At 62.5% G+C, this 115343-nt stretch carries 94 protein-coding genes (2 of these 94 cut by a window edge); 64 read left to right on the top strand and 30 right to left on the bottom strand.

The window, feature by feature from the left end:
- The 3 genes in view from CN933_RS21750 to CN933_RS21760 are tightly spaced (at most 36 nt apart) and all read left to right on the top strand, a layout consistent with a single transcriptional unit that may run on beyond the window.
- Nucleotides 1–122 carry the final stretch of an amino acid ABC transporter ATP-binding protein gene (locus CN933_RS21750; protein WP_018097145.1) on the top strand. Its footprint begins 646 nt before the window's first position, so 122 of the gene's 768 nt are visible here — the last part of the coding sequence; the start codon falls outside the window, past its left edge; it ends in the stop codon at nt 120–122.
- Nucleotides 123–158: 36 nt separating this feature from the next.
- Entirely contained in the window at nt 159–542 is a 384-nt protein-coding gene (locus CN933_RS21755) for a RidA family protein (protein ID WP_018097144.1), read from the top strand.
- Entirely contained in the window at nt 539–1399 is an 861-nt protein-coding gene (locus CN933_RS21760) for an IclR family transcriptional regulator (RefSeq protein ID WP_102762328.1), read from the top strand. The genes CN933_RS21755 and CN933_RS21760 overlap by 4 nt, the downstream gene beginning before the upstream one ends.
- Nucleotides 1400–1436: 37 nt before the next feature.
- Here CN933_RS21760 and CN933_RS21765 read toward each other — a convergent pair whose 3' ends face one another.
- The 6 genes from CN933_RS21765 to CN933_RS21790 form a co-directional block, all read right to left on the bottom strand.
- The gene (locus CN933_RS21765) at nt 1437–2519 is read right to left on the bottom strand and encodes an ABC transporter ATP-binding protein (protein WP_102762329.1); all 1083 of its coding nucleotides are present in this window, start codon (nt 2517–2519) and stop codon (nt 1437–1439) included.
- Nucleotides 2516–3457, bottom strand: coding sequence for a PfkB family carbohydrate kinase (locus CN933_RS21770; RefSeq protein WP_180980772.1), 942 nt, complete (start codon nt 3455–3457; stop codon nt 2516–2518). Before CN933_RS21770 ends, CN933_RS21765 begins: the two co-directional genes overlap by 4 nt.
- Nucleotides 3454–4479, bottom strand: coding sequence for an SIS domain-containing protein (locus CN933_RS21775; protein ID WP_180980773.1), 1026 nt, complete (start codon nt 4477–4479; stop codon nt 3454–3456). The genes CN933_RS21770 and CN933_RS21775 overlap by 4 nt, the downstream gene beginning before the upstream one ends.
- Nucleotides 4476–5321, bottom strand: coding sequence for a carbohydrate ABC transporter permease (locus CN933_RS21780; RefSeq protein ID WP_102762332.1), 846 nt, complete (start codon nt 5319–5321; stop codon nt 4476–4478). The genes CN933_RS21775 and CN933_RS21780 overlap by 4 nt, the downstream gene beginning before the upstream one ends.
- Entirely contained in the window at nt 5321–6202 is an 882-nt protein-coding gene (locus CN933_RS21785; protein WP_102762333.1) for a carbohydrate ABC transporter permease, read from the bottom strand. The genes CN933_RS21780 and CN933_RS21785 overlap by 1 nt, the downstream gene beginning before the upstream one ends.
- Nucleotides 6203–6440: 238 nt before the next feature.
- The gene (locus CN933_RS21790) at nt 6441–7679 is read right to left on the bottom strand and encodes an extracellular solute-binding protein (RefSeq protein ID WP_018097137.1); all 1239 of its coding nucleotides are present in this window, start codon (nt 7677–7679) and stop codon (nt 6441–6443) included.
- Nucleotides 7680–7902: 223 nt separating this feature from the next.
- Here CN933_RS21790 and CN933_RS21795 point away from each other — a divergent pair, with 223 nt between their 5' ends.
- From CN933_RS21795 to CN933_RS21830, 8 genes are all read left to right on the top strand, one after another.
- A complete protein-coding gene (locus tag CN933_RS21795; RefSeq protein WP_102762449.1) occupies nt 7903–9132 on the top strand; it encodes an ROK family transcriptional regulator in 1230 nt (409 codons plus the stop codon).
- A 207-nt stretch (nt 9133–9339) separates the two neighbouring features.
- The gene (gene cysD, locus CN933_RS21800) at nt 9340–10239 is read left to right on the top strand and encodes a sulfate adenylyltransferase subunit CysD (protein WP_018097135.1); all 900 of its coding nucleotides are present in this window, start codon (nt 9340–9342) and stop codon (nt 10237–10239) included.
- The gene (gene nodQ, locus CN933_RS21805) at nt 10239–12140 is read left to right on the top strand and encodes a bifunctional sulfate adenylyltransferase/adenylyl-sulfate kinase NodQ (protein WP_018097134.1); all 1902 of its coding nucleotides are present in this window, start codon (nt 10239–10241) and stop codon (nt 12138–12140) included. Before cysD ends, nodQ begins: the two co-directional genes overlap by 1 nt.
- On the top strand, nt 12137–12943 hold the full coding sequence (gene cysQ / locus CN933_RS21810; protein WP_102762334.1) for a 3'(2'),5'-bisphosphate nucleotidase CysQ: 807 nt from the start codon (nt 12137–12139) through the stop codon (nt 12941–12943). Before nodQ ends, cysQ begins: the two co-directional genes overlap by 4 nt.
- A gap of 135 nt (nt 12944–13078) precedes the next feature.
- Nucleotides 13079–15040: an asparagine synthase (glutamine-hydrolyzing) gene (asnB, locus tag CN933_RS21815; protein ID WP_102762335.1), complete on the top strand. Its 1962-nt coding sequence runs from the start codon at nt 13079–13081 to the stop codon at nt 15038–15040.
- Nucleotides 15041–15071: 31 nt separating this feature from the next.
- Entirely contained in the window at nt 15072–15812 is a 741-nt protein-coding gene (locus CN933_RS21820) for a PHP domain-containing protein (RefSeq protein WP_018097131.1), read from the top strand.
- Complete coding sequence (locus tag CN933_RS21825) at nt 15809–16804, top strand: ATP-grasp domain-containing protein (RefSeq protein WP_018097130.1); 996 nt, start codon at nt 15809–15811, stop codon at nt 16802–16804. Before CN933_RS21820 ends, CN933_RS21825 begins: the two co-directional genes overlap by 4 nt.
- A 5-nt stretch (nt 16805–16809) precedes the next feature.
- Nucleotides 16810–17739, top strand: coding sequence for an NAD-dependent epimerase/dehydratase family protein (locus CN933_RS21830; protein ID WP_102762336.1), 930 nt, complete (start codon nt 16810–16812; stop codon nt 17737–17739).
- Between the two features lie 116 nt (nt 17740–17855).
- Here CN933_RS21830 and CN933_RS21835 read toward each other — a convergent pair whose 3' ends face one another.
- The 5 genes from CN933_RS21835 to CN933_RS21855 all read right to left on the bottom strand — a co-directional run bounded on the left by CN933_RS21835 (nt 17856) and on the right by CN933_RS21855 (nt 25139).
- A complete protein-coding gene (locus CN933_RS21835; RefSeq protein ID WP_102762337.1) occupies nt 17856–19019 on the bottom strand; it encodes a calcium-binding protein in 1164 nt (387 codons plus the stop codon).
- A 124-nt stretch (nt 19020–19143) separates the two neighbouring features.
- Nucleotides 19144–20226, bottom strand: a complete 1083-nt coding sequence (locus tag CN933_RS21840; protein WP_026168821.1) for a glycosyltransferase family 4 protein — start codon at nt 20224–20226, stop codon at nt 19144–19146.
- A 65-nt stretch (nt 20227–20291) separates the two neighbouring features.
- Nucleotides 20292–21518 carry a glycosyltransferase family 4 protein gene (locus CN933_RS21845; protein WP_102762338.1) on the bottom strand — a complete coding sequence of 409 codons (1227 nt, stop codon included), beginning with the start codon at nt 21516–21518 and terminating at the stop codon, nt 20292–20294.
- 201 nt (nt 21519–21719) lie between these two features.
- A complete protein-coding gene (locus CN933_RS21850; protein WP_180980774.1) occupies nt 21720–23819 on the bottom strand; it encodes a polysaccharide biosynthesis protein in 2100 nt (699 codons plus the stop codon).
- A 381-nt stretch (nt 23820–24200) separates the two neighbouring features.
- A complete protein-coding gene (locus tag CN933_RS21855; protein ID WP_102762340.1) occupies nt 24201–25139 on the bottom strand; it encodes a methionyl-tRNA formyltransferase in 939 nt (312 codons plus the stop codon).
- Between the two features lie 392 nt (nt 25140–25531).
- On the opposite strand from CN933_RS21855, the gene CN933_RS21860 reads away from it, so the two are divergent.
- The 10 genes from CN933_RS21860 (at nt 25532) to CN933_RS21905 (ending at nt 36182) form a co-directional block, all read left to right on the top strand.
- Nucleotides 25532–26509, top strand: coding sequence for a TRAP transporter substrate-binding protein (locus tag CN933_RS21860; RefSeq protein WP_180980775.1), 978 nt, complete (start codon nt 25532–25534; stop codon nt 26507–26509).
- Nucleotides 26510–26532: 23 nt separating this feature from the next.
- On the top strand, nt 26533–27084 hold the full coding sequence (locus tag CN933_RS21865) for a TRAP transporter small permease (RefSeq protein ID WP_102762342.1): 552 nt from the start codon (nt 26533–26535) through the stop codon (nt 27082–27084).
- A gap of 3 nt (nt 27085–27087) precedes the next feature.
- Nucleotides 27088–28368: a TRAP transporter large permease gene (locus CN933_RS21870; protein ID WP_026168820.1), complete on the top strand. Its 1281-nt coding sequence runs from the start codon at nt 27088–27090 to the stop codon at nt 28366–28368.
- A gap of 45 nt (nt 28369–28413) precedes the next feature.
- Nucleotides 28414–29469, top strand: a complete 1056-nt coding sequence (locus CN933_RS21875) for a LacI family DNA-binding transcriptional regulator (protein ID WP_102762343.1) — start codon at nt 28414–28416, stop codon at nt 29467–29469.
- Nucleotides 29470–29478: 9 nt separating this feature from the next.
- Nucleotides 29479–29937, top strand: coding sequence for a MaoC family dehydratase (locus tag CN933_RS21880; RefSeq protein WP_018097120.1), 459 nt, complete (start codon nt 29479–29481; stop codon nt 29935–29937).
- 139 nt (nt 29938–30076) lie between these two features.
- Nucleotides 30077–31270 (top strand): CaiB/BaiF CoA transferase family protein, encoded by a 1194-nt coding sequence (locus tag CN933_RS21885; protein ID WP_018097119.1) that lies wholly within the window; start codon nt 30077–30079, stop codon nt 31268–31270.
- Complete coding sequence (locus CN933_RS21890) at nt 31270–32421, top strand: ABC transporter substrate-binding protein (protein ID WP_102762344.1); 1152 nt, start codon at nt 31270–31272, stop codon at nt 32419–32421. Before CN933_RS21885 ends, CN933_RS21890 begins: the two co-directional genes overlap by 1 nt.
- A 122-nt stretch (nt 32422–32543) precedes the next feature.
- Nucleotides 32544–33314, top strand: a complete 771-nt coding sequence (locus CN933_RS21895) for an enoyl-CoA hydratase/isomerase family protein (RefSeq protein WP_018097117.1) — start codon at nt 32544–32546, stop codon at nt 33312–33314.
- A gap of 311 nt (nt 33315–33625) precedes the next feature.
- Nucleotides 33626–34549, top strand: coding sequence for a sulfotransferase family protein (locus CN933_RS21900; RefSeq protein WP_102762345.1), 924 nt, complete (start codon nt 33626–33628; stop codon nt 34547–34549).
- Nucleotides 34550–34712: 163 nt separating this feature from the next.
- Nucleotides 34713–36182 (top strand): pectate lyase, encoded by a 1470-nt coding sequence (locus tag CN933_RS21905; protein ID WP_180980776.1) that lies wholly within the window; start codon nt 34713–34715, stop codon nt 36180–36182.
- A gap of 117 nt (nt 36183–36299) precedes the next feature.
- Here CN933_RS21905 and CN933_RS21910 read toward each other — a convergent pair whose 3' ends face one another.
- The 5 genes from CN933_RS21910 to CN933_RS21930 all read right to left on the bottom strand — a co-directional run bounded on the left by CN933_RS21910 (nt 36300) and on the right by CN933_RS21930 (nt 43650).
- The gene (locus CN933_RS21910) at nt 36300–38294 is read right to left on the bottom strand and encodes a polysaccharide biosynthesis tyrosine autokinase (protein WP_102762346.1); all 1995 of its coding nucleotides are present in this window, start codon (nt 38292–38294) and stop codon (nt 36300–36302) included.
- 199 nt (nt 38295–38493) lie between these two features.
- A complete protein-coding gene (locus CN933_RS21915; RefSeq protein ID WP_102762347.1) occupies nt 38494–39807 on the bottom strand; it encodes an O-antigen ligase family protein in 1314 nt (437 codons plus the stop codon).
- 34 nt (nt 39808–39841) lie between these two features.
- The gene (locus tag CN933_RS21920) at nt 39842–41080 is read right to left on the bottom strand and encodes a glycosyltransferase family 4 protein (protein WP_102762348.1); all 1239 of its coding nucleotides are present in this window, start codon (nt 41078–41080) and stop codon (nt 39842–39844) included.
- A gap of 54 nt (nt 41081–41134) precedes the next feature.
- On the bottom strand, nt 41135–41974 hold the full coding sequence (locus CN933_RS21925; RefSeq protein ID WP_102762349.1) for a sulfotransferase family protein: 840 nt from the start codon (nt 41972–41974) through the stop codon (nt 41135–41137).
- 323 nt (nt 41975–42297) lie between these two features.
- On the bottom strand, nt 42298–43650 hold the full coding sequence (locus tag CN933_RS21930; RefSeq protein WP_180980777.1) for a lipopolysaccharide biosynthesis protein: 1353 nt from the start codon (nt 43648–43650) through the stop codon (nt 42298–42300).
- Nucleotides 43651–44064: 414 nt separating this feature from the next.
- Here CN933_RS21930 and CN933_RS21935 point away from each other — a divergent pair, with 414 nt between their 5' ends.
- The 4 genes from CN933_RS21935 (at nt 44065) to CN933_RS21950 (ending at nt 48057) form a co-directional block, all read left to right on the top strand.
- On the top strand, nt 44065–45318 hold the full coding sequence (locus CN933_RS21935; RefSeq protein ID WP_102762351.1) for a polysaccharide biosynthesis/export family protein: 1254 nt from the start codon (nt 44065–44067) through the stop codon (nt 45316–45318).
- Between the two features lie 60 nt (nt 45319–45378).
- Nucleotides 45379–46059 (top strand): sugar transferase, encoded by a 681-nt coding sequence (locus tag CN933_RS21940; RefSeq protein WP_026168818.1) that lies wholly within the window; start codon nt 45379–45381, stop codon nt 46057–46059.
- A gap of 52 nt (nt 46060–46111) precedes the next feature.
- Nucleotides 46112–46798, top strand: coding sequence for a PIG-L deacetylase family protein (locus CN933_RS21945; protein WP_018097107.1), 687 nt, complete (start codon nt 46112–46114; stop codon nt 46796–46798).
- Between the two features lie 68 nt (nt 46799–46866).
- Nucleotides 46867–48057: a DegT/DnrJ/EryC1/StrS aminotransferase family protein gene (locus CN933_RS21950; RefSeq protein WP_102762352.1), complete on the top strand. Its 1191-nt coding sequence runs from the start codon at nt 46867–46869 to the stop codon at nt 48055–48057.
- Nucleotides 48058–48094: 37 nt separating this feature from the next.
- Here the strand turns inward: CN933_RS21950 and CN933_RS21955 are convergent, their stop codons facing one another.
- A complete protein-coding gene (locus CN933_RS21955; protein WP_018097105.1) occupies nt 48095–48937 on the bottom strand; it encodes a sulfotransferase domain-containing protein in 843 nt (280 codons plus the stop codon).
- A gap of 179 nt (nt 48938–49116) precedes the next feature.
- The gene (locus CN933_RS31585; RefSeq protein ID WP_180980778.1) at nt 49117–49392 is read right to left on the bottom strand and encodes a hypothetical protein; all 276 of its coding nucleotides are present in this window, start codon (nt 49390–49392) and stop codon (nt 49117–49119) included.
- Nucleotides 49393–49441: 49 nt separating this feature from the next.
- On the opposite strand from CN933_RS31585, the gene CN933_RS21960 reads away from it, so the two are divergent.
- The 4 genes from CN933_RS21960 to CN933_RS21975 all read left to right on the top strand — a co-directional run bounded on the left by CN933_RS21960 (nt 49442) and on the right by CN933_RS21975 (nt 54970).
- Nucleotides 49442–50632: a glycosyltransferase family 4 protein gene (locus tag CN933_RS21960; protein ID WP_180980779.1), complete on the top strand. Its 1191-nt coding sequence runs from the start codon at nt 49442–49444 to the stop codon at nt 50630–50632.
- A gap of 258 nt (nt 50633–50890) precedes the next feature.
- A complete protein-coding gene (locus tag CN933_RS21965) occupies nt 50891–53029 on the top strand; it encodes a mechanosensitive ion channel family protein (protein WP_102762353.1) in 2139 nt (712 codons plus the stop codon).
- Between the two features lie 76 nt (nt 53030–53105).
- Nucleotides 53106–54203, top strand: coding sequence for a glycosyltransferase family 4 protein (locus tag CN933_RS21970; protein ID WP_102762354.1), 1098 nt, complete (start codon nt 53106–53108; stop codon nt 54201–54203).
- Nucleotides 54200–54970: a polysaccharide deacetylase family protein gene (locus CN933_RS21975; RefSeq protein ID WP_102762355.1), complete on the top strand. Its 771-nt coding sequence runs from the start codon at nt 54200–54202 to the stop codon at nt 54968–54970. Before CN933_RS21970 ends, CN933_RS21975 begins: the two co-directional genes overlap by 4 nt.
- Here the strand turns inward: CN933_RS21975 and CN933_RS21980 are convergent.
- Nucleotides 54957–55787 carry an MBL fold metallo-hydrolase gene (locus tag CN933_RS21980; RefSeq protein ID WP_102762356.1) on the bottom strand — a complete coding sequence of 277 codons (831 nt, stop codon included), beginning with the start codon at nt 55785–55787 and terminating at the stop codon, nt 54957–54959. The two genes, CN933_RS21975 and CN933_RS21980, sit on opposite strands and share 14 nt — an antisense overlap.
- Before the next feature lie 229 nt (nt 55788–56016).
- Here CN933_RS21980 and CN933_RS21985 point away from each other — a divergent pair, with 229 nt between their 5' ends.
- A complete protein-coding gene (locus CN933_RS21985) occupies nt 56017–57219 on the top strand; it encodes a DUF3095 domain-containing protein (protein WP_102762357.1) in 1203 nt (400 codons plus the stop codon).
- Here CN933_RS21985 and CN933_RS21990 read toward each other — a convergent pair.
- Complete coding sequence (locus tag CN933_RS21990) at nt 57209–58546, bottom strand: nucleotide sugar dehydrogenase (RefSeq protein WP_026168815.1); 1338 nt, start codon at nt 58544–58546, stop codon at nt 57209–57211. The two genes, CN933_RS21985 and CN933_RS21990, sit on opposite strands and share 11 nt — an antisense overlap.
- A gap of 448 nt (nt 58547–58994) precedes the next feature.
- Here CN933_RS21990 and CN933_RS21995 point away from each other — a divergent pair, with 448 nt between their 5' ends.
- The 9 genes from CN933_RS21995 to CN933_RS22035 all read left to right on the top strand — a co-directional run bounded on the left by CN933_RS21995 (nt 58995) and on the right by CN933_RS22035 (nt 71206).
- Nucleotides 58995–60344 (top strand): adenylate/guanylate cyclase domain-containing protein, encoded by a 1350-nt coding sequence (locus CN933_RS21995; protein ID WP_102762358.1) that lies wholly within the window; start codon nt 58995–58997, stop codon nt 60342–60344.
- An 8-nt stretch (nt 60345–60352) separates the two neighbouring features.
- Nucleotides 60353–61321, top strand: coding sequence for a polysaccharide lyase family 20 protein (locus CN933_RS22000; RefSeq protein ID WP_102762359.1), 969 nt, complete (start codon nt 60353–60355; stop codon nt 61319–61321).
- 220 nt (nt 61322–61541) lie between these two features.
- Entirely contained in the window at nt 61542–63434 is a 1893-nt protein-coding gene (locus tag CN933_RS22005; protein ID WP_018097083.1) for an ABC transporter ATP-binding protein, read from the top strand.
- Nucleotides 63431–65332 (top strand): ABC transporter substrate-binding protein, encoded by a 1902-nt coding sequence (locus CN933_RS22010; protein ID WP_018097082.1) that lies wholly within the window; start codon nt 63431–63433, stop codon nt 65330–65332. The genes CN933_RS22005 and CN933_RS22010 overlap by 4 nt, the downstream gene beginning before the upstream one ends.
- Nucleotide 65333: 1 nt before the next feature.
- The gene (locus tag CN933_RS22015; protein WP_018097081.1) at nt 65334–66332 is read left to right on the top strand and encodes an ABC transporter permease; all 999 of its coding nucleotides are present in this window, start codon (nt 65334–65336) and stop codon (nt 66330–66332) included.
- Nucleotides 66329–67504: an ABC transporter permease gene (locus CN933_RS22020; RefSeq protein ID WP_018097080.1), complete on the top strand. Its 1176-nt coding sequence runs from the start codon at nt 66329–66331 to the stop codon at nt 67502–67504. The genes CN933_RS22015 and CN933_RS22020 overlap by 4 nt, the downstream gene beginning before the upstream one ends.
- Nucleotides 67505–67583: 79 nt before the next feature.
- The gene (locus CN933_RS22025) at nt 67584–68798 is read left to right on the top strand and encodes a glycosyltransferase family protein (protein ID WP_018097079.1); all 1215 of its coding nucleotides are present in this window, start codon (nt 67584–67586) and stop codon (nt 68796–68798) included.
- 6 nt (nt 68799–68804) lie between these two features.
- On the top strand, nt 68805–70052 hold the full coding sequence (locus tag CN933_RS22030) for a glycosyltransferase family 4 protein (RefSeq protein WP_102762360.1): 1248 nt from the start codon (nt 68805–68807) through the stop codon (nt 70050–70052).
- On the top strand, nt 70034–71206 hold the full coding sequence (locus tag CN933_RS22035; RefSeq protein ID WP_180980780.1) for a glycosyltransferase family protein: 1173 nt from the start codon (nt 70034–70036) through the stop codon (nt 71204–71206). Before CN933_RS22030 ends, CN933_RS22035 begins: the two co-directional genes overlap by 19 nt.
- Before the next feature lie 26 nt (nt 71207–71232).
- Here CN933_RS22035 and CN933_RS31590 read toward each other — a convergent pair whose 3' ends face one another.
- A complete protein-coding gene (locus CN933_RS31590; RefSeq protein WP_180980781.1) occupies nt 71233–71907 on the bottom strand; it encodes a class I SAM-dependent methyltransferase in 675 nt (224 codons plus the stop codon).
- A gap of 272 nt (nt 71908–72179) precedes the next feature.
- On the opposite strand from CN933_RS31590, the gene CN933_RS22045 reads away from it, so the two are divergent.
- From CN933_RS22045 to CN933_RS22090, 10 genes are all read left to right on the top strand, one after another.
- Entirely contained in the window at nt 72180–74891 is a 2712-nt protein-coding gene (locus tag CN933_RS22045) for an ABC transporter ATP-binding protein (RefSeq protein WP_102762361.1), read from the top strand.
- A gap of 95 nt (nt 74892–74986) precedes the next feature.
- Nucleotides 74987–75451 carry a cyclic nucleotide-binding domain-containing protein gene (locus CN933_RS22050; RefSeq protein WP_102762362.1) on the top strand — a complete coding sequence of 155 codons (465 nt, stop codon included), beginning with the start codon at nt 74987–74989 and terminating at the stop codon, nt 75449–75451.
- An 80-nt stretch (nt 75452–75531) separates the two neighbouring features.
- A complete protein-coding gene (locus CN933_RS22055; protein WP_102762363.1) occupies nt 75532–76281 on the top strand; it encodes an FkbM family methyltransferase in 750 nt (249 codons plus the stop codon).
- A 113-nt stretch (nt 76282–76394) separates the two neighbouring features.
- Nucleotides 76395–77465, top strand: a complete 1071-nt coding sequence (locus tag CN933_RS22060; RefSeq protein WP_102762364.1) for a LacI family DNA-binding transcriptional regulator — start codon at nt 76395–76397, stop codon at nt 77463–77465.
- Nucleotides 77462–78484 carry an ABC transporter substrate-binding protein gene (locus tag CN933_RS22065; RefSeq protein ID WP_102762365.1) on the top strand — a complete coding sequence of 341 codons (1023 nt, stop codon included), beginning with the start codon at nt 77462–77464 and terminating at the stop codon, nt 78482–78484. The genes CN933_RS22060 and CN933_RS22065 overlap by 4 nt, the downstream gene beginning before the upstream one ends.
- A gap of 88 nt (nt 78485–78572) precedes the next feature.
- Nucleotides 78573–79400 carry an ABC transporter permease gene (locus CN933_RS22070; protein ID WP_018097071.1) on the top strand — a complete coding sequence of 276 codons (828 nt, stop codon included), beginning with the start codon at nt 78573–78575 and terminating at the stop codon, nt 79398–79400.
- The gene (locus CN933_RS22075; RefSeq protein WP_102762366.1) at nt 79397–80176 is read left to right on the top strand and encodes an ABC transporter permease; all 780 of its coding nucleotides are present in this window, start codon (nt 79397–79399) and stop codon (nt 80174–80176) included. Before CN933_RS22070 ends, CN933_RS22075 begins: the two co-directional genes overlap by 4 nt.
- Nucleotides 80169–81197, top strand: a complete 1029-nt coding sequence (locus CN933_RS22080; protein WP_102762367.1) for an ABC transporter ATP-binding protein — start codon at nt 80169–80171, stop codon at nt 81195–81197. The genes CN933_RS22075 and CN933_RS22080 overlap by 8 nt, the downstream gene beginning before the upstream one ends.
- 6 nt (nt 81198–81203) lie before the next feature.
- On the top strand, nt 81204–82127 hold the full coding sequence (locus tag CN933_RS22085) for a nucleoside hydrolase (protein ID WP_102762368.1): 924 nt from the start codon (nt 81204–81206) through the stop codon (nt 82125–82127).
- The gene (locus tag CN933_RS22090; RefSeq protein ID WP_102762369.1) at nt 82124–83905 is read left to right on the top strand and encodes an adenine deaminase; all 1782 of its coding nucleotides are present in this window, start codon (nt 82124–82126) and stop codon (nt 83903–83905) included. Before CN933_RS22085 ends, CN933_RS22090 begins: the two co-directional genes overlap by 4 nt.
- Nucleotides 83906–83911: 6 nt before the next feature.
- On the opposite strand, the gene CN933_RS22095 is transcribed toward CN933_RS22090, so the two are convergent.
- The gene (locus tag CN933_RS22095; protein WP_102762370.1) at nt 83912–85081 is read right to left on the bottom strand and encodes a M20 aminoacylase family protein; all 1170 of its coding nucleotides are present in this window, start codon (nt 85079–85081) and stop codon (nt 83912–83914) included.
- A 151-nt stretch (nt 85082–85232) separates the two neighbouring features.
- Here CN933_RS22095 and CN933_RS22100 point away from each other — a divergent pair, with 151 nt between their 5' ends.
- From CN933_RS22100 to CN933_RS22115, 4 genes are all read left to right on the top strand, one after another.
- Nucleotides 85233–85943 (top strand): phosphoribosyltransferase, encoded by a 711-nt coding sequence (locus tag CN933_RS22100; protein WP_102762371.1) that lies wholly within the window; start codon nt 85233–85235, stop codon nt 85941–85943.
- A 277-nt stretch (nt 85944–86220) separates the two neighbouring features.
- Nucleotides 86221–87513 carry an NCS2 family permease gene (locus CN933_RS22105; protein ID WP_014530473.1) on the top strand — a complete coding sequence of 431 codons (1293 nt, stop codon included), beginning with the start codon at nt 86221–86223 and terminating at the stop codon, nt 87511–87513.
- A gap of 171 nt (nt 87514–87684) precedes the next feature.
- Nucleotides 87685–87924 (top strand): DUF4160 domain-containing protein, encoded by a 240-nt coding sequence (locus tag CN933_RS22110; protein WP_018097064.1) that lies wholly within the window; start codon nt 87685–87687, stop codon nt 87922–87924.
- Entirely contained in the window at nt 87917–88324 is a 408-nt protein-coding gene (locus tag CN933_RS22115) for a DUF2442 domain-containing protein (protein ID WP_102762372.1), read from the top strand. The genes CN933_RS22110 and CN933_RS22115 overlap by 8 nt, the downstream gene beginning before the upstream one ends.
- A 110-nt stretch (nt 88325–88434) precedes the next feature.
- Here CN933_RS22115 and alc read toward each other — a convergent pair whose 3' ends face one another.
- Nucleotides 88435–89457: an allantoicase gene (alc, locus tag CN933_RS22120; RefSeq protein WP_102762373.1), complete on the bottom strand. Its 1023-nt coding sequence runs from the start codon at nt 89455–89457 to the stop codon at nt 88435–88437.
- A gap of 9 nt (nt 89458–89466) precedes the next feature.
- The gene (gene puuE / locus CN933_RS22125; protein WP_102762374.1) at nt 89467–90882 is read right to left on the bottom strand and encodes an allantoinase PuuE; all 1416 of its coding nucleotides are present in this window, start codon (nt 90880–90882) and stop codon (nt 89467–89469) included.
- Nucleotides 90883–91049: 167 nt separating this feature from the next.
- Between puuE and uraH the strand changes: the two genes are divergently transcribed.
- From uraH to xdhC, 4 genes are read left to right on the top strand one after another with little or no spacing between them, the layout of a single operon-like run.
- Nucleotides 91050–91421: a hydroxyisourate hydrolase gene (uraH, locus tag CN933_RS22130; RefSeq protein ID WP_102762375.1), complete on the top strand. Its 372-nt coding sequence runs from the start codon at nt 91050–91052 to the stop codon at nt 91419–91421.
- A 5-nt stretch (nt 91422–91426) separates the two neighbouring features.
- On the top strand, nt 91427–92908 hold the full coding sequence (xdhA, locus tag CN933_RS22135) for a xanthine dehydrogenase small subunit (RefSeq protein ID WP_102762376.1): 1482 nt from the start codon (nt 91427–91429) through the stop codon (nt 92906–92908).
- 13 nt (nt 92909–92921) lie between these two features.
- A complete protein-coding gene (gene xdhB / locus CN933_RS22140; protein WP_102762377.1) occupies nt 92922–95255 on the top strand; it encodes a xanthine dehydrogenase molybdopterin binding subunit in 2334 nt (777 codons plus the stop codon).
- A 35-nt stretch (nt 95256–95290) separates the two neighbouring features.
- On the top strand, nt 95291–96148 hold the full coding sequence (xdhC, locus tag CN933_RS22145) for a xanthine dehydrogenase accessory protein XdhC (protein ID WP_102762378.1): 858 nt from the start codon (nt 95291–95293) through the stop codon (nt 96146–96148).
- On the opposite strand, the gene CN933_RS22150 is transcribed toward xdhC, so the two are convergent.
- Nucleotides 96138–96530 (bottom strand): winged helix-turn-helix transcriptional regulator, encoded by a 393-nt coding sequence (locus CN933_RS22150; protein WP_018097056.1) that lies wholly within the window; start codon nt 96528–96530, stop codon nt 96138–96140. The two genes, xdhC and CN933_RS22150, sit on opposite strands and share 11 nt — an antisense overlap.
- 100 nt (nt 96531–96630) lie before the next feature.
- On the opposite strand from CN933_RS22150, the gene CN933_RS22155 reads away from it, so the two are divergent.
- The gene (locus tag CN933_RS22155) at nt 96631–97611 is read left to right on the top strand and encodes a quinone oxidoreductase family protein (RefSeq protein WP_102762380.1); all 981 of its coding nucleotides are present in this window, start codon (nt 96631–96633) and stop codon (nt 97609–97611) included.
- Between the two features lie 11 nt (nt 97612–97622).
- On the opposite strand, the gene CN933_RS22160 is transcribed toward CN933_RS22155, so the two are convergent.
- Nucleotides 97623–98570, bottom strand: a complete 948-nt coding sequence (locus tag CN933_RS22160; RefSeq protein WP_100670432.1) for a LysR family transcriptional regulator — start codon at nt 98568–98570, stop codon at nt 97623–97625.
- 149 nt (nt 98571–98719) lie between these two features.
- On the opposite strand from CN933_RS22160, the gene CN933_RS22165 reads away from it, so the two are divergent.
- A complete protein-coding gene (locus CN933_RS22165; protein WP_102762381.1) occupies nt 98720–99958 on the top strand; it encodes a urate hydroxylase PuuD in 1239 nt (412 codons plus the stop codon).
- Nucleotides 99955–101298 carry a guanine deaminase gene (guaD, locus tag CN933_RS22170; protein ID WP_102762382.1) on the top strand — a complete coding sequence of 448 codons (1344 nt, stop codon included), beginning with the start codon at nt 99955–99957 and terminating at the stop codon, nt 101296–101298. Before CN933_RS22165 ends, guaD begins: the two co-directional genes overlap by 4 nt.
- 213 nt (nt 101299–101511) lie before the next feature.
- On the opposite strand, the gene CN933_RS22175 is transcribed toward guaD, so the two are convergent.
- Entirely contained in the window at nt 101512–102018 is a 507-nt protein-coding gene (locus tag CN933_RS22175; protein WP_102762383.1) for an Hsp20/alpha crystallin family protein, read from the bottom strand.
- A gap of 120 nt (nt 102019–102138) precedes the next feature.
- Nucleotides 102139–102618: an Hsp20 family protein gene (locus CN933_RS22180; RefSeq protein ID WP_102762384.1), complete on the bottom strand. Its 480-nt coding sequence runs from the start codon at nt 102616–102618 to the stop codon at nt 102139–102141.
- A 374-nt stretch (nt 102619–102992) separates the two neighbouring features.
- On the opposite strand from CN933_RS22180, the gene CN933_RS22185 reads away from it, so the two are divergent.
- Nucleotides 102993–103298, top strand: a complete 306-nt coding sequence (locus CN933_RS22185) for a DUF982 domain-containing protein (protein ID WP_018097049.1) — start codon at nt 102993–102995, stop codon at nt 103296–103298.
- 39 nt (nt 103299–103337) lie between these two features.
- Here the strand turns inward: CN933_RS22185 and pbpC are convergent, their stop codons facing one another.
- Both pbpC and CN933_RS22195 read right to left on the bottom strand, forming a co-directional pair.
- Nucleotides 103338–105482, bottom strand: a complete 2145-nt coding sequence (pbpC, locus tag CN933_RS22190) for a penicillin-binding protein 1C (protein WP_102762385.1) — start codon at nt 105480–105482, stop codon at nt 103338–103340.
- A gap of 8 nt (nt 105483–105490) precedes the next feature.
- A complete protein-coding gene (locus CN933_RS22195; RefSeq protein WP_102762386.1) occupies nt 105491–110938 on the bottom strand; it encodes an alpha-2-macroglobulin family protein in 5448 nt (1815 codons plus the stop codon).
- Between the two features lie 264 nt (nt 110939–111202).
- Between CN933_RS22195 and CN933_RS22200 the strand changes: the two genes are divergently transcribed.
- The 3 genes from CN933_RS22200 to CN933_RS22210 form a co-directional block, all read left to right on the top strand.
- A complete protein-coding gene (locus CN933_RS22200; protein WP_018097046.1) occupies nt 111203–111946 on the top strand; it encodes a DeoR family transcriptional regulator in 744 nt (247 codons plus the stop codon).
- Between the two features lie 130 nt (nt 111947–112076).
- Entirely contained in the window at nt 112077–113081 is a 1005-nt protein-coding gene (gene deoC, locus CN933_RS22205) for a deoxyribose-phosphate aldolase (protein ID WP_102762387.1), read from the top strand.
- A gap of 4 nt (nt 113082–113085) precedes the next feature.
- On the top strand, nt 113086–115343 hold the 5' portion of the coding sequence (locus CN933_RS22210; RefSeq protein ID WP_102762388.1) for an aldehyde dehydrogenase family protein. 127 nt of this gene lie beyond the right edge of the window; only the first 2258 of its 2385 coding nucleotides appear in the window; it begins with the start codon at nt 113086–113088; its stop codon lies beyond the right edge, outside the window.

Below are 115343 nucleotides of genomic sequence, written 5' to 3' on the forward strand. Positions count from 1 at the left end.
CGTCCCGGGTGATCTTCATGAACCAGGGGCGCATCGGCGAGGAGGGGGACCCACGCGAGATGTTCCTGAAACCGAGGACCGAACGCTTGGCGGAGTTTTTGAAGACCTCGACGTTCAACTGAGCAAGCAATGAATTTGATGAAGAAGTGGAGTGAAGCGTGACGATCAAGCGTTATGGAACGGGCGAAACCGGTGCGGGCAAGCAGCCCCTGCCATTTGCACGCGCCGTGGAGGCGAACGGGTGGCTCTATGTTTCCGGTCAGGTCGCCATGGAGGCGGGCGAGATCGTCGGCGGCGGAATCGTCGCCGAAAGCCGCAAGGCGATCGAAAACATGATCGCAATCCTGCACGAAGCCGGCTATGGGCTCGAAGATGTGGTGCGTGTCGGCGTCTGGCTCGACGACCCCCGTGACTTCTGGACCTTCAACGGCGTCTATGCGGAGTATTTCGGCGCCAACCCGCCGGCCCGCGCCTGCGTCCAGTCGCGCATGATGGTCGACTGCAAGGTCGAAGTTGACTGCGTCGCCTACAAGGCTAATTGAGGTCAATTCTGAAGGGCCGGAATAGAAGCGGCAAGGAGGGCGCGGTGGCGGAGGCGGAAGACACGATAAATCGCAGGGCCAGGGGTCTCGACCGGGCTTTCGAAATTCTCGATTTCCTGCGTTTGCAGCGTCAGCCCTTGCGCCCCAACGAGATCGCGCAAGGGATCGGCGCGCCGCGTTCGTCGGTCTATGAGCTCGTCAACCTGCTCGTCCGCCAGGGGGTCATCGAGTATCGCGGCGATGACGGCCGCGTCTTTCTCGGGCGCAAGCTCTATTTCCTCGGCGCGGCCTATGCCGAACAGTTCGACCTGATGCGCGAAAGCGAGCATCTTCTGGCGCGGATCGCCGAGGAGACACGCGAGACGGCGCAGATGTGCCAGCTCGAAGGCAACAAATATGCCGTCGTTCTGATGAACGAGGGGAGCCGCCCGTTCCGAATCTCCACCAATATCGGCGAACCGGTCGCCATTCCGTGGACCGCATCCGGCCGTCTCCTGGTGGATCACATGAGCGACGAGGAGATCCAGGCCTTCATACCGCAGGAGGATTTCGTCCTGCCGGATGGCACGCGCCTCGAGCCCTCCGAATTCATCGCTCAAGTCCGCAAAGCCAAGAAGGAAGGCTATTTCACCTTCAACAGCATCGTCGACAGCTTCACCCATTGCTTCGCCGTCCCGGTCTACGACGCGGAAGCGGTCTGCATCGCGACGCTCTGCCTCGTCGCACCGAAAGAGGACGGTCTGCGCAATCGCGAGGCCTATCTCCGCGTGCTGATCGACGGAGCTGGCGAGCTCTCCGAGAAGCTTGGCTATCGCAGTGACCGGGAGGCTTCTTCACGAGCGGCTGCCGGACGGTGACAGCCGCCTCCGCATTGGTGGTAGGTCGCTCTTCTCTCTATTCCGTTCTAAGCGAGCGGCCGCTTTCCGGATCGAACAGATGCAGGGCCGTCTCGTCGAAGGTGAAGGCATGAGCCGATCCCATTCCGACTGCCGTGCGCGGCGGCAGGCAGGCGGTGATGCGCTGTCTGCCGACTGTGGCCGTGGTCACGAGTTCCGGCCCTGTGAGTTCCACAACCTCGACATGCGCGGTCAATCGCCGAGCCTCTGACCCGGCTGCGAGCCGCAATGCCTCCGGACGGATGCCGACCTTCACGCGCCGTCCTGCCGAGGCGGCCCCGTTAAAGGCTGCCGGCAGGGAAAGCACCTCCTCGCAGCCGTCGAGCTTCAGGCCGTTTGCGGACACCTCGGCGTCTAGAATGTTCATCGGCGGCGAGCCGACGAAGCCGGCGACATAGAGTGTTGCGGGGCGGTCGTAGACCTCTTCCGGCGTGGCGAGCTGCTCGATGCGGCCGTCGCGCATCACGGCGATGCGGGTTGCGAGCGTCATCGCCTCAATCTGGTCGTGGGTCACATAGACGACCGTCGTCTTCAGCATCTGGTGCAGGCGTTTGAGTTCGGTGCGCATCTCCATCCGGAGCTTGGCGTCGAGGTTCGACAGCGGCTCGTCGAAGAGGAACACCTCGGGGTTGCGCACCAGGGCCCGGCCGATCGCGACGCGCTGGCGCTGGCCGCCGGAAAGCTGGCCCGGCTTCCGGTCGAGCAGGTTCTCGATCTGCAGCAGCCTTGCGGTGTCGCGCACCGCCTTGTCGCGCTCGGCCGGCGGCACGCGGCGCATTTCGAGGCCGAAGCCGATGTTTCGGGCGACGCTCAGGTTCGGATAGAGAGCATAGGACTGAAACACCATCGCGATGTCGCGATCCTTGGGATGGACTCCCAGGACCGAACGCTCGCCGATCAGGATGTCGCCGCCGCTCGGTTCGGCAAGCCCGGCAATGATGTTGAGCAGCGTGGACTTGCCGCAGCCGGAGGAACCGAGCAGAACGAGGAACTCGCCGCTTTCGAGCGCGATGTCGATGCCCTTCAGCGTTTCCACCTCGCCGTAGCGCTTGTGGATGTTGCGGATTTCGAGAGCGCTCATCGCCTGGATTCCTCGAGAAAGGCAGAAAGGGGCTTGCCGTAGCGGCGCGGAAGGGTGGAGATCGCTTCCGAGGCGATCGTAACCCCGGTCTTGAGGCAGGCTTCGAGCGGCATGTCGGCGGCGAGTGCCGCCAGGAAGCCCGCATTGAAGACGTCGCCGGCGCCGATCGTATCGACGACCTGAACCTGCGGCGCCGGCACGGAAAAAATTCCGCCGTCCCGATCGATGGCGAGCGCGCCATTGGGGCCGCGCTTGACGACGACGATGGCGTCCGCAGGCATTTCGCCCTTCAGGCTCAGCGCTGCTTCGGCCGGATCGGGCAGACCCGTAAGCGTGGTCGTCTCCACCTCGTTGAAGAGGGCGCAATGACAGCGTTTCAGCCAGCCGAGCGTCTTGAGCCTGTTGGTCTCCGTCCAGCCCTCGAGCGGCCACCCGGTGTCAAGGCCCACGGCGATGTCGTGGGCGTCCGCCCAGTCGAAAAGGGCGTCATAGGCAAGGGTGAGCGCGTCCGTCAGGAAGGAACCGGAAAGCAGCGCATAGCCGCCTCGAAGTCGGTTGCCGTCTAGCATCGAGTGCACTTGCGGGAGGCTGAACAGCGGCAGGTGGCCGCGCGTCGTGAAGAAGGTGCGTTCGCCGTCCGGGTGGGTGATGCCCACCGAAAGCGTCGTGCCGACCGCTTCCACCGGCCAGTCGTGCGAGCGCTTCCCGAACGCCTCCTTCAGCCAGGTGCCGAACTGATCGTTGCCGACATTGGCCGCAATCACATAATCCACGCCGAGCGAATCCCAGGCAAGAGCGTTGTTGCCAGCGCAGCCGCCGACGCGCAGTTCGTCATGATCGACGATGACCTCGGTGCCGGGCTTCGGCCAGGGTTCGGCCGGGCCGAGTATCAGATCGACGTTGACGTTGCCGATGGCTGCAAGCGGACGCATCGTCATTCGCTCCGGGTGACCTTGGTGGATCGCACCGGCGTCCCGGCGTTTTCGACGCGGGCGTCGGCAAAAGTGATCATCAGGGATTGCGCGACCGGAAGCATAGCGAGGATCGCGGCCATGCCGGCCGCCGGCTTGAAGGGGATTGTCGTGGCACCCGCAGCCGGAGGCTCGCCCGATGCGTCGAAGACGATAACCGGCGAGCCGGCTTCGGCTGCCGAGGTTGCCATGGCTCCGACGAGCTTGGCGGTCGGATCGGCGGCGCGGAAGAGGACAACGCCGACAGAAGGCCCCAGCATTTCCATCGGCCCGTGGCGCAACTGCCCGCCTTCGAGCGAAAAACAGGGCAGACGGGAGAGTTCCGTAAGGCCAAGGGCAATCGCTTCGGCGAGACCCTGCAGTTTGCGGCCGGAGGTGACGATCGCGACGACATCGGCGAGCATTGCGAGCGCGCCGTCGATTGCCGGCGCCTCGGGGTCGTTGAGGGAGTGAAGTGAGTCGGCCGGATCGGCGCCGAGGGCGGCGAGGACCGCCAGGTGCAGCGCAAAGGTCACCGTCAGGCTGCGCGTGGCCGCAAAGGCCCGCTCCGTCCCGCCTGATCCGACGAGCGAAGGCACGGCCTTGGCCAGGAATGCGTCCTCTTCGAGCGTCAGCCCGAATGTCTTGCTTGTGCCGCCGTCCGTTTCGCGGAACCAGCGCAGCACTTCCGCGCTTTCGCCCGATTGCGAAGTGACGAGAACGGTCTTGCCTTCGATCGATAGCGGTTCGCCGAGTTGTTCGGAAAGCGGGACGGCGACCGCCTCGATGCCAAGGGCGCGATAGAGCGGTTCGACGGCGCGGCCGACGGCATGCGAACCGCCCATGCCGAGAAGTAGGAGTCGGCCCGTCGCTTTCATCGATGCGGCGATCCGCTGCGCTGTGGCCGTCGCTCCCTCGTAGGAAGCGATCGCGTCGGCATGCTGGCGCGCCATCTCCCGGTCGATTGCAATGAGCCCTGCCGGGCGGTCTTTCGATATGCTCATGGTCATCCCTTGACGCCGCCGCTGGTGAGCCCGGAAATCAGGGCTCTTTGCATGATAAGGCCGATCAACACCGGAGGCAGGGCGGCAAGGACCCCGGCGGTTGCGATCAGCCCGTAATCCGAAACACGGCCGCCGGCGAGGTCGGCGATGGCAACCGTGAGGGTCTTGGCGCGCTGGTCGGAGGTGAAGAGCAGCGCGTAGAAGAATTCGTCCCAGGCGAGCAGGAAGGCGAAGAGGGCCGAGGTCGCCATGACAGGGGCGGCAAGCGGCAGCGTCAGGAGCCTCAGGATCTGGTCCAGCCGCGCGCCGTCGATCATCGCCGCGTTCTCGATCTCCCGCGGTATGGAATCGAAGCCCGATTTCAGGAGCCAGGTCGTGAAAGGGGCGAGAATGGTGAGGTAGACGAGCGCCAGGCCGAAGAGGGAATTGAGCAGGCCGAAATAGGCAAGACCCATATAGAGTGGCACGGCAAGGGCGACAGGCGGCAGCATATAGGTGGCGATTACCGCGTAGAGCGACCAGGCGACGGCCCGCGTGCGCGACACGGCCCAGGCGGCCGGAACGGCAACGACCACAGCGGCGAGCGTCGCCATTCCGGCGACCTTGAGGCTGTTCAGGAGCGAGGCGATGAAGGCCGCACCGGCACTGTTCTCGACAGCCGACAAAAGCGTGCGGTACCGCGAGAGGTCGATGTCGCTCGGCCACCAGGCCAGCGGTTTGGCACTGAGGTCCGCGGCAGGCGAAATGCTCATGATCAACAGCCAGGCGACCGGCGCGAGGATGACGACGGCCAGAAGCAGGGCACTCGCATGGATGAAGACGGAAAAGAGGGGGCTTTGGCGTTCCATCACGAAGCTCCGGCGGCCTTTCGAAGGAGCGCCGCATAGGCGGCGGCAAGAATTGTCACGAGCAGGGTGACGATGAGTGCAAGCGACGCGCCGGAGCCGGCGCGTTGGAAGGAAAACGCTTCCTGATAGACGAGGATCGAGAGCGTGCGCGTGCTGTTTGCCGGTCCGCCGCGCGTCATCACCCAGATGATGTCGAAGACCTTGAATGCCTCGATGGTTCGCAGCACCAGCGCCACCAGCAGCGGGCCGGCGAGATAGGGCATGATGACGAAGCGGAAACGGTTGAACGGACCGGCCCCATCGACGAGCGAAGCAGCGGTGATGTCGCGCGGCACGGCCTGGAGCGCGGCGAGTGCGATCAGCGCCACCAGCGGAAAGTTCTTCCAGCAATCCGCGACGATCAGCGCGGCAAGCGCCGTTCCCGGCTCGCCGAGCCAGGAGCGATAGCTGGCGAGGAGGCCGACCTGCGTCAGCGCGGCATTGAGCGCGCCATATTCCGGATTGTAGATGAGCCGCCAGAGGGTCGCGTTGACCACCGTCGGCAGTGCCCAAGGCAGGATCATCAATGCACGAAGCGCCGCTCGCCCGCGGAATTGCTGGTTGAGAAGGAGCGCGGCAAGGACGCCGAGCACCATTTCTGCGGCAACCGAAATGACTGCGAACCAGGTCGTGGTGACGAGTGCCCGCTGAAAGTTCGATCCGGTCAACATTTTGATGTAGTTCGCCGGTCCGATGAAACCGCCCTCGGTGCCGACGAGCTTCGCATCGGTGAAGGAGAGCCGAACGGTGTCGACGAGCGGCCAGCCGATTACGGCAGTCATCACCACGAGGAGCGGCAACATCAGAAGCCAAGCGCGCGTCGAAATCCAGGTGCCGGTCATGAATGGAAACCTCTTCTTCGGTAGCTACCGGCAATACGCAATCAAGACCCTCATTCCTGTGCCTGTCACAGGAATCCAGCCAGCCCAGGTTCTTGGGCTGAAAGCTCCTTCAGCGCCGCAGGCGCCGAAGGATCGCGTGACAAGCACAGGGATGACGAGGAAACGCCGTCGCCGCACCGACCGCGCGCTGGGGCGCTGGCCCGGACGGCGAACGCGTCCGCGACCGACCGAGCCGTCATCAGAGACCGCTGTTCTCGGCGGCACTCTTCAGGGCATCTTCCGCAGAAGACTGGCCGAGCAGTGCTTCCTGGATCGCCTGCTGCAGGGCGGTCGAAAGCTCCTGATATTTTGGCGTCGTCGGGCGCGGATACATGGCGGCAAGTCCGCGCTTGGCGGCAGCGATCAGTTCCTCCTGGCCCTTCGTCACTTCGGGGTCCTCATAGGAAGAGGCCCAGATCGGGAGGCTCAGCTTGGCATAGTCGTTCTGCGTCTCCTGCGAGGTCATATGGACGATGTATTTCCAGGCTTCTTCGGGGTGCTTGCTGGTCGCGGTGATGCCGAGCCCCATGGAGCCGTTGACCGCCGAAACCTCGCTCTTGCCGGCAGCGCCCGGGGCCGGAACGACGCCCACCTTGCCGGCCACCTTGCTCTCCTTGGGATCGTTGGCGAGATTGTACATGTAGGTCCAGTTGAGCGCGAAGGCGGCTTCGCCGTTCTGGAAGACCTTCCGTACATCCTCCTCGAGGAATTCCTTCGAGTTCGGGTTGGTGAGCCCCGACGTGTAGCTCGTTACCATGTAGTTCAGCGCATCGAGCCCGCCGCCGGTGGTGAAGGCCGGCTTGCCGCCGTCGAGGAATTTGCCGCCATAGGCGCTGACCAGCGTCGTGTAGTCGCAGATCGCCGCTTCCGCCTGAGACCAGCTCCAGGCGATCGGGCTTTCGAGCAACCCCTTGTCCTTGATCGCCTTGGCTTGCTCGGCAAGTTCCTCCCAGGTCTTCGGCGGTTCCTTGATGCCGGCTTTGTCAAGGATTTCCTTGTTGTAGAAGAGATACTTCGTGTCGAGGATCCACGGCATTCCGTAACGTTTGCCGTCATATTCCACAGTCGTCCATGCTCCCGGCAGGACGCCTTTGTTCATCTCGTCCGTGACGCGGTCCGTAACGTCGAGGAGGACGTTGTTGGTCGCGTATTCAGCAGGCCAGATCACGTCGAAGAGGACGACGTCATAGCCGCCGCCGGAACCCTGGGCGAGCACCGTCTTGTCGTGCAGTCCCTCATAAGGAACGAATTCGAGATTGACTTTGATGTCCGGGTTGGCCTTGGCGAAAGCCTCCGTCATGGCGCGCACATCGGCCTCGCTATAAGCGGCCTGTGCCATGAACAGCGCGTTCAGCGTCGTTTCGGCCTGGGCATGGCCGGTAAAGCCAGCCCCGATGAGCGTCGCGCCGATCAAAGCGTTGCGGGTGGATTTCAACATTGTCGCCTCCAGTAGCTGACCGTTGCAGTCTTCGCGGCGCGCCTGTCGCGCGCCGAACAGGAATTCCGCCGCTTCTCGCGGCCGCCGTCGACAAATCAAACCGGAGCGCTCGCGGGCATTTCGGGCCGCTTTCGTTCCCCCGAGGTTCTTCGACCTCTTAATAAGTCAATTGTCTTGACTTATTTCTTGTTCAATAGTCCAGATGTGTCAAGAGGATTTGTTCATGAACGAGATCCGCCCGATCCGGGCGAAGAGCGGCACCAATCAGGAAGGCGCGAGCGCACACAACCGCCGCGTCATGATCGACGCTCTGCGGCTGAACGGGCACTTGTCGCGGGCCGATCTGGCGCGTGCGACCGCACTCACCAAGCAGGCCGTTTCCAACATCATCGAGGAGCTCGAGAACGACGGGCTCGTGGCGTCGCTTGCCGCGGTGCGCAAGGGGCGGGGGCAGCCATCGACGCCCTATCGGCTGGTGCCGGAAGGCGCTTTTGCCATCGGTCTTCAGATCGACCGCCACGTGACGCGCACGGTCGCCGTCGACCTGATCGGCACAGTCCTCGCCCGCAACGAGGTAATCCTGCCGGCCGGCGGCCCTGAGATGGGTGTCGGGGCCATACTGACGTTGATCGACGAAACACGGCAGGAACTTTCGGCCATCGCACCGCAATCCAAGGACCGTCTCGTTGGCCTGAGTGTTGCTATGCCGGGCCCGTTCGGCGTCGACGCCGAGGCCGACGATCCCTGGATGATGGCTGCCTGGCAGAGCTTTCCCTTGCTTGAAAGGCTCTCGGCGGGGACCGGTCTCGACGTGCGCCTCCAGAACGACGCGGCGGCGGCCGCGACCGCGGAAAAGATGGTCGGCGCTGCCCATGGAGTGGACCACGCCCTCTGCGTCTATCTCGGTTACGGGCTTGGAGCGGGGCTGATCCTCAATGGCGAACTCTATCGCGGCTCGCATGGCAATGCCGGCGAGATCGGCATGATTTTGAGCAGGCCGCGTGGCGGCGCCGACGACGGGAGGGCACCGCTGGAGCATCGCATATCGATCGCCTCGCTGTGCAAGATTCTCGAGATCGATCCCGCCGATGGCGATCTCTACGGCCGCATCGACGCCATCGCTTGTTCGAAGGATCGTCGCGTAGCTGCCTGGATCGCAGACGCGGCGTTCGAATTGCGGGCGACGATCCAGTTGCTCGAAACGGTTTTCGATCCGCAGACGATCATTCTGTGCGGCGGCATGCCGTCCGGGCTCGCCCGACTTCTCATGGACGCTCTCCACCCGCTGCTGCCATCGATCGCCGAGCGGAGGCAACGCAGCGCGCCGCGGCTGCAACTGGGTTTCACGGACCCGTGGGCGGTTGCGATCGGTGCCGCGGCCGAGCCGATCAGTCGGACCTTCGATCCGCGTTTTTCGGCGATCCTGAAGACGCGGGCCGTGGAGTTGCCCTGAGCGCTACCGGGGCCGCGAATCGTCCGCGGAAATGAGGATTGTTATTCTTACTTGAAATATTGCCGATATAGCGCTTAAATGCGCACCAGTCGGCGGGATCACATTTAACTGCTGCACGATTATTTGATTGCGTCTGCAACATTTCGCAGGCGGCTACTTTTTTATTTGCATGCCATTTTTATTATTTAAAATCAGAGGGATTGCGATATGTCTCTTCCCCATCTTCGGCGGCTCGAAGCCGAAGCGATCCATGTCATTCGAGAAGTTGTTGCAACATTCTCAAACCCGGTCGCGCTTTACTCGATCGGCAAGGACTCCTCGGTATTGCTGCACCTGGCGATGAAGGCGTTCTACCCCGCCAAGCCGCCATTTCCGTTTCTGCATGTAGATACCAAATGGAAGTTCCGGGAGATGATCGAGTTTCGCGACCGGATGGCGCGAGAGCTCGGCTTCGATCTCCTCGTTCACGTCAATCAGGACGGGATAGATCAGGGCATAGGCCCTTTTACGCACGGCTCCAACGTGCACACCCATGTGATGAAGACGATGGGCCTCCGGCAGGCGCTCGAGAAATACGGTTTCGACGCGGCGCTCGCGGGCGCGCGGCGCGACGAGGAGAAGTCGCGCGCCAAGGAACGCATCTTCTCGATCCGCAGCGCCCAGCACGGCTGGGATCCGCAGCGCCAGCGGCCCGAGATGTGGAAGACCTACAATACGCGGGTCGGGCAAGGCGAGACGATGCGGGTCTTCCCGCTCTCCAACTGGACCGAGTTCGATATCTGGCAATACATCCTGCGCGAAGAAATTCCGATCGTGCCGCTTTATTTCGCGGCCATGCGCCCGGTCGTCAAACGAGACGGCATGCTGATCATGGTCGACGACGACCGCATGCCCATCCAGCCCGAAGAGGAGGTTACCCGACAGCTGGTGCGTTTCCGCACGCTTGGCTGCTATCCGCTGACCGGGGCGGTCGAGTCCGACGCCGTCACCGTGCCCGAGATATTGCGGGAAATGCTGACGGTGCGCACGTCCGAACGGCAGAGCCGGCTGATCGACACGGATGAAGTCGGGGCGATGGAGAAAAAGAAACGGGAGGGCTACTTCTGATGTCGTATGTTCAATCCATACCGCCGCATGACATTGAAGCGCATCTGGCCGAGCACGACAACAAGTCGATCCTCAGATTCATCACTTGCGGTTCGGTCGACGACGGCAAATCGACCCTGATCGGGCGGCTGCTTTACGATGCTAAGCTGGTCTTCGAGGACCAGCTCGCGAACCTCGGGCGCGTCGGCTCTCCCGGCGCCGCCAACGGCAAGGAAATCGATCTCGCCTTGCTTCTCGACGGGCTTGAGGCCGAGCGCGAGCAGGGCATTACCATCGACGTGGCCTATCGCTATTTTGCCACGTCCAAACGCAAGTTCATCGTCGCCGATACGCCCGGCCACGAGGAATATACGCGCAACATGGTGACCGGCGCTTCGACGGCGGATCTCGCCATCATTCTCATCGACAGCCGGCAGGGCATTCTCCAGCAGACCCGGCGCCACTCCTATATCGCCTCGCTGCTCGGCATCCGTCATGTCGTGCTGGCCGTCAACAAGATCGATCTCGTCGATTTTCAACAACAGGTGTACGAGGAAATCGTCGCCGACTACATGGCTTTCGCCAAAGAGCTCGGTTTTGCCAGCATCCGGCCGATCCCGATCTCGGCGCGCGACGGCGACAACGTCATCTCGGCTTCGGCCAATACGCCCTGGTACAGAGGGGCGGCGCTGCTCGAATATCTGGAAACGGTGGAACTCGAGCCAACGGACCAGGCAAAGCCTTTCCGCTTCCCGGTTCAAATGGTCATGCGGCCGAACGCGGATTTTCGCGGCTATGCCGGGCAGATCTCCTGCGGGAGGATTTCCGTGGGCGATCCGGTCGTCGTCGCGAAGACGGGGCAGCGCACATCGGTCAAGGCGATCGTGACCTATGACGGGGAGCTTGCGACGGCAGGGGAAGGCGAAGCGGTGACGCTGGTCCTCTCTGACGAGGTGGATGCGTCCCGCGGCAATATGCTCGTCGCCCCCGGTGCCCGGCCCTTCGTGGCGGACCAGTTCCAGGCGCATGTGATCTGGTTCGATGCAAACCCGATGATGCCGGGACGAAGCTACATCCTGCGCACGGAGACCGACAGCGTCAGCGCGACGGTCACCACGCTCAAGCATCAGGTCAACATCAACAGCTTCATCCGTGAGGCGGCGAAGTCGCTGCAGATGAATGAAGTCGGTGTCTGCAACATCTCGACACAGGCTCCGATCGCCTTCGACGCCTACAAGGACAACCGGGCGACGGGCAATTTCATCATCGTCGACCGGGTGACGAATGCCACGGTCGGTGCGGGGTTGATCGATTTTCCGCTCCGGCGCGCAGACAACGTCCACTGGCATGCGCTCGAGGTGAACAAGAGCGCGCGCAGCGCCATGAAAAATCAGCTCCCTGCCGTTCTCTGGTTCACCGGGCTTTCCGGCTCCGGAAAATCGACCATAGCGAACGAGCTCGACAGGATACTCCACGCCCAGGGCAAGCACACCTACCTGCTCGACGGCGACAATGTACGTCACGGCCTCAACCGGGACCTCGGCTTTACCGAGGAGGACCGGGTAGAGAACATCCGTCGCGTGGCGGAGGTGGCCAAGCTCATGGCCGATGCCGGTCTGATCGTTCTCGTCTCCTTCATCTCGCCGTTCCGCGATGAACGGCGTATGGCGCGGGAATTGATGGAGGAGGGCGAGTTCATCGAGATCTTCGTCGACACGCCGCTCGACGAGTGTGCGCGCCGCGATCCGAAGGGGCTCTACGAGAAGGCCCTCGCCGGCCAGATCGCGAACTTCACCGGCGTATCCTCGCCCTATGAGGCCCCGGAAAATCCGGAACTCCATATACGCACCGTCGGCCATGAACCCACCGACCTGGCGCTCGCGATCGAGGAATTCCTTGACCGCAGGATGGAGGAGAAATGACGCCCCTTTGCGAAATGCTGGAGCGTATGGCGCTCGATGCGGGTGCGGCTATTCTCGACGTCTACGACGCCGGTCCCCAAGTCTGCTACAAGGACGATCAATCGCCCGTCACCGAGGCCGACGAGCGGGCCGAAGCGATCATTCTCGAGAGACTTGCGGCGGCGTTTCCGCAGATCCCCGTGGTTGCCGAAGAGTCTGTTTCCTCGGGCCGCGTCCCGGATATCAGCGGCGGCACGTTCTTTCTCGTCGATCCGCTCGACGGCACGAAGGAATTCATCAATCGCCGCAACGACTTCACCGTCAACATTGCCCTCATCGAGGGCAATGTGCCGGTTGCCGGCATCGTCTATGCACCCGCGCAGCGCTGTGCCTATGTCGCCGATGGCGGCAGGGCGGAAAAGCTTCTGCTCGATCCCGCATGGGCACTCGAGCACCGGCGGCCGATCCGCGTGCGGATGCGGGGTGCGGAACTGACGGCGGTCGCCAGCCGCTCGCACAACAGTTCCGAGACCGAGGCCTTCCTCACCGGCCATGGCGTGATGAATTACGCTTCCGTAGGCTCGTCGCTGAAATTCTGCCTGCTGGCGGAAGGCAAGGCGGACGTCTATCCGCGGTTCGGCCGCACGATGGAGTGGGATACGGCTGCCGGCGACGCGGTGCTGAAAGCTGCCGGCGGATCGGTCGTTCGCCTGGACGGCTCGCGCCTCCTCTACGGCAAGACGGTGCAGGAGGAGGACAGCGCCTTCGCAAACCCGCATTTCATCGCCTGGGCGGACATGTCGCCTGCATTGGAGGTTCTCTAGAGACGGCCCGTGCGTCCAAGGAGTTATGGGCGCTTTGCACAAAAATGGCCTGAGGCGCGTCGCGTGAATACGTTCGAATGCGACGCGCCTTGGCAGCCAAGAGCGCTTCGCACTGCACCGCCAAAGGGATGTCTCATGTGTGGAATTGCCGGTCTGATAGACTATACGCAGCAGGGAGGCTATGAGCTGGCCCGGACGCTGACGCGCATAACGGATGCGCTTGCTCATCGCGGGCCGGATGCCTCCGCTACATGGCTGGATCGCGAGGGGCGCGTCGGTCTTGGTCACCGCCGGCTCTCCATAATCGACCTTTCTCCCGCAGGTGCTCAGCCGATGCATTCCAGCAGCGGCCGCTACTCGATCGTGTTCAACGGGGAAATCTACGGGTTCCTGTCCCTGAGGTCCGAGTTGGAGGAACGCGGGTCTCGGTTTCGCGGCCATTCGGATACGGAAGTGCTCCTGGAGGCAATCGAGACCTACGGTGTCGAAAGTGCATTGCGACGCTGCAACGGCATGTTTGCCTTTGCGCTTTACGACAGCGCGGCACGGCAGATCATCTTCGCCCGCGACCGGATCGGGAAGAAGCCGCTCTATATCGGTGTGTCCCGAAGCGCCGTCGCTTTCGGGTCCGAGCTGAAAAGCATCAAGGCGCATCCGGCTTTCCAGTCGGCTGAAGTCGACCGCGATGCGCTGACGCTTTTCTTTCGGCATGGCTACGTGCCGACGCCCTATTCGATCTATCGCGGCATCTTCAAGCTTCCGCATGGTTCCTGGCTAAGCCTCTCGGTCGACGCCCCGCCTGCCTCGACGACGGCCGCGCTGGCCGGAGTGAAGAGCTATTGGGATGCTTTCGACGCCGCGGAACAAGGGTCGGCGCAACGGATCGAAAGCCCGGACGAAGCCCTCGATGAGCTCGACGAGGCATTGAAGCGCGCGGTGAGCGAGCGTCTGGTATCTGATGTCCCCGTCGGGGCGCTCCTTTCCAGCGGTGTCGACTCCTCCCTGATATCCGCCGTGATGCAGGAAGTTTCGACGTCACCGGTGAAAACCTACACGGTGCGATTCCTGGAGGAGCAGTATAACGAGGCCGATATGGCGTCTGCCATCGCCAAGCAGCTCGGCACCGATCACACCGAGATCACCGCCGAACCGGACACGGCGCTGCGTCTCGTGGACGAATTGCCGGATGTGTATGACGAGCCGTTTGCCGACCCGTCGCAGATTCCAACGCTGCTTGTCTCGAAATTGGCGCGGAGAACGGTGACTGTGGCGCTCTCCGGCGATGGCGGGGACGAGTTCTTCGGTGGCTACAAGCGCTATCGGCAAATGCTCGCCTTCGATCGTCTTGCGAAAAAGACGCCCGCCATTGCCCTGCGGGCAGCGAGGCACGCGCCTCAATGGGCACTCGAATTTGCCGCGGCCGCGGGACGGCAGGTGCGTCCGTCTTCGCTTCAGGATGAACTGACGGGCAAACGCCTGAGAAGACTAGCCGAGCTTCTGGAAATACAGGATCCGGATGACCGTTATCTGGACTTTCGTTCGCTCTGGTCGGATCCGGCGGGACTCGTGATCGGGGGCGTCGAGCTGCCGACCGCAATGACCTCCAAACGAAAGCCCGCTTGTCTGGGCGCAGTCGACCGGATGATGTACAGCGACATGGTCGACTATCTGCCTGACGACATCCTCGTGAAGATGGACCGCGCATCGATGTCGGTGGGTTTGGAGATGCGGGCGCCGTTGCTCGATTACCGCTTCATCGAATTGGCTTGGCGCGCACCACGGTCGCTCTGTTTTTCCGAAGCAAAAGGCAAGCCCGCGTTGCGCAAGCTGCTTTCCCGACGGCTGCCGGAACAATTCATAAGTGTTCCAAAGCGCGGATTCGGCGTTCCCGTAAACGCCTGGCTGCGTGGGCCGCTGCGCGCCTGGGCGGAAGCGATGCTGTCGCCGGCTCGCCTGGAGCGCGACGGTATCCTGCGTGCCGAGCCGATCGTCAGTCGCTGGAAAGCGCACATTGCCGGCGATCGCGACTGGGGACCGCAGCTGTGGTCGGTGTTGATGTTCAATCTCTGGCATGACCGGTGGGTACATTCCGGTTGAAATTCATCATGCTTATCGAAGGGCAATCTCCATGCACGGACCACGGAAGACGCAGACCCGCAAGCCTGCGTTCAGCCGCTTCCGGAACCTCAGCCGGGAGCACATGAATGTGGAGTTTCAGGTCCATACGAGTTGGACCGACGGCCAGGCGACCGCGCTCGAAATCCTCCAAGCGGCCAGTGAACGCGGTCTCGCCGCGCTGGCGTTCACCGAGCATGTGCGCGAGGACACGTCGTGGTTTCCGGAATTCAGGGACGAGATCCTCTCCGTTGCGCGGAGTTTCGGCCATATGAGCGTCTATGTCGGCTGCGAGACGAAGGCCATGGCTGACGACGGCAGACTGGATGTATCGCAGGATGTGCTGGATCAATGCGATATCGTTCTCGGCGTCGTTCACCGGCTCCCGGACGGCCGCGGCGGCTATCTGGATTTCAAGCAGCTTTCCTATGAAGAGACGGCCGAGATCGAGTTCCGCCTGTCGATGGGAATGGTCAGGAACGCGCCCATCGACATCCTGGCCCATCCGGGCGGCATGAGCCTGAGGCGGCACGGGCGTTTTCCGGAAACCTATTTCAGGGACTTGATGAGTGCGACGCTCGAACGGCGGATCGCGATCGAGATCAACTCCTCCTACCTCGTCGACATGCCGGCGTTTCTGGCTCTGTGCGAAGAGGTGAATCCGATCGTTTCGATCGGTTCCGATGCGCACCGGTTGAGCGAACTGGGTCATTGCAGAGATCAGCTAATCGAATTGGGAGCAGGGCGGTCATGAAGGTCTTTATTACAGGGGCGGGCGCCCTGCTCGGGCAAGGCATCATTCGCGCCCTGCGGCGCTCGACGTTGAACGCGACAATAATCGTGGGGGATCCGAGTCCGCTCTCGGCCGGGCTTTACTGGGGGGATGCCGCCTATCTCGTGCCGATGGCCAGGGACCCTTTATATCTGGACCGGCTTGGCGAACTCCTGCGTGCGGAACGGCCCGACATCCTCATTCCGGGAACCGACGTGGAACTTCCGATTCTCGCGGCGAACAGGGAAGCGATCGAGAGAACCTACGGAACCAAAGTGATCATCAGCTCGCCGCGGGTGGTGTCGATTGCCAACGACAAATGGCTGACCTCCGAGTTCTTTCGCGAACGGGGCCTCGGATATGTTCCGTCCTGTCTGCCGGGCGACGAAGACACGCTGATCGAGGAATGCGGATTTCCGCTCGTCGTCAAGCCGAGAGTTGGCGCCCGTTCGATCGGCTTCAGTGTTGTGCGCAACCGGGAGCAGCTGGCGCGTGCAATCGAGGAGCAGCCAGGGATCGTGATCCAGAAACATGTCGGCTCCGAAACGAGCGAGTACACCGCCGGGACGCTGACTTTCGACGGGAAATGCCATGCGACGATCGTCATGCGCAGGGACCTTCGGGACGGCAACACCTACAGGGCATTTGCCGAGCCATTCCCCGCGCTGAACAAGGCCATGGCAGAAGCTGCCGATGCCCTCGGCGCCTATGGGCCGGCGAACTTCCAGTTTCGTCTGGACGACGGTGTTCCCCGCATCTTCGAAATCAATGCACGGTTCTCCGGAACGACGGCGGTCAGGATCCATGCGGGCTTCAACGAGGTGGAAATGTGCATCCGCCACCTTCTCTTCGACGAGCCGATCGAGCAGCCGCAGATCATGCCCGTGACGATATTGCGGCACTGGTCTGAAACCGTAGTGAGACCCGGCGATCTGGTCACTGCTTCTTCCGCGAAGCTCGACGAAACGGTGTAGGGGAAATGCGGCTGGCGGTTACCGGCGCGACCGGGTTCATCGGTGCCAGGCTGATCGATCGGGCCCTGTCGAGAGGTTACGAGGTCACCGCACTTGCGCGCGATCCGGAGCGGGTGGCAGCCGGAACGAGCTCGGGTCTTCGGATCGAGAGATGGTCGGTTGGCGATCCCCTCCCGCCGCTCGGTCGAACCGATGCGGTCCTTCATCTTGCCGCCTACATTCCCGCCGATCTCAGCGATGCGCGTCAGGCCGGCAGATGCTTCGAGATCAACACGACCGGGGCCATCCAGGTCGGCATGGAAGCGGCATCGCAAGGCGTGAACCGTTTTGTCCTGTTCGGATCGGCGCAGGTCTATGCTTCTGGCGCAGGCCCCGCTTCGGAAGCAAGCCCGGCCTTTCCCGTGCACCGCGCGAGCTATTATCTGGCGAGCAAGCTCGCCGCCGAAATCTGCCTGCTCGCCTTCGGCAGATCCAATGCCATGCCGGTGACGGTGCTCCGCCTCGCATCGGTTTACGGCCCCGGCATGCATCACACCGGTATGGTGCCCACCTTCGTGCGGACACTTGGAAACAGGCGCTCCCTGATCATTCAGGACGGGGGCAAATACAGTGTCGACCTCGTCTATGTCGACGACGTCGTGACGTTGGCGCTCGAGGCTGCGGAGAGAGCCGAAGGCGGCGTCTTCAATGCGGGGAGCGGGCGTGCGTCTACTTCACTGGAAGCCGCCCAGATCGTCGCCGATGCCGTCGGAGCAGAACGGCAGCTCATCGCCGTCGAGGGCGGCAGCACGGATGCGGCGCCGCGCGGCTTCAGGGCCCTCGATGTTTCCAAGGCCGCAAACGAACTGAACTATGCGCCGCTCTCCTTCCGGGAGGGGATCGAAGCATGGAAATCGATGACCGGCCTGACGGATTTTCGGGACGTGAACGCATGAAACGGAAGGCGCTCGGCGCACCTCCAGGAAGTGCATAGTTTCAAAAGGATAGAGCGTTCAGTTCAGTACTTCGATGAAACACTGAACGCTCCAGTCGGCGCCTCTCCCGGCGTCAATCAGGCGAAAAGGAAATCACTCCCCGAAAAGTCTGCAGCCGCGAGTACGCTGTTGGGATCATCCACCAGGATGGAGAAGGCATTTCCGGTGGAGTCGTAGCCCACTACCTGCACATCGCCGTCTGTGGTGTCATAGGCGAAGATCGTGCCCGAGGCGCCGGAATTGGAATATTGGCTGACCCCGAGCTTCTCGATGAGGAGAAAGTCGACGCCATCCTCGAAATCCATGATGGTATCCTGGCCGCTGAGTGCTGCGGCACCCTTGAAGACGAAACGATCGGATTCGGTTCCGCCCCAGAGAATGTCGCTTCCCAACTCACCGATGAGGATGTCCTGGCCCGCATCGCCACGCAGGGTGTCGTTGCCGTCGCCGCCAAGGATTCGGTCGTCGTCGTGGCCGCCGCTCAACTCATCGTCGCCGCCTTCACCGGCTAGGACATCGTCGCCGTCATCACCGAAGACCAGATCGTTTCCGCCGCCCACGGCGATCCGATCATTGCCGCTGCCGCCGTGTGCCTCGTCCGCGCCGCTCTCCGAGTCCAGCACATCATTGCCGTCGCCGCCATCGAGAAAGTTGTTCCCGTCGCCGCCATCGACGATGTCATCGCCGATGCCGCCATACACCCAGTCATTGCCGGACTGGCCCTTCAGCGCGTCGTTGCCCTCTTCGCCGTAGATCCTATCGTTGCCAGCGCCCCCGCTGACGGCCTGTTGCGTCACCTGTCCGGTTGCCGGATCTATGCGATTGTTGAAGCCATCGTCGCCCGCGCCCGCATAGATGATGTCGTCGCCGTCGCCTGCGTCGATGTATTCTTCGCCCGCGCCACCATAGATCTTATCGTGTCCCCGACCACCCACGAAATGGTCATGGCCATCGCCGCCGTACAGGATGTCGCTGCCGTCGCCGCCGTCGAAGATGTCGTTTCCTAATCCGCCCTTGAACGTGTCGTGCCCAAGGCCGCCGTCGAACCGATCGTTGCCATCGCCGCCTTCGGCATAGTCGTCTCCGAGCCCGCCGACGATATAGTCGTTACCATCGCCGCCGAAAAACATGTCATTGCCTTCGTGGCCCTCGAGATAATCATCGCCCGCATAGCCCCAGAGCTCATCGTCGCTCAGAGTGCCGAAGATCGTGTCGGAAAGATTGGTTCCCTTCAGAATCATTTTGATGTCCTCTAGCTGTGGGCCGGAGGGCGGGTAGATTGAGAATACGGCGCAAAGTGATCCCAGCCCTATAGTCTCTCGACGCCACCAGAAGTTATTTACTCTTCCAATGTATTTCTTTCATTCAAGCCGCCAGGAAATCTGAATATTTTGCGGTCACCGCAGCAATCGCATACTCACTTTCGATGCGTTCGCGTGCCGCGCGCGCATAACGCGCATACTCCGCCTCCGGCAGGTCGAGAAAGGCGCGCATCGCACCGGCGAGTGCTTGCGGGTCGCGCGCCGGTACTGCGATACCGGCCTTTCCGGCGATCGCGGCCGCGTCACCGACATCCGTCGTGACGATCGGCTTGCCGAAGCTCATGGCCTCCGCGATGACGTTTGGGAAGCCTTCGGTCCGTGACGAGAGGACCAAGAGATCGATGCTTTGATAGAATGCAGGCATGTCGCCGATCTCCCCCCGGAGATCGACGGCGTGGGCCGGAAGACCGGCTTGTGCCATCAGCTCGATGACGGCCGGGTTGTCGCGGACGAGGCCATTGCCGGCTGCGGAGAAGACCGCCTGCGGGTGGGTCTTCACCACCTGAGCGGCCGCCTTGAAGAAGGTTCCGTGATCTTTCTGCGGGTGGAAGCGACCCACGATACCGATCCGCCGGGCCGTTCGCGGCTCGGGAGCCGCGACTTGCGGAAGGTCGAAGCCGTTGGGAATGACGACCGCGTTCCGATTTGCGTAGCCGTAGGCGCGATGCAGTTCGAGCGCGCGGGCGCTGTTGTAGATGATGCCGCTCGGCCGGTGCGACAACAGTTTCGCCGCCGCAATCGCGATGCGGGAACTGCGCGTAAGGGAAGCGGGATCGTCCAGCGATTGGCGCACGTTCCAGAAGACCGGCGCTCCATGCCGAGCCATGCCCGCCGCCAGGGTGCCGGCGACCATCGCGTGGTACATCCAGCAGAGGATCACGTCGGGCTGCTCCTTCCGGATCAGCCGGGCAAGCCGCAGGATCGCGCCCGGAAGCGCCGCGAGCGAAGCGGCACCCAGCGAGACATAGGCGACCCTCGGATTGTCGGCGAGGCGGCGGTTGCGCTCGGAAACGCCGATGAGAGAAACCACGATGACGCGCTCGTCCGTCGCTCCGTGCAGCAGCCGTGCCAGCATCGTTTCGGCGCCGGCACTCGCGGTGAAATTGGTGATGACATGCATTATCATCGCGGTGCCCCATGTCTGCCGCGGCGACGTTCTACGTGGCTGATCTGCAGCACCATGAAAATCCCTCAATCGGCCAGGTGCATGCCGGCAAACAGCATCCTGTTGATCATGTGGACGTCAAACTTGGTTTCCGCGAGCTCTCGCGACCGCTTTCCCATCTTCTCCGCCAGGTCCGGATCCTGCGCAAAAGCGGCCATGGCGTCGGCGAGCGCTGCGACGTCGCGCGGCTTCACGACCATCCCGTTGGTTCCCGGCTGCACGGTGTCCCGGCAGCCCGGCAGATCCGTCGTGATTACCGGGCGTCCCGTCGCCAGGGCCTCGAGAATGCTCCGCGGAATTCCTTCACGGTAATAGGAAGGCAGGACGAAAACGTTGGACGCCGCGAGATAGGGCCGCACGTCCACTGTCGTGCCGAGGTAGTCGAGTATTCCCTCGCGCACCCAGCCATCGATTTCCTCGCGCGAAATCGCCGTCGGGTTGCTGTCGAAATGGCCGAGCAGCTGAAATCTGGCATGCGGGAAAGAGCGGCGCACGATCCGCGCGGCTTCGACATATTCGACGACGCCCTTATCGCGCAGCAGCCGGGCGACCATCAGGAAAGTCGGCCCGCCGCGAGGCGGTTTCGAGAATTCGAAATGGTCGAGATCGACGCCCGATCCGGAGATCATCGTCGGCGAGAGGCCGCCCTGCAACATTCTGTAGCGGCGAATGTCGTCGTCGTCCGCGTCGTTGTAAACGAAGACGACGCGGGCGCCCCGCAGTGCCGAACGGTATAGCCGGACACACAGCTGTCGTATTGCCCGCGCCTTGAGCGAAGCACCGGCGGCTTCCGAGAATATATGGCCGAGCCCGGTGACGAGGAAGCAGCGCTCCTTTATCCCGAGCGTCCTGGCCGCGATCCCGGCGTAGATGATCGGCTTCATGGTATAGGGAAGGACGATGTCCGGCTGCAGGCGGGCGAAGTGGCGCCGCAGCGTCCAGAAGGTCCGCAGGTCCTCCAGCGGGTTGAGCCCGGTGCGCGCCATGGGGATCTGGATGAAGCGCACGCCGATTCGCGCAAGCTCCTGCTCGACCCGGGGGTCGTGTTCGGGTGCGAAGGCTATGACATCGTGCCCGGCGGCGACCAACCGCTTCAGCAGCTCGAGCCGAAAGATCACGAGAGAGGCTGTCAGGCTGGCGACGACGGCAACAACGCGCTTCTGCCGCAACGGGCGCGCAACTCCGTCGTGTTTTGCCGAACGGTCCGTAAAGTCCTCGGCTTCGGTTCGAGAAACCTTTTCAACAAGATCCACTGCTCGTCTCCCCGGATCGGCTCCACCGTCGAGCGGTGGTATTCAACGTTCAACTTCCAACTGCCGTACACGCGGCCCGCGCGGCGGGGCGCCGACTGGTCTGCTGCAAGATCGGCGCGCGACACGGCTTCCGATCGGCGGACTTTCGCGGGCGGCCGCAATGCCGTCACGATGCATCCGCACCGATCGTGTACGCCGTCGTCACCTCCCGGGCAGGCGGACCTCCGCGCCGTAGCCGCGTGGTGATTTCGCTGCCTTGGCCCTGATCCGGCTCTTCGGCCGCAACGGCGTGCGTGTGCTCGCCGCCGCCGTTTTGCGATCCGCCTCGTGCTCATATCGCGGCAGCAATTCGCGCATGACCGCCACGACGCTGGCCTCGTTGCCACGTTCCGAATAGCGCTGCAGGCGCGCGAACGCGTCCCTCAGCGTGGGCAGCGGAATGGGTTCGGGCACCGCTCCAAGGACGCCCGGCACCGGCGAGCTTATGCGCTTGTCGGTTTCGTCGAAAAGCTCCTCGAAGAGCTTTTCGCCCGGCCGGCAGCCGATGATCTTGATTTCGATCTCCTGGTCCGGCGTGAAGCCGGCAAGCCGGATCATCCGGCGGGCGATATCGATGATCTTGATCGGCTCGCCCATGTCCAGCACGAAGATTTCGCCCTGGCCGAGCTGCTTTTCAAAGCCATAGGCGGAAGCCTGCAGGGTGAGTTCCACCGCTTCGCGGATTGTCATGAAGAACCGCGTCATATTCGCATCGGTCACGGTCAGCGGGCCGCCCCGGGCCAATTGACGCTTGAAGAGCGGGATCAGCGAACCGCTGGAACCCAGCACGTTGCCGAAGCGGACCGTCATGAAGCGCGGGCCGAGACCCGTTTCGATGCCGTTCAGGTCGAGCGCCTGGCAGTAGAGCTCGGCAAGACGCTTCGTCGCGCCCATGACGCTCGTCGAATTGACGACCTTGTCGGTCGACACCTGGACCATAGCGAGCGTGCCGTATTTCTTGGCGGCGTTGGCGACATTCATGGTGCCGACAACATTGGTGAGCACGCCCTCGCAAGGATTCATCTGCACCATGGGCACGTGTTTCAGAGCCGCGGCATGAAAAACGAGTTCAGGCCGGTGCCGCTCGAATATCTCCTCGACCCGCTGGCTGCGGCGGACGCTGCAAAGATAGCTCCACCGCGGGACTTGGGGGAAGCTTTCCGTGAGCGTCATGTCGATTGCGTAGAGATTGTATTCCGTGTTGTCGATCAGGACGATCTCCGCCGGATCGCAGGCGGCGACCTGGGTCGTCAACTCGCTGCCGATCGAGCCGCCGGCCCCGGTGATGAGTACCCGGCGCCCGCGAACGAGGCGACTGATCGCCTCCCGGTCGAGCGCTGCCTGCGGCCGTTCCAGGAGGTCGGTCAGTTCGATCGAGCGCAGTTCGTAGGGGTTGTCGCCCTTGGCCCGCTTCAGTTCCGTCATCTGCGACAGGCGCGAAACGGCAATGCCCAGCCTTTCGGCGGATCGCAGCAGGCCGTCGGAAGCCTCCTCTCCAAAGGCCGCAGGGGCCTCGGTGAAGACGATATGACGGGGTTGCTTGCCCTGTTGCTGCAACTCCGCAACCACCCCTTCGAAGTCCTGGATACGGCCGGCGATCGGCACGCCGCGAAGGGTCATGCCGATCTGATCCTCGCTTCTGTCGAGGCATGCGACGGGCGTATAGGTCGCGTTGGGATCGCGTGCGAGAGCGCGAAGATAAAGGTCCGCGGCATCGCCCGCGCCGATAAGCAGCAGCGGAATTCGGTTGTCGTCCTGCGCGTCCTTGCTGCGCCCGGACTTGAAAACGGGCCGCCTCAGCGCGAGTTCCTCGGCGCGGAAGCTCAGCCTTGCTGCTGCCAGGAAGGCGATGAGCAGGAGAGACTGCATCGGAACGACGGTGCGCGGGATGTCGGTGAGCCTGGTGGAGAAAAACAGCAGCGTGACGAGCAGCAGGGAGGTCAGCAACACCGCCCGCAAAATGATGAAGAGGTCGGAAATGGAGCCATATTTCCAGTTACGGCTGTAAAGGCCCGAGAGGGGAAAAACGAGTGCGCATATAGCGAGGTATTGCGCACCGGACCAGAACAGCACCGAGGCGGTCTCCGGTCGTGCGGAAAGCTCTCCGACGCCGTAGCGCAGCAATAATGCCATCGCGAGCGCGACGCCGACCGATGCCAGGTCGGTGAGATAGAGGGCAGGATATTTTTGAACGCTGCGGACCGCTCCCCTTATCCGCCTGAAGCCGATATCGAGGGCGGCTCCGCAGATCGCCCAGAACATTCTGGCCGGTGCTCTGCTGCCCCCCTCTCTTCCCAAAATAGTCGGTAACGTCAGGAAATGATTACGAACTGCCTTCGCGGCGGCGTGTATACGCTGCATGACGGCCCCTTCCAATACTTATAAGCCCTACAGCTCCGCCGAACGACGAACGCACGACCCCCAAAGCTCTTATGGTGGCTAAGAACAGTGCGTCTGTTGTGTGTCTGTTCGACCTGCTCGAAAGGCTAGATAAAATGAATTCAACAAAAATAGGCGTTCGCGATCATTTCAACCGCAACGCAAAATTCCTAGGCATATTCGAATACCGTAATAAAAAAGCACGTCTTTAATGGGTTGTAAACAGTTTTCCAGTATTGGCCCAATTATAGTTTTCTACTGTTCTTATGTATTTTGCCCAGAAGCCTGAAGCGGGTCCGGCCCGCCGAGCTTGCCATGAACCGGAGGCCGCCTGTCCGAGGTCCATTCCCATGCGTGCGCCTCGATGCATTCCCCGTCACCGCAAAGCACGATGAACCCGCGCTCCGTATGCGCCTGAATCTGCCCGGTCAGGCCGATATATTGCCTGGAGTTCTCGACCGGGGTTGCCGCATCGATGCGTATTTTCTGGCCTTTGTAGAATGTAAAGGCGCCCGGATAGGGATCTCCGACCGCGCGGATCAGCCGCAAGATGGATGCGGCCGGGTCTTGCCAATCGATCCGGCCGTCCTCCGCGGTGCGCTTCGCGCAATAGCTTGCCTCGGCTTCGTTCTGCCCGATCCGGGCCGCGTTTCCCGCTTCCACCTGTGCCGCCGCCTGGACGACCATCTCAGCCAGGTTTTCGGTGTGCCTTGTATAAAGGCTGCGCGCTGTCTCGTCCGGAGCGACGGGAAATTGCCGCTGTAACAGGATCGGTCCCGAGTCGATGCCGTCGTCGAGCCAGAAAAGGGTCGAGCCCGTTCGTTCCTCTCCCCGGAGGATGGTCCAGGGGATAACGCCGCGGCCCCGCAGACGCGGCAAGGCTGCCGGGTGAAAACCGACGGTGCCCGCGCGCGCCACATCCCTGAACGGGCGCCGGCAGACCTGCGACCAGCCGATGACGAGCGAGAGATCCGGGGCGGCCGCTGCAACGGCCTCCAGCGTCGCCTGGGAATTTATGTCTGTCGTATAATGGATTGCGCTTCCGGCCGCCCGCCCGATCTCCCCGAGGTCCGCAAAATCGGAATGGCGCCCCGCCGTTTCGGGCGGCAGCGTTATTACGAGCACCGGAGTGCGCTTCGCTCTTATCAGCGCTTCCAAAGCAATCTTGGAACTCTCGACGGCGCCGACGAATACGATACGCATGGTCACACCATAAAATTGAATAGAAATCACTGACTGAGGTCGAGGGGGACTTCAAAAAAATTCAAGATCAATATCGCCCTATCGAACACAATTGCAGCGGGGAAGTCCAGAGCCGTTCCGGGAAAAGCACTTTCGTCGTGAAGCGTGCATTCGCAACAGCTTGGGGAGGGCCGGTGTCGTCGAGACACCGAAACGCTACGAGTTGGTACGGATATAGGCGGTCCTTCGGCCGCCGGACGGGCTCTCATCGGGGGGGCGCAGGCTTTTAAGAGCCGAAGTTCTGACTTCCCCGTGAGATTTCCTCTTGCAATACGCTTTGTCTCCGCGTATCTGTCATTTATGTTAGCGCTAACGCTAGCGCTAACGGTAGCGTTGACAGGGAGGATTCGACGTTGTTTGCAAAGGCTATTTTCGCTGCGGCTGCGCTCGTTGCGGTGTCGGTTTCTGGAGCCACTGCGCAGCAGGCGGCCACTTTCGGAGGGTCCGATGCCCTCGGGTCTCTATACGACCGGCAAAACCGCATGTTTACGGAGTTGGTCAATGAGCGCTCCGGCGGCGCACTGACCGTCAATTTCATTGAAGGCGAGCAACTCGGCAGCGACGTTCAGGTCATCGAGCAGACGATGGCTGGCGCAGTTCAGTTCTATGGCGACGACCTCAGCTGGTATGCCAACTGGGTGAAGGATTATGCCATCCTGGGCTGGGGGTTTACCTTTCATAGTCCGGATCACATGCAGCGCTTCTTTGACAGCGATGCCTACAAAGCGATGTCGGACCGCCTGATCAAGGATCAGGGGGTGCGTATCTTGGCGCAGGCGCCGATCCAGTCACGAATGACGTTTTCAAACAAGGCGATCAGCTCGGCGGCCGATTTCGAAGGGCTGAAGATGCGCGTGCCCGAAATCAAGACCTATCTGGAGCTGTGGGAGACTCTTGGTGCGCGTCCGACCCGCCTTGCCTGGGGCGAAGTCTTCCTTGGGCTGAAGACCGGCGTCGTCGAGGCCGCCGAGGGGCCCGTTTCTGCGGCTTACGCGGCAAAGTTCCATGAGGCGGCGCCCTTTGTCGTTCGCACCGATCACATTCTCACGGCGACGCACATCTTGGTTGGCGAGGCTTTTTATCAATCCTTGTCGCCGGAGCTTCAGCAGGTCGTCACGGATGCGGCGAAGCAAGCCACGCAGTGGGCTCGGGAACAGGCTCAGAAGGAGACGGAGGATATGATTTCGAAGATGGCCGCCGAAGGCGCGCAAGTCAGCGAAATCGAGCTGGGGCCGGTCCGTGAGAAGGCGGTGGCGGCTGTCACGCGAATGGAAGACACGGGCGCCTGGTCCAAGGGCCTCTGGCAGTCTGTCCAGGATCTCGCAGACTGAAGCGTGATGAGGGAGAGCGCGTCGTGCTGACATTTTGCAGAAGAACGCTGCGCGTCGTCGAGAGGATCGAGATGATTGCAGCAATGGTGCTTTTCGCGGTGATCATCCTGTCGATATTCGCGCAGGTGATCAGCCGGTATGGCTTCAGCCGGCCGATCGTTTGGGTGGAGGAGGCGGCGACCTATGCCTTCATCTGGATCGTGTTCCTTGGCGCTTCCATCGGCATGAAACGCCTCTCCCATATCCGTATCGAGGCGCTGTCGCTCGTGCTCAGTGCCCGTGCCCGGTCCGTGCTTCGGATGCTTGGCTATGGGGTGATGCTGTTCGTGGCGGCATATCTCTGCCTGCGCCTTCCTGTCGTGATCGGCATCGAATCGCGCAGCGGCTCGGTTTCCCTGCCGGTGCAGCTGCCGCGCATGTGGTTCTACTCCGTACCCCTCTTCGTCTCGTCGATCTCAATCGTGTTGACGCTCGCCTACTATCTCGTTGCCGAGTTCGCAAGCCTCTGCACGGATGAGCCGATGACCTATATCGATGGCGCTTCCATCGACGACGTCGCAAGAGAAGGAATCTGAAAGATGTCCATACTCCTTTTGATGGGCATTTTTCTGGTGCTTCTTGCGCTGGAGGTGCCCGTAGCCTTTGCGATGATCTTCTCTGCCCTGGTCTTCATTATGACGGGCCCCGGTCTTCCGGACACGATCGTCATCCAGCGCATGACGGGCGGACTCGACAGCTTTCCGTTGCTTGCCATCCCGCTCTTCGTTCTGGCCGGCCACTTGTTCAACCGTGCGGGTATCTCCGAGCGCATCTTTGATTTCGCATCCGCCTTCGCCGGCCACATGCGCGGCGGCCTGGCCCAGGTCAACATAGCGGCCAGCATCATCTTCGCGGGCATGTCCGGCGTGGCTCAGGCGGATGCGGCCGGTCTCGGTGCCGTCGAAATCAGGCAGATGAGGGAGCGGGGTTATTCCGCAGGCTTTTCCGCTGCCGTCACTGCAGCCTCCTCGATCATCGGTCCGATCATTCCGCCAAGCGTGATCATGGTGATCTATGCGGTCACGGCGCAGGTATCGCTGACCGATCTGTTTCTGGCGGGTATCGTCCCGGGTCTCCTGATGGGCCTGAGCCTGATGATAATCGTCAACATTCTGGTCCGGTTCGGTTTCGAGCAAGCGCCGCGCAGCAGCAGGGCGTCGCTGTCGCACCTCGCCGGAACGTTCTGGAAAGCGCTGCCCGCCCTGATCGCGCCGGTGCTTCTGGTCGCCGGCATGCTGACGGGGGTCGCGACGCCAACCGAACTGGGCGCATTGATCGTCGTCTATGCGGCCGTATTGGGCTTCGTGAACAGGGAACTCACCTTTCGTGGGTTGCTCGATACGCTGGCCATGAGCGCGATCACGACGGGGGTCCTGGTATTCATCATCGCGGCAGCCTTTCCGTTCGGTTGGCTGATCTCGGTACAGAACTTGCCCGGCATCCTCGTGACGTTCATGCGGTCGCTGACGGAAGACCCGGTGATGCTGCTGCTGATCCTGAACGTCGCCCTCCTGATCGCAGGGCTGTTCATGGAGACGACTGCGATCATTCTCGTCGCGACACCGGCGCTGCTGCCGCTTGTGCTCTCCTACGGAATCGATCCCGTTCACTTCGGTGTGGTCATGATCATCAATCTCCTGATCGGTGCGCTGACCCCTCCATTCGGCGTGATCCTTTTCATTTGCAAGCACATCGCTCAGGTATCGTTCGGTCAGATGATCCGATCCATCCTTCCTTTCTATATTCCCCTCCTGGTCGTGCTCCTCCTTCTGACCTATTGCCCGCAACTGGTTCTGTGGTTGCCGGGCCTGTTCAGATAGGTTGAGTCCACATCAGGCGTCGAAGGTCAGAGGCGAGTTCTGAAAATGGATACGGACACCGACAAGCCAAAGCGTAGAAAGCGGGAGCGGCGAACGTCGCCAAGCCGGGTGACAATGGCGGAGGTTGCCCGCGAAGCCGGGGTCTCGGCTCAGACCGTGTCTCGGGCGATCAACTATCCGGAGCAGGTCGGGGAGGCGGTTCGCACCCAGGTTCAGGAAGCCATTCGTCGCCTGAACTACGTACCGAACTTCGCTGCCAGCCAGATGGCGACGAACCGCAGCGGAATCATCGCGGTTATTCTGCCGTCGATCTCCGCCTCGATTTTCGCCGATACCGTGCAGGGACTTTCGACGACGCTTTTGCCCGCCGGATATCAGATTCTGCTCGGGCACACCTTTTACGATCCGGAGCAGGAAGAGGCCCTCGTCCGCAGCTTCCTGGGGCGGGGGCCGGAAGGCATGGTCGTCATGGGGACCACGCATACCGCCGCCGCCGACTCTCTGCTGAAGCAGGCGGGGCTTCCGATCGTTGAGACCTGGGAATGGACGGAGGATCCGATCGACCTGCTGGTCGGATATTCGAATGAAGATGCAGCGATAGAGATGGTGGAGCATCTCTTCGCCAAGGGGTATCGCCGGCTTGTGTTTTCCGGCGTCGTGGAGAGTGGAGACGCGCGTGCGAAAGCCCGTCTGCGCGGGTTCCGGAGTGCCGCCCAGAGACTCGGGCTCGATGCCGATCGCGTGCTTCTGCTGCATGGCCGCAACGTGTCCGTGAAGGTGGGGGCTTCCTCCATAGCGGAGATCCGCACCCGCTTCCCGGATGCGGATGCGGTCTTCTATTCTTCCGACGTCTTCGCGGCGGGTGCAGTGCAGGAATGTCTGAGGAGCGGTGTTCGCGTACCGGAGGATATTGCGATCGCCGGATTCGGCGGCTTCGAGATTGCGGAAATCCTCATCCCAAGTCTGACGACCATAGTGGTTCCGTCGGTACGCATCGGCCAACAGGCGGCGGATCTCCTGTTGGCGAAACTGAAGAAACAACCAATCGGCGAGCCGCGTGTGAACGTCGGATACAAGCTCGTATGCGGTCAAAGCACCTAGAAGATCATCATGAAGCTTAGCGAAAAGAACTACTACGAAGATCTGGACATCGGATTTGAGTATGAGACGCCGGCCATAACGGTTGGCGAGGCGCATGTCCTCGGCTTTGCGGGCCTCACGGGGGATTTCGCCGATGTACATGTCGACGAAGCCTTTGCTCGCGAGATGGGCTTCAAGGGGCGTCTGGCACATGGAATTCTGGGCCTAGGCCTGATCGATGCGCTGAAGAACCGGTGCCTGGTCGGTTTCCATGTGGTGGCTGCGCTCAACTGGCAGTGGCGGTTCGTCGGCCCACTTTATATAGGCGATCGGTTGAGGGCGCGCCTCACGATCTCTGAAAAGCGGCTGACGAGCAGGAAGGGCCGCGGGATCATCACGCTTGCGATCAAGGGCGTCAATCAGAACGACGAAACTGTTCAGGAGGGCACGAACCAGATCATGGTCCTCTGCCGGCCGGCCGGCGCTTAAAGGCGACAAACATAAACGGGAAGTGACGAGTCTGGACCCGACGCGAAGGCGAACGGGCAACGGATAATCGCGTCTTCCATAAACATGAACATGCCGGCTGCATCGGCAGTCCGGCGGCAAGACTGAAATGGAGAAACCAATGGGAGTTCTGAGCGGATACAAGGTGTTGGATTGCTCGATTGCGATGGCGGGTCCGTTTGCGGCGCAGCGTCTGGGCGATCTTGGTGCCGATGTCGTAAAGGTTGAACCGGTGACGGGTGAATGGCAGCGCCATGTCTCGGCCGGCGGTGCGCAGGGCAATCGCATTAATGTTTCGTTTCTTTCGCTGAACCGCAACAAGCGTTCCCTTGCCGTGGACCTGAAGTCGCCGCAGGGCAAGGCGTTGCTCATGGACCTGGTGAAGACCTCGGACGTCTTCCTGCAGAATTATCGCCCGGGTGTCGCAAAGCGCTTGGGTGTCGACTACGAAACGCTCTCGCAGATCAATCCGAAGCTCGTCTATGTATCGATGTCCGGCTACGGAGAGGATGGGCCGTATGTCGATCGCCCGGGGCAGGATCTCATTCTGCAGGGCATGTCGGGTGCCATGCTTTCTGCCGGCCGCGAGGGGGAGCCGCCAACGGCTGCCGGCCAGTACCTGGTCGATGCGATTGCTGCCTATAATGCCTTCGAAGGCGTGCTCGCCGCGCTGCTGCATCGCGAGCGGACGGGCGAGGGGCAGCTCGTTCAGGTCAACATGCTCGATGCGATCGCCACGATCCAGATGCAGGAGCTTTCCGTCTTCACGATCGGGGGGAAGCCTCAGAAACGTTCGGCCGAGCCTCATGCCCACGTTTATATCCGCGCGCCCTACGGTGCTTTCGCCACCAGCGACGGCTATATCATCGTCGCATTCCCGCCGCTCAAGAAACTGGGAGAAGTGATCGGTGAGGAAAGTTTTCTGGCGATGGATGACGAAGCCGATTCCTGGAGCAGGAGGGACGAGATTTTCGCGAAGACGCGTGAGCGTCTCAAGATGAAAACGTCCGCGGAGTGGCTCGCACTCATGCGCGCCGCCGACATCTGGTGCGGCCCCGTCTATGGATATGAGGACCTTATCAACGATCCCCAGGTCAAGCACAACGGCACGTTTATCGAATACGATCATCCGACCGAGGGCCGCATCAAGGCGCCGGGCTTTCCTATCCGCTTCTCCAAGACGCCGAGCCGCGTCGAACGTGGCGCCCCGCTCACAGGACAGCATACCCGGGAGGTCCTGACGGAAGCCGGATATGACGCCGATCGCATCGAGTCGTTGCGAAACGCCGGCGTGATCTTCATCGGAGAAAACTGATGCGGACCTATTCAGGACTGACTTGGGATCACCCGCGCGGCTATAACGGGCTTGCCGCGGCCGCCGTTGCCCGATCCGGTATCGACGCTGTTTCCGTCTCCTGGGAAAAGCAGCCGCTGGAGGGCTTCGAGACACACCCCATTGCCGACCTGTGCGCCCGTTACGACATCGTGGTAATGGATCATCCACATGTCGGGGAGGCGTACGATGCCGGCTGCCTGCAGCCCCTTGAGGCAATCTTCTCGCCCGAGGTGCTTGCGGAGATCGCAAGGAAGTGCATTGGCCCCACCTTCGACAGCTACCGCTTTGCAGGCAAGCATTGGGCTTTGCCTCTCGATGCGGCGACGCAAGTCTCGGCATATCGGCCGGATTTGCTGAGTTCCCCCGCGCCCGTCACATGGGACGAAGTCGTCGCCCTGTCTCGCAGCACCGGCCGCGTCGGTCTCTCCCTGGCCGGACCGCATGCGATCTGCTCGTTCATGTCGGTCGCTGCCGCGTTCGGCTTCCCTCCGGCGGCGGACGACCCCGACCTCTTCGTCTCAAAGGAAGTGGGACGGGAGGCTTATGAGATCCTGGCTGAGCTTGCCGCGCTCAGCCCTGCGCCGTTGCGGGAGATGAACCCGATTGCAATTCTAGGTCACATGGCGAGCCATGACGATGTGCTGCTGTGCCCGCTGATCTATGGCTACGTGAACTATGCCGCACCTGCAGCCGGTTTGCATCGCGTTGCATTCGCCAACGCACCGCGCATGGCGGCCGGCGGACGACCCGGCTCCACTCTCGGCGGAACCGGCATCGGCATATCTGTTCGATGCGAGGTGACGCCGGAGCTGAAGCGGCATCTGCTTTGGCTTATGGGCGCCGAGGCTCAGGTGGAGTTCTTGCCGGCGCACGATGGCCAGCCATCGCTTAGGCGGGCATGGCACGATGCGGCGGTCAACGCACGGTGGGGCGACTTCTACAAGGACACCGCCGAGACCCTTGAAAAGGCCTACGTCCGGCCACGCCACAGCGGCTATATCGCCTTCCAGGGCGCGGCCTCCGCCTATCTGCGCCGATCATTCGGCGACTCATTGCGGGCCGGGCAGGTAATCGAGGGGTTGCAGGACCTTTATACCCGGCACCGACCGGTGGCCGGTGGCGAGCGCTAGCACGGGATGAGGAAATCCATGCGCGGGTTTCGTCCCCTGTCCATTTCAACCGATGAGAAACGACCACATCGGTGATTTCGGGTCATCCGACCTGAAATCATCGCGATCGAGGAGTTCCGTAGATGACTGATGATGTTCGTTTCGAACGCGACGGCCATGTCGCCGTCATTACCTTGAATCGGCCGCAGAAGCTGAACGCCGTCACACCTGAAATGGCCGACGCGATCGTTTCTGCCGTTGGTGAGTGCAACGAAAGCGACAGCATTCGCTGCGTGATCCTGACGGGTGCCGGAGAGCGGGCTTTCTGTGCCGGATCCGATATCCGCGAGCTCGACGGCTACGAAACGCCCTGGCAGTTCCGCAACCGGCCGGATTACTGCGACGCCGTCCGGGCACTTTTGAAACCGACTATCGCCGCGGTAAATGGCTACGCCTTTGGCGGCGGCCTGGAAACCGCGATGTCTTGCGACATTCGCATCGCTGCGGAAAACGCACAGTTTGCCGCGCCGGAGATCAAGCTCGGCTGGATAGGGGGCGGTGGCATGGCGGCACATCTGACACATTCGATCGGCGCTTCGAATGCTGCTCTCATGCTTCTGACGGGGGATCCCGTCAGCGCAGAAAGGGCTCTCGCATGGGGGCTGGTGAGTGAAGTGGTCCCGCAAGGAGATCTGATGGCACGCGCAAGGGCCATCGCAGCGGTCATTGCATCCCGCGCACCGATAGCTGCGGAGACGGCCAAGGCGAATCTGAAGGCCGCGGTCTCGATGCCACTCGAAAAAGCGATTGAATACGAACGGGATCTACAGACGATCTGCTTCGCGACGGAAGACGCGGCGGAAGGGCGCGCCGCGTTCAAGGAAAAGCGCAGCCCGGTTTTCCGGCGCAGATGAACGGTCCGGCGGCATGGGCCGTCAGGACCGAGATCGGAAACGTGCGGTGCGCAGAATGCTCCTGCGTGCGGCCCGAACGGCGGCCGAATAAATCGGCACCACCAGCTAACGTTGCAAATTGCTGCGCGGCGGAAATTATGGTAGGTCTTGCGCTGTGCGGAGCGATGCCGGCGCGATATGTCGGCTGCCGCAGCTATTATATCGATTTTCAGAATAGGCGCCACGCAGTGGCAAATTATTTGGGCAGACACATGCCCGCAATGGAACGTTCGTTTCAAGTTCCAGATATTTTTTAAAGGGAAGGCTTTACCATGCCCTCGCAACCAGTTCGCATTGCTTATATCGCAGGTTATGGACGCAGCGGGTCGACGATCCTCGACATTGCTTTGGGACAGCATGCCGCCTTGGTGGGAGCGGGGGAGATCACCTCGCTTACACAACACGTGTGGCGCAACAACGAATATTGTGCCTGCGGCAAGGCAATTCGCGACTGCTCCTTCTGGAGCTCGGTTCTCCGGGAGTGGTCGAATGGCCACCATTCCGGACTGATGGAGGAGTATTGCGCCCTCCAGCAAAAGTTCGAAGGGCTTTCCATGGTTACGAAACTGCTGAGTGGCATCGGCCTCGGAAAGCAGTTTTCGCTGTATACGCGCCATACGAAGCGCCTGTTCAGCGCGATGCATTCCTGTTCCGGCCGCCAGATGATCGTCGACTCTTCGAAGTTGCCGGGGAGGGCGATGGCGCTTGCGCAGGTCCCCGGAATTGACATGCGGGTCATCCATCTCGTGCGCGACGGACGCGGTGTAGCGTGGTCGTTGCTAAAGGGCTACGAGCGCGACATCACGTCGGGTTTGCAGAAGGAGATCAAGCCGAAGTCGGTATTCAGGACAGCCTTGCGGTGGAGCATGGTCAATCTTGCGGTCGAATACCTCTCGCGAAAACTCGGCCCGGAAAGGGTCATCCGTGTCAGATACGAGGATTTTGCATCGGACCCTGTCGCCGTGATGGGAAAAATCGGGGCGTTTCTCGAGCTTGACCTGAGCCGGGTCGGCACATCCTTGCAGAATGGAGAGGCGATGGGGCCGGGACACCAGGTGGCCGGCAATCGGCTACGCATGAACACGTCGATCGCGCTTAACAAGGACGAGACGTGGCGCGCACGGATGCCCGCCCGCCAGCAGATTTCTTTTCAGCGGTTAGGCGGCTGGATGCTCAGACGCTACGGCTATCTCTGAAGGCGATGTCACAGGTCGCCGGAGGTTCCCTGATGCCTGTCCAATGGTCTGGTAGGGCCTTCGATCGACATTCCGGCTCGGCGCAGTTTTGCCGTGCGAGGATTTCAGCCGCGGGCGATTGCTGGCGGAACGAGTTTCAGCTTCGACTTGGTGGTGCGAGAGTATGACGGCAATCTATCAGGCGCATGACGTAAGGGCATTTGGTTTTGTGATGGCGCGCTGCCTGATGATGGGGGGGCTGCTGTGCGGATCGTGGCTCGGCTATCCGGCGGAGGCGCTCGCCCAGACGGCAACGATCGAGCCGCTTTCACCCAAGCTTCCGGACGGCAGGCAACGCGCCTTTCCTACAGCCGAAGGCTTCGGTGCGGGCTCGCTCGGGGGGCGAGGGGGCAAAGTGCTCTACGTCGTCAACACGAACGAGGCAGGCCCGGGCTCCTTGCGTGCGTGCGTCGAAGCGTCCGGACCGCGCGTTTGCATCTTTCGTACGGGCGGGACCATCGTACTGCGCGAGAAGTCGTTGGAGGTCCGAAATCCATTTCTGACGATTGCCGGAGAAACGGCGCCGGGCGGCGGGATCGCCATTCGGAACGGAGAGACGCAAACGCGCCCTTCGATCGCAATCAGGACAAATGATGTGATCATCAGGCACATTCGTCTCCGTCCCGGTCCGCATGCGGTCGAGGCCTGTTGCTCCGGCGGCCTCGGCATGTACTCCGAGGCGGCCAAAGACATCATGCTCGATCACATCTCCGCCAGTTGGGGATCCGACGAAACGATCGATTCCGAAGATGCGAGCAATTTTACCTGGCAGTGGGGCATTGCAAGCGAACCGCTCCTGCGGGGAGGCCCCGGGAAAAAGAACCGCGCGCGTAATATGTTGTTCACAAAGGGTGGCAACGTCTCCGTACACCACTCTCTCTTTGCTTTCGGCCAGTTCAGGAACCCCCTGATTAAAATGAAAATTCACGGCGCCGTCGCGGATGTCGTGAACAACGTGTTTTTCTCGCCGAAGTGGCAATATGTCCTGAGCTTCGGCGACGAATGGGCGCGCATTCAGGCCAATGTGGTCGGCAACTACAAGATCGCGGGGGAGAAGCTGCGAAACGACCATATGGTTCACCTCTTCGAAGAAAGCGGACGCGGCCACGCGATCTACCTGAAGGACAATTACGACGAGCCCTACCGCACCGACCCCGGGCAGGATGAGAGCCTCGTTCTGGCCGAGGAGCAGAGAGGGTTTGTGTCGGCGACAGCATTCGATGCGCCGGCGGTCCGCGCCTTCGCCCCTGAAATTGCTTACGACGAGGTCCTGGCGAACGCCGGGGCCACGAAGCCGCAGCGCGATGCAGTCGATCGCCGCATTATCGATGCGGTCGAGGACCGCCGCGGACAGTTGCTCCAGAGCCACCCGCAGGATGTCGGCGGTTGGCCGGAACTCGATGCCGGCGTGCCGTACCAGGACAGCGACATGGACGGCATCTCAGACGACTGGGAAATTGAAAACGGCACCGACCCGAAAGATGCCAGCGACGGGCAGCAAGACACGGACGGCGACGGCTGGACGAACCTCGAGGCATTTCTCCACTTCATGGCGGGAGATACCGCAGGCAGGATAACGGCTGCTCACGAGTGACCGGCGCCGCCGGTTTGCTTCTGCTTCTTCTGCTTCAGGCGCGAACTCTGCGAACACCCGTATTGGCCAGCGCACCTTCTCTCCATCTTGATGGAGAGAAGGATGATCGGCATGGGTTCAAGCGACATTCGACGGACGCGTGATCGAAGCTCTTGCTGCAGGAGCGGGCAGGGGGTTGATTTCTGCGTCCGACCGTTCAGGGGATGCCCCATGGCCGCGAAGGCGATGCCAGCCGCCGGCCGGGATCCGCTTGGACGTTATGACGAAGCCCCCATAGTGGTGGCGCCGATGGATTTCGGGATTGACCTGGTTGATGACGGTGCCGATCAAATGCGCGTGGTTCATCCGGAGCTGTGCGGCAGATTCCTGCAACTGCTCTTCCGTCGTCTTGCCCCAATTGGCCATGAGGATCACCCCATCGACAAAGGGCGCCAGCCAAGTTGCATCGCCGGAGGCGAGCACCGGCGGAGCATGCAGCACGATGAAATCATATCCGCTCTGCTTGAGGTCCATGATGAGTTCACAGAGCTTGTCTGAGTCGAGTGATCTGAACGGCTCCGTCATGACGTGCGTCGCGTCGATGAACCCAAAGCCGGGCAAGGTCGGAACGGACTGCACGATCTCGCCTATGACGGCCTGATTTCTGAGGTAACGCTCGATCGTCTCAGGGGAACGTTCGAAGCGCCTCAGATAGGGAACGTTGTGACGATTGAAGTCAAGATTCACGAAGGCGGTAGGGCGACCGTCCGCTGCGGCGGCCGTGGCGATGCCCCAAGCCGTCGACGCATTCGCGACATCGTGAACGCAGGAGGTCACCATCACAATGCGGCGCAATTGCTTCGCGTCCGAGTAACGACCGGCCATATAAACCGCCCGCTCCGCTTCCGCGGACGTGAAATTGCTCCAGTCCGGTATGCACGAGGATCGCTTGGCGCCCGGAAAGGTCAGATGCTTCGGTATCCGGGGTATATAGCCGAGATTTTGGACCCGCAGGAGTTGCGCGGCACGTTGCCCGCTGCGGACACGCGTGTCGATTGTTTCCAGCAAGAGTGCGAGTACGCAGGCCAGCAGCGTGGAACCGGCGAATGCCGCCGGAATGATGAGGCCGGGCTTTGGAAAGGACGGTGAATTGGGGAGTTCCGCCGTCGACACAATCCGTGCGCTGGGTTTCAGGGACTCGGCCTCGAGGTCGGACAGAATACGCTGGACTTCATCCTCGATCATGCTGCGGATGCCTGCTATCTGCGAATCCGCATCGATCATCTGAGGGTGATTTTTGCCGTACTTGGCGGCAAGCTCGGCTTTGCTCTGCAGCAATCGGGCTTCTTCGTTCCGCAGCGTGATCAAAAGCGGCTGCGTCATGCTCTGCCGCAGGAAGGCCACTGCGCCGCCGGTGTTGAGTGCGCGTTCCTTGTCCGCGACGCGCTCATCCTGTTTGAACTCGAGCGAAGCTTCGACGTAGAGGGTGGCAATCGTGTTGGCGATCTGCTGGGCGAGTCTCGGATCCTGGTTGACCACGACTAGCCGCACGGCAAGGCTCTCGCCGGTCCGGCTTACCTCGAACTGGGACAGCAGCGCGGAGATCGCGTGATCCCGCTGTGCTTTCACATCGGGTATGACTCTGTCTGCGGTCGGTGAGCGGCGAATGCCGAGAATATTCCGGATATATTCGAGGGGACCGTTGTCGGCGCCGCTCGCCTTCTCGCCGCCTGGCGCATAAGGATTGAAGGCGGGATCTTCGATCAAATTGAGCCGGTCCACGATACGGCCGGCAAACTTTCGCGACTGCAGGACGTCCATCTCGGTTTCCGCCGCCGAGCGGTCGCGGTCGATGGATGTCAAAGCTGCATCGGTGGCAAATGGCCGGACATCCTTGCGCTCCAGAACCACCTCCGAGCTGGCCGTATAGGATTTCGGGAGCGTGAAAGACGCAACGGCAGCCAGCAAAGTGCAGCCGATGATGATTGAAGCGAGAAACCAGATCCGCCGCTTGACCACGGCCCAGAGATCGAAAAGGCCGACCGTGGGGCCGCTCTGCTGAGTGGCAAAATCGACAGTTTCACGGTGATGAGCACGGGCAGATAGGCTGCCATCGGAAACGAATGTCGTCATGGAAACCTTCTATCAAAAATTTTTTTCTTTATTCCGTTAGCTTAATTAAATATTCAATTCGGCGCAATAATTTAGTTGATTGCTAATAAACCGAAGCGGGGCCAGGGCGGCTAGCCCGATGGCAACTTGATGAACACATATTCATTGCATCCGTGCCGTCCCCCAACGGCGTAGAGGCCTCCCCCCGAATTTGCTCGCCTCAGCCCCAGGGAAGCGTTCGATCTTTTCTTGGAGCTCCGGGCGGCACGGTGCGCCGCAGCTCTACAAGGCCAAGTCCAAACGCTAAAAAGAGTGGTATCGTCCAGTATCTCGCGTACATGTGCGGATTGAAGAGAGCAATTACGAGAAAGACCAGGATCGGCGTAACCACCGCTGCGAGTGCGCGTTTGTCTCCGCCGACCTTCACGATCGCGAGGCCCAGCAGCATGCCGGCCCCGGAAAACATCATCCAGCCGATTAGGGCGGGCAATCCGCCCTCGACCCACAGGAGGAGATAAAGATTGTGAACGGGGGCGTCCTGGACGCTTCTCTCACGGAATTGATCGGCACCAATCCCGACGATCGCGATACGCTCTTCGGAAATGATGTGGAGTGCTTCCCCCATCAGTTCGGCACGCGAAACGAAGGTCCCTGCTTCGGAGATGTCGCCGGAGGATAGCGCGCCCAGAACGCGGGTCTGAAACGTCTTGGGCAGCATATCCCTACTGCCGAACAGCGCGAACCCGCCGACGACGATGGCCATACCAAGTGCCATCCGCAGGATCAGCCGCGGCGTCGAGATCAATGCAATGAAGATGGAGAGGCATAGCGCCGTTGAGAACAGACCGCTGTTGGAACTTGTCAGGACGACCGTGACGATGATGACGGCGAGGGCCGGCACGGCAAGATAGGATTTCGCGCGGCCCGAAGACCACAAGAACAGCAGGATCGGAAGTGTCAGCGCGTTTATCGACGCAGCCAGATTCGGATTGCGCAGCACGGTGGCGAGACGCTTCGCGCCAGTCACGACGCCCTTGCCGTCTCCGGGAACGTAGCCGACCGTGTAAAACGTGATGATACCATGAATGTCGATGAGGACCACGCTGACCAGGAATATGGCGGCGAACCGATAGACTTCCCTCGGATCCTCACGGATAAGGATGACCATCAGGATCATATAGGCGAAGAGATATTGCGCCATCACGATCAGTCCCCGCTGGGGGCTGCCGTTGAAGAGGCTGCCAAGCATGATCCCGACGAACAACAGGATGAACGCGAAGATCCATACCGATGTCGTCTGTTCGAGCGGCCTGCTCTTGATCCGACCGGTGATCAACAGAAGGAAGAGGCTCAGGCAAAAGAAGAAATCACTGAACGTGAAGAAAAGCTCGGAAAACCGTAAAGTCGCGTAGGGTGCCAGAAAGATACCCACGTAGACGACGCCGCGTTCGATCGCCGCCAGGTGAGTGTTCGTTCTGCTGGGCTGGCCACCAAAATAAAGTTGATGTGCCGTTCTCATACTGGCCTCCGACACGATCGCCTCACGCCGGTTTGAGGGACTACCCCGGTCACGGGCCTGCACTCGCAGAGCGCCGGATGCCGGTCACACCCATCAGTTCCTCGTAGACCGATGTAATTGCCTGCACGTGGCGCTCGAAACTGAAACGGGCGCGTACCTCTTGGCGCGCGGTTTCCACGATGTGGTCGCGAAGTGCAGCATTGCTGAACAGTGCGAGGCAGGCCTTGGCGAATTCATCCGGATCGTCCGCGCGTACGAGCATGCCGGTTTTGCCATCTTCGACCACCTCAGGATTTCCGCCGGAGTCGGCCGCGATCACGGGTGTGGCGAGCAACATGGCTTCGATAAGGGTTCTCCCGAGAGGCTCATTCACGGCCGTCACCAGCAGAGCATCCAAGCCTGCGATCCAGGGCTCTCCCGGGTAACGAAAGCCCATGAAGTGAATGCAATCCGCGATCCCGAGTGCCTCGGCACGCGACCTTGCGGCGTCGTCCAGGCCGTTGAGCGCATTTCCGAAGAACAGGCCTGCAACCTTGGTCTCAGGCGACAGCCGCTTCAGGGCAGCAACCGCTTCGACAAACAGGATCGGTCGCTTGCGATCGACCAGAGTCCCGACATAACCGAGCAGCTTCGTGTCAGGCGAGCACCCGATCGCGGCCAGCACGTTGTTGCGGGCTTCCACCCGCTCGAACCCGTCCATTTTTCTGACGTCGAAGGGACTGTGAACGACACTGCATTTGCCCGCGGCCGAGAAAAGGCCGGGGCGGGGCGATGCGAATTTCGATACGGCGACAAGGCGATTGGGAAGCCATGGCGCGACACGGCGCAGTCCGAACGAAGTCGCGTCGCCGCGATGATGCCAGAGATGCTTCGACCCTGCGACGCGCGCAGCGAGACCCCAGATGAGATGTGTGCGGCCATCATTCGTGTGTACGATCGAGGCTTTGTTCGCTCGAAGGAACGGAACAAGCGCCGGAAGTGTGCGCATGACATTGACGAGTGCGGCGCCGTTGCGCGGAGCCGCCCGCTCCAGGCGGTTCAGGACCGGAGCGGCCACGAAGTCGATACCTTCCCGGCGAAACAACTCTGCGACAGGTCCATCGGTGTGGTGCAGGACGACCAGCGGCACGAAACGCGATTTGGGTAGGTTCCGTATCAGCCCAAGCGAGGACATGTGGCTTCCTCCAACGAGGTCGCCGATGAAAGGAAAGCACACGACCGCCTGATCGCCGCCGTCTGTGCCGGGCATTTCGGGTTGGCGAAGATCAACTGCTGCAGAGTATGTCATTACCTTGGATCCCAAGAAGTGCTGAGGGTTCGACGACCGCGGCCACGCCGGATGTCATTTCTCCAGGCTTCTGTTTCTCAGCCAGTCCGTCAGATCCCTTCCAACGAGGGCGCCGAGCTTTTCGGTTTCAGGTGCGAAGTAGTCGGTCATCCGCGCGCGCAGGTCACGGCTGAGCGGTGCGTATTGAAGCTCACCGGCGATCAGCGAGCGCAGCTTCTTGAAGCCGGTATTCTGCCGGAAGGGAGCAGCCACGGGTTTCAAGGGACGCAGGAGACGACGCAGGGTGGGGTTGACGACCGGTTCCGATTTGTCCTTGACCTTTTTTGCAAGCGGCTTCAGCGGCACATCGGTTTCCAGCCCGAGGAAGCCGCGGACGCGGGCGAGTTGGACGCGGGCGTCGACCTTCAGGTCCTCGTAGAGGAGCACCAGAAGTTGCTCCATGGGGAAGCGATCGAGGTAGCGCTGCAACTGCTGAAAATATAGACCGCCGTTCAGGAAACGCCCGCCCGCTCCTTGCCGCGGATCGAGGTACTGGGCGATGTCGCGCCCGACCTCGGCGCGGCGATAAAGCATGCAATAATCGGAATAGGCACGGTCCACCGGATTGCGGAGCTGCGCTATCAGACGGGTCTGGGGCAGTTTTTTCTTTATTCTCTCCGCGGCTTCCGGCACATCCATGTAGGAGTTGGATTTTTCACCGCGCAGCCGCCGGTGCTCCTGGCCTGCGAAATGTTCCAGATACCATTCGTCGCCGCGCTCGTAATAGCGGCTGAAATAGTGCAGTTCGGGATCCGGCATGAATATGCCCGGGTCCTGCTGCAAGGATTGCTGAAGCCACGTCGTCGCGCTCTTCGTCGCTCCGATGATCAGGAAGTCGATATCGCGCATTTCCATCTTTGGCCCTTTCATCGATCGCCTCCAGGGCGATTGCACCGAAACGAACGGTTCGCCGCCCCAACAGGGGCGTTGGTCCTGGGTCAGACAGTGCTTCCGAAATTCGCAAGCGTGAACGGGGTGCAGCTACGGCCGGCCGTCGGTATGAATGTATAAGATGAGGTTCCGTGGCGAAGCAGCAGAATTTGCGCGAAAATCCGGAAAAGCGACCTCAGTTTTAAGTGTTAATCCCAGCAATATGTGAAATAAATAAAATCTGGCGGCGAATTTCACAGAAAAACAGGCTGGAGGCAAGATGCTTCTTTAACTTTGTGTTCCAAGCCTCACGGCGCAGGGGTTCGGCGGTAGCTCAGCATCATGGTGGACAACCAGATCGAGGCCATGACGATGTGGGCGACGTTCGCCCCCATCGCGCCTATGACCGGAATAAGGGTGAATGCGGTCGCATGAAAGCCGATCGCTGCGATCGTGACGCTGCGCAGAATTTCGTTTTCGCGTCCCATTGCGAGAAGTGCCGAGCGGATGACCGCACCGCATAGGGTCATGGTCACTGCGACCGACTGCACGACGACGAGGGGGCCCGCAGCTGCGAAATCAGGCCCGGCGGCCCAGGTGAGCAGCGGGCCGATCACCAGGTAAAGACTGCCGATCAGCAGCAGGCCGCAACCGAGAAGCAGTCCCTGCATCTGCGCGACCGCGCGATGGAAGGCGCCGAGGGCCTTGGTTGCCCATGCCCGAGCGAGCTCCGGATAGAGGACTGCCTGAACCTGCACGCCGGCCTGCTGCGCGATGCGGCCGATGCGTTTTGCAATGTGATACAGGCCGGCCGAGGTCGGATCGGCAAGATAGCCGACGAGCAGCGTATCGAGCTCATTTGCGCTTGAACGAATGGTGAGCGAGAGGTTCGCCGAGATCGCGAACTTCCACAGACCCGGAAACCGCTTGGTAATGCCGCGAAGCGGAGCGCCCATCAGACCCGAAAGGACGCCCTGCCGTCGCAGTTCGGCAAGCGCAAAAAGCACCAGGACGACGGTGCCGAGGATCTGAGCCGCCATCCAGATCAGCGCAAATTCGAGCAGGCCTGCGCCGGTGGCAACGCCGATGGCGCAAAGAACGACCCTCAGCACGCTCGTGACGACCTGGCCATAGGCGATCGCCATGAAGCGCCCATAGAGGCGCAGCACGGCGGTCGGCATGCCGGAGACCTGGAACGGCAGGACCGTACAGTAGAGGATTGCAAGGTTCGCCCCGTCTCCCGAAATGCCGAACCAGGGCGCGGCCACCAAAATCAGCACGACGGCAACGAGCCATCCCGCCAGGGCCGCGGAAATATCGAGCAGCAGGCCGAACTTCAGCAAGGCCCGTAGTTCGGTCGCATCGTCGGCGTTCTCCGCGAGCGAATGCGCACCATACTTGATCAGTGGTTGCCACGACTGGAAGCTTACGATTCGCTCGACTGCGCGCGTGTACGAGAAGCATAGCGCGAGGATACCGTAGCCTGCCGGGCCGAGTGCCCTGGCCGTGAGCGCAAAGCCGATGAGGCCGATGACCGAACTCAGAATGTTTCCCGTGAGCAGGTGCGCGATGCTTTGCAGGCGCTCCAGCATCGTTTTCTCTCGACTGAGAACTTGCCGCAAGCCATCGAACTTCTTGAGAAATTTCTTTCGGAACGCCACTGGAGCCGCCTGTGATTAGGGATAAAATAAATATATTCAAATGCTACGTGCGGAGCCGACAGTCATACGCCGCTCGCGGCGGACCATCCGCCCTCGACTTTTCGTATAGACTTAAGTGAATCTCGTCATTGGAAGAACCGGCGAAAGGCGTGCCGACAAGCTCGCACGCCGTCCGCACTTATTGCAAGAACCGCTATTCCCCCGCTAACGTTCTCCTCTAAAAACGCAATAGGTTTCAGTAAAGGTTTGAATTAAAATATGATTCTATATTTTGAGGGCGATGCATAAAGGATCAAATCCGACATTGAAGCCGTGAATAGCTAAAAACCTTTGACGTGACAGCGGGTCGAAGAATATAGTCGCCCAATATTTTTTGGTAGAGTTTTCTTTATTCCTTTTTTTGGAGGTCGTGAGATGGGGATTTCACCGGCCGTTTGTGGGACGATTTTGCCCCGTTGGAAGCTTGGGGCGTTCCTGCTGCTGATGGTTCTATGGGTGCTTGTGTGCCCGATAATCGGGACAATGCCCGCTCAAGCTGATGATTACCGGCTCAACTCGGGAGATGTCCTGACTTTCGACTTTCTCGACGACGCCGAGGTGCCGGTTACCGCCACCATCTCGGGCGCTGGGGCAGCGCAATTTCCGCTTATCGGCGCGGTCGACATCGTCGGGCTCACGGTACCGGAGGCCCTGGAGCGGCTTCGTGGTGAGTACCGCAGGCGCGACATTCTCGTCGATCCGAAAATCTCCCTCGAAATTTCGACCTTTCGGCCGATTTTCGTCCTCGGAGAAGTCAAGACACCGGGCTCGTTTCCCTTCTACAGCGGGTTGACGGTCGAACAGGCCATCGGTCTGGCGGGAGGCATGCAGGTCGTTGCGGCAAACGCGTCCGACCGGATCATCGCACGCGCACGGTTGCGCGGAGAGATCGAGGGTGCCAGCGCCGAGATCGTCCATGAGGCCGTTTATGCGGCAAGACTCGTGGCGCAGTTGAAATCCACCGACAAGATCGACCTTGCCGACGTCCCGGAGGTCGCACGCGACTATGTGACCGGCGTTCCGCTCGATGGTGTCATAGAGCTCGAAGAAAAGATACTGAAGGCGGATCTGGCGGCCAGCAAGTCGCAAACGCAGATCCTGACCGAGGGCATCACCCAGGCGGAGGGTGGAATTGAGATACTGAACCAACTCATCCAGCAGCAAAAGGATGTGGTGGAGAACAGCAAGGAAGACGTGGGCCGTATCGCTACCTTGCGCAAGCGCGGCCTGAACACGGAAAGCGATTTGTCTCGCGCCGAGAACAATGCCTCGGCCGAACAGGCGCAGCTTCTCGAAACCTTCGCTGCCCTTGCACGGTCGCGTCAGGAAATGAGTGAGTTGAAGCTGCAACTGGCAAAGCTGAAAGCAGACCGGGAGAAAGACATCCTTACTCAGCTTCAGGCGCGTGAGATCGCTATCAAAAAGCTGATTTCCGGAAAGCACTCCGCCGAAGAGCAGATACTCCTCATGGCGGCTGTGGCCGAGGACGAGTCCAAGAAAAATCAGATTTCATACACCTATGAGATACGCCGAAATCCAGTTGGTGGTACGCCGGCCAGCATAAAGGCGTCGCCCTTGACGCCGCTTGTTCCGGGCGACGTGCTCACGGTGGCTATTGCCGGAATGTAAGACTTAATTTCAGATATTTTAAAACACGCTTTAAGCGCCCTGCGCCAAGGGAATATTGAGTTGAAAACCTACAGAGAACCTGCGGCCGTCAGCTTTGGCTTGCCTGCATCCTTGGGATTTTACCGTCTCAAGCGTTTCCTCGATTGCCTGTTTGCCGGAACCGTTTTCGTCCTGTGCCTGCCGCTGATGGCGGTCACCGCAGCGGTCGTTTGGGCTAGCCTCGGCCTGCCGCTATTCTTCACCCAGGCGCGTGCCGGTGCGGGGATGCGCGTCTTTACCGTTGCCAAATTCCGCACGATGACGGATGCGCGGGCGCCTGACGGCACGCTTTTGCCGGATGCGATGCGGCAGACCGCCGCAACCGCTCTGTTGCGGCGGCTGCGTTTCGATGAGCTGCCGCAACTCATTGCCGTGCTTTCCGGTGACATGTCGATGGTAGGTCCGCGCCCGCTTCCTCTGGCGACCGTCGCCGGCTTCGGCGAACTCGGCCGCATGCGCTGCCGCGTCGCCCCGGGCATGACCGGCTGGGCACAGGTAAACGGCAATACGCGGCTTTCGGACGAAGAGAAGATCGCTCTCGACCTCTGGTATGTCGCACACGCCGGTCTCTGGCTGGATGCGCGGATCCTCCTGTTGACCGTGAAGACGCTGGTCACCGGCGAGCGGGTTCATGCACGGCATCTGCAAGAGGCCAGGGAGTTTGTTTCGCGCCGTCTTGGCGCGGAGACGCCGAAGGCGTGATGCGGTGGATGAGCACGCGCCAAGGCGACAATATTTTTGATCAGGAGGTTTTATGGGTGGCGGGCAGATATCTTTCGGGCGCACTCTGGTCGTGGCGCCGCATCCCGATGACGAGGTGCTCGGCGCAGGCGGGACGATCGCAAGGCTCGCGGCCGAAGGCGAAGAGGTGTTCGTCGCGGTCGTAACGGAGGGAAAGCCTCCCGCCTTCGATCCGGAGGGAACTGCCCGGATACAGGCGGAAGCGAGGCAAGCGCACCGCGCCTTGGGCGTGACGGAAACCATATGGCTCCGGCTGCCGGCGGCACAGCTTGCGGAAACGGCGCATGCGACCGTCAATGCCGCCTTGCTCGAGCTCGTTCGCCGGCTGTCGCCGCAAACCGTCTTATTGCCCTTCGTGGGCGACATGCACATGGACCATCAGTTGACCTTCACGTCGGCGCTGGTCGCCTGTCGCCCGCATCAGGCGGAGTTCCCGAAGCTCGTTCTCGCCTACGAGACCCTGTCCGAGACCAATTGGAACGCGCCCTATCTGTCTCCGGCATTCGTGCCGAACGTCTTCGTCGATATCAGTGGGTATCTCGAGGCAAAGCTCAAGGCGATGGAGATCTTTGCTTCGCAGGTACGCCAGCCGCCGCATGAGCGCTCGATTGCGACCCTCAGGGCGCTGGCGACCTTGCGCGGCGCGACCGTGATGCGGCAAGCGGCCGAAGCTTTCGTATTGGTCCGGCACGTCGTTTAGGTTGAGGAACGGCGTCACACGGAATTTCTCACTAACGCCATAAGACCCAATTCAATTCGGAGGGACAGATGGGACGCTGGCCGGTTTACGACGAGGAGCAGATCGAGGATGTCGTGTCGGTCCTCAGATCTGGCGAAGTGAATGCCTGGACGGGACCGCACGTACGCAACTTCGAGGCTGCGTATGAGCGCTTTCTCGGCGTAAAACATGCGGTGGCTCTCGCCAACGGAACGGTGGCGCTGGACCTCGCGCTCTACGCGCTCGGACTTGAGCCGGGCGATGAGGTCATCGTGACGCCGCGCAGCTTCATTGCCTCGGCCTCCACGGTGCCGATGGCGGGTGGAGTTGCGGTTTTCGCCGACGTCGATCGCGACAGCCAGAACATCACGGCGGAAACCATAAGGGCGAAGGTGACGCCGAAAACCAAGGGCGTCATCGTCGTGCATCTGGCCGGCTGGCCCTGCGACATGCCCGCCATCATGGCGCTTGCCCGCGAAAAGGGGCTGTGGGTGATCGAGGATTGCGCTCAGGCGCACGGCGCCGAAATCGACGGCCGACCGGTCGGCAGTTTCGGTGATATCGCGGCTTTTTCCTTCTGCCAGGACAAGATCATCACCACTGGAGGCGAGGGCGGGCTCGTGGCGATGAACGACGACGAGCTCTGGAAGAAGGCCTGGAGCCGGAAGGACCACGGCAAATCGTATGACGCCGTCTACAACAAGGAGCACCCTCCGGGTTTCCGCTGGCTGCATGAGTCCATCGGCACCAACTGGCGCATGATGTCGATCCAGGCGGTCATGGGATCGCGTCAGTTGCAGCGCCTGACGGAATGGCGCAGCATTAGAGCGCACAACGCGGCCATTATCGCCAGAGCGGCCGAGGAGATCGAGGCTTTGCGCACGCCTCTGCCGCCCCGTGGGATTCAGCACGCGTGGTACAGATTCTATACGTTTCTTCGGCCGGAGCGCCTGCGGCCCGACTGGAGCCGGGACCGGATCATTGCCGAAATCAACGGCGCCGGCGTCGCATGCTTCAGCGGCAGTTGCTCGGAAATCTACCTGGAAAAGGCCTTTGCGGACATCGGCATGGCCCCGGCGCAGAGATTGCCCGACGCGCGCGAGCTCGGCGAGACGAGCCTGGCTTTCCTGGTCGATCCCGCGCTCGATACGGCGGCAATGGAGAAGACGGCGCATGTTCTGCGGGAGGTGTTTGCAAGAGCCAGCATCGGCAGGCCAGCCCTCGATGCCGCGCGGCGTTAGAGCAGTTCTATCCGCAAACGGGGGCGCAGGTGCGGGGTCAGACGTTCAATCCCGTGTGGCCGACGAGACGCTTAGCGGCAACCGTCAGGTCGGCCGCGCACAAACGCTCGACCTCTGCGACCTGCGCCTCGTCCAGGTAGTCCCTGAACCCACCTGCCTTGCCACGGCGCATGCGCAGGCTTTCCACGTCGCTCCGATCATAGTCATGAGCCGGAATGCCTTCTACCCGTTCCCTGTCCTGCATGGCCTCGAAACGGCCGGCCTCGACCGCTGCCCGGAGCGCCGCTCGATCGACCGGACAGCGGAGAAATTCCAGCACCGCCTCGGTTCGTCCTTCGGTGTCGGCGGAGAGACCCTCGTAGCTCAGAACGAAGTGGGCGCGGTTGGACAAACCGGCTGCCCAGCCATTGAGATAACCGATCATCTTGGGCATGCCCTGGTCATGGTCCTTTATGAACTCCGTAAGGGTGCCGGCGAAACGGTGTTTGTGCCGGGTCGCATGGAAATAGGCCGACACGATCACGTCGCGCGGGTCTCTTACCATCATGATGACGGGGCGCCTGAGGAACAGGCTGGCGCGATGGTCCAGGTGACTGACGAGGATCGTCGGGATTGCGTCTTTCGCCTCCCGGAAGCGGTAACCCGGCATTCCGCGCACCGGGTCGAGATCGAAATTCGGTACGATCGAGAACATGTTATGAAGGTCTATCGGTTCCGGTACGCGCGCGATCGTCGCGAGATAGTGGGAAAGAACGTACCGAAACCAGGTGCGGCCGGATTTTGGATAGGAGATCAGGAAACTGTCGGCTTGAGCGGCATAGGAGGTAAGCCGTACCCGCTTCTCCACCCGACGCCATGCCCGCCTGAGAATACTTGCCATCGTCTGTCCCTCAAATTGAGTTCACCGGCGCGCGGTGCACGCATGGGTAAATGTAGTTTAGGTGCGATGATCGCGCAGAATAGAAGAATATGTCGTTTCATAAATAATTCTACATCCCATTTCATGATGGGGCGTGGATTGAAAAAAAGAAATTCTTTGCGTGTGCAGTGGTCGCGCGTCTAGTGTGCTATTGATTCTTTGAAACAATTGTTTAAGTTTACGATACCGGTCGGCCGGCGGCTGGCAATTTCAGGCATTCGTTTTAGCAATTTGAATATGAAATGAAAAACAAGCATTCTGTCAATAACGTGCTTGCATAGGGCGTGGGAGGCGCGCCCGGTAACATTCCAACCCGCATTGATGAAGATCGTGATGTTTTGCATCGCGAAGACGGAATGGAGGCACCAGATGATGTCCCTTGGGCGAAGAGAAACCGTTGCTGCGGCGGCAGCCATGACACCTGTCCGTGACGCTCGCCGGGTTTCAGGGGAGGGGTATTTCGAAATGAGCGACAGTTCGAGTTTCCCGGCGCATGAGGCGTCGAATATTTCCGGAGCGCGGATGACGATCGTCCTGCCGGGCCTCGGCGCCGGCGGTACCGAGCACGTGGTGAACCTGGTCGCCAACCATTGGGTTCGGCGCGGCTGCACAGTGACGCTCATCACCCTCGAACCGCCGAATGCGAAGCCCTATTACGCGTTGGATCCAAAGATCTCGATCGAGCGCCTCGGTCTGCCGCCTCAAAGGGCTGCCAAACTCATGGCGGGGGTTCTCGTGGTCAAGAGAATTCAACGCCTGCGGTCCGCCATTCGCCGCTCGAAGCCGGATTTCGTCCTGAGCTTCCTGACGCGGACGAATGTGCTGACGCTGCTGGCGACGATCGGACTGGCGGTTCCGGTGATCGTTTCCGAGCGCAACAATCCGGCCCTCCAGCCTTTCGGCCCGATCTGGAAATGGGCTCAGCGCCGTCTGTATCCGCGCGCGTTCGGTCTCGTGACGATGACCAGGGGCGCGCTCGACTATTTTCCGGAGAAGATGCGCAGCAGGGGGTGGGTGATCGCCAACGCCGTCGACCTGCCCGGCGAATGGCAGAAGAGACGCGGCAACAATATCTTGACCGCGGTTGGCCGGCTCACGCGTCAGAAGGGCTTCGATCTCCTGATCGAGGCCTTCGCGCGGATTGCCACGCGGCACCCAGAATGGAAGCTCGTCATCTGGGGCGAGGGCGAGGACAGGAAATCGCTCGAGGCACTGCGGGACGCGTTGGACCTGAAGGACAGGGTCGAGTTGCCGGGCGTGACGCAAAGACCGGGGCTATGGGTGGAGACGGCCGATGTCTTCGTATTGTCGTCCCGTTACGAGGGATGGGGCATCGTCTTGCTCGAGGCCATGGCTGCAGGGCTTCCCGTGGTTTCCTTTGAATGCGAGTGGGGCCCCTCGGACATGGTGAAGCATGGCGAGGACGGGATCCTCGTTCCCAGCAACGATGTGGATGCGCTTGCCGAGGCACTGTCCGGGGTGCTCGGCGACGGTGAACTCAGGGGTCGCTTGGCTACCAATGCCGAGGCGAGCGCCAAGAGATACTTGCCGGAACGCATACTTTCGCAGTGGGACGCAGTCGCGTCGTCGGCCCTGAAACACTCGGCCCGCGAACATGCCTCCACAGTCTCGGCCGCGGAAGCCGGTTCGGCTTGAGCCGGGCCATAATCCGGAGAGCCTTGCGCAGGCCCACAGCGCCGCGCCTTACCGGGCGCAAAGGTTGCTGTGGCACTTTAATCTGCTGCATGTCTCCTTTGACCGGTTGCGACCAAAGAAGACATGCATGGGCGCCGGCGCTTCGGCGCGAGACCCCGATCCTGCATCCTTCGGAGTGCAACGGGATTGCGGGGTGACGCGTATGTGTTGATATGCCACTATCATCGCCGAGTGGTCTGGCGATCAGGGGGCTATCGCATGGGTTCAGGTGTAGGGCGCGTCGCAGCAGTCGTTGTCTTTTTTCTCCAACTGATCTTTGCTTCTGCGGCTCTCTCGGCGGCTCAAGAGCCGGGGGCAGCGCCTCCGGCCAAGGTCCAGCAGCTCATTCAGCTGCTGGATGATCCCGAGGTCCGTCAATGGATCGAGACCAGGCCGGGGATCGAGACCAGGCAAGGGATCGAATCCAGGCAAGCGGCCTCCGGGCCCGTTGCCGTCACGCCGCCCCAGAGCTTCGCTTCGCGCTGGATGGCCGAGGCCAGGAGGCACCTTACTGCGCTTCTGAATGCCGCGCCGCGTGTATTGCCCGAATGGCAGGCGGCGCGAGACCGTGTGTACGGCGACATGGAGAGCCAGGGAAGATTGCCGATCATCTGGGCGTTTGCCCTGGTTCTGCTGATCGGCTACGGCGCCGAGTTCCTTGTGCGCCATCTCCTGCGGCGCAGTGCCGGCCGCAACAACGTGCAGGCAGGAAGCGGGTTGGCGGCCTTCGTTCGCATCGCGCCGCTTGTCGCCTTCGCCATTGCGGCCGTCGCTGCTTTCGTGATCGCCGATTGGCCGCGTCACCTCGGGGCAGCGGTGGCGCCGCTCCTGATCGCATGGATCGTGGCTCGACTTCTGATCGCGATCGCATCAGCCGTGTTGACGCCGGCCATCTCGGAGGGGGCGGCCACGGATCAGGCGAGGTCGTATGTATCGCTTGCTCCGCATCGTGCCCGTTACTGGCTCAGGCGGTCCGTATACTTCATCTGCACCGTCGCTTTCGTATGGGCCGTCGGCGATATGATGCGGGCGCTCGCGTTTCCCGAAGACGTGCGCGACCTCACCGGCGCGGTCCTGGGGCTCTTCGTTCTCGGACTGGCGATCGATACGACCTTGCGCCGGCCGATTGCCGAGATGGCGCCCGCGCGTCGCATCCTGCGAAACGCCTTGATCGTTTCCTTCCTGGTCTTGCTCTGGGTCTTCTGGGTTGCAGGCATGGAGGTGCTGTTCTGGCTCGGCGTCTATGCCCTCGGTCTGCCGCCTCTGTTGCGCTTCACCAGCGCCGCGACCAGAACGATGCTGGATGCTGCCGCGGCAGAGGACTTCCGCGTCCTGCGCAATGTTCTGATCGAGCGGGGGGCGAGGCTCGTGATCATCGCGCTCGCGGCCGTATGGCTTGCCATGACCTTCCGCATCGACGGCGCGCAGATGATGCAGGACGATGGCTTCAACCGCATTTTCCGCGGAGTCCTGGCCGGCATCGTCATCCTGCTGGCGGCCGATCTCGTCTGGCAGCTGGCGAAGGAAACCATCAGGGTACGCATTGCGCGCGCCAGCCTGACCGTGCAGGATTCCGCCGAGTTCGCGCGCAACACGCGCCTGCGCACGCTGCTGCCGATCCTGCGCAATTTCCTTGCGGCCTTCATCGCGGTCGTCGCCGGTATGATGGTGCTTTCGGGTCTTGGCGTCGCAGTCGGTCCGTTGATCGCCGGCGCCGGGGTTTTCGGCGTCGCCATCGGCTTCGGCTCCCAGACGCTGGTGAAGGACATCATCAGCGGCATCTTCTACATGATGGACGATGCCTTCCGGGTCGGCGAATATATACAGAGCGGCAGCTACAAGGGCACGGTGGAGTCCTTCAGCATCCGCTCCGTCAAGCTGCGACATCACCGGGGGCCGGTGTACACCGTGCCCTTCGGCTCGCTCGGCGCGGTGCAGAACATGAGCCGCGACTGGGTCATCGACAAGTTCCTGATCAATGTTTCCTATGACTCCGACGTCGCCAAGGTGAAGAAGGTCGTGAAGGGCATCGGGGCTTCCTTGCTCGAAGACCCGGAGCTCGCGCCGATGATCATCGAAACGGTGAAGATGAAAGGCGTGGAGCAGTTCGGCGATTACGGCATAACGCTGAGCTTCGCCATGAAGACCAAGCCGGGCCACCAGACCCAGGTGAGAAGAAGGGCCCAGGCCATGATCAAGGAGGCCTTCAAGACCAACGGCATCCAGTTCGCCTCGCCGACGGTCCAGGTGGCCGGAGACGACGTGCAGTCGGCGCCGGCGGCCGCTGCCGCGACGCGCGACGCGATCGCCAAGAAGAACGCGGCGCTCGCCCAGGGCGGGGAGGCAGCGGCGGAATAGCCGCGGCACTGCAGCCGCACGTCGTCGGGCCGGGGCCTGTTGACATCGCGACGGGAGGCGGGATAGCTCGCGCCGAATGAAGATCGCCTTTCATGCGCCACTGAAATCACCCGACCACCCTGTCCCTTCCGGCGACAGGCAGATGGCACGCATGCTGATCGAAGCGCTGCGGCTGGCAGGTCACGACGTCGGCATTGCCTCGGAGCTGCGCACCTTCTCGCGTGAAGCCTCGGATGCGGCATTTTCAGCGTTCCGCAGGGAGGCCGAAGGGGAGATCGCACGGCTTCGGCGGCTCTGGCAGTCGAAAGGGCCGCCCGACCTCTGGTTCTGCTACCACCCGTACTACAAGGCTCCGGATCTCATTGGTCCCGCGCTTTCGGCGGAATTCTCCATTCCATACGTTACTGCCGAGAGTTCTTATTCCTTTCGGCGCAACCTGGGGGCATGGAAACTTGCGCAAGGTGAGGTCGCCGCCGGTGCAAGGCAGGCTGCGGTCAACATCTGTTTCACCCATCGTGACCGCGAGGGTCTCGAAGAGGCGGTACCCGAAGTGCGCTCTGCGCTGCTCGCCCCTTTCATCGATGTGTCGCCGTTTCGTGACCTGCGAAGGACCGGGGCCGGCGGCAACCGCCTGCTTGCCGTTGCGATGATGCGTCAGGGCGACAAGATGGATAGTTATCGCATGCTTGCCCGCGCGCTCGCGCTCGTCGCCGATGTGCCCTGGACGCTGACGGTGGTTGGCGACGGCCCTGCACGGGCTGACGTATCGGAAGCCTTTTCGGCCTTTCCCGCAGGACGGCTGGATTGGCTTGGCGAAAGGCCGCCTCAGGCGATTCCGGAGATTTTCGCCGGCGGCGACCTCTATGTCTGGCCGGGCTGCGGGGAGGCCTACGGCTTGTCCTATCTGGAGGCGCAGGCTGCAGGCCTCGCGGTCGTCGCGCAGCGCACGGCGGGTGTGCCGGAAGTCGTACGTGACGGCGAAACGGGATATCTGACGGCGTCCGGGGACATCGACGCACTGGCGGCAGCGGTGCGGCGCTTCCTCCTGGACGGATCCCTACGGAGACAATTTGGCGAGCGCGCGCGGCGCTTCGTTTTCGAGTACCGCTCGCTTCCCGCCGCCGCCGCACGTCTCTCGGGAATCTTCGCCGAGTTCGTTGGGAGTGCGAAATGACGATCGCATCGATCTGGCAAACGCTGGCCGACAGGCTTGATCGCCTGCAGGAGGCAGGCGAATCGGTCGACTTTTGGCTGCGGGACGACGACGCCGTCGAGCCGACGACCGCGCTCCACCGATTGCTCGACCTCACCGACCGCTTTTCGGTACCGGTGACCTTGGCCGTCATACCGGCAGGTACCGATGAGCGCCTTTCGCGCTGCCTTGCCGGCCGTCCGCTTGTCGATGTTGCCGTCCACGGGTGGTCCCATCAAAACCATGCCCCCCCTACGGAAAAACGCCAGGAACTGGGAGGTCACAGGTCGCGCGAGATGATTGCGTCCGACTTGCGTGCCGGCTGGGCGCGTCTGCGCGCGCTTTATCCCGCCGCTATGGTGCCGCTCCTCGTTCCGCCATGGAACCGGATCGACCCGGGGCTGGTGCCCGGACTGCACGAGATCGGCTTTAGGGCACTTTCGGTTTTCGGACCGGAGGACCGGGCAAAATCCGCCGTGTTACGCGCTCCGGGGCTGCAGCTCATAAACGCCCATGTGGATGTGATGGACTGGCACGGCAGCCGCGGCTGCCGTCCTCATGGCGAGATTCTTCGCGACATCGATCGCCGGCTGGTTGAAATCGAGAAGGGCGGCGGGACGGTGGGAATTCTTACCCACCACCTCGTTCACGACGAGAGCGTATGGGAATTCCTATCCAGACTTTTCGACATCACCGCCTCGCACGCTGCCTGCCGCTGGCGCAGGGTTGCCGATCTTATAGATCGATGACCTGACGGTCGCACGCAGCGAAGGCACCCGAGAAGAAAGCCTGGACTTCCTGTTCCATGGCGGCGAGTGCGGCGTCGGTGCGCGACGGATCGTGGTGGAACATGGCGAGGCGCGTGACGCCGGCGGCTTTGGCGAGCTTTGATCCATGCATCCCGGTCGAGTGTCCGTAGCCGCGGAAGGTCGGCATCTCGCTTTCCAGATAGGTGCAGTCATAGATCATCAGATCGGCTCCGGCGATGAAATCGAGGAGTGCGGGGTCGAGAATCCCGGGTTCGTGTTCCGTGTCGTAGACGAGCGCGACCGCCCGTCCGCCCCATTCGATACGGTAGCCGACACATCCCCCGGGATGCACGAGGCTCATGGTGCGAATGGAAATGTCTTCTCGCGGCGATAGTGTTTCACCCGGACGGAAATCGACGGTGTCGAGGCTCGCCTGGCAGATGCCCGTTCCGACCGGGAACCATGGCGGTCTCATGAACTCGTTGATCATTTCGGCCGTGGACATCGTGCCGTGGAGATGGCCGGACCAGAAGCGGACGGCGGAGCTGCAGCGGTAGATCGGCTTGAAATAGGGCAGGCCGATGATGTGATCGTAATGGGTGTGGGTGAAAAAAACGTCGAATTCGGCGATACCTTCGGACATCAGCGACAGCCCGGCCTCGCGCAGGCCCGAGCCCGCGTCGAATATCAGCACCTCTTTGCCGCAGCGAATTTCGATGCAGGGCGTGTTTCCTCCGTAGTGCAGGAACTGCTCGCCGGATACCGGCAAGCTGCCTCTTACGCCCCAAAACTTCACTCGAAATGTATCGTCCTGCATTCCGTTCCGGCTTTATCCTGCCTGCCGTAGCATTTTGCCCGGGCGTAGTGATTAGACAAGCACAAATCATGAGGGTCCTGCAATGCCATTGGCGCCGTCGCACACGCATTGCATGGCGAGAAGAGAAATCTATCCATCGAAGCGAAGGTGCTTTATCCGTCGTAATCGGCTGAAAATCGCTCCAGCCTGGAAATCAGCAACAGATGTCGCCTCTAGGAGTTTGGCAACGATGGTGCAGCCGGCCGACAGGGAATTTTATGCGGGCCTTCCTCTTTTCGAGGCATTCGAAGGGGTCGCCGACGAGGCCAACTACCGGCCCTTGCCCGACGGCTGGTGGCTCGCCGTTGCCGATATCGTCAATTCGACGGGAGCGATCGCCGAAGGGCGATACAAAAGCGTGAACATGGCGGGCGCGAGCGTCATCTCGGCGCTCATGAACGGGCTCGACGAGAAAAACCTCGCCTTCGTCTTCGGCGGTGACGGGGCGCTCGCCGCCGTGCCCGGAACGCTGGCGGCAAAAGCGAAGGACGTGCTCGCCGCGGCCAAGACATGGGTGGCGGAGGAACTGGGCCTTGAGCTTCGCGCCGCAATCGTCCCGGTATCCGACGTGCGCGCCAGCGGGTTCGACATGCGTGTCGCCCGCTTCAAGGCGAGCGAGGAGGTCTCCTACGCCATGTTTTCCGGCGGTGGTGCCAGTTGGGCGGAAGCGGAAATGAAGGCGGGCCGCTACCAGATCGAGGCCGCGCCGCCCGGCACGAGACCCGACCTGACAGGATTGTCATGCCGCTGGAATCCGATCGTCTCGCACCACGGAGCGATCGTCTCCATTATCGCGGTGCCGGGGGAGCGCGGCATCGGTCCCGAATACCAGGCGCTGATCGGCGACATCGTGTCCCTGGCCGAGGGGGAGGAGCGAGGCGGGCACCCGGTACCGGAAAAAGGACCCGAGCCGCACCTTTCCGTGCGCGGCATTACGGTGGAATCGCGCGCCGTCGCGCCGAGGGGCCGGCGCTTCCTCGCCTGGTCCTTCGTTGCGGCGCAGAGCCTTGCACTGTTTCTCTGTTTCAGGCTCGGCATCAATTTCGGACCGTTCGACGTCAAGCGATACGCGCGCGACCTCGCCAGCAATTCGGACTTCCGCAAGTTCGACGACGCGCTGAAGATGACGATCGACGTCAGTCTCGAGCGGCTGCGCCGTATCGAGGAACGGCTGACGCAGGGCGCGGCGGCGGGCATATGCCGCTACGGGCTTCACCGGCAGGATTCGGCGCTGATGACGTGCATCGTTCCGAGCCCGATGAGCAGGGACCACATGCACTTCATCGACGGTGCGGCCGGCGGCTACGCAGTGGCCGCCCGGAACCTGAAGGCCGGTCTTTCCGAAGGGGACCTGTCACGCGTCGGGGATATTCCCCCCAGGGTCAAGCCTTGACGATGTGCTCGGCAGCAAGGCCGTGGCGCGCGAAGACGTTGCGCGTGTCGACGATCAGCGGCGCCCAGTCGGCAAGCGCGGCATAGTCCACCGCGTCGTGGTCGGTCGCGATAAGCACGGCATCGAAGCCGCGAACCGTCGCTTGGTCGAAGACGACCGACCGCCGGCCCTTCAAGGCCATGTGTTCTCGGGTCGAGGGAATTTCATCCACATGGGGGTCGTAGAAGGCGGCCCTGCCGCCACGCTCCTCGATGAGCTCTATCAGCTTCAGGGAGGGGCTTTCACGAATGTCCGGAACATTCTTCTTGTAGGCGAGGCCGATGACGAGCACCGCCGAGCGGCTGAGCGCCTTGCCCTCCCGCCGGTCGAGCGCCTCGGCCAGCCTTGCCACAACGTGACGGGGCATTGCCGAATTGATCTCCCCGGCGAGCTCGATGAAGCGCGTCGGCAGCTCGTACTCCCGGGATTTCCATGTCAGATAAAACGGATCGATTGGAATGCAGTGGCCGCCGAGCCCGGGTCCCGGATAGAAGGGCATGTAGCCGAAGGGCTTGGTCTTGGCGGCATCGATCACCTCCCAGACATCGATGCCCATCGCCTCGTAGACGACCTTGAGTTCGTTCACGAGGGCGATGTTGACGGCGCGGAAGATATTCTCGGTCAGTTTCACCGCCTCTGCGGTCGCGTTGGACGAAACCGGAACCACCGTCGTGACCACGGCGGCATAGAACCGCTCCATCAGCGTTGCCGCCATTGGGCCGTCTCCGGCCACGACCTTGGGGATGCTCGTGGTCTCGTAAGCGCGATTGCCCGGGTCTTCCCGCTCCGGCGAGAATCCGATGAAGAAGTCGGCGCCGGACTTGAGCCCCGTTTCCTCCAGGATGGAGCGCACGATACCGTCGGTGGTGCCGGGATAGGTGGTCGATTCCAGAACGACGAGCTGACCCGGCCGCAAGCGGTCAGCGATCTCGCGCGACGTATTCTCCACGAAGGAGAGGTCGGGATCGCGGTGCCTGGTGAGCGGCGTCGGCACGCAGATGATGATGACGTCGCAAATGCCAAGGTCCGAAAAGTCGGTCGTGGAGCGGAACCGCCCGGCGCCGGCTTCGCGGGCAAGCGCCGCGTCCGAAACCGCTTCGATATAGGAGCTCCCGGCGTCGAGCGCGACGATCTTGCCCGGGTCTATGTCGAAACCGGTGACATGGAAGCCGGAGCGCGCGATTGCGACGGCAAGCGGCAGGCCGACATAGCCGAGGCCGATGACGCCGACGCGGGCGGTGCGGTCGGAGATCGATTCGAGCAGCCTGTCGTGATGCGCAGAGGTCAAGATTGGCTTCCAGTTCTGTTGCCGGGAGGGCCGCTTCAGCGATCCGGCTGCGGAGCCCGGTGCCGTTTTGTTGGCGGGAAAGCCGCCGCAAGTCAAGCGCGGCGCGCCGTCAGCGAAGCCGCGCGCCTCAAGGCCTGCGTCGTTTTGTCTGGCCCGGGCAGGCATGCGGTCGTGAGGGACCCCAGCAATTTCAGGGTGCAATGCGCAGGCTTGTTGCGTGTACGATCCGGCAACGATCAAAAATCGCTCGTGGTCTCTGGAAAATGTGCTCCCCGGTGAATATCTGCAGGAGCGCAGCGGTGACCCGATCGCTGCACGAACGGCCGCGGGAGGCGGCGGGAGCCTTCTTTCACTGACGGGTACCCACTTCAGTGCTACCGCGAGCGAGCGATCGCTGCTTCGCGGTCGGCGCCGGTGGCGACCGTTGCCGCGACGATGAGGACATGGCATGAGCCCGATCAACGACAACGTTTCCCAAATCCTCCTGGACAAGGTCGCCGACTGGCTCATGCGAACCTCGCTCAGCGACGAAACACTCGAAACCATCGTGCGCGGTTTCTGCGAGCGGTTGGCGGCGGCGGGCCTGCCGCTCATGCGCGTCCATCTGTCTTTCTCGATGCTTCACCCGCTTTACGACGCCCTCGGCTTCACCTGGTGGCGAGGTCAGGGTGTCGAGGTGAGCGGTCTGCGCCATGAGGAATTGGCGCTCAATCCCGAGCGATTCCTGCACAGCCCGTATTATTACCTTCTCAGCAACAATCTCGATCATGTCAGGCGCCGGATCGATCCCGCCTTGCCCTCGGAGTTTCCGATTCTGGACGAGCTGAAGGAGCAGGGAGCGACCGACTACATAGCCTTCATGCAACCTCTTGGAGCCGAATCCGAACACGGAATGGTCGGCTCGTGGACGACGGACCGTCAGGGTGGTTTCAGCGACGACGTCATCGCAGCCCTTCTCAGACTTCAGAACCATCTGGCGATCGCTGCCAAAGTGGCCGTGCTCGGCAAGCTCGCCGACAACATGCTGACCACCTATCTTGGCGCCAATGCCGGGCGGCGCGTGATGAGCGGCCAGGTCCGGCGGGGCGACGGCGAGACGGTACGCGCAGTTCTCGTCATGGCGGATATGCGCCAGTCGACGATGCTTGCCGAAAAGGAAGGCCGGCAGGCCTATATCGAGTCGTTGAACGGATTCTTCGACGCGATCGCCACGCCCTTCAACCGCAACGGCGGACAGATACTGAGCTTCATCGGCGACGGCTTCATCGGCGTTTATCCCTGCGGCCGGCACAAGGAGCCGTCGGAGATGGCCAGCCGCGAGGCATTCGCCGCCGTGGGCGCGGCGACGGCGCGCATGGCCGCCCTCAACGCGGAACGCAGGACGCAGGGCCGCGACCCGATCGGCTACGGCATCGCCCTGCATGTCGGGAACGTCATGTTCGGCAATGTCGGCCTGCGCGACCGGCTGACCTTCTCGGTGTTCGGCTCTGCGGTGAACGAGGTACAGCGGCTGCAGAATCTGACGAAGAAATATGCCCACAACGTCGTCGCGAGCGAGGCCTTCGTGAATTATTGCGGCGGGGAATGGCAAACGCTCGGGCAGGAGAAACTGCGCGGGGTTCGTCAGAAGTTCACGGTCCTCTACCCGCGGGATACCGCACTTGCCGAAATCGCGCAGGAGCGGGCATATGATGCAACCGAGGATGGACTTTCCGAGGCGGAGCATGTCATGTTGCTCTACCGCAACAAGAAGCGGCCGCCCGGCCCGCGCGGTCTGATCGACAAGATGCTGCAATGAGGGGACCGATGTTTCGTATAGCTCTGCTGGCCGCGGCGATTGCCTTGCCGAGTCTCACGTATGCCCAGTCGGCGGAGGAGCCGGCAGTCTACGAACGGAAATTGTTCGATGGTTTCGAGGGCACGGATTTCGCGCCTGAAGGGGGGCTCTACTATCGCAAGAATTTCGAGCAGAGCGCCGGCACATACGAGTTCCAGAGCGCCGTCAAACGCACAGGCAACGGCGGGCTGAAGCTTAGCATCGTGCCGAATTGCCCGGCGGATCACGACGGCTGCAGCGAACGCGCGGAGATCTGGGAAAAGACTGAGTTGCGGGTGCCCTACGACAAGGGGGTCTGGTACGGCTTCTCGGTCAAGTTCGACGATCCGGTGCCGAGCGACGACCACCGCTATCTCATCGCACAGTGGAAGCGAGAGATCGATCCCGGTGCCGAGGGCGACTTCAGCCCCTTTCTGGCGCTGCGCATGAATTTTGGAAAGCTCTTCGCCACGGTCGAAACCAACGATCTGCCTCCGGTCACCGCCGGCCCTGATGGCGTAGCGGCGCGTTGCGCCCCAGGCCAGGCGCCGGTCTGGCTCCGTCCGGAAGTCAACCAGATGCGCATGCTGGTGGCGACCGACGGCAACTGGAAGCCGGAAGACGGCAGCCTCTTCAATTCATGCACGGACGGGATCACCATTACCAACCATGGCAATCCCTTGCCGGATCCGAAGTCCGGCTGGATCGATTTCGTCGTCTTCACGAAACCCGGTCCCGACGGCACGGGCCATATAGAGCTCTTTGCCAACGGCCAGCCGATCGTCTCCGTCAAAGGCCATGTGGGCCATGCGGACAAGGGTCTCGGTGAGAACCAGTACTTCAAGTTCGGACCTTATCGCGCCGCCGATACGACCGATTGGACGCTCTATTACGACGATTTCCGGCGTTCCCCGCGCTGCGAGGACGTCCTGACCAACGGCAGCTGCCCGTTCTCTTAATGCCGCTCCACGCTTACTGACCTTCCGGTGGCCTGCTGGACAGCCCGTTTAACCTAGGCTACTGTTTTTGAGTGGCAAAAAGTTACGGTGCCTCCGGCGGGGCGAGCTTTGCACGCGGGGTCAGACGCGCGGCGCTGCAGGAAGTGGCTGCATGATTTTATTTTGGGGGCGGCCTCGAGTTGGAATTGTGCAGGAGGGGTATTGAGGGAAGCGTGCTGCGATGACGTCAGGAGCGGACCTGCTGCGAGTTGAGGGTCTGCGGATCACATTCTCGGTGCTGGGCGGCGAGGTCGAAGCCGTTCGGGGAGCGAATTTCAGAATTCTGCCCGGAAGGGTGACCGCGCTTGTCGGCGAATCCGGGTCCGGCAAGTCGGCCATCAGCCAGGCGATCATGGGCATCCTGCCGAGCGTGGCAAGCGTCGGCGGCCGGGTGTTGTTCAACGATCCCGAAGCCGAGGCAAAGGGCGTCGACCTGCTTTCGCTGGATACGGACGGGCGCGATATCCAGGAGATCCGCGGCGCACGCATCAGCAAGATCTTCCAGGAGCCGATGACCTCGCTGTCGCCGCTTCACACGATCGGCAACCAGATCTCGGAAGTGCTGAAGATCCATACGGATACCGACAAGGCAGGGCGCCGCGAGAGGACGGAGGAACTGCTCGGCTATGTCGGCTTTTCCGATCCGAAGCGGGCCTACGACATGTATCCCTTCGAACTTTCCGGCGGCATGCGACAGCGCGCGATGATCGCGATGGCGCTGATCTGCCGACCGGCGCTGCTCATCGCGGACGAACCGACGACGGCCCTCGACGTGACGGTTCAGGCGCAAATATTGCAGCTTTTGCGCGAGCTTCAAAGCAAGCTCAACATGGCCATGCTTCTGATCACCCACGACCTCGGGGTCGTTGCCAACATGGCCGACGAGGTGGTCGTTATCTACCACGGCGAGATCGTCGAGGCAGGACCTGTGGATGCGATCTTCCGTAATCCCCGGCATCCCTATCTCAAGGGTTTGATGGCTGCCGTGCCGCACTTCGACATGAAACCGGGCGAGCGGCTGAAGGCGTTGCGCGAGGTGCCGGTGAAGGCCGGCGCGATCGTCGGCGACCGCGAAGTCAAGAAAGCCGCGGGTCCCAATGTCCTCGTGTCCGTCCGCAACCTTTCGAAGACGTTTTCCACGCGCAGCTCCGGCTGGTTCGGCAGCGGCACTGCATATCGGCATCGCGCTGTCGACAATGTCAGCTTCGACATCCGCCGCGGTGAATGCCTCGGGCTCGTCGGCGAAAGCGGCTGCGGCAAGACGACCGTGAGCAAGATCCTGATGCGGGCCGTGACGCCTGACAGGGGCACGATTACCTTCGACGACGGGGAGGGCGCGCTCGACGTCCTTAAGCTCGACGGCGGGGAACTCAAGGCTTTGCGGGCGAAGATCCAGATGGTCTTCCAGGATCCCGTCTCGTCGCTTTCGCCGCGCATGACGGTGAAGAACATCCTCAGCGAGCCGCTGGAGATTCACGGCCGAGGGACGCCGAAATCGCGTGAGGAACACGTTCGCTCCCTTTTGCAGGCGGTGGGGCTCGACCAGCGCTTCATCAATCGCTATCCCCACAGCTTCTCCGGCGGCCAACGGCAGCGCATCGGGATCGCCCGGGCGCTCGCGCTCGTGCCGCAGCTTCTGATCTGCGATGAACCCGTTTCTGCGCTCGATGTTTCTGTGCAGGCACAGATCCTGAACCTTCTCAAGGACTTGCAGAAAGAGCTCGGCCTGACGATGCTGTTCATCTCGCACAACCTCGCGGTCGTCGACTACATGGCCGACCGGATCGCGGTCATGTGCGCGGGCCGGATCGTGGAGCTGGCGCCGCGCGAGGTGCTGATGCGCAATCCGGTCCACCCCTACACGAAGTCGCTCCTCGCCGCCGTTCCCTATCCCGACCTCGACCGTAAGCTCGACTTCGATTCCCTTCAGGCGAGCGGCGGATCGGACCAGGAGCGCTGGGGCGCGCAATTTTCCGACGGCGGCGAGAACGGTGCTCTTATTCCCGCCGATCTCGGTGGCGGGCACTATGTCCTCGCCCGCAAATCGGTGGATGCCAGGGAGTTACGCCGATGATCACCCGAAGAACCGCGCTTGGCATTCTCGCTTCGGCTGCCTTTCCAAAAGCAATGCTCGCGGCCGCAGGCGGAACCGATGCGCTCGCCGCCCTCGTTCAGGAAGGCAAGCTTCCGCCGGTCGGCGAACGATTGCCGAAGACGCCAAGGGTGATCGATGTCGCGGCGATGGGACGAAAGGCCGGCCGCCACGGCGGCACGATCCGGAGCCTGATCGGCAGTGCGAAGGACATTCGCCTGATGACGATCTACGGCTATACCCGCCTGGTCGGCTACGACGAGAAGCTCAATCTCCAGCCCGACATTCTCGAAAGCTACGAGACGGTCGAGGATCGTATCTTCACCTTTCATCTGCGCGAGGGTCACAAGTGGTCGGACGGCACGCCGTTGACCGCCGAGGACTTCCGCTACTGCTTCGAAGACGTGCTCCTCAACGAGAATCTGACCCCGGCCGGCCTGCCGCCGGCGATGGTCATGGACGGGCAGGCGCCTAAGTTCGAAATCGTCGATGAGCGAACGGTTCGTTATTCCTGGCCGATGCCGAACCCGGTTTTCCTGCAGGAACTCGCCGCACCACAGCCGCTGGTCGTCGTCATGCCCTCGGCCTATTTGAAGCAGTTCCACACAAAATATCAGGACGAGGACAAGCTGAAGACGTTCCTGAAAGAACAGCGGGTCAAGAAGTGGAGCCAGCTGCACATGCGGATGGCGCGCTCTTACCGGCCCGAAAATCCGGATTTGCCGACCCTCGACCCGTGGCGCAACACCACGCCCCTGCCGGCCGAACAGTTCGTGTTCGAACGCAATCCCTATTACCATCGGGTGGACGAAAACGGCTTGCAACTGCCTTATATCGACCGGTTCGTGCTCAGCGTCAGTTCGTCCTCGCTCATTCCGGCGAAGGCCGGCACGGGCGAAAGCGACCTGCAGGCCTATGGGGTCGATTTCGTTGACTATACCTATCTCAAAGATGCGGAGAAGCGGCACCCGGTCGAGGTAAAGCTCTGGAAGAAGACGTCGGGGTCACGCCTGGCGCTGCTGCCGAACCTCAACTCTGCCGACCCGGTGTGGCGGCCGCTGCTCAGGGACGTGCGCGTCCGTCGTGCGCTGTCGCTTGCAATCGACCGTCGCGAAATCAACATGGCCGCCTTTTATGGGCTGACGAAGGAAAGCGCCGACACTGTGCTGCCTGAAAGTCCTCTCTTCCGGCCCGAATTCGCGAATGCCTGGATCGCCCATGATCCGGAACAGGCGAACGCGCTGCTCGACGCGGCCGGACTGGCCAAGCGCGGCGGCGACGGAATCCGTATTCTTCCCGACGGCCGAAAGGCGCAGATCGTCGTAGAGACGGCCGGCGAAAGCACGCTCGATACCGATGTACTGCAGCTCATAACCGATTACTGGCGTGAGGTCGGCATTTCGCTCTTCATTCGCACCTCGCAGCGCGACACCTTCCGCAGCCGCGCTGTCGGCGGCGAGATCATCATGTCGATGTGGTTCGGTCTCGACAACGGCGTGCCGACCGCGGACATGAGCCCCAGCCAGCTTGCACCGACCACGGACGACCAGCTGCAGTGGCCCGTCTGGGGATTGAACTATATGTCCCATGGCGAAATGGGCGAGGCACCCGACCTTCCCCCGGTCGTCGAGCTCCTCGACCTGCTCAAGCGCTGGAGGCATTCCGCGGACGATGCCGAGCGGGCCGACATCTGGAGACAGATGTTGTCCATCTACACGGACCAGGTCTTCTCTATCGGGCTGGTCAACAGCTCGCTGCAGCCGATCCTCGTCACGAAGAAGCTGCGCAATTTCCCCGATGAAGGGTTGTACGGTTTCGACCCGACGAGCTACTTCGGCGCCTACAAGCCCGACACCTTCTGGCTGGAACAGGACGACTGAGATGCTGCGGTACATTCTCTGGCGCATCGCAGTCATGGTCCCGACGCTCCTCATCATCTCCGCGCTCGTCTTCGCCATCATCGAACTGCCCCCGGGCGACTATTTCGAAAGCTACATTGCCGAGATCAGGGCGCAGGGCGAGGGCGTCAACATGGAACAGATCGAGGCGCTGCGTAAGCAGTACGGCTTCGACCAGCCGCCGATCCTGCGCTATGTCCACTGGGTCGCGGGGATGCTCCAGGGCGATTTCGGTTATTCCTTCGAATATGAATTGCCGGTGAGCGAGGTCGTCGGCGAGCGCCTGTGGCTCACGGTCCTGGTCTCCTTCGTCACCATCATCTTCACCTGGATCATCGCATTTCCGATCGGCCTCTATGCTGCCACGCACCAGTACAGCTGGGGCGACTACGGCCTGTCGCTGATCGGACTCATCGGCATCGCAATCCCGAATTTCATGCTCGCCCTGGTCCTCATGTATTTCGCCAATATCTGGTTCGGAACTTCGATCGGCCATTTGATGGACCAGAAGTATCTTTCCGAGCCGATGAGTTGGGAGAAGGCGAAGTCGATACTGGAGCATATCTGGATCCCGGTCATCATCGTCGGTGCGGCCGGCACTGCCGGCATGATCCGGCGCCTCAGGGCCAATCTGCTCGACGAACTCCAGAAGCAATATGTCGTGACCGCCCGCGCCAAGGGGCTTTCGCCCACGCGAACCCTGCTCAAATATCCGCTGCGCATGGCGCTCAATTTCTTCATTTCGGACATCGGGTCGATCCTGCCGGCGATCATTTCGGGTGCGGAAATCACGGCAATCGTGCTGTCCCTCGAAACCACCGGACCGATGCTGATCAAGGCGCTGCAGAGCCAGGACATGTATCTCGCCGGGTCGTTCCTGATGTTCCTCGCGTTCCTCACCGTGATCGGAGTGCTGGTTTCCGATCTGGCGCTCGCCGTCCTCGATCCTCGAATTCGTCTGCAAGGCAGGAGCACAAAGTGACGTCACCGATCCCGGCGCCCGGCGAGCCCCTTCCGCACTACGTTTCGACCGCGCCCTTCGACCCCTATTCCGTGGAGGTGATGACCGAGGAGCAGGTGCGGGTGAACCAGGCATCGCAGCTGCGTCTGATGTGGTGGAAGTTCAAGCGCCACAAGGTCGCGCTCGTCTCGGGCATCTTCCTCGCGATGCTCTACGGGATGATCCTGATCTGCGAGTTTCTCGCGCCCTACGACCTGCATACACGCAATGTCGATTTCATCTATGCGCCGCCGCAGAGCGTTCGCTTTTTCCATGAGGGTGAATTCGTCGGCCCCTTCGTCTACGGCCGGACGATGACGCTGGACATGGATACGCTGAAGCGCAACTACACGGACGATACGACGGCCGTCGAGCGGATCCGGTTCTTCTGCCGCGGGGACGACTACCGTTTCTGGGGTTTGTTCGAAAGCAATCTGCATCTGGTTTGCCCGGCGGAGGGAGGGCAGCTTTTCCTCCTGGGCACGGACCGTCTCGGTCGCGACGTGCTGTCGCGGATCATCTACGGCGCGCGGATATCGCTGACGATCGGACTTCTCGGCATCACCGTCAGCTTCGTTCTCGGCATCGTCATCGGCGGGCTTGCCGGATATCATGGCGGGATCTTCGACCTTGTGGTTCAGAGACTGATCGAAGTCCTGCAGTCGATACCGAGCATTCCGCTCTGGCTTTCCCTGGCGGCGATCATGCCGGCGACATGGAGCCCGCTTCTCATTTATCTGGGTATAACCGTCATCCTGGGCCTTCTCGACTGGACCGGCCTTGCGCGCGCCGTGCGCTCGAAGCTGCTGGCGCTCAGGGAGGAAGACTATGTCCTTGCCGCGCAGTTGATGGGCGCCAAAAGCGGACGCATCATAGGGCGCCACCTCGTTCCGGGCTTCATGTCCCATCTCATCGCCACGGCAACGATCTCCATACCCGGCATGATCCTTGGAGAAACGGCTTTGAGCTTCCTCGGTCTCGGCCTGCGTCCTCCGATAACCAGCTGGGGCATCCTGCTCACCGAGGCAAAGAGCGTCAGCGTCATTGCCTTCTATCCGTGGCTGCTTTTCCCCACGATCCCGGTCATTCTTGTGATATTGGCGTTCAACTTCCTGGGAGACGGGTTGCGCGACGCCGCCGATCCCTACAAATAAGCCCCGGTATCGCTGTTGGCTGCAAGCGATCGCTGCAATAGACTTCGACGTTTCTATTTTTGAGCGAAAGGTTTTTCGTATGACACGGCGCTTCGAGGATGCCCGCATCCTCATGTACAGCCACGATACCTTCGGGCTCGGCCATCTCAGACGTTGTCGCGCCATCGCCCATGCCCTGGTGGAAGATTACAGCGGACTGCAGATACTGATCATCTCCGGCGCGACAATCGCCGGCGCCTTCGATTATCGCGCCCGCGTCGACTTCGTGAAGATTCCGAGCGTCATAAAGCTCCGAAATGGCGAATATACTTCGCTGGACCGCCACATCGAGCTGCACGAAACGTTGAAAATGCGGCAGTCCATCATCCGCTCGACGGCGGAAAACTTCCGGCCGGATATTTTCGTCGTCGACAAGGAGCCGATGGGCCTGCGCGGCGAGGTGGAGGATACGCTCGCCTACCTGAAGACGCACGGCACCAGGCTGGTGCTTGGCCTAAGGGAAGTCATGGACTCGCCGCACCTCCTGGAAGAGGAATGGAAGCGACGCGACACGATGCGCAAGATCGAGCAGTTCTATGACTCGATTTGGGTCTACGGGCCGCCGGATTTCTACGATCCGCTGGTCGGGCTCGACGTGCCCGTTGCCGTGCGCGACCGCATGAACTTCGTCGGCTTTCTGCAAAGAAGCGTTTCCCACGACGCACTGCACGGCCATAAGCCGGAAGGCGACTACATACTGGTCACCACCGGCGGCGGCGGCGACGGATCCGACCTCATCCATGACGTGATCCACGCCTATCAGGAGGATCCCGAACTCACGCATAACGCGCTCGTCGTCCTCGGCCCCTACATGCCCGCAAAGCAGCGCAACAAGCTGATCAAGAAGGGAAGCAAGATCCCATTCATCAAGATAATCGAGTTCGACAATCGCATGGAGGAACTGGTAGCCGGCGCCAGGGGTGTGGTGTCAATGGGCGGCTACAACACCTATTGCGAGATCCTCTCTTTCGACAAGCCTGCTCTGATCGTGCCGCGTCTTCAGCCACGCGAAGAACAATTGATCCGCGCCCAGCGTGCCTCCGCACTTGGGCTCGTCGACATGCTGCTTCCGCAGGAAGCGGAGGAGCCGTTGCGCCTTGCCGCGGCCCTGAAGGCACTGCCGCAGCGCGCACCGCCGTCGCTCCGCGCCAATGGCCTGAGGCTGGAAGGCCTCGTCCACATATCCGACATCGTCGGCGAATGGCTCGATCACAGATCGAAGGAGCATTTGGCCGTCGTGAAAAGATCGAACTGAAGACACGTGTTACCGAAACCGAAGATCGCCGTCGTGCTGAAGGGTTATCCACGCCTTTCGGAAACGTTCATTGCGCAGGAACTGCTGGGCCTCGAAAGAGCAGGGCATGAGCTCGTCCTCGTCGCCCTTCGCCGTCCGACCGACAGGAAACGCCACCCCGTCCACGACGAAATACGCGCGGCCGTCCATTACCTGCCTGAATATCTGCATGAGGAGCCGTGGCGCGTTCTCCGCGCGCTGGTGAAGACCGTCCGGAAGCCCGGCTTCCGGCGGGTGCTCGGGCCGTTCCTCCGGGACCTCGCGCGAGACGTTTCACGCAACCGCTTCCGCCGTCTCGGCCAGGCGCTGGTGCTCGTCACCGAATGGCCGGAAGACGCCGCGTGGCTGCATGCCCATTTCATTCACACGCCGGCCTCGGTAACGGACTATGCCAGCATCATCACCGGCATACCCTGGACTTGCTCCGCCCATGCAAAGGACATCTGGACCTCCGAGGACTGGGAGCTTTCGGGCAAGCTCGACCGGGCCCGCTGGACGGTGACCTGCACCCGAAGCGGCTATGAGCATCTGCGGGACCTGTCGAAGGACCAGACCCGGGTCCATCTGAGCTATCACGGCCTCGATCTCGATCGTTTCCCGCCCTTCGAAGGCGAGCATACCCGGCGCGACGGCTCGGATCCCGACGATCCTGTGCGCATCGTCAGCGTCGGGCGCGCCGTTCCCAAGAAGGGATATGACGTCCTCCTGAAGGCGCTGGCGTTGTTGCCTGCGGATGCCCACTGGCGCTTCGAGCATATCGGTGCGGGAGAGCTCACCGGCGGACTCCAGGCGCTTGCTGCAAAGCTTGGCATCGAGGATCGCATCCGCTGGCACGGGGCGCTCGATCAAAAGGATGTTTTGGACCGTTACCGTGAGGCCGACATCTTCGCACTGGCCTGTCGGGTGACGGCCAATGGCGACCGCGACGGGCTGCCGAATGTGCTGGTGGAAGCGTCCAGCCAGCGGCTTGCCTGTATCTCGACCGCAGTCTCCGGCATTCCCGAACTTCTCGAAGATGGCAAAAACGGGCTGGTGGTGCCGCCGGAAAGCCCGGAGCCTCTTGCCGCGGCACTGGAGCGGCTGATCCGCGATCCGGAGCTTCGCCGGCGACTTGGCGCCGCCGGCGAACGGCGCGTGCGCAACGAGTTCGACCATCACTCCAGCGTCGGTCAGCTGGTCGGGCTCTTCGAAAGCGAATGGAGAAGAAGCCCTTGAGCGGACCTCGCGTCTTTTTCTATGTGCAGCATCTACTCGGTATCGGGCATCTGGCGCGCGCGAGCCGCATTGCCGGAGCGCTGGTCGAGCGGGAGTTCGAGGTCACGATGGTCACCGGCGGCACGCCGGTGCCGGGCTTTCCGGGGGAAGGCGTGCAGACCGTCGCACTGCCGGCGGTGACTGCCGGCGACAAAGGGTTTTCCGGACTTGTCGACGGCGACGGAAACCCGGTCACGGCCGCTTTTCAGGAGCACCGACGGGACCTGCTCATAGAGGCGTTCCGACGCGCGGAACCGGACGTCGTCATCATCGAGGCCTTCCCCTTCGGGCGTCGGCAGATGCGGTTCGAACTGCTGCCGCTGCTCGCTGAAATTGCGGCGAGCGACCGGCCGCCGCTCGTGGCGACGTCGCTGCGCGACATTCTGCAGGAGAGGGTCAAGCCTGGAAGGGCCGAGGAGACCGTCGAACTCGTCAAGGACCATTTCGACCTCGTACTCGTTCACGGCGATCCCGGATTCGCCCGTATAGAGGAAACATTTCCCCTTGCCGACGAAATCCGCGACAAGGTCGTCTACACGGGCCTCGTCGCCCCGCCGCCGCCGACCGAAGCGGCCGAGAAATTCGACATCGTGGTGTCGGCGGGCGGAGGCGCTGTCGGCAGGGAGCTGATCGGCGCGGCGCTCGAGGCCGCGAAGCTTTTGCCGAATGCGCTTCGCTGGTGTCTGATAACAGGTCCCAACCTGCCGCAGGCGGATTTCGACACATTCGCGGCCGCGGCTCCGGAGGGCGCCAGCCTGTTTCGTTTCCGGCGGGATTTCGGTGGCTTGCTCGGCGGTGCCCGCCTATCCGTTTCACAGGCCGGCTACAACACCGCGTGCGACATTCTGCGTGCCGGATGCGCGTGCCTCCTCATCCCCTTTACTGCGGGCGGCGAGACCGAACAGAGCATGCGCGCGGCACGGCTCGAACAGCTCGATCTCGCCGGGGTGCTGCCGGAGGAGGGGATCACGCCCGAGCTTCTGGCCGCGAAGGTGAGGGCGATGCTCGCACGACCGAGGCCGGCCATCCCGCCGCTCGACCTCGACGGAGCCGCCGGAACGGCGAGGATCATCGGCGAGCGGCTTTTGTCGAGGCAGCCATTTAGGTCACATTGATTTTAGGTCGGATCCCGCTCCAGGAGTTAGACCGAGCCGATCAGCATGAAGCGCGTGTATCTTCTCGTCGGCAGCGCTCCCGCGAAGTCGATCCGCGCGAGACGCGCCTGCGCTTGAAATTCTTCAAGCGACCTGACGCAGCTTATGTGGGTGGGTTCGCTGAAATAATCGTTCGATTGCAGGAGGACGTGCGTGCCGCGCGGGATTAGGTCCAGCCAGTTCCGCAGTTCGGCGAGGTGCTCGCAGCTCGTGTTGATCAGCAGATCCGCATTCAGGGCGCGATAGTCGAGCGTGTGCATATCGGCCGTCATCGCATTGAACCTGTCGCCGAAGGTTGCATTGAGCGTGCGCGCCACCGGCTCGACCGCGGGATCGAGGTCGCAGCTCACGACGAATTCGATGTCGAAGCGCGAATCTTCGAGCAGCATGGCCGACAGAACGCCGTACCAGCCGCCGAGCACGATGATCCGGCGACAATCGGCGCCGATGCTCTCGAAGAGCTTGTCGCGTGCCCACATCTTGCAGTCGACCTGCTTGTGGTTGAAGGCGTTGGCAATGTTTGCGTGCGGATGCTTCGCAATGACCCTGGCTATGCCACCGACGAGCCGGCTGCCGGAATACGCAGCCAACCCCCGGGCAAGGTCATGGGCGCTTTCGCGCCAATCTTCGGGAAGGCGGGAAGAGTGGCTGGCATGCGTCATGCGGCTGTTGTAAGCTCACGGCCAGTTGAGCGCAAGGCGCCGGAGTGGGCCGCAGGAGTGGAGGCAAGACGCCTGCGCAGATGAGCGGTACTGCATATCTATCGAGGCTTGACATAGCGCATCGCTTTGCTCTCATGCCGGGTAGTCACGATTTCGTGGAGGTAGCGCAGGCCCATTGACGATCAGGCGGACCGGCAGCAATTGCGGCGCTGCAGTCCGCCGGCAGAACAGCCGAGCGATCCCGAATTTCAGATAGGTCTCTTTACCGGCACATGGAACCACGTCTTTCCCGCTACATTTGGACTCACACCCGCAAGCAGCAGCTCTGGATATTGCTGGTCGTGGCGCTGTCGATGGTTCCCTATTTCCTGTCGTTCGATCTGCCGAAGCAGATCGTCAACGGACCGATCCAGGGTGCCGGTTTCGACGGCCCCGAGGCGACTCAACCGTTCCTGCCGATTTCGTTCAACCTGCCGTTCTTCGGTGAGGTCAACCTCTTCTCGGGTTTTGATCTCGGCAGGGAAGGCATGCTGCTGGCCTTGAGCCTGGTATTCCTGCTGCTCGTGATCATCAACGGGCTCTTCAAATTCTATATCAACACCTACAAGGGCCGGCTCGGCGAACGGCTTCTGCGCCGAATCCGCTTCGAGCTCGTCGACCGGGTCCTGCGCTTCCCCCCCGGCTATCTCAAGCGCGTGAAGCCGGCCGAAATCTCGACCATGATCAAGGACGAGGTGGAGCCGATGGGCGGCTTCACCGGAGACGCCTTCGTACAGCCCGCCCTTCTCGGCGGTCAGGCTCTGACGGCGCTGATCTTCATCCTCCTCCAGAGCTTCTGGCTGGGCATCATCGCAGCCTCCATAGTCGCCGTTCAGGCCATCATTATCCCGCGCATGCGCAGGCGCCTGCTGGTGCTCGGCCGCGAGCGTCAGTTGACGGCGCGTGAGCTGTCGGGGCGCGTCAGCGAGATCGTCGACGGCATCGGCACGATCCGCGCCCACGATACCTCCAATTTCGAGCGGGCCGACATTGCCGCGCGGCTCGGCCGGATATTCAAGATCCGCTACGATCTCTATCAGTGGAAGTTTCTGGTCAAATTCCTGAACAATTTCCTGGCCCAGGTGACGCCGTTCCTGTTCTATTCGATCGGCGGATATTTTGCGCTTCAGGGCCGGCTCGATATCGGCCAGCTTGTCGCCGTCATCGGCGCCTACAAGGACCTGCCGGGTCCTTTGAAGGAATTGATCGATTGGGACCAGGCGCGCCAGGATGTGCAGGTCAAATATGCCCAGGTCGTCGAACAGTTCAGCGTCGAACCGCTGATCGACCCCAAGGTGCAGGCGATTTCCCTCGACCCGGCAACGCCGCTCACCGGAGCGCTGGCGGCCGTCAACCTTTCGGTCGCCGACGACGGCGGCTCGAAGATCGTGGAGCATGTATCGCTGCAGATCCAGCCTGGCGAAACGGTCGCGGTCACCGGCGGTACGTCCGGAGGCGGCGAGGCGCTGGCCGAGGCTTTCGGCCGGCTGACCTGGCCCGCAACCGGGCGGATCGTCATAGGCGACGCCGATATTCACGAGCTGCCCGAGTCGGTGGTGGGCAGGCGAATATCCTACGCCTCCTCCGACGTCTTTGCCTTCCAGGGCAGTCTCGGCGACAATCTGCTCTACGGGCTCAAGCATGCTCCGTTGACGGAGGTCGCCTATGAGGGCGACAGGGAAGCTCAACGCAGGTGGGAGCTTGTGGAGGCGAAGCTCGCCGGCAATCCGCATTACGACCTGAACAGTGACTGGATCGATTACCCGGCCGCGGGCGCGACCGGGCCGGACGACCTCTTCGCGAAGATCAGAGCCGTGCTGGACGTCGTTCTCTTGAGCAATGATGTCCTGGCGCTTGCTGTCCGTTCAACGATCGATCCGACCGAGCACGAGGCTTTCGCCGGCGAGATCGTGGCGATGCGCAGCGCGCTTCGGCAAAGGCTCGAGGCCGAGAAGCTCAGCGACCTCGTCGTCTTCTTCGAGCCGGGCTCCTACAATGTCGAGGCGACCGTCGGGGAAAACCTGCTCTTCGGCACGGTCACCGACGGCAACCGATGGGAGAAGGCGCTCGAAGACCATCCCTTCTTCAAGACCGTTTTGAAGCGGGCGGGCCTGCACGAGACCTTCTACGAGATGGGGCTGGAAATCGCCGAGAACGTCGTGGAACTGTTCCGCGACTTGCCGCCGGACCACCCGTTCTTCCAGCAGCTCACCTTCATGACGGCCGAAGAAATCCCCGCCTACGAGGCGCTTCTCCAGAAGGTAAGGGGAAAGCCGCTCGAGGAGGTGTCCGAGGATGATGCCATCAGAATCATCCGCCTGTGTTTCGGCTATATCGAGCCGCGGCATCGCTTCGGTCTCCTGACGGACGATCTCATGCAGAAGATCGTCGAGGCACGCCGTGAGTTCAGCGACGGCCTCCCGGCCGATCTCGTCGGCATCATCGAGCATTACCAGCCGGACCGCTACATGGCCTCGGCGACGATCCTTGACAACGTGCTGTTCGGCCGCATCGGGCACAAGCACACGGACGGGTCCGAGCGGATACGCGCAATCGTGCGCGACCTGTTCGAGTCGCTTGGGCTTTACAACAAGGTGCTCGTGTTCGGGCTGGATTTCGACGTCGGCGCCGGCGGCAAGCGGTTGACGTCCGGCCAGCGCCAGAAGCTCAATCTCGCGCGTGCCCTGATCCGGGTTTCGGATTTCTATGTCTTCAACCAGCCGCTTCTGGCGCTCGACCAGCGCACGCAGGATCAGATCACCCGGAAGGCCTTCGCTTTCCTGAGGGATGGCGAGCGAAAGCCCGCTATATTGTGGGTCCTTGCCAATCAGGATCTGGCGGAACTCTTCGATCGCGTCGCCCATTTCGAAAACGGACGGTTGGCGCATGACGAACCGGTGGAAAAGCACTCAAGAGACAGCGACTACAAGGAACTGGCATCTTGATGTAATATTGTTGTCAGGAGGCAAGCATATGTTCCCGCCGGCCGGGTTAGAACCTGTTTGCACCAAGCGCGACGCATTCGGAGAAGCGGACTGTTATGCTCCTAAAAGATGAAGTGGAAATGCTGCGCCGGATAACGCTGTTTTCCGGACTTCCGCCTGCCAAGCTCAAGCTTCTGGCTTTCACCTCCGACCGGGTGATGTACAGTGCGGGAGAAGATCTGTTTCATCAGGGGGATATCGGCGACGCTGCCTATGTGATCCTTTCGGGCAATGCGGATGTGCTCGTTTCGACGCCGAGCGGACAGCTGAAGGTCGCCGAAGTGGAGCAGAATTCGATCGTTGGCGAAATCGCCATCCTCTGCAACACGCCGCGTACGGCAACCGTCAAGACGACCACCGCACTCGAAGCGTTGCGGATCCGGAAGGATGATTTCCTCAAACTGTTGGCTGATTTCCCGGAAATGGCAGTCGAGATCATGCGGGTGCTGGCCGACCGTCTCAGCCAGACGACTTCCGAGTTGACGGAGGCGCGCAGCCGCGCCCATAGGGCAGAGGCCTGAGTTTCGGCCACCCGTACCTGTCCCCCGCGACTTCCCGGAAAACGGTTCCGCTTTGTGAATTCATGCGCTAGAGAAGCGCGATGCGCGCGATCACCTATCACAAGCGAACCGTTTACTTTCCCGACAAGCCGGAAAAGGCACGCTTCTTCAGCCGCCTCCAGGCGGGCCAATGGGAGCCAGGCACCTTTCGCAATATCGCGCGCTTCGTCGACGAGAAAACGACCTATATCGATATCGGCGGGTGGATCGGCGTGACGCCCTATTGGGCGGCGCAAAGCGCCGACAATGTCATCGTTGTCGAACCCGACCCGGTTTGTTTCGGCATTCTCACCGAGATGAAGGACGGAAACGCCGGCGAGGTCGAACTCGTCAACGCGGCTCTCTCGCAGGACGAATGCCTCGTTCTCAATTCAGTGGGTGGCGGTTTCGGAAGCTCCGAAACGTCTGCGCTGATCGCCGACGACACCGGCATGTCCATCGAGGCAAAAACGATCACCATTCCCGAGCTTCAGGCGATGGCGAGGACCGAACGGCTTTGCTTCAAGATCGATATCGAGGGTTACGAGTATAAGGTGCTCGACCAGTTACGGGCGATCGACAGGAAGAGGACCGCGAGCGTGCTTCTCGCGGTGCATCCGCAGATCCTGGCAGCGTCGCTCTCCGGGCCTGCCATTCTGCGTCTGGCCAAGACTGCGGTGGCGACCCTCCGTCTGATAAGAAGTCTGCGCGGCTTTCGCCTGGAAAACCCGGCGGCGCTCTGGCGCGCGATACGCAAATCGATCTCCAGAGGTGAGATCAAGGGCTTCGACCTGCTCTTCGTCGCGCGGTAGGTGCCCGAGCGGCGATCGTTCCACAGCTTCCTGAGAAAAATGATTCGACAGGGCCAATCGGCTGATATATCGCTGATTAATCGTTTAATCAGCTTGCGGCGGAAGACTGGACCTTGGCACGTCCCGGACCTAAACTGACGAGGATAGCCACGACTCTCGGCGTCTCCGCGGCGACGGTTTCCAACGCGCTTTCGGGCAAGGGGCGTGTTTCGGCGGAACTCGCCGAAAAGATCCGCGCCACCGCGACGGAGCTCGGTTACGTGCCGAGCCAGGCGGGGCGGGCGCTCAGGACAGGCAGGAGCGGCGTTATCGGGCTGGTGCTGCCCGATATCAGCAATCCGCTTTTTCCCCAGATCGCCCAGGCCATCGAGTTCGCAGCGTCTTCTGCCGGCTACGGCGTGCTGATCGCCGATTCCCGCGGCGACGTCGCGGTCCAGACGAGGGCGATCGAGCGGCTCATCGAACGGGGCGTCGAGGGCATGGTCATCGTGCCGCGCCGCGGGACGCGCATTGCCGATGTCGGTTGCCCGGTTGCAGTGGTGGACACGCCGTCGACGCCAGGCAACACGGTGGCTGCGGATCACTGGGACGGTGGACGCCAGATCGCCGAACATCTCGTGGAGCTCGGCCACCGGCGCCTGCTGATCATCGGAAACAATCCAGCCTCGAACGTACAGAACGACCGCATCGGCGGCCTTCGCTCGGCTTTGGGTGAAGGCGTGCGCGCCGAGACGCTGTGGATCGAGCGGCTGGAGCAGCTACACGGCAAGGGCTGTTCGCTCGGGCTCGCCGGGAAGGTGGCGGAAGGCGTGACGGCCTTTGCGGCCGTCTCGGATCTGCATGCGCTGCGCGCGCTGACGGAACTGCAGCGCGCCGGCATCCATGTTCCGGAACAGGCGAGCGTCACCGGCTTCGACGACCTGATCTGGTCGCCGGTGGTGACGCCGGCGCTGACCACGATCCGGATGGATATGGCGCGCATCGCGACGCTCGCGGTCGAGGCGCTGGTGCAGGCGATCGGCGCCAGCGAAGCCGAATCCGACGGCACGCCCGTTGCCGCCACCATTTCGAAAGTGCCCATGCAACTCGTCGTCCGCCACTCCACGGCGGCGCCACCCCCCAACGTGCAGCCACCCCCCAACGTGCAGCCAACCATTGTCAGCGAAGGAGAACCGCAGCCATGAAGAACATCCTGCTCGCCTCGAGCGCACTTCTCTTGATCGGCGCCCATGCCGCATCCGCTCAGGAGAAGACCCTGACCATCTCCGTCTACGGCTTCGCCCAGGACGCGTTCAAGGAGCTGGTCTATGATCCCTTCGAAACCAAGTGCGGCTGCAAGCTCGTGGTCGAAACCGGCAACAGCGTCGAGCGCCTCGCCAAGATGGAGGCCAACAAGGCAAATCCGGTCATCGACATGGCAGTCGTTTCCATGGCGGACGCGCTTTCCGCTACGAGGGCCGGCCTGATCGAAAAGATCGATACCTCGAAGCTCGGCAATTTCGACAAGCTCTACGACATCGCCAAGGATCCGAACGGCGACGGCATGAGCGTCGGCTACACTTTCTACGCCACCTCGATCGTCTATCGGTCCGATAAGGTGGAAGTCACGTCCTGGGCCGATCTGCTCGGCGACAAGCTCGCCGGCCATGTGGCTCTCCCGAACGTCACGACCAATCAGGGCCCGCCCACGCTCTACATGATCGGTGAGGCGCTGGGGCAGAATGCGCCTGACCTCAAGGCTGCGATCGCCGCCGTCGGCGAGAAGAAGGACGATATCGTCACTTTCTACGTCAAATCCTCGCAACTCGTGCAGTTGATGCAGCAGGAAGAAATCTGGGCAGCGCCGATCGGCCGTTTCTCCTGGGAGGGCTTCACCAAGATGGATCTGCCGATCAAGTGGGCGACTCCGAAGGAGGGCCAGACCGGCGGCATGAACGTCATGGTTCTGGCCAAGGGCTCGAAGAACCAGGATCTGGCGCTTCAGTTCATGGATTTCTGGCTGTCGACGGAAATCCAGACGGCGCTCGCCGAAAAGCTGGTCGACAGCCCGGCCAACAAGGAGGTGAAAGTCTCGCCCGAGATCGCCGAGAATCTCACCTACGGCGAAGAGACGGTCAAGAACCTGAAACTGATCCCGTCGGCCGTGGCGCTCGACAACCGGGAAGCCTGGCTTTCCGAATGGAACGCCAAGGTCGGCCAGTAAGAGCCGGGCTCCTGTTTCGCGCGACGCCAGAACCTGCCGGCGTCGCGCCACGTATCCAACGGCGGCACTGCCGCGGAAAGGCGTAGAGATGTTCCACAACCGGGCCGAGGCGCTGGCGCTTGCCTTGCCGGCGGCCGTGTTCGCCGCCGTCGTCTTTCTGGCGCCGGTTGTCATCCTGCTCGCCGAAGGCTTCCGCAATGCGGAGGGCTGGTCGGTATCCGCCTATACCGGCTTCCTTTCCGATCCGCTCAACCGGACGGTGTTCCTGCGCACGCTTCGGCTCGGCGCGACGGTAACCGTGGTCGCGGCCGTCATCGGCTATGCCGCTGCCTTTGCCATCGTCAACCTGCCGCCGAAAGGCAAGGGCCGGATGATCGGCCTCGTCGTCCTGCCGCTGATGATATCGCCGGTTGCGCGCACCTATGCCTGGATCGTCATTCTGGGAAGGACCGGGATCGTCAATCAGGCACTGACGAGCGTCGGCCTGACGGACGAACCGGTGCGCTTCCTGTTCACGGAGACGGCGGTCTTCGTCGGACTCCTGCAGCTCTTCCTGCCGCTGATGATCCTGGCTCTGATCAGCGCGCTCGAAAACATGCCGAAGGACGCGATCCCCGCCGCGCGGGTGCTCGGCGCCAATTGGTTTCAGGTCTTCTGGAAGGTCATTTTGCCGCTCACCAAGGAAGGTCTGGTGATCGGCGGAACGCTCGTCTTCACCGGCTCCCTGACAGCCTATATCACGCCGGCGATCCTCGGGGGCTCCAAGGTCCTGATGCTGGAGACGCTCCTCTATCAGCGTGTGACCGTCGCCAATGATTTCGTCTCCGCAAGCGTCATCGCCTTCATCCTGATCGTCATGAGCTTCGCAGCCAACCTTCTCTTGAAGCGGCTCGCCACCGCGAGGAGCAAGCGATGAATTCCCGTCTTTTCCCGGTAACGGTGCTCGTACTCGTCACCGCGTTTCTGATCGGCCCCTTCTTCATCATCGTCGCGGCATCCCTGTCGGGGGGCGAAACGCTTGCCTTTCCGCCGCAAGGCCTGTCGCTGAAATGGGTCGCAAAGGTCTTCGAGGTCGAGAGCTTCCGCGAGAGCTTCACCATGTCGATGCTGCTTGCCATCGGCGGGACGGCTGCCGCGCTCACCCTCGGCATCCCGGCATCCTACGCGCTTTCGCGTTACCGGCTGCCATTCGGCGAAACGGTGCGCACCGTCGTCTCCCTGCCGATCATCGTGCCCGGCATCATCGTCGGCCTCGCGCTGCTGCGCTATCTCGTCGTTCCCTTCGGCTTCAACATCACGCTCGCGCTCTTCCTGGCACACACGGCGCTCGTCTTGCCCTATGCGGTGCGCGTCGTCTCGGCGAGCCTCAACAATCTGCGCTCCGATATCGAGGAGGCCGCCGTGCTGCTCGGCTCGTCGCGCGCCGGCGCCTTTTTCCGTGTGGTCATGCCGAATATCCGCAGCGGCATTCTCGCCGCCTTCATCCTCGGCTTCGTCACCAGCTTCAATCAGGTGCCGGTTTCGCTGTTCCTTTCCGGCCCCGGCGTGCGCACCCTGCCGATCGACATGCTCTCCTACATGGAGATCACCTATGATCCGTCGGTCGCGGCGCTGTCGGCGCTTCTCGCCTTCATGTCCATCGGCATCGTCTTCCTCGCCGAGCGTTTCCTAGGATTTTCCCGCTATGTCTGACCCCGCCTTCCTCAGCCTCGAAAAACTGACGCTCGCCTATGGCGACACCGTCGCGGTGAAGGATCTCGATCTGTCGATCCGAAAAGGCGAGCTTGTCGCCTTTCTCGGACCTTCGGGCTGCGGCAAGACCACGACGATGCGCTCCATCGCCGGCCTGCTGAAGCCGCAATCGGGCCGCATCAGCCTCGACGGCGCCGACATCACCCGCGTTGCCGCGAACAGGCGTTCCGTCGGGCTTGTCTTCCAGTCCTATGCGCTATTCCCGCATCTCACCGTCTTCGAGAATGTCGCCTTCGGTCTGCGGCTGAAGGGCCTCTCCGGCGCGGAGCTCGAATCCCGTGTCGGGACCGGCCTGAAATCCGTCGGGCTGACGAGCTTTGCCGACCGGAAACCGGCCGAGCTTTCCGGCGGCCAGCAGCAGCGCGTAGCACTTGCCCGCTCTATGGTGATGGAGCCGAAGGTGCTTCTTCTCGACGAGCCGCTTTCCAACCTCGACGCGCGGCTAAGGCTCGAGATGCGCACGGAACTGCAGCGGGTCCAGAGGGAAACCGGCGTCACGATGATCTTCGTCACCCATGATCAGGGCGAGGCGCTGTCACTGGCCGACCGCATCGTGGTGATGCTCAACGGTGCGATCGAGCAGATCGGCACGCCGGAAGAGATCTATAACCGGCCGGCCTCCGCCTTCGTGGCCGATTTCGTCGGCTTCGAGAATATCTTTGCCATCGAGAACGGCAAATTGCGCGCCGGAAACGGCCCGATCGAGCTTCCCGGGCCTTTGCCGCACGATGCGGCTGGGCTTGCCTGGCGCCCGCGCATGGTGACCCTGGGGTCGGGCCCTTTCACAGGCACAGTGCGCGGGGCCTCTTTTTCGGGCAGCACGCGCGAATACCTGCTCGATACGCCGCTCGGTGCACTGAAGGCCGAAGTGGATGCGGCCGTGCCCGCGCATGCCGCAGGCACCACGCTCGCCTTCGATCTGCCGGTCGAAAAGGCCGCGAGGCTGGAAAGGTTCAATTGATCCGCCATGGGCATCTGGATCGACACGGATATGGGCTTCGACGACATCGCCGCGATGCTCGTCGTCCTTCACGCCGGTGAGGCCGTCGACGGCGTCTCGCTGGTCTACGGCAATGTGCCGCTCGGGCAGGTGAAGCGCAACGCCGCGGCAGCAGCGCAGGCTTTCGGTTGGACCTTTCCGATCCATCAGGGACGGGCGCTACCCGTGCTCGGGAAGCTCGAGACGGCGGAGCGCATCCTTGGCAGGACCGGCATTCCGACGGCGGGACTGAGCCTCCCCGATGCACCCGCCCTGCCGGATAGCGACGCGTTCCTTGCTCTCTGCCGCTGGCTGGAGGACGGCGACGGTCCGCATCGTATCCTGGCGCTCGGGCCGCTGACCAATATCGCTGCCCTTGCTCTGGCACGTCCCGACCTCGCCGCGCGGATCGACGAGCTCACCTGGATGGGTGGCGGTGTTTCCAGCGGCAATCATACGGCGTCCGCCGAATTCAACGCCTTTGCTGATCCGGAAGCGCTTGCCATCGTGCTTGCCCACGGCGTGCCGTTCCGGATGGTCGATCTCGACCTCTGCCGGAAGGTCATCGCCTATCCGGACGATGTGGAAGCCATGCGCACCGCAGGTGGCGCGAAGGCCGCGCTGCTTGCCGACCTTCTCGCCGGCTACGTCGCGATCGGCACGAGCCGTGGAAGGGCGGGCATGGCGATCTACGATCCCTGCGCAGCCGTTGCGCTGGTCGATGGAAACGCTGTGTCGTTTCGCCCGGCGCGAATCGATGTCGAGCTTGCCGGTGCATTGACGCGCGGCCGGACGGTGGTCGAGACGCGGGGGAGCCACGAGACATTCAACGCCCATTATGCGGTCGACGTCGATGCGGAACGTGTCCGCGGGCACCTGCTGGGTGCGCTCGCCAAGGAAGCCGCCGGATGAAGGACCTGCAGCAACCCGCCGACCTCGATCACGCCGGCTTGCGGGCGCGCGCAGTTGCCGCCGCACGCGGAGATGCGCCCTTCGACGTGCTCGTGGCCGGCGGCTCGGTCGTGGATGTCGTGACGGGCGAATGCCGGGCGGCGGATGTGGGGATCGTCGGTGCGCTCATCGCGAGCGTCCATACACCCGAGTCGCGCAGCGACGCGGACACGGTCATCGATGCGGCGGGAGCCTACCTTTCGCCCGGCCTTATCGACACGCATATGCATGTCGAAAGCTCGATGGTGACGCCCGCGGTCTACGCTGCCGCCGTGGTGCCGCGCGGCGTGACCACAGTCGTCTGGGACCCGCACGAACTGGGAAATGTGAGCGGACTTGCCGGCGTGCGCTGGGCTGTCGACGCAATGGGCGGTCTGCCCTTGCGCGCCGTGGTGCTGGCGCCGTCCTGCGTGCCCTCCGCTCCCGGTCTGGAGGTCGCCGGCGCGGATTTCGACGCCGATGCCGTCGCGGAAATGCTGTCCTGGCCGGAGATCGGCGGGATTGCCGAGGTCATGAACATGCGCGGCGTCATCGACGGCGATCCGCGCATGACTGCGATCGTCGAGGCGGGGCTGAAGGCGGGCAAACAGGTCAACGGGCATGCGCGCGGCCTGGCGGGAGCCGATCTGCAGGCCTTCGTGACGGCAGGCGTCAGCTCCGATCACGAACTCGTCTCCGGCGACGACCTGATAGCGAAGCTCCGCGCGGGACTGACCATCGAGCTGCGCGGCTCGCACGATCACCTTCTTCCCGAGTTCGTGACGGCGCTCGGTGCTTTCGGGCATCTGCCGCAGACGGTCACACTTTGTACCGACGACGTGTTCCCGGACGATCTTCACCGCGACGGCGGCCTCGACGACGTGGTCCGCCGCCTCGTGCGCTACGGGCTCAAGGCCGAGTGGGCGCTGCAGGCGGCAACCCTCAATGCCGCCCGGCGGCTGGGAAGGGCCGATCTCGGCCTGATCGCTCCGGGTCGCCGTGCCGACATCGTGCTCTTCGAGGACATTCGTGATTTCCGCGCACTGCATGTGCTGGCGAACGGCAGGCTGGTGGCGAGCGGCGGTGGGATGCTTCAGGCGCCCGTCGCGGCCGATGTCTCGCCCTTGCGCAACACGATGAAGATCGAACCGCTGACAGAGGACGACTTTCGCATCGCTGCCACGGGCAGCACGGCGCGCGTCGTGACGATCGACCGGCCGCGCTTCACCCGATGGGGCGAGACGAGAGCCGGGGTTTCGGGCGGATGTCTGGTGCCGCCGAAGGGTACGACGCTGATTGCCGTCGCTCATCGGCATGGCCGCGCCGACAGCCGTCCGCGGGTCGGTTTGCTTGAAGGCTGGGGCGAGTGGCGCGGCGCCTTTGCGACGACGGTTTCGCATGACAGCCACAATCTGACGGTCTTCGGCGGCAACCCCCGCGACATGATGGTTGCGGCCAATGCGGTGATTGAAGCCGGCGGCGGGATGGCCGTCGCTGCCGAAGGCAAGGTCGAGGCGCTGCTGCCTCTACCGCTTTGCGGGCTTGTTTCGGATATGTCGCTGGCCGAAGTCGCAGCAGGGTTCGCGGCCATTCGCGAGGCTGCCGGCGGAATCGTGGAGTGGCAGCCTCCTTATCTCGTGTTCAAGGCCTGCTTCGGGGCGACGCTCGCCTGCAATGCCGGGCCGCACCAGACGGATCGGGGCATTGCCGACGTAGCGACCGGCAAGCTGCTCGAAAGCCCGGTCCTGGAGACGTCCTGACGCTCTTCAGGCCTTGAGCTCCTGTTCCACCAGCGCGGTCCAGAAGGCAGCGCCGGGACCGATCGCCGCGTCGTTGAAGTCGTAGGCGCTGTTGTGGTGCAGCGCGCCGTCGACGGCGGGGCCATTGCCGAGCCAGACATAGCAGCCGGGCGCCTCCAGCGCAAAGAAGGCGAAGTCGTCCCCGGCGGTCGAGGGCGGGAAGCTGGTCAGCGCCTTCTCGCCGAAGACGGACCGGGCGGCCGAAAGTGCGCGCGCCGTCGCGTCCGGATCGTTGACGACCGGGGGAATACGCCGCTCGAAACGATAATCGGCCTCGATTCCGTACATCGCCGCGGTCCCCTGCGCCAACCGGTCGATCTCTTCTTGCAGCTGGTCGCGCACATGCGGCGTATAGGCACGCGCCGTGCCGCCGATCTCGACCGTATCCGGAATGACGTTCAGGGCTTTCGGATCGCCTGCTTGCAGCGCGCAGGCGCTGACGACCGCCGGCTGCAGCGGGTCGACGACCCGGCCGACCACAGTTTGCAGGGAAGCAAGAAACGTCCCTGCCGCCGTGATCGGATCGCGGCCGAGATGCGGCTTGGCGCCGTGCGTGCCGACGCCGCGGAAGGTGAGGCGCCAGCTGTCCGACGAGGCAAGCTGCGGCCCCGCCACGACGGCCATCTCGTCCACTGCGAGGCCCGGCATGTTGTGCAATCCATAGACCGCGTCGCAAGGGAAAAGGTCGAACAGCCCGTCCTCCACCATGCGCCTGGCGCCGCCGCGGCCTTCCTCGGCAGGCTGGAAGATGAAATGGACCGTTCCCGAGAAGTCACGCGTCGCCGCAAGGTGGCGCGCAGCGCCGAGCAGCATCGTCGTATGGCCGTCATGGCCGCAGGCATGCATCTTCCCCGCTATCTTGGATTTGTAAGGCCGATCGGCGAGTTCCGGCATCGCGAGCGCATCCATGTCGGCGCGCAGGCCGATCGCGCGCGTGCCGTTGCCGACCTGCAGCGTGCCCACGACGCCTGTCTTGCCGAGGCCGCGGTGGACCTTGACGCCTGCTTCTTCGAGGAGCCTCGCTACGAGATCGCTCGTCCGCTCTTCCTCGAAACCGAGTTCGGGATAAGCGTGCAGGTCGCGGCGAAAGGCCGTGAGAAAGGTGAGATCGTCGACAATCCCGGGGGGCACGCGCATCGGCAGGCATTCCTTGAGCAGTCTGGAAAGGGCCTGAATTCCCCAGCTTTTGGCGCTAGGGTGTGCCCTTTCGGTTTGATCGAAGCGGCAATGGGTATAGACGAAAAACTCTGGGATCAGAACCTTTTACTCACCCGAACGGACGCTTGGCATGACGGAAACGAAGGCGATCGAGCCGCACGATTACTGGCAGGAGGTCTTTCCACCCGGTAGCTTTGTCAAGCACGGCGGCTTCCGCGCCTCATTTCCAGCCACTCTCGCGGACGGACGCCAGATCCTGCTGCCGATCCGGCCGCTTTCGGACGGAAAGCATGCGCTGGCCTCGCTGATCATCAATCAGGCGAGCTTCGAGGTGGAGGACGCGCTCGCGGAGGAACTGGCCGGCCGACTGGCGCCGTTCCGGCCGGAAATCGTCGCGGGTCTTCCGACACTCGGACTGACGCTTGCCGCAGCCGTTGCCCGCAAGCTCGGCCACAAGCGCTATGCGCCGCTCGGAACCTCGCGAAAATTCTGGTACGTCGACGATCTCTCCGTTCCGCTGTCGTCCATCACGACGCCGGGCCAGAAGAAGCGACTCTACGTCGATCCCCGCATGCTGCCGCTGTTGAGGGGCCGGCGAGTCGCCCTGATCGACGATGTGATATCGAGCGGGGCCTCGATACTTGCCGGCCTGTCGCTGATGGCGGCCTGCGGCATCGAGCCGGTCGCGATCGCTGCCGCCATGTTGCAGTCGGACCGGTGGCGCAAGCCGCTCGCCGACCTTTCTCCGCAATGGCCGGAGCGGACCGTAGGCGTCTTCGCGACGCCGATGCTCGTCCGTGCCGAAGACGGCGCCTGGACCGCGTCCGATACCCGGATCTGACGTTGCCGGTGCCCGCAGGAGCGCCCGGAATGCCCTCGAAAACTTGAAAGTCTTTCGCTCCCGGCGTCGAAATCGGTGGCTAGCGATCATGCGCGCGAAAACGCACAATCGGGTGCTTGCGATGGCGTCCCATCCGGCGAGGCCGCACGGCCTGGATCATACCCCCTGAAGAATATCGGGGCGCGATCAACTTGCAATGGCCGGGCTCTTGGAGGAGCAACACACCCGGTCTCTGTCGTTCGGCTGCGTCGAGATGACGTCTGCCAAGGGAGGAAAAATGTTTGAACGACTCTTCAAGCTTAAGGAGCACGGCACGACCGTCCGCACGGAAGTGATCGCCGGCGTTACGACGTTCCTTACGATGTCCTACATCATCTTCGTCAATCCTGACATCCTGTCGACCACCGGCATGGACCGCAACGCGATCTTCGTCGCGACCTGTCTTGCGGCCGCTCTCGGCTCCGCCGTCATGGCTCTCGTTGCCAATTGGCCGATCGGCATGGCGCCCGGCATGGGCCTCAACGCATTTTTTGCCTTCACGGTCGTCGCCGCCCTCGGCTTCACCTGGCAGCAGGCACTCGGCGCCGTCTTCATCTCCGGCATCATTTTCCTGCTCCTGACGGTCACGGGGGTCCGAAGCTGGCTGATTGCTGGCATACCGCATTCGCTGCGCAGCGCGATCGCGACCGGTATCGGCCTGTTCCTGGGCATCATCGCCCTGAAAAACGCCGGCATCGTCGTCGACAATCCGGCGACGCTGGTCGGCCTCGGCGATCTCAAGCAGACCGGACCGCTGCTCGCGATCCTCGGCTTCTTCGTCATCGCCGTTCTCGACGCGCTCAATGTCCGCGGATCCATCCTCATCGGCATCCTGGTGGTAACGGTCCTGTCGATGTTTCTCGGTGTGTCGGAATTCCAGGGCATCGTCTCTGCGCCGCCGAGCATTGCGCCGACCTTCCTCCAGCTCGACATCATGGGCGCCCTGCATGGCGGTCTCGTCCACGTCATTCTCGTCTTCGTGCTCGTCGAGGTCTTCGACGCGACCGGCACGCTGATCGGTGTCGCCAAGCGCGCGAAACTGGTGGAAGAGGGCAAGCCCAGCCGTCTCGGGCGTGCATTGCTTGCCGACAGCTCGGCCATCGTCGCCGGCTCGCTGATGGGCACCAGCAGCACGACCGCCTATGTCGAAAGCGCCTCGGGCGTGCAGGCGGGCGGGCGCACCGGTCTAACGGCGCTGACGATCTCGGTGCTGTTCCTCGCCGCACTCTTCATCTCGCCGCTTGCCGCCGCCGTTCCGTCCTATGCGACCGCGCCGGCACTGCTTTACGTTGCCGGCCTGATGATGCGCGAGCTCACGGAGATCGAATGGGACGACCTGACGGAGGCGGCACCCGCGGCGCTGACCGCCATCGCCATGCCCTTCACCTATTCGATCGCCAACGGTCTCGCCTTCGGCTTCGTAAGCTATGTCGTCCTGAAGGTCTGCACCGGCAAGTGGAACGTCATCCATCCGGCGACCCAGCTCGTCGCGGCACTGTTCATCGTCCGCTTCGCATTCTTCGCCGAGTGACGGAGCATGGTTGGGGGGAGGGTCGCGACCGGCGCGGCCCTCCAAGGCCGCCACGGTCGTTGACAAGCCGTCAAACCCCTGGCGTTCTTGCCGGACTTTAAGACATACTTCGCGGCGCTCGCGTGACAAAGTTGGACTTGAGTAACCCATCATGATAGGTTACTTGCGTGTATGGTCACGATCTATCGCGCAAACGGCCTGAGCGTCGTCATCTTTACTGACGATCATGAACCGGCCCATGTACATGTCTTTGGCGATGGGCAGGTCAAGATCAACCTGATCGGACCGGATGGCGTTCCGGAATTGATTTGGGCTGATGGCATGAAGCGGAGCGATGTGCGCCGGGCCGTCCAGATCGTCAACGAACGGCAACAGCAATTCCTCGGCAGATGGAGGGCGATTCATGGCTGAATTGACGGACACCCAAATCGACGCAGCTTTGGAGAGCGGCCGGATGGCGCGAGAAACAGAGCCCCGTGCTGCATCTGCGCGCTATGACGAGCGAAGCGGCCGGATCGTTGTGGAGTTGACCAATGGCTGCACGTTCGCCTTTCCGCCACGCCTGGCGCAGGGACTGGAAGATGGGAGCAGCGATCAGCTCGCCGCAGTCGAGATCCTTGGGCAAGGTTATGGCCTGCATTGGGAGGCCTTGGACGTCGATCTTTCGATTCCGGGCCTTTTGGCCGGCATATTCGGCACCAAGGCTTATATGGCGCGGCGGGCGGGGCAAGCGACATCGCCGGCGAAGGCAGCAGCCGCGCGTGCTAATGGTGCCAAGGGCGGGCGGCCGCGCAAAGCGGCCCGCGGCTAGAGCGGGATTAGGAAAAGTGTGCGCGGTCTTCCGCCCACGTCCCGCTCTAACCTATTGAAATCGATCACACTCACGACTCTAGGGTCAACCCGACCTAATGTCATTCTGATCTAGGATATGCTCGCCTCGGCGACCCGGCCGTAAATGCGCAGGCGGCTGACGCCGCCATCCGGGTAGATGTTCAGGCGCACATGCGTAACCGGATCGGCATGTCCAAGCATATCGGCCCCATACTCATGGATGCTGTCGGCGGAAAGCTTCCGGTGCGGCAGAAGCTCTTCCCAGAACATCGCGGAGGAGGCGGCGAGCACGTCGCACCCGGCAGCCACGCCTGCGAGGTCAGCCGCCTGTAGCGAGCAGCCGTCCGGGTAGTTGCCCTTGAAGTGCGCCGTGTCGACGACGATCCGATCGACGTGCCCGCGTGCGGCAAGCTTGACGATGATCCAGTCGTAGCCCGGTTCGCGGCGTCGGCGCGTTTCCCAGCCATCGCCCATATTCGTACCCCGGCCGGGCGCAATGAGGCGTTCGTGGCCGTAATGGCCGTTGGAGAGGGCGACGATCCGGCCCCCGGAAAGGCAAGAGGCGAGATCGATCGTCTCGTTCGCTATGGCCTTGAGATCGAGTGCCGGAGTGCCGTAGACCCGCAGCCGGGCGATACCGCCATCCGGATGGATGCGCAACCGGACATGGCTGTAGACCGCGTCGGAGTGCACGGCGAAGAAGTGATGTGCATTCGGTCCGAGGGCGGTGACCGCCAGCAGTTGGATCCACTCGGCCGCCTCGTCCGGATCTTCCGCCGAATGACAGGCTTCTATCGAGCAGGCGCTCGGATAATTGCCGGTGAAGTGCGACGTGTCGACGTCGAAGCCGGCAATCCGCCCTTTCACGGCGAGCGCGATGACCGCGTGGTCGTGGCCGGCACCGCGGCGGCGGCGGGTTTCCCAGCCGTCCATCCATTTGCCGTTATCGTCGTAAAGGCCGGGGTGGAACGCGGCCGGCTCGTCCTTGAGCATGCGCTCCACCGGGCCGAAGAATTCGTCCGTCGCAAAGAGCGCGCGGGCGCCGAGGCCCGCGGAAGCGAGGTTGATCGTCCCGCCCGCAAAGCCGGGGGGAACTTCAGCGGCGCGCGTCATGGCGCCGCCTCAGTCCGGCAAAGTGTCGCGCAGCCGCAACAGCGCGATCCGCTCCACCTGGCGGCACGCGGCGTTGAACTCGGTCTCCCGATCGTTGCCGATACGGTTCTCGAAGGCGGCAAGAATCTCGTCCTTGCTGCGCCCCTTGACGGCCATGATGAAGGGAAAGCCGAACTTCTCGACATAGGCATGGTTGAGGGCCGTGAAGCGCTCGCGCTCCTGATCCGTCAGCGCGTCGAGACCCGCGGAAGCCTGCTCCGAAGTCGAGCTTTCGGTCAGGCGCTTCGCCTGGGCGAGCTTGCCGGCAAGATCGGGGTGGGCTGTAAGGACGGCTAGCCGTTCCTCGTCGCTTGCCTCGCGAAATGCCGCGCAGAGCGCCGCGTGCAGTCCCGACGCGGTGTCGTTGGCGGGGCCGAGTTCGCCTGCGAAGGCGCGTCTGGCGATCCAGTCCGAGTGCTCGAACACCCCTCCGAAGCGACCAATGAAGTCATCTTTCGACAATCGCGACGGTCGGTTTTCATTCGGCTGGAACGGATAGGTTTCTGCCCAGTAGCGGGCAATGTCGATGCGGCGGGCAAGCCAGACTTTCTCGTGGCTCTTCACATAGTCGAGGAAGCGCGCCAGTGCGGCGGCGCGGCCGGGCCGGCCGACCAGACGGCAGTGGAGGCCGATGCTCAACATCTTCGGCGCGCCGGCAGCGCCCTCGGCGTAGAGAATGTCGAAACTGTCCTTCAGATAGCTGAAGAACTGGTCGCCGCTGTTGAAGCCCTGTGGCGTTGCGAAACGCATGTCGTTGGCGTCGAGGGTGTAGGGGATGACGAGCTGGTGCCGGCCGGCATGTTCGTGCCAGTAGGGCAGGTCGTCCGCATATGCGTCGGAGACATAGTCGAAGCCGCCGGTCTCGGTCACGAGGTCGAGCGTGTTCACGGAGCAGCGGCCGGTATACCAGCCGGTCGGCCGTTCACCGGTTACGATCGTGTGAAGGCGGATCGCCTCGGCGATCTCGGCGCGCTCGCGCTCCGCGTCGAAATCCTTGTGCTCGATCCATTTGAGGCCGTGGGAAGCGATTTCCCAGCCGGCGTCCTGCATGGCGGCCACCTGGGCGGGCGATCGCTTGAGGGCCGTGGCCACGCCGTAGACGGTTGCCGGTATCTCCTTTTCGGTGAACAACCGGTGCAGCCGCCAGAAGCCGGCGCGCGCGCCGTATTCGTAGATCGATTCCATGTTCCAGTGGCGCTGGTCTGGCCAGGCCTGAGCGCCGACGATTTCCGAGAGAAAGGCCTCCGACGCCGCGTCGCCGTGAAGCACGCAGTTCTCTCCGCCCTCCTCGTAATTGATCACGAATTGCACGGCGATCCGGGCGCCGTCGGGCCAAGCGATGCGCGGGTTCGGACCATGGCCCAGGAGATCGCGGGGATATCTCATAGCAGCAGCTCCTCCAGAGATTGTCTCGTCGCCCAATTCGTAGCGAGAATTCCGCTCTCCCAATCCCCCGGAAAAATTTGAAAGTCTCGAAGGTTGAGCCCGCTACACAAGGGCGCCCGCCGCCCGGATACTCTATCCTCGATGCTGACTTTCGGAGGAGCGACAGAATGCAAGTTCAAGACGGAACGCCCGGGCGCCTGACGACCCACGTATTGGACACGGCGAGCGGGAAACCGGCAAGCAATCTGCGCATCGATCTCTACCGGATTGAAGGTGAGCGGAGTGAGCTCCTCTCCTCTACCCGCACCAACGATGACGGGCGCTGCGACGCGCCGCTTCTCAACGGCTCCACGATGGCAACCGGAACCTACGAACTGCGCTTTCACGCCGGAGAATATCTCGGCACTGCGGATGAGCGCGGCACGCACCCGTTTCTCGACGTGATCCCTATCCGCTTCGGGATCGCCGACCGGGCCGCGCATTATCACGTGCCGCTCCTGCTTTCGCCCTACGGCTATTCCACCTATCGCGGGAGCTGACGGCAATGACGACCGAAATCCGCAACACGATCCGTTTCCTTTTGAACGACCGGCCCGTCGAGCTTGCCGATGTATCGCCGGTGCAGACGCTGCTGGACTTTCTGCGCATCGACCGGAATCTGCGCGGGACGAAAGAAGGCTGCGCGGAAGGCGACTGCGGCGCCTGCACCGTGCTTGTCGGCCGGCTTCTCGACGGCAAGCTCAAATACGAATCCGTCAACGCCTGCATCCGCTTCGTCGCATCGCTCGATGGCTGCCATGTGGTGACGGTCGAAGCGCTTGCGCAGCCGAACGGGCCGCTGCACCCCGTGCAGCAGGCGATGGTCGACACGCACGCCTCGCAATGCGGTTTCTGTACACCCGGTTTCGTGATGTCGCTCTACGGCCTCTGGATGACGAATGCCAAGCCGAGCGTTCAGGAAATCGAGAAGGCGCTGCAGGGCAATCTCTGTCGCTGCACCGGTTATGCGGCGATCATTCGGGCGGCGGAAGCGATTGCATCGGTCGGCGAGCTCGGCAAGGATCCGCTGATCGTGGAACGCGAGGAGATCACGCGGCAACTGGAGGCGCTTCGGGACGGGCGCCGCGTCGAGATCGGAGGCGAAGACGAGCGCGTCGTGCTTCCGGCCTCGCTGGACGATTTCGCCGTGGTTCTTGAGGCAAACCCCAAGGCGACGATCGTCGCCGGTTCGACCGATGTCGGGCTCTGGGTCACCAAATTCATGCGCGACATCGCGCCGGTCGTCCATCTCTCGCATCTTGAACAACTGCGGCGGATCTCCGTCGACGCGAACGGGATCAGCCTTGCCGCCGGCGTAAGCTACACGGAGGCCTATCCGGTCATCGTCCGGCACTTCCCGCAACTTCGCGAGCTCTGGGATCGCATCGGCGGCGAGCAGGTGCGCAATATGGGCACGGTCGGAGGCAATATCGCCAACGGTTCGCCGATCGGCGACACGCCGCCGGCGCTGATCGCACTTGGCGCTTCGGTGATCCTGCGCAAGGGAGCACGCCGCCGCACGCTGCCCCTCGAAGCCTTCTTCATCGAATACGGCAAGCAGGATCGCGAACCCGGCGAATTCGTAGAGACTGTCCGGATCCCCTTCCTGGACGAGACCGACCGCTTCGCCGTCTACAAGATCACGAAACGCTTCGATGAAGATATCTCCGCAGTCTGTGGCGCGTTCCGCGTGAAGCTCGACGGTGACGGCAAGGTTGCCGACGTGGCTATCGCCTTTGGCGGCATGGCGGGCACGCCGAAGCGCGCGTCGAAAGTGGAGGCCGCTCTCAAGGGCGCGCAATGGAACGACGCTGCCATCGAGGCTGGCGTAGCGGCCTTCGAGCGGGATTACACGCCGCTCACCGATTGGCGCGCCTCTTCCGAATATCGGATGCTCGTTGCAAGGAATCTTCTGCGGCGCTTCCATCTGGAAACGCAGGAAACGCGCAATATCCGGATCGACCGCACGGTCGCGGTGGCTATGTAGGGAGGGTGGACCCATGAATGTGATGCAGCCCGTCGATCGCGTCCGCGGCGCCGTCCACGACAAGGAACGCCACGAATCCGGTCACAAGCACGTTTCCGGAACCGCAGAATACATCGATGACATTCCCGAGCCCGCGGGCACCCTTCATGGCTATCTGGGGCTCTCGCAGCGCGCGCATGCCGAAATCCTGTCGGTGGATTTCGAGGCGGTGCGTAACAGTCCTGGTGTCGTGGGAGTGCTCACGGCGGAGGACATACCCGGCGAGAACGATATCAGTCCGGCGCACAAGCACGACGATCCGGTCTTCGCGACCGGCAAGGTCGAGTTCCACGGCCAGCCGATCTTCGCGGTCATCGCGACCTCGCGCGAGGCCGCCCGGCGCGCGGCCGCCAAGGTAAAGATCGATTACCGCGATCTGCCGCACGTGACGGATGTTCTCGAAGCGGCGGCTGCGAACTATCCGCTGGTGATCGATCCCCTGAAGCTCGAGCGCGGCGACATCGACGCCGGCTTTGCCAAGGCGAAAAACACCGTTTCGGGCGAAATGCGCATCGGTGGCCAGGATCACTTCTATCTCGAAGGCCAGATCTCCTTTGCGATCCCCGGCGAGGATGACGAAGTGACGGTCTTTTCCTCGACCCAGCATCCGAGCGAGACGCAACTCATGGTCGCCCATGTGCTGGGCGTGCCGTCGAATGCAGTGACCGTGAACGTCCGGCGGATGGGCGGCGGCTTCGGCGGCAAGGAGACGCAGGCAAATCTTTTCGCTGCGGTTGCGGCAGTGGCCGCGAGGAAATATCGCCGCGCGATCAAGGTGCGCCCGGACCGCGACGACGACATGACGGCGACCGGCAAGCGCCACGACTTTCACGTCGATTACAAGGTCGGCTTCGATGACGAAGGCCGCATCGAGGCGGTGGACGCGGTCTTCGCCGCCCGCTGCGGCTTCTCGGCCGACCTTTCCGGACCGGTGACCGATCGCGCGCTCTTCCACGCCGACAATTGCTATTTCTACCCGAACGTGCGGCTGCGCTCGCGCCCGCTGAAGACCAACACGGTCTCGAACACCGCATTCCGGGGTTTCGGCGGACCGCAGGGCATGGTCGGCGGCGAGCGGATAATCGAAGACGTCGCCTACGCGCTCGGCAAGGACCCGCTCGAAATCCGCAAGCTCAATTTCTACGGCGGCGAGGGGCGTAACCTGACGCCGTACCACCAGACGGTGGAGGACAACATCATCGGCCGGATCATCGAGGAGCTCGAGGCTTCGTCCGACTATGCCGCCCGGCGGCAGGCGGCCGTCGCCTTCAACCGCGAGAGCTCCGTCATCAAGCGCGGCATCGCGCTGACGCCGGTGAAGTTCGGAATCTCCTTCACCAAGACGGAATACAATCAGGCCGGCGCCCTGGTCCATGTCTATACGGATGGCTCAATCCAGCTGAACCACGGCGGCACGGAGATGGGGCAGGGGCTCTACACCAAGGTGGCGCAGGTCGTAGCGGACGAGTTCCAGGTCGATCTCGACCATATAAAGGTGACCGCGACCTCGACCGGCAAGGTGCCGAACACCTCGGCGACGGCCGCTTCGTCCGGCTCGGACCTCAACGGCATGGCAGCCGCCAATGCCTGTCAGCAGATCAAGGAGCGGCTCGTGCGCTTCGCGGCCGAGCACTACGGGGTGAGCGAAGCTGATATCGCCTTCGAGCCGAACACGGTCCGGATCGGCGCCGGACGCATCGCCTTTACCGATCTCATCAAGGCGGCTTATGCCGCGCGCGTGCAGCTTTCGGCGGCCGGTTTTTACAAGACCCCGAAGATCCACTGGAGTCGCGCCGAAGGGCGGGGGCGTCCATTCTATTACTTCGCCTACGGAGCCTCCTGCTCCGAGGTCAGCGTCGACACGCTGACCGGTGAGTACCAGGTCGACCGGACCGATATCATCCACGATGTCGGCAAGTCGCTGAACCCGGCGCTCGACCTCGGCCAGGTCGAAGGCGCCTTCGTGCAGGGCATGGGCTGGCTTACGACGGAGGAACTCTGGTGGGATGCCAAGGGCCGGTTGCGGACGCATGCGCCCTCCACCTACAAGATCCCACTCGCCTCCGATCGCCCGCGCGTGTTCAACGTGCGCCTGGCCGAATGGTCCGTCAACCGGGAGGAGACGATCCGGCGCTCGAAGGCGGTCGGGGAACCTCCTTTCATGCTGGGGATTTCGGTTCTGGAGGCGATATCCATGGCAGCGGCGAGCGTCGCGGATTATCGTATTCCGCCGCGCATCGATGCCCCGGCAACCCCGGAACGCGTGCTGATGGCGGTCGAGCGCCTGCGCGCTCACCGGGTCGGGTAGGGACGATCGCGCGGCGAAGATAATGGATGACTGAGATGGCGCGCCGAGAAGACATCCGGGATTTCCTGACCCGTGAAAGGGCCTGCGTGCTTGTCGAGGTGGCGAGCGCGGCAGGCTCGACGCCGCGCGATGCCGATGCCTGGATGCTCGTTTCAAAAGACCGCACCTTCGCCACGATCGGCGGCGGACAGCTGGAATTCATGGCGATCGACCACGCGCGGAAACTCGTTCAGGGGGCGAAGGCGGATCTTCGAATGGCGATCCCCCTCGGCCCGGAGATCGGCCAATGCTGCGGCGGCCACGTCGCGCTTTCCTTCAAAAAGGTCGATGCGGACACGCGTGCGACACTCATCGAGCGCAGCGACGATGAGATCGCGCATCGGCCCCATGTCTATATCTTCGGCGCCGGCCACGTCGGCAACGCGCTCGCCATGGCGCTGTCGCACGTGCCGCTCAGGACCGTTCTCGTCGACACCCGCGAACATGAGCTCTCGGCCGCCGACGTGCCGGGTATCGAGACCTGCCTGACCGCAATGCCCGAAGCCGTCGTGCGCGACGCGCCGCCGGGCAGCGCCTTCGTCGTCCTCACCCACGATCACGCACTCGACTTCCTGATCGCGACTGAGGCGCTCGGGCGCGAAGACGCCAGTTACGTCGGCATGATCGGTTCGAAGACGAAGCGCGCGACTTTCAAGAACTGGCTGTCGCGAGAGGTCAATCGTCCTGAGCTTTTCGAGAGGCTGGTTTGCCCGATCGGCGGTACGGTGGTGAAGGACAAGCGGCCGCCGGTGATCGCAGCCCTTGCCGCGGCCGAGATAATGACCGCGGCGCTGAACCGCCATCTGCAGCCTCGCGCGCTCATCCCGAAGAGCCAGAGAGCGATCAAGGCATAGGCCGGTTGTCGCCCTTTCGCGGGCGGATCACGCAGTCTGTTACGCGATCGGCCTCGTTCAGCTCGGCGGCGTGGCGCTGACCCCACTCGCAGAGTGCCAGCAGGACCGGCTCGAGGCTGAGGCCGAGCGTCGTCGCAGAATATTCGACGCGCGGCGGTATCTCGCGGAAAATCTCCCTGTGTACGAGGCCATGCTCCTCCATTTCGCGGAGCTGCTGGATCAGCACTTTCTGGCTGACGGCGGGTATCAGCCTTCGTAACTCGGAAAGCCGCTTCGGCCTATCGAACAGATGGTAGAGGATGATGGCTTTCCAGCGTCCGGAGATCACCTTGAGTGCGCGCTCGGAGGGCAGCACCGGCAATTTCTTTATGATCTCGGCCATGGTTACCCATTGGTCAGTATGGAACGAAAGAGTGTGTAGATGCGGTCCGAAGACTACCCTTAAATAGCCGCGCAAACCAATAGTTTCGAGGTAAGTTCTTATGAAGGCCATTGAATTTCGCCGCTTCGGGGCGCCAGACGTGCTCCGAAGCGTCGATGTCCCTACACCGAGCCCGGGCAGAGGCGAGGCGCTCGTCCGCGTGGGTGCCGTTGGCGTCAACTATTTCGAGGTTCTGATGCGGCAGGACCGCTACGCGGTCACGCCCGAACTGCCGATGATCCCGGGTGTGGAGGTCGCCGGCGTCGTCGCAGCGGTCGGAGAGGATCTTCCTCAAGATCTCGTCGGCAGTCGTGTCGCGGCCCCGATGTTCGCTCATGGGCGGGGTACCGGCGGATATGCCGAATATGTGGCGGTCGAGGCCGCGATGCTGGTGCCGATCCCGGACGGACTTTCCTTCGAAGCGGCTGTTGCCATGATGGTACAGGGCCTCACGGCTCTTTATCTCGTCCGGCAAAGCGCGCTGCAGAACAAAACGCTGCTGATCAGCGCTGCGGCAGGCGGTGTAGGTTCACTGCTCGTGCAATTGGCAAGGAAAGGCGGTGCGCGGACGATCGTTGCCGTTGCGAGTTCGGAGGAAAAGCTCGACTTCGCCCGTTCGATGGGTGCTCACGTCGGCATCAACTATGCGGCCCCTGATTGGAGGGCAACGCTCAGGAGGGCTTTGAACGGTGGCGGGATCGACATTCTCTACGATTTCGTCGGCGGCGAATTTACCGACGCTGCGATCGATCTGCTGGCACCGGCGGGAGAGCTGGTTTTCGGGGCCCTCGGCAGGTTTGCGTTGAGCACCCGGCAAGCAGAATCGATGTTCGCACTGAACCAATCCCTGCGCGGCTTCGCCTTACTGCCGCTCTTGAACCTCGCCGGATTGAAGGCGGATCTCACCGAGCTTTTCAACCGGGCGCAAGAGGGCGCATTGACGGTCGCGATCGACAGCCGCTTTTCGCTGGATCGGGCAGCGGACGCACACCGGGCGATCGAGAGCCGCCGAACGATCGGTAAGGTCGTGCTTGTGCCCTGAGCGCGCTGCGCTCAAGCGCTTGAACGCTCCTGCACCTCATGAGGCTCGGCAAGCATCTTGCCGATCAGCCGCTGACAGCGCTCGGCCATGAAGTCGATCATCAGCCGGACCTTCGGATCCTGGAAGCGCTTGTGCGGGTAGATCGCCGCAAGCTGGGCGCCGAGCGGCGGCGTCTCCTCGAGCACCGGGACGAGCAAGCCCTCGTCGATATGCTGTTTCACCTCGAAGAGCGGCTTGTTGACGATGCCGCGTCCGTCAAGCGCCCACTGGGTGAGCACGTCGCCATCATCCGAATCATAGGGACCGCCGACCTCGAACTTGCGAACGCCATCCGGTGTCTGCAAGGTCCAGTAATACTCCTTCGACCCGGGATAGCGCAGCAGAAGACAGTCGTGGCTGTGGCTTAGGAGGTCGTCCGGCGACGAAGGGATGCCGCGCCTTTCGAAATAGCGAGGCGACCCGCAGAGCACGCGGTCGCAGTTCATGATGCCGCGCATGCGCAGGTTCGAATCCTCGAGTATGCCGAGCTTGAAGGCGATGTCGACGCCCTCGGCAAGGATGTCGACATTATGATCGGAGAGGCGCAACCGCACCTCGATATCCGGGTAGCGGTCGTGAAACTCCGGTATGCCGGGCGCGATCAGTCGCCGGCCGATGCCGAGCGGGGCGGTGATCTTCAGCGCTCCCTTCGGATTTCTTGATAGATCGGCAATGGCGCTCTCCGCCTCGTTCACCGCTTCGAGGATCTTTACCGCGCCTTCGTAGAAGACTCGTCCGTGCTCGGTCGGCGTCAGTTTTCTGGTGGTGCGGTTGAACAGGCGAACGCCCATATGCCGCTCCAACTCCTTGATTCTGTTGCTGGCAACCGCCGGCGTGACGCGCTGATCGCGGCCCGCTGCCGACAGCGTTCCAAGTTCCACGACGCGCACGAACACACGCACATTATCGAGATAGGACATGCTTCCGCCTCTGCTCTTCCGGCGCGAACGTAGCGCTCCGGCCCCTCTTCGATTTTATAGTTTTTTTTGAAAGAGTTGGTGCGATAGCGCCGTTCCCGCCTCCCCAAGCAATGACACATAATGAGCGCGAGAGAAATGGGGAGAACTCAATGTACGAGTATGCCATCGCCTGGGATTGGCTGACATTTGCGGTGAGATGGCTGCATGTCATCACCGGCATAGCCTGGATCGGCTCATCCTTCTACTTCGTCGCGCTCGACCTGGGGCTGAAGCAGCGTCCGGGCATGCCGGTCGGCGCCTACGGCGAAGAGTGGCAGGTGCATGGCGGCGGCTTCTATCACATCCAGAAGTATCTGGTTGCGCCGGAAAACATGCCGGAGCACCTGATCTGGTTCAAGTGGGAGTCCTACGTCACCTGGCTCTCCGGTTTCGGCATGCTTGCGCTCGTCTATTATGCCGGCGCGGACCTCTACCTCATCGATCCGAACGTGCTCGACGTCTCGAAGCCGATGGCCATCGCCATCTCGCTGGCTTCGCTCGGCTTCGGCTGGCTTGCCTATGACACGATCTGCCGTTCGCCGTTCGGCAACGACAATACGCGGCTGATGGTGCTGCTCTATTTCATCCTCGTTGCCGTCGCTTGGGGTTACACCCAGCTCTTCACGGGCCGGGCGGCCTATCTCCATCTCGGCGCCTTCACGGCGACCATCATGTCGGCCAACGTGTTCTTCATCATCATCCCGAACCAGAAGAAAGTCGTTGCCGACCTGATCGCAGGCCGTACGCCCGATCCTGCGCTCGGAAAACAGGCGAAGCAGCGTTCGACGCACAACAACTATCTGACGCTGCCCGTGCTGTTCCTGATGCTTTCGAACCATTATCCGCTCGCCTTCGGCACGCAGTATAACTGGATCATCGCCTCGCTGGTCTTCCTCATGGGGGTCACGATCCGTCACTGGTTCAACACCCGCCACGCCAACAAGGGCAGCCCGACCTGGACATGGCTCGCGACGGTGCTTCTGTTCATCGCCATCATGTGGCTCTCCACCGTGCCCAAGGTCCTCTCCGAAGGCGGAGAGGCCAAGGCTTCGACGGCCGTCGAGGCCGTCGTCGCGTCGCCGGACTTTTCCAAAGTGCGCGATACCGTGCTTGGCCGCTGTTCCATGTGCCATGCGCGCGAGCCCGGATGGGAAGGCATAATCGTGCCGCCTAAGGGCGTGGTTCTCGAAGCCGACGGCGACATCGTCGCGCATGCCCGCGAAATCTACCTGCAGGCGGGGCGATCGCATGCCATGCCGCCTGCCAACGTCACCGGCATCACCGAGGAGGAACGCCAGCTTATCGCCTCCTGGTACGAGACGACCGTAAAGGAAGGAAAGGTCCAATGAACGATCTCTTGATCCGCGGCCGCGTGCTGACTTTCGTCAAGGAACCCGAGAGCATCGACGATGCCGGCTCCTACCGGTACTTCGAGGACGGCGCCGTTTTCGTGAGGAACGGCAAGATCGAGGGCGTCGGTCCTTACGGCGACATAGCGAGGCAGGCGGGCCCCGGCGCAGAGGTCGCCGATCATCGGCCGCACCTCGTAATGCCCGGCTTCATCGATACGCACCTGCATTTCCCGCAGACACAGGCTATCGCCTCCTACGGTGCGCAGCTCCTCGAATGGCTGAACACCTATATCTTCGTCGAGGAGCAGAAGTTCAAGTCGCCCAAGCACGCCGCCTTCATCGCGGGCCGCTTCATGGACGAACTCCTCTCCAACGGCACGACCACCGCAGTTGCCTATTGTTCTGTGCATCCGGAAAGCGTCGATGCCTTCTTCACCGCGGCCGAAGAGCGAAACATGCTGATGATCGGCGGCAAGGTGATGATGGACCGCAACGCGCCGGACGCGCTGCAAGACACGCCGGAAAAGGGCTATGACGAGACGAAGGCGCTCATCGCCAGGTGGCACGGCCGCGGCCGCGCGCATTATGCGATCAGCCCGCGGTTCGCGATCACTTCGACGCCGGAGCAGATGGAGGTGAGCCGCGTGCTCGCGGCCGAGCATCCGGATTGCTACGTTCAGACCCACCTGTCCGAAAACCGGGACGAGATCGCTTTCGCCACCTCGCTCTTTCCGGAAGCGAAGGACTATACCGACATTTATGCGCGCTACGAGCTGCTCGGCCGCAAGACTCTGCTCGGCCACTGCATCCATCTGAGCGACCGCGAGATTTCGGTCCTCGCAGAGACCGGAGCGGTCGGCGTCTTCTGTCCGACCTCGAACCTGTTCCTGGGCAGCGGGCTCTTCGATCGCGACCGTTTCGACAGGCTCGGCGCACGCCATGCGGTTGCGACCGACGTCGGCGGCGGGACGAGTTTCTCGATGCTGGAAACGATGGACGAAGCCTATAAGGTCCTGCACCTGCAGGGCCAGCGGCTCTCGCCGCTCAATTCCTTCTACATGTTGACGCTCGGCAATGCGCGCGCGCTCGATCTCGAACACCGGATCGGCTCGCTGCATGCCGGCGCGGATGCGGACATCGTCGTCCTTGACAGCCGTGCCAAGCCGGCCATGGAGCTCAGGATGCAGGTTGCCTCGACGCTTGCCGAAGAGCTCTTCATTCTACAGACCATGGGCGACGACCGCTCGGTGGCCGAGGTGTATGTGGCGGGCAGGCAGATGAAGTGCGGACGGCGGGAGATGAAGACCGAGGCCGTGAGGGCACTGGCGACGGCATAGCTGAAAGTACGATCAAAGGAAGCGTGCAGCAGGCCCGCATCCGCCTGCCGGCAGCTCGCCCCATTTAGATAAGGAGAGGGGACAAGCGCCGGTCTCCGTGAGCTTCGCGAGGGACGGGGAAGGTGCCGCGAAACCCTTCGCCCCGCCTGCGGGGAGAAGGTTCCGGCAGGCGGATCAGGGGCCTTCGCCGACGGCGGGGACCGCAACGGGCAACTACCGCCCGTTGATCGCAATGCGTTTGGCTTTCGCTTGGGCCTGCTCGGTCTTCGGCAGGGTCACCGTCAGGACGCCATTGCGGAAGGTCGCATTCACCCTGCTTTCATCCACCTCGTATCCGAGCGGAATGCGCCGTTCGAAGCGACCGTAATATCGCTCAGAGAACTGGTTTTCCTCGTCCTCGGTCTCTGCCCGTTTTTCGCCTCGCAGCGACAGCACGCCCTCGGACAAGGACAGTTCGACATCCTTTTCCTCGAGACCCGGCAGTTCAGCGGTCACCTTGATTTCCTTATCCCGGTCGGAGACCTCCACGCTCGGCCAGCCGCCTGCAAAACCCGTAAAGCCGCTGAAGGGCAGGCGGGTTTCGAAGCTGCGGAAGGCGTCGTCGAACAGGCGGTTCATTTCCCTGTGGAGCGCCAGGAAGGGATTTCGGTCGTTGTCACGATAGGAAGCCGGCACCTGGCCCTGCGCGCGGCCCCATGGGATGAGATCACGTACATTCATCGGTCCGTTCCTTTCTTTGCATTGGGAGCGGGGTGTGGGGTCTTGCGGCCTCTCCCGCTCCCCATTCCGGAACCGAAGCGTCAGCGTCCGCCGGCGCTTCGGTGCGATTGGCATGCGCAGCTACGCTGCGTGTTTCTCGCCTTCGATCTGTTTCGAGGCCTCGCCGGTCGGCAATGCCTCTGCCTGATGTATCTCTATCCGACGCGGCTTCATCTGCTCGGGAAGCTCACGGACGAGGTCGATCTTGAGCAGGCCGTTGGCGAGGTTGGCGCCGGTGACGCTGACAAAGTCGGCGAGCTGGAAGCGACGCTCGAAGTTGCGTGCGGCAATACCGCGGTAGAGATACTCGGTGTCGTCTTCCCCGGTTTTCGCACCCGTAACGGTCAACATCTGCTGCTCGTGCGTGATGGTGATCTCGTCCGGGGTGAACCCCGCTACCGACATTGCGATCCGGTACTGGTTCTCACCGACCCGCATGATGTCGTAGGGCGGCCAGTTGTCATTAGGCGCCAGGCGACTTGCGGAATCCAAGAGGTCGAACAGATGTTCGAAGCCAACGCTGGAGCGCGACAGCGGCGAGAAATCGAAGCTTGTTCTCATAGCCATATCCTCCTTGAGCAACATGGACGATGAGGAGCGCCGAAGAGAACGGAGCTCCTCGACTGCGAGCCCCTTACAGGCGGCTCTCGCACCCGATTTAGTCATTCGAAGCCGGGTTTCAAGGGTCTCCGGGCATCGATTTTCGTCCGTTGCTCCGGGCCGGCGGTGGCCGCAAAACCGGCCGTTCGAACGAGGGCTCAAGCCGCTGATCGAGGTTCTTGAATTTACCTTTTCCGCTCCAATATCTGGTGAGCGCGATACGTTTTCGAAACGCGCAGAGATCAATATGGCACCTCGCAGCGCTGCCTGGTTCGTTCGACCCGTGAGAGTGCAGCGGGCGTGCAGTTCATTGACGGCATAGGAAAGGAGGAAAAATGCTTCTCAATGAGATTCCCTGGACGATCCCTCTCACCGTGCGCCTTTCCAACGGTCTGACGCACACTTTTGCCTCCGTTTACGAGGCTCTCGATTTCCTGGAAAACGAGTGGCCGCTCAGGAAGGGCGAGCGCTACGAACGGGCGGTGCGGACCTGTCGGCGGGCGTTGAACCGGATGACGCCGGCGGCAGTAGCGCGGGAAGCCTTCATCGCCGCTTGCCTTGAAGCGGGCATGCCGCTCGTCATGGCACCGCCGGCCCGCGAGCCGCAGGGCGATAGCGTCAAGGCTGCGCAAACGGCGTGAAGGAGGCGGACCGGCGGTCGCGTGGAGTGTCCGTTCGTTTCACTGGACGAAGACGCGTACGCTGGCGGCACGCCCCAGCGCATCGATAACCGTGAGCGTCGAGTAGCCGCCGCCATCCGGCAGCCACTGGCTGACGCGCCGTCGGGTCACGTCGGGTAGCGGGCGGCCATTGGCAAGCCAGCGGAAGGGCGCCCGGCCGCCCTGGAGCTTCAGCGTCAAGGGCGTGATCTCGCCGTCTCCATGCGCGCCAAGCTCGACGCGGGCGCCTTCCGGCGGGAACACGATCTGCGGCGCCGCTTCACGGGCCGAGGCCGAAAGCAGCCCGTTCGCCGTGACCGAGAAGCGCCGCTGGCTGATCGGCAGATCGGCCTGGACAAGCCGGACGGCGCCTGCGGGCGGGCCGGGCAGGGGTGTTATGGCGATCCCCGCCTTGGCAAATCCTTCGAACAGAATCGGCGCCGCCGCGCCATAACCGGTCAGGCCGGGCACGGCGCCATTGTCGGCTCTGCCGACCCAGACACCGAGCACATAGCGGCCGTCGAAGCCTACGGACCAGGCATCGCGATAGCCGTAGCTGGTGCCGGTCTTATAAGCGATGCCGTGCCGGCGGCTTCCCGCCGGTGGCAGCACGTCGGAGAGTATGTCGGCGACATGCCAGGCGGCGACCGTCGACAGGAGCGGTTCGCCGTCGATGGGACCGGGGACGCCTTCGATGCCGTTGCCGAGGCGCACCGGCCAGCCTTGGTTCGCCAGGCCCGCATAGAGCTGTACGAGCTCGCGAAGCGTGATGCCGACGCCGCCGAGGCCGATCGCAAGCCCCGGCGCCTCGTGCGGCGGCAATTTCGGCCTGACGTCGGCGCGCCGGAAGCGAACCATCAGGCGCGACGGACCGATGGCATCGAGCAGGCGGATCGCCGGCACGTTCAGGGACAGTTGCAGCGCCTCGCGCACGCTGACGTCGCCCTGATAATTCATGTCGAAATTGCGCGGCCGATAGCCGAAGAAGTCCGCCGGCCGGTCTTCGATGATCGTCTCCTGGCTGACGAGACCCTCCTCGAAGGCAAGACCGTAGATGAAGGGTTTCAGCGTCGATCCGGGGGAGCGGGTGATCCGCGTCATGTCGATCCAGCCCGAGCGGCTTGCGTCGAAATAGTCGGCCGAGCCAACTTCGCCGACGATCTCGCCGGTCCTGCTATCGACCATGACCATGGCGACCGACACTTTGGGACCGAGCCTTGCAGCACCTTCGCGGGCGACGCCTTCGAGGCCCCGTTGGATATTGCGGCTAAGCGTTGTCGGATGCCTGCGCTCCGCCGGATGCTTCCGTCGCGCCGCCTCGGCGAGATGGGCAGCATGGGCGGGAAGCTGCAGCCGGCGCGTCGGTATGGCGGTCATCGCCGCCCGCTCCGCTTCGCCTTCGCCGATCACCCTGGCGACAGCGGCGCGGGCGAGCACGCGTTTGCGGGCCGCTTCGGCGGCGGGAAGATTGCGGTCGGGCCGGCGCTTTTCCGGCAGTTGCGGCAATGCGACGAGCAGTGCTGCCTCTCCAGCCGAGAGGCGGCGCGGCTCCTTGCCGAACCAAGCGAGGCTTGCCGCGCGCACGCCCTCGAGATTGCCGCCATAGGGCGCATGGGTCAGATAAAGATCGAGAATCTCGTCCTTGCCGAGGCGCCGTTCGATCTGGATGGCGCGCGCCACCTGCCGAAGCTTCGCCGCCAGCGTGCGTCTCTCCCGCGGCTCGATAAGGCGCGCCACCTGCATGGAGAGCGTGGAAGCGCCGGAAACGACATGGCCGCTGGTGATGAACTGCAGCGCGGCACGAGCGAGCGCCAACGGATCGACCCCGTGATGTTCGCGAAAGCGCTGGTCCTCATAGGCGATCAGCATTGCGATGAAGCGCGGGTCGACGTCCTGCGCGGTCGTCTTCAGCCGCCACAGGCCATCCTTGGTCGCGAAGGCGCGCAGGAGGTGGCCGTTTCTGTCGAGAACTTCGGCCGAGACCGCTTCGGCCTCGGAGAGCGGCGGCGGAAAGGCCCTGTCGGCCCATTCGAGGGTGAAGACTGCGAGAGCGGACAGGATCAGGACGAGGGATACGGCGACGATCGCCCGGCCGCGTCTGGATGGGTCGCGTGGGGCTGCTGCCACAATGCCTTTGCGGTTCGACTTTCGCCGAGAGAACATCATCCTGCGTCCTACTGGGCTGCCTGCACCTCCATGCGTCCCGTCGCCGTGCGCGCCGAGAATTGCGGCCGGTACATGTCCTCCACGCTCGCGGCCGGATGGTCGTATGTGCCGGGCGTCACCGCGCGTACGACATAGGCGAGGGTGATTTCGCGGTTGTCGCCAGCCGAACGGTCGAAGGCGGCCACGAAGCGGTCGCTGCGGAATTCGGTATGGGCAGCCTCAACTTGGCCGATCCATTCGAAATTCGAAAGCTGGGCGCTGTCGACGAGGCTTGGATTGTCGATCTCGAATCCGGCGGGCAGGAGGTCGGTGATAAGCACCCGGGACGGCCAGTCGTTGCTCTCGGTCACCTTCAGCACCGCGACATAGCGCTCGTTCTGCCGGGCCTCGCTGACATTAGCGGCCGTTCCCTCGAGCGTGTAATAGCTCCGCTCGATGGAGAAGCCTTCGCCGCCGGCCGAGAGCGGCTGGGCTGGCGCCGCCACCGTCGTCACGACGGCGGAGACCATGTCGATGCCCTCGTTGCGGATAACGACCGGGTGCTCGATCAGCGCATCGCCGGTCATGCGGGCGGCGTAACTGCCCGTGCGCGCTGCGCCGTTGACCTCGATCCTCATGTCTTCGTCGCCCCCCTGGATTGCGCGTGCGGCCAGGAGCATCCAGGTCTGCTCCTGGGTGCTCGTGTATCTCGCCTGCTGCCATTCCCGTGCGACGACCCTGGAAAGCTCGGGAATGATCGGCGGCACGGGCCGGCTCTCGGCTGCCAGCGCCAGCACGGCCGCGCCGTCGCGAAGCGAAGAGCCGTAGTCGGAGCGGGCGAGGCTGACATTGACGAGCCCAGTCGACATGTTGGCCGCGGCCGCGAAGATATCCTGCGAGCGCCGGGCGTCGCCATAGAGCGCGAGCGCCGCGGCGATATGGGCCTTGGCGAGCGGGGTCGGGAAATCGCCGAGCATCGTGTCCGCATAATAACGCAGATCGCTGATCGCGGCCTTGCGGTTGCGCGCCAGGACATAGAGCGCATAGGCGATCTCGTTGCCGCGGTCCTTGACGTTGGTCTCGTAGCTCAGCGCGTTCTGCAGGTTTTCGAGCGCCTGCACCATCGATTGTTCCGGCACGTCGAATTTCTGCTCCCGCGCGCGGGTAAGGAAATCGGTGACGTACGCATCGAGCCAGAGATCGCCGGAGCCGGGGCTCCAAAGGCCGAAACTGCCGGTGGAGGATTGATAGGCAAGGACCCGATAGATCGCCTCCTGCACGCGCTTCTTGACGCCCTCGTCGTCGGCAAGCCCGGCTTGCTTGGCAAGCTCGCTGAGATAGAGCAACGGCAAGGCGCGGCTCGTCGTCTGCTCAGCGCAGCCATAGGGATAGCGGTCGAGCGTCATCAGAAGCGCCGGCACGTCGAAGGCGGCCGAACGCGTCACGTTGAGGCTGACCGAAGCGCCCTGCAGCAGGCTGTCGGCGAGCAATTGCTCGTCCACCGTGAGGCTGCTGCCGGCGGCGACATTGACGACATGACGCTGAGTGACCGGCAGGGCTGCCGGGCGGACAGGAATGTTCAGCGTCTGCTCCAGCGACAGGCCCGAGGCGTTCGATAGCCTGACGGTGACGAGACCGTCTCCCGGATACTGTCCGGCGAGCGGCAGGGTAAGAGCGGATTTGCCGCCGGCGCCGAGGTTCACCATTTCGGCCGCTGTCTGTTCGACGGTGACCGGGCCGTTGGTCGTGACCTGCAGTTGATAATCGCCCGCCGGCCCGTCGGTGTTGGCGATATCGAACCGCAATTCGGCCCGGTCTCCCGGCGCCAGGAACTTCGGCAGGCTTGCGGTCACGACGACCGGATCGCGGATGACCACGTCCTTCACGGCATGGCCGATGCCGGACTTCGTCCAGGCGACCGCCATGATCCGTGCCGCTCCGTTGAATTGCGGAATGTCGAATCGAACATTCGCCATGCCTTCGGCGTCGAGCTTGATGGCGCCCGAGAAGAAGGCGACGAGCTTTTCGGTCGGGGGGCTGCCCTGGAGCGGCATTTGTCCGCCGTCGCCGCCCGTGCGCAGCCGGCCGGTCGCGCCGAGCGAGCCGTCGATCAATCGTCCGTAGAGATCGCGCATCTCGAGCCCGAGCCGCCTCTGGCCGAAATACCATCCGTCTGGGTCCGGAGCCTCGTAGCGCGTCAGATTCAGGATGCCGACATCGACTGCGGCAACCGTGACATAGGCGTCTTCGTTGGCGCCGGCCCCCCGGACCTGAAGGCCGATATCGAGCGGCCGGCGCGGTTCGGTCTTCTCGGGCGCGTCCAGGCTGACGGCGAGCTTTCGATCCGCGGGATCGACGGCCAGCCACTTGATGCCAATCGCCCGCATGGGCATGCGGCTCTCCTGCGCTTCGCCCGGGCGGTAAAGCGTCGCGGTGACATAGGTGCCCGTACCCCATTCGGCCGTCACCGGCAGTTCCACCTCGCCGCCGGTTTCGGCAATGGCCGCGGTCTTCGTCGTCACCAGGGTTTCCGTGCCGACAGTCACCAGCAGTTCGCCGGCAAAGCGCGGCGAGACCTTGAGCTTCGCCGTCTCGCCGACCGCATAGTTTTCCTTGTCGAGTGCGATCTCCAGCCCGTCCGGGGTCTCCGTCGAGGTGGCCTCGACATACCAGCCCGCATCGAACTCAACGCTCGAAGCCGGCCCGTCGAGGGCCGCCGCCTCGATCTCCAGCCGATAACGGCCCCAGCCGACCGGGACGGAAATTTCGGCGCCGTCCTCCGTCACGTCGGCCGAGCCGCTCGCCACCTGTTTCGTGGAGACGACCGGCTCGTATTTCCAGGCGGTGCCGTCGCGATACCACTGGTAGTTTCGTTCGACGCTGATCAGCTTCCAGGGGAGACCCGGCATCGCGGTCCTGGTGCCGTCCGCGCCGACGGCGATGACGTGGAACTTCCCGACAGAATTTTCGGCGAGGTCTCCGGAGAACTCCGGCTTGATGCCGATCATCGGTCCCTCGGGTTTCACCGGCAGGGTCAATGTGCGCTCGACCGCGCGGCCGCCGGCCTCGCGCATGCGAACCGTCACACTGGCGTTGAGCAGCTGCGTCGTTCCGGGGACCTCGGTCAGATCGACGTCGAAAACCGCCTTGCCGTTTTCATCGAGCGGCTCCAGACCTTCCAGCGGCAGGCGCGTGTCCTCGCTTGCCTCTTCGTCGGCGAGGCCGAAGAAATAGCCGTTGAACGCTTCGCTCCGGCGCGTCGGCCTGACGGCAATTTCGCCTTCCAGCGTCAGGCCCGCGGCGGGTGCGCCGTAGAGATAGCGTCCGTCGACGGCGATTTCGACGGGGGTGCCGACCTCGATCGCCTCTGCCTCGCTCGTCAGGTCGAACTCGGTGCGGTCTGGCACGAAATCGTCGACGAGGAACTGCTTCTCGGCGATCGCAGAGCCCTTCGGATCGGTGAATATCTGCATCGTCCAGGTGCCGCGCATCGCATTTTCTGGGACCGGCAGATCGAGCGTGTGCCCGCCGAGCTTGCCGCCGTCGCTGACGAGGCGGCGGTCCTCGACGCCGTCCGGGCGCAGGAAAACGAAGGTCAGTGGCAACTTCTCGATCGCGGCACCGTTGACGTCGCGGGTGAGCGCTGCGGCATGAACGGTTTCGCCCGCGCGATAAATGCCGCGTTCCGTCCAGGCGAAGACGTCGATCGCACCCGGTGCGGCGCGTCCGGTGACGCCTCGGTCGGAAAGGTCGAAGCCGGCGCGCGTCATGTCCAGGAACACGTAGTCGTCGCTACCCTTCCGGGCGGTGATCGCCGCCGGCGTCATGCTGGCCGTGCCGCGGATCAGTCCGGCGGAAAAGGTTGCGCGCCCTTCCGCATCGGTCGTCGCCGTCCCGAGCACCTCATTGTTCTTGGCGACCAGCTGCAATTCGACCTCTGCAAGAGGCTTGGCGCTCGCAAGCGAACGCGCGAAGACGGTAAGCCCATCCGTGCCTGCAAAGGTCGATATGCCGATGTCGGACACGACGAACCATTGCGTGGCGCGGGCGTCCCAATCCTGTGTAAGCCCGGTTCCGGAGCTCGCCGTCAGCACGTAGACGCCGGGCTTCCGCTGCGGCAGAGCCTCGTCGACCGGAAAGCTCGTCACCACTTCCTTGTTAAGCTCGGTGGCGATGTCGATGCTGCCCTGCCAGACCAGCTCGCCGCTCTCGTCCTTGATGCGCTCCTCGCTGTAGCCGTCGAGCTGGGTCAGGAACTGGGAGCTCGTGAGCAGCGAAGAGATGTTGCGGTCGCCGATTCGGTAGAGCTTGAGCTTGGCGCTTTCCGTATTGACCGAGACGATCGGAATGCCGCGCCGCGCAGTCGAAGGCAGAACGAAGCTGTCGCCGGTGAAGCGGACCATCGGCCCGCGGTCCTTCACGTACACGTCGAGGCTCACGGGGGTCTCGATGACTTCCTCGACGGAGGAGGGCAGGCCCTGCCTCAGCACGAGTTTGTAACGTTTGCCATGCGCCAGGCCTTCGACGCAGATTTCGCTGCCCTTGGCTTCAACCGCCTTCGGCGCGGCGCCATCGAGCGTTACGAAGGAGGAATAATCGGGACCGTTCTTCAGAAGCGGCTCGGAGAATTGCACGCAGGCGCGGGGGCTGGCGCTGTCTGCATCGACCGTGTGGCCGGTGACCCGAAAGCCCTGCCGTGCCTTGAGATCGAGATAAGCCGTCTCGACCGACTTTGCCTGCACGAGTTCGAGGCTCGCTTTGTAGGCCTGGAGCGCGGCACGATAGTTCTGCAGCTTGTCGAGCGCCTGGGCGAGAATAGCCAGTGCATGCGCGCGACTTTGCGCGGTCCGCGTCAGTTGATAGCCGTTAAGCGCCGCAAGGGCGGCTTCGCTCGCCAGGTCCGTGCCGCCCGTATACCGGTTGGCGGCCTCAGCCGCCTCCAGCCACAACGCGCTGTCATCCGGCGCTACCGCAAGCGCACCGCGGAAGGCCTGGAGGGAGGCGACGAAGTTGCCGGCCGTCAACTCGCTGCGCGCCGTCTCGATGAGGCCGTTGACCCCGAAACCCTGCTGCTCGTCGGCCAGAACGAGGTTCGCCTTCACATCGCGCGCCTGCTGCAGGAGATCGTCCGACACGAAGTCAAGGCGCGGCGGTGCCCCGATGTCGGCTTCGCCCGCGGCGGTTTCGACGACCTTGCCGGCAATGGCCCCCGGGAACGTGTTCAACTGGTTGAAGTCGGACTTGAGGAAGCACCACTTCACCTTTGGATTGTAGGTGAAGGCCCTGCAGGAGCGGTCGGCGATACAGGCACTCTGGCATTGGTCGAGCGATACGTTCTGCTCGGTGCGCAGATCGAAGCCGAAATAGTCGGCATCATTGGTAAGCTCGATCCGGCGTTCCGGCTCGGCCGCTGCGATCGGCGTCCCCAGGGAAACGAGTGTGAAGAGAAGAGTGGAAAGACCGAGAAACGCGCGCATAGACAAAAGTCCCCCCGACGCTGGCCGCTGTCGATTGTACATCACTCTTTCAACCTTCGCCGGTCGTTGTCAATCGAGGAAACGGCGAGTTCAGGGGACACCCTATGGCTGTGCGGCGCCCGTTGTGCCTTGAAGCACGAGCCCATAGACCAGCTCGTCCGTCCAGCTTTGCCCCGGTGGATCGCTTGCGGGCCGAGGCAATCCTGTGATATTTCTCACAGATTAACATTGCACAAAATGCTTTCTTTATAATTTGGAAGAGCCATGGCCAGCCGCAGGGAAACACGCATCGCCACCTTGTCCGACGCGCTTTCGGCGCGGCGCGTCGTGCATCTGAAAGAGGCGGCGGCGCTGCTCGGCGTATCGGAAATGACCGTCCGCCGTGATGTCGCCGACCATCCTGGGCTGTTCGGATATCTGGGCGGCCATATCGTCCCGGCCGCCGAGATCGAGAGCGATGCGCCCTACGAACTTGCCCGCGCGGCCGACAGTCACGCCGCCGCCAAGCGGCAGGCTTGCATTCATGCCGCCCGGCACATTCGCCCGGATGAGACGATTTTCATCGATTGTGGTACGACGCTGGAATATCTGGTCGAGCTGATACCGGACGATTACGCAATTACGGCGATCTGTTATTCCCTGAACACGGCCGAAAGGCTGACGCGGAAGAAAAATCTCCGCATGGTAATGCTGGGCGGCGTCTATCACCCGTCGTCGGCTTCGTTTTCCGGTGCGCCCGGCATCGAGACGCTAGACCAGCTCGGCATCAATGTCGCCTTTCTTTCGGCGGCCGGGATAGACCCGGCGAGGGGAGCGACCTGCGTTCATTTCCACGAGGTGCCGGTCAAGCAAAAGGTGATTTCGCTGGCGCGCGAGAATTACCTCGTCGCCGACAGCAGCAAGCTCGGCAAGCTGAAGGCGGCTTTCTTTGCTCCACCCGGTGCTTTCCGGTCGCTTATCACGGAAGACGGCGAAACCGCGCTGACGCCTGTGCCTGGAAAAGTATGAGCGCGCGCAACCAGCCTTGACAGGCGGTGGAAATGATGAAAGTTTAACAAATATCGTGTTAGAAAACTAACATTCTGGTGTTCGCTCTTGAGGCGCGCCGCCGGTGGTCCGGGTGAAGGGGAGAAATCGGTTGGAAGACCTTGCTCTGAGAAGCGCGGCGGTGCACTCCGCCGGCGCGGGCCACAACTGGCCGCGCAATGACGGTGTCGAGCTCGACCTGTGCTGGGTGCTCGATCAGCGCGTCAATCTCTCTGCGGCAGAGCGCCGCGTTCAGACGCTGCCTGGCCGGCGCACCGTGAAGAAGGATGCGCAGGCCGCCTGGCTCTTGAAAGCCGTCACCTGCATCGATCTCACGACGCTCAACGGCGACGACACGACCGAGCGCGTAAAACGCCTCTGCGCCAAGGCGCGCCAGCCGGTGCGTCAGGACATTCTCGAAGCGCTCGGCATGGGCGATCGAGGTATCACGACCGGCGCGATCTGTGTCTATCATCGCTTCGTTTCGACCGCGGTGGAGGCCCTGGAGGGTTCCGGAATTCCGGTGGCGGCAGTGTCCACGGGCTTTCCGGCGGGTCTCGTTCCCCATGACGTCAAGCTCAGGGAGATCAAAGCCTCGGTTGCCGATGGTGCTCGGGAAATCGACATCGTCATCACCCGCGAGCACGTACTGACCGGCAATTGGCAGGCGCTCTACGACGAAATGCGCGATTTCCGCGCGGCCTGTGGCGATGCGCATGTCAAGGCCATCCTCGCGACCGGCGATCTCAAGACGCTTCGCAACGTCGCGCGGGCTTCGCTCGTCTGCATGATGGCGGGCGCCGACTTCATCAAGACGTCGACCGGAAAAGAAGGGGTGAACGCGACCCTGCTCGTCACGCTCGCCATGCTCAGGATGATCCGGGCCTATGAGGAGCGAACCGGAATCAAGGTCGGCTACAAGCCGGCCGGCGGCATCTCCGTCGCGAAGGACGTGCTAAACTATCAGTTCCTCATGAAGGAAGAGCTTGGGCGGGAATGGCTCGAGCCCGACCTTTTCCGCGTCGGTGCATCGAGCCTGCTCGCCGATATCGAGCGACAGCTCGAACATCATGTCAGCGGCGCGTATTCGGCCCTCAACAGACACCCGATCGGATAATCAGATGAGCGTTGCCACTTTCTTCGACGATATGTCCTATGGCCCGGCCCCCGAAGCCGACACCGAGGCGCGCGCCTGGCTCGCTCGGCATGAAGGCAAGTTCGGCCATTTCATCAACGGCGCCTCTGTCGGGTCGGTTTCCGGCAAGACGTTCGACACGTTCGAGCCGGCGACGGGCAAACTGCTCGCGAAAATCGCACATGGCGGGCGCGACGACGTGAACGCGGCGGTGGCGGCGGCGCGCAAGGCGCAAGGCCCGTGGGCCAAGCTCTCCGGACATGCGCGCGCCCGACACCTTTATGCACTCGCACGAATGATCCAGCGCCATGCGCGCCTGATCGCGGTCGTCGAAGCGCTCGACAACGGCAAGCCGATCCGGGAAACGCGCGACATCGACATTCCGCTCGCCGCTCGCCACTTCTATCATCATGCCGGCTGGGCACAGCTGCAGGAGACGGAATTCGCCGACCAGGTGCCCGTGGGGGTCGTCGGACAGGTCATCCCCTGGAACTTCCCCTTCCTGATGCTCGCCTGGAAGGTTGCCCCGGCGCTGGCGCTCGGCAATTCCGTCATCCTGAAGCCTGCGGAGTTTACGCCCTTGACGGCGTTGCTCTTCGCGGAGCTTGCCGCTGCAGCGGGCCTCCCCGCGGGCGTGCTGAACGTGGTGACGGGCGAGGGCGAGACGGGGGCGCTGATCGTCGAACATGAGGATATCGACAAGATCGCCTTTACCGGCTCGACCGAAGTCGGACGCCTCATCCGCGAGAAGACGGCAGGGAGCGGCAAGTCGCTGACGCTGGAACTCGGCGGCAAGTCGCCCTTCATCGTCTTCGACGATGCCGATATCGACGCGGCGGTCGAGGGCGTCGTGGATGCGATCTGGTTCAACCAGGGCCAGGTCTGCTGCGCCGGTTCACGCCTTCTGGTGCAGGAGGGCGTGGCCCCGGTCTTTCATGATCGCCTGAAGCGGCGCATGGAGACGCTCCGCGTCGGTCATCCGCTCGACAAGGCGATCGATATGGCGGCGATCGTCGCGCCGGTGCAGCTCCAGCGCATCGAAGAGCTGGTGGCGAAGGGTGTTGCGGAAGGCGCCTCGATGCATCAGCCGAAGATCGATCTGCCGAAGGGCGGCAGCTTCTTTCGGCCGACGCTGCTGACCGGGGTCCAGCCGACTTCCGTCGTCGCGACCGCGGAAATCTTCGGGCCGGTGGCCGTGTCGATGACCTTCCGCACGCCGGAGGAGGCCATCCAGCTTGCAAATCATAGCCGCTACGGCCTTGCGGCCAGCGTCTGGAGCGAAACGATCGGCCTGGCCCTGCATGTTGCCGCCAAGCTTGCGGCCGGCGTCGTCTGGGTCAATGCGACCAACCTCTTCGATGCATCGAGCGGCTTCGGCGGAAAACGCGAGTCCGGCTTCGGCCGCGAGGGCGGGCGCGAAGGCTGCTACGAATATCTGAAGCCGAAGGCCTGGATGGGGCGCAAGCTGCGCGCCGAGTACGGCTTGCCGGCCCCGAAGCAGGCCGCCGGTGATTTCGCCGTTCCGGCGCTCGACCGCACTGCCAAGCTCTTCGTCGGCGGCAAGCAGGCTCGGCCGGACGGGAACTATTCGCGGCCTGTGCTTTCCCCGAAAGGCAAGGTGATCGGCGAAGTCGGCGAGGGCAACCGAAAGGATATCCGGAATGCCGTCGTTGCGGCGCGGGGCGCCACGGGCTGGTCTTCGGCAACCGCGCATAACCGCGCCCAGATCCTCTATTACATCGCCGAGAACCTGAGCAGCCGCGGGGCGGAATTCGCCGACCGCATCGCCGCCATGACCGGGGCTTCGGCAGCCAATGCCCGAGCGGAGGTCGAAGCTTCGATCGCGCGGCTCTTCAGCTACGGAGCCTGGGCGGACAAGTATGAGGGCACCGTTCACCAGCCGCCCTTGCGCGGCGTTGCGCTGGCCATGCCCGAACCGCAAGGCGTCGTCGGCGTCATCTGCCCCCCGGAAGCACCGCTGCTCGGACTTGTCAGTGTTGTTGCACCGCTGATTGCGGTCGGAAACCGGGTGGTCGCCGTGCCGAGCGAAGCGCATCCTCTGGCTGCGACCGACTTCTATTCGGTCCTCGAGACCTCGGACGTGCCGCCGGGCGTCATCAATATCGTCACCGGATCTGCGATCGAACTCGCCAAGGCACTTGCCGCGCACAACGACGTGGACGCGCTCTGGGCGTTCGGCTCGCCGGAACTTTCGACACTGGTCGAGAAGCTGTCCGTCGGCAA

Origin of the sequence: Sinorhizobium sp. M4_45, assembly GCF_002885915.1 — a bacterium.
Lineage (GTDB): Bacteria > Pseudomonadota > Alphaproteobacteria > Rhizobiales > Rhizobiaceae > Sinorhizobium > Sinorhizobium meliloti_A.

Excerpts from the sequence above, each read along its gene's own strand:
- CN933_RS21765 (WP_102762329.1), bottom strand. The coding sequence starts at position 2,519 with ATGAGCGCTCTCGAAATCCGCAACATCCACAAGCGCTACGGCGAGGTG.
- CN933_RS21770 (WP_180980772.1), bottom strand. The coding sequence starts at position 3,457 with ATGACGATGCGTCCGCTTGCAGCCATCGGCAACGTCAACGTCGATCTG.
- CN933_RS21775 (WP_180980773.1), bottom strand. The coding sequence starts at position 4,479 with ATGACCATGAGCATATCGAAAGACCGCCCGGCAGGGCTCATTGCAATC.
- CN933_RS21780 (WP_102762332.1), bottom strand. The coding sequence starts at position 5,321 with ATGGAACGCCAAAGCCCCCTCTTTTCCGTCTTCATCCATGCGAGTGCC.
- CN933_RS21785 (WP_102762333.1), bottom strand. The coding sequence starts at position 6,202 with ATGACCGGCACCTGGATTTCGACGCGCGCTTGGCTTCTGATGTTGCCG.
- CN933_RS21790 (WP_018097137.1), bottom strand. The coding sequence starts at position 7,679 with ATGTTGAAATCCACCCGCAACGCTTTGATCGGCGCGACGCTCATCGGG.
- CN933_RS21795 (WP_102762449.1), top strand. The coding sequence starts at position 7,903 with ATGAACGAGATCCGCCCGATCCGGGCGAAGAGCGGCACCAATCAGGAA.
- cysD (WP_018097135.1), top strand. The coding sequence starts at position 9,340 with ATGTCTCTTCCCCATCTTCGGCGGCTCGAAGCCGAAGCGATCCATGTC.
- nodQ (WP_018097134.1), top strand. The coding sequence starts at position 10,239 with ATGTCGTATGTTCAATCCATACCGCCGCATGACATTGAAGCGCATCTG.
- cysQ (WP_102762334.1), top strand. The coding sequence starts at position 12,137 with ATGACGCCCCTTTGCGAAATGCTGGAGCGTATGGCGCTCGATGCGGGT.
- asnB (WP_102762335.1), top strand. The coding sequence starts at position 13,079 with ATGTGTGGAATTGCCGGTCTGATAGACTATACGCAGCAGGGAGGCTAT.
- CN933_RS21820 (WP_018097131.1), top strand. The coding sequence starts at position 15,072 with ATGCACGGACCACGGAAGACGCAGACCCGCAAGCCTGCGTTCAGCCGC.
- CN933_RS21825 (WP_018097130.1), top strand. The coding sequence starts at position 15,809 with ATGAAGGTCTTTATTACAGGGGCGGGCGCCCTGCTCGGGCAAGGCATC.
- CN933_RS21830 (WP_102762336.1), top strand. The coding sequence starts at position 16,810 with ATGCGGCTGGCGGTTACCGGCGCGACCGGGTTCATCGGTGCCAGGCTG.
- CN933_RS21835 (WP_102762337.1), bottom strand. The coding sequence starts at position 19,019 with ATGATTCTGAAGGGAACCAATCTTTCCGACACGATCTTCGGCACTCTG.
- CN933_RS21840 (WP_026168821.1), bottom strand. The coding sequence starts at position 20,226 with ATGATAATGCATGTCATCACCAATTTCACCGCGAGTGCCGGCGCCGAA.
- CN933_RS21850 (WP_180980774.1), bottom strand. The coding sequence starts at position 23,819 with ATGTTCTGGGCGATCTGCGGAGCCGCCCTCGATATCGGCTTCAGGCGG.
- CN933_RS21855 (WP_102762340.1), bottom strand. The coding sequence starts at position 25,139 with ATGCGTATCGTATTCGTCGGCGCCGTCGAGAGTTCCAAGATTGCTTTG.
- CN933_RS21870 (WP_026168820.1), top strand. The coding sequence starts at position 27,088 with ATGTCCATACTCCTTTTGATGGGCATTTTTCTGGTGCTTCTTGCGCTG.
- CN933_RS21875 (WP_102762343.1), top strand. The coding sequence starts at position 28,414 with ATGGATACGGACACCGACAAGCCAAAGCGTAGAAAGCGGGAGCGGCGA.
- CN933_RS21880 (WP_018097120.1), top strand. The coding sequence starts at position 29,479 with ATGAAGCTTAGCGAAAAGAACTACTACGAAGATCTGGACATCGGATTT.
- CN933_RS21885 (WP_018097119.1), top strand. The coding sequence starts at position 30,077 with ATGGGAGTTCTGAGCGGATACAAGGTGTTGGATTGCTCGATTGCGATG.
- CN933_RS21890 (WP_102762344.1), top strand. The coding sequence starts at position 31,270 with ATGCGGACCTATTCAGGACTGACTTGGGATCACCCGCGCGGCTATAAC.
- CN933_RS21895 (WP_018097117.1), top strand. The coding sequence starts at position 32,544 with ATGACTGATGATGTTCGTTTCGAACGCGACGGCCATGTCGCCGTCATT.
- CN933_RS21900 (WP_102762345.1), top strand. The coding sequence starts at position 33,626 with ATGCCCTCGCAACCAGTTCGCATTGCTTATATCGCAGGTTATGGACGC.
- CN933_RS21905 (WP_180980776.1), top strand. The coding sequence starts at position 34,713 with ATGACGGCAATCTATCAGGCGCATGACGTAAGGGCATTTGGTTTTGTG.
- CN933_RS21910 (WP_102762346.1), bottom strand. The coding sequence starts at position 38,294 with ATGACGACATTCGTTTCCGATGGCAGCCTATCTGCCCGTGCTCATCAC.
- CN933_RS21920 (WP_102762348.1), bottom strand. The coding sequence starts at position 41,080 with ATGACATACTCTGCAGCAGTTGATCTTCGCCAACCCGAAATGCCCGGC.
- CN933_RS21925 (WP_102762349.1), bottom strand. The coding sequence starts at position 41,974 with ATGGAAATGCGCGATATCGACTTCCTGATCATCGGAGCGACGAAGAGC.
- CN933_RS21935 (WP_102762351.1), top strand. The coding sequence starts at position 44,065 with ATGGGGATTTCACCGGCCGTTTGTGGGACGATTTTGCCCCGTTGGAAG.
- CN933_RS21945 (WP_018097107.1), top strand. The coding sequence starts at position 46,112 with ATGGGTGGCGGGCAGATATCTTTCGGGCGCACTCTGGTCGTGGCGCCG.
- CN933_RS21950 (WP_102762352.1), top strand. The coding sequence starts at position 46,867 with ATGGGACGCTGGCCGGTTTACGACGAGGAGCAGATCGAGGATGTCGTG.
- CN933_RS21955 (WP_018097105.1), bottom strand. The coding sequence starts at position 48,937 with ATGGCAAGTATTCTCAGGCGGGCATGGCGTCGGGTGGAGAAGCGGGTA.
- CN933_RS31585 (WP_180980778.1), bottom strand. The coding sequence starts at position 49,392 with ATGGCTGCCGCCGCAGCAACGGTTTCTCTTCGCCCAAGGGACATCATC.
- CN933_RS21960 (WP_180980779.1), top strand. The coding sequence starts at position 49,442 with ATGAGCGACAGTTCGAGTTTCCCGGCGCATGAGGCGTCGAATATTTCC.
- CN933_RS21965 (WP_102762353.1), top strand. The coding sequence starts at position 50,891 with ATGGGTTCAGGTGTAGGGCGCGTCGCAGCAGTCGTTGTCTTTTTTCTC.
- CN933_RS21970 (WP_102762354.1), top strand. The coding sequence starts at position 53,106 with ATGAAGATCGCCTTTCATGCGCCACTGAAATCACCCGACCACCCTGTC.
- CN933_RS21975 (WP_102762355.1), top strand. The coding sequence starts at position 54,200 with ATGACGATCGCATCGATCTGGCAAACGCTGGCCGACAGGCTTGATCGC.
- CN933_RS21980 (WP_102762356.1), bottom strand. The coding sequence starts at position 55,787 with ATGCAGGACGATACATTTCGAGTGAAGTTTTGGGGCGTAAGAGGCAGC.
- CN933_RS21985 (WP_102762357.1), top strand. The coding sequence starts at position 56,017 with ATGGTGCAGCCGGCCGACAGGGAATTTTATGCGGGCCTTCCTCTTTTC.
- CN933_RS21995 (WP_102762358.1), top strand. The coding sequence starts at position 58,995 with ATGAGCCCGATCAACGACAACGTTTCCCAAATCCTCCTGGACAAGGTC.
- CN933_RS22000 (WP_102762359.1), top strand. The coding sequence starts at position 60,353 with ATGTTTCGTATAGCTCTGCTGGCCGCGGCGATTGCCTTGCCGAGTCTC.
- CN933_RS22005 (WP_018097083.1), top strand. The coding sequence starts at position 61,542 with ATGACGTCAGGAGCGGACCTGCTGCGAGTTGAGGGTCTGCGGATCACA.
- CN933_RS22010 (WP_018097082.1), top strand. The coding sequence starts at position 63,431 with ATGATCACCCGAAGAACCGCGCTTGGCATTCTCGCTTCGGCTGCCTTT.
- CN933_RS22015 (WP_018097081.1), top strand. The coding sequence starts at position 65,334 with ATGCTGCGGTACATTCTCTGGCGCATCGCAGTCATGGTCCCGACGCTC.
- CN933_RS22025 (WP_018097079.1), top strand. The coding sequence starts at position 67,584 with ATGACACGGCGCTTCGAGGATGCCCGCATCCTCATGTACAGCCACGAT.
- CN933_RS22035 (WP_180980780.1), top strand. The coding sequence starts at position 70,034 with ATGGAGAAGAAGCCCTTGAGCGGACCTCGCGTCTTTTTCTATGTGCAG.
- CN933_RS31590 (WP_180980781.1), bottom strand. The coding sequence starts at position 71,907 with ATGACGCATGCCAGCCACTCTTCCCGCCTTCCCGAAGATTGGCGCGAA.
- CN933_RS22045 (WP_102762361.1), top strand. The coding sequence starts at position 72,180 with ATGGAACCACGTCTTTCCCGCTACATTTGGACTCACACCCGCAAGCAG.
- CN933_RS22050 (WP_102762362.1), top strand. The coding sequence starts at position 74,987 with ATGCTCCTAAAAGATGAAGTGGAAATGCTGCGCCGGATAACGCTGTTT.
- CN933_RS22055 (WP_102762363.1), top strand. The coding sequence starts at position 75,532 with ATGCGCGCGATCACCTATCACAAGCGAACCGTTTACTTTCCCGACAAG.
- CN933_RS22065 (WP_102762365.1), top strand. The coding sequence starts at position 77,462 with ATGAAGAACATCCTGCTCGCCTCGAGCGCACTTCTCTTGATCGGCGCC.
- CN933_RS22070 (WP_018097071.1), top strand. The coding sequence starts at position 78,573 with ATGTTCCACAACCGGGCCGAGGCGCTGGCGCTTGCCTTGCCGGCGGCC.
- CN933_RS22075 (WP_102762366.1), top strand. The coding sequence starts at position 79,397 with ATGAATTCCCGTCTTTTCCCGGTAACGGTGCTCGTACTCGTCACCGCG.
- CN933_RS22080 (WP_102762367.1), top strand. The coding sequence starts at position 80,169 with ATGTCTGACCCCGCCTTCCTCAGCCTCGAAAAACTGACGCTCGCCTAT.
- CN933_RS22085 (WP_102762368.1), top strand. The coding sequence starts at position 81,204 with ATGGGCATCTGGATCGACACGGATATGGGCTTCGACGACATCGCCGCG.
- CN933_RS22090 (WP_102762369.1), top strand. The coding sequence starts at position 82,124 with ATGAAGGACCTGCAGCAACCCGCCGACCTCGATCACGCCGGCTTGCGG.
- CN933_RS22095 (WP_102762370.1), bottom strand. The coding sequence starts at position 85,081 with ATGCGCGTGCCCCCCGGGATTGTCGACGATCTCACCTTTCTCACGGCC.
- CN933_RS22100 (WP_102762371.1), top strand. The coding sequence starts at position 85,233 with ATGACGGAAACGAAGGCGATCGAGCCGCACGATTACTGGCAGGAGGTC.
- CN933_RS22105 (WP_014530473.1), top strand. The coding sequence starts at position 86,221 with ATGTTTGAACGACTCTTCAAGCTTAAGGAGCACGGCACGACCGTCCGC.
- CN933_RS22110 (WP_018097064.1), top strand. The coding sequence starts at position 87,685 with ATGGTCACGATCTATCGCGCAAACGGCCTGAGCGTCGTCATCTTTACT.
- CN933_RS22115 (WP_102762372.1), top strand. The coding sequence starts at position 87,917 with ATGGCTGAATTGACGGACACCCAAATCGACGCAGCTTTGGAGAGCGGC.
- alc (WP_102762373.1), bottom strand. The coding sequence starts at position 89,457 with ATGACGCGCGCCGCTGAAGTTCCCCCCGGCTTTGCGGGCGGGACGATC.
- puuE (WP_102762374.1), bottom strand. The coding sequence starts at position 90,882 with ATGAGATATCCCCGCGATCTCCTGGGCCATGGTCCGAACCCGCGCATC.
- uraH (WP_102762375.1), top strand. The coding sequence starts at position 91,050 with ATGCAAGTTCAAGACGGAACGCCCGGGCGCCTGACGACCCACGTATTG.
- xdhA (WP_102762376.1), top strand. The coding sequence starts at position 91,427 with ATGACGACCGAAATCCGCAACACGATCCGTTTCCTTTTGAACGACCGG.
- xdhB (WP_102762377.1), top strand. The coding sequence starts at position 92,922 with ATGAATGTGATGCAGCCCGTCGATCGCGTCCGCGGCGCCGTCCACGAC.
- xdhC (WP_102762378.1), top strand. The coding sequence starts at position 95,291 with ATGGCGCGCCGAGAAGACATCCGGGATTTCCTGACCCGTGAAAGGGCC.
- CN933_RS22150 (WP_018097056.1), bottom strand. The coding sequence starts at position 96,530 with ATGGCCGAGATCATAAAGAAATTGCCGGTGCTGCCCTCCGAGCGCGCA.
- CN933_RS22155 (WP_102762380.1), top strand. The coding sequence starts at position 96,631 with ATGAAGGCCATTGAATTTCGCCGCTTCGGGGCGCCAGACGTGCTCCGA.
- CN933_RS22160 (WP_100670432.1), bottom strand. The coding sequence starts at position 98,570 with ATGTCCTATCTCGATAATGTGCGTGTGTTCGTGCGCGTCGTGGAACTT.
- CN933_RS22165 (WP_102762381.1), top strand. The coding sequence starts at position 98,720 with ATGTACGAGTATGCCATCGCCTGGGATTGGCTGACATTTGCGGTGAGA.
- guaD (WP_102762382.1), top strand. The coding sequence starts at position 99,955 with ATGAACGATCTCTTGATCCGCGGCCGCGTGCTGACTTTCGTCAAGGAA.
- CN933_RS22175 (WP_102762383.1), bottom strand. The coding sequence starts at position 102,018 with ATGAATGTACGTGATCTCATCCCATGGGGCCGCGCGCAGGGCCAGGTG.
- CN933_RS22180 (WP_102762384.1), bottom strand. The coding sequence starts at position 102,618 with ATGAGAACAAGCTTCGATTTCTCGCCGCTGTCGCGCTCCAGCGTTGGC.
- CN933_RS22185 (WP_018097049.1), top strand. The coding sequence starts at position 102,993 with ATGCTTCTCAATGAGATTCCCTGGACGATCCCTCTCACCGTGCGCCTT.
- pbpC (WP_102762385.1), bottom strand. The coding sequence starts at position 105,482 with ATGATGTTCTCTCGGCGAAAGTCGAACCGCAAAGGCATTGTGGCAGCA.
- CN933_RS22195 (WP_102762386.1), bottom strand. The coding sequence starts at position 110,938 with ATGCGCGCGTTTCTCGGTCTTTCCACTCTTCTCTTCACACTCGTTTCC.
- CN933_RS22200 (WP_018097046.1), top strand. The coding sequence starts at position 111,203 with ATGGCCAGCCGCAGGGAAACACGCATCGCCACCTTGTCCGACGCGCTT.